Annotated in this window: 92 protein-coding genes, 1 riboswitch and 1 other annotated feature (2 of these 94 only partly in view); of the genes, 26 read left to right on the forward strand and 66 right to left on the reverse strand. The window is 38.9% G+C overall.

Annotated elements, in window-relative coordinates; genetic code table 11:
* Both AC1MGI_RS20365 and AC1MGI_RS20370 read left to right on the forward strand, forming a co-directional pair.
* Positions 1-744, forward strand: the 3' portion of a protein-coding gene (locus AC1MGI_RS20365) for a M24 family metallopeptidase (protein WP_480347416.1). 354 nt of this gene lie to the left of the window's left edge; only the last 744 of its 1,098 coding nucleotides appear in the window; its start codon lies off the left edge, out of view; it ends in the stop codon at positions 742-744.
* A gap of 66 nt (positions 745-810) precedes the next feature.
* Complete coding sequence (locus AC1MGI_RS20370; RefSeq protein WP_480347418.1) at positions 811-1,260, forward strand: universal stress protein; 450 nt, start codon at positions 811-813, stop codon at positions 1,258-1,260.
* A gap of 98 nt (positions 1,261-1,358) precedes the next feature.
* Here AC1MGI_RS20370 and argH read toward each other — a convergent pair whose 3' ends face one another.
* From argH to sppA, 13 genes are all read right to left on the reverse strand, one after another.
* Positions 1,359-2,732 (reverse strand): argininosuccinate lyase, encoded by a 1,374-nt coding sequence (gene argH / locus AC1MGI_RS20375; RefSeq protein WP_480347419.1) that lies wholly within the window; start codon positions 2,730-2,732, stop codon positions 1,359-1,361.
* The gene (locus tag AC1MGI_RS20380; RefSeq protein WP_480347421.1) at positions 2,729-3,940 is read right to left on the reverse strand and encodes an argininosuccinate synthase; all 1,212 of its coding nucleotides are present in this window, start codon (positions 3,938-3,940) and stop codon (positions 2,729-2,731) included. Before AC1MGI_RS20380 ends, argH begins: the two co-directional genes overlap by 4 nt.
* Positions 3,941-4,183: 243 nt before the next feature.
* A complete protein-coding gene (locus tag AC1MGI_RS20385) occupies positions 4,184-5,026 on the reverse strand; it encodes an EcsC family protein (protein WP_480347422.1) in 843 nt (280 codons plus the stop codon).
* Between the two features lie 551 nt (positions 5,027-5,577).
* Positions 5,578-7,995 carry a heavy metal translocating P-type ATPase gene (locus tag AC1MGI_RS20390; protein WP_480347423.1) on the reverse strand — a complete coding sequence of 806 codons (2,418 nt, stop codon included), beginning with the start codon at positions 7,993-7,995 and terminating at the stop codon, positions 5,578-5,580.
* A gap of 77 nt (positions 7,996-8,072) precedes the next feature.
* Positions 8,073-8,279 carry a copper chaperone CopZ gene (gene copZ / locus AC1MGI_RS20395; protein WP_480347424.1) on the reverse strand — a complete coding sequence of 69 codons (207 nt, stop codon included), beginning with the start codon at positions 8,277-8,279 and terminating at the stop codon, positions 8,073-8,075.
* Between the two features lie 17 nt (positions 8,280-8,296).
* The gene (locus AC1MGI_RS20400) at positions 8,297-8,632 is read right to left on the reverse strand and encodes a metal-sensitive transcriptional regulator (RefSeq protein WP_480349892.1); all 336 of its coding nucleotides are present in this window, start codon (positions 8,630-8,632) and stop codon (positions 8,297-8,299) included.
* 331 nt (positions 8,633-8,963) lie between these two features.
* Positions 8,964-10,157: an acetate kinase gene (locus tag AC1MGI_RS20405; RefSeq protein WP_480347425.1), complete on the reverse strand. Its 1,194-nt coding sequence runs from the start codon at positions 10,155-10,157 to the stop codon at positions 8,964-8,966.
* Between the two features lie 509 nt (positions 10,158-10,666).
* A complete protein-coding gene (locus AC1MGI_RS20410) occupies positions 10,667-11,665 on the reverse strand; it encodes a class I SAM-dependent methyltransferase (RefSeq protein WP_480347427.1) in 999 nt (332 codons plus the stop codon).
* Positions 11,666-12,011: 346 nt separating this feature from the next.
* Positions 12,012-12,512, reverse strand: a complete 501-nt coding sequence (gene tpx, locus AC1MGI_RS20415) for a thiol peroxidase (protein WP_062176773.1) — start codon at positions 12,510-12,512, stop codon at positions 12,012-12,014.
* A gap of 260 nt (positions 12,513-12,772) precedes the next feature.
* Complete coding sequence (ytfJ, locus tag AC1MGI_RS20420) at positions 12,773-13,210, reverse strand: GerW family sporulation protein (protein WP_062176770.1); 438 nt, start codon at positions 13,208-13,210, stop codon at positions 12,773-12,775.
* Between the two features lie 27 nt (positions 13,211-13,237).
* A complete protein-coding gene (locus AC1MGI_RS20425; RefSeq protein ID WP_480347430.1) occupies positions 13,238-13,912 on the reverse strand; it encodes a DUF2953 domain-containing protein in 675 nt (224 codons plus the stop codon).
* A 212-nt stretch (positions 13,913-14,124) separates the two neighbouring features.
* A complete protein-coding gene (locus AC1MGI_RS20430; protein ID WP_480349893.1) occupies positions 14,125-14,517 on the reverse strand; it encodes an RDD family protein in 393 nt (130 codons plus the stop codon).
* Positions 14,518-14,704: 187 nt separating this feature from the next.
* Entirely contained in the window at positions 14,705-15,709 is a 1,005-nt protein-coding gene (gene sppA, locus AC1MGI_RS20435; protein WP_062176763.1) for a signal peptide peptidase SppA, read from the reverse strand.
* A gap of 241 nt (positions 15,710-15,950) precedes the next feature.
* Here sppA and AC1MGI_RS20440 point away from each other — a divergent pair, with 241 nt between their 5' ends.
* On the forward strand, positions 15,951-16,751 hold the full coding sequence (locus tag AC1MGI_RS20440) for an NAD kinase (RefSeq protein ID WP_480347432.1): 801 nt from the start codon (positions 15,951-15,953) through the stop codon (positions 16,749-16,751).
* Between the two features lie 143 nt (positions 16,752-16,894).
* Here the strand turns inward: AC1MGI_RS20440 and rarD are convergent, their stop codons facing one another.
* From rarD to AC1MGI_RS20460, 4 genes are all read right to left on the reverse strand, one after another.
* Positions 16,895-17,824 (reverse strand): EamA family transporter RarD, encoded by a 930-nt coding sequence (rarD, locus tag AC1MGI_RS20445; RefSeq protein WP_480347434.1) that lies wholly within the window; start codon positions 17,822-17,824, stop codon positions 16,895-16,897.
* An 83-nt stretch (positions 17,825-17,907) separates the two neighbouring features.
* Positions 17,908-19,506: an amidohydrolase gene (locus tag AC1MGI_RS20450; RefSeq protein WP_480347436.1), complete on the reverse strand. Its 1,599-nt coding sequence runs from the start codon at positions 19,504-19,506 to the stop codon at positions 17,908-17,910.
* 249 nt (positions 19,507-19,755) lie between these two features.
* Complete coding sequence (locus AC1MGI_RS20455) at positions 19,756-20,421, reverse strand: potassium channel family protein (protein WP_480347438.1); 666 nt, start codon at positions 20,419-20,421, stop codon at positions 19,756-19,758.
* Between the two features lie 26 nt (positions 20,422-20,447).
* A complete protein-coding gene (locus tag AC1MGI_RS20460; RefSeq protein WP_480347439.1) occupies positions 20,448-21,785 on the reverse strand; it encodes a TrkH family potassium uptake protein in 1,338 nt (445 codons plus the stop codon).
* Positions 21,786-22,229: 444 nt separating this feature from the next.
* Positions 22,230-22,370, reverse strand: a riboswitch (cyclic di-AMP (ydaO/yuaA leader).
* A 254-nt stretch (positions 22,371-22,624) separates the two neighbouring features.
* Between AC1MGI_RS20460 and AC1MGI_RS20465 the strand changes: the two genes are divergently transcribed.
* Entirely contained in the window at positions 22,625-22,987 is a 363-nt protein-coding gene (locus AC1MGI_RS20465; RefSeq protein WP_062176744.1) for a Na-translocating system protein MpsC family protein, read from the forward strand.
* A gap of 167 nt (positions 22,988-23,154) precedes the next feature.
* Positions 23,155-23,349: a hypothetical protein gene (locus AC1MGI_RS20470; protein ID WP_062176741.1), complete on the forward strand. Its 195-nt coding sequence runs from the start codon at positions 23,155-23,157 to the stop codon at positions 23,347-23,349.
* Between the two features lie 463 nt (positions 23,350-23,812).
* Here AC1MGI_RS20470 and mbcS read toward each other — a convergent pair whose 3' ends face one another.
* From mbcS to ezrA, 5 genes are all read right to left on the reverse strand, one after another.
* Entirely contained in the window at positions 23,813-25,393 is a 1,581-nt protein-coding gene (gene mbcS / locus AC1MGI_RS20475; protein ID WP_480347441.1) for an acyl-CoA synthetase MbcS, read from the reverse strand.
* A gap of 319 nt (positions 25,394-25,712) precedes the next feature.
* Entirely contained in the window at positions 25,713-25,913 is a 201-nt protein-coding gene (locus tag AC1MGI_RS20480; protein ID WP_480347443.1) for an alpha/beta-type small acid-soluble spore protein, read from the reverse strand.
* Between the two features lie 90 nt (positions 25,914-26,003).
* Positions 26,004-27,218, reverse strand: coding sequence for a tRNA uracil 4-sulfurtransferase ThiI (gene thiI / locus AC1MGI_RS20485; protein WP_480347445.1), 1,215 nt, complete (start codon positions 27,216-27,218; stop codon positions 26,004-26,006).
* Between the two features lie 5 nt (positions 27,219-27,223).
* Entirely contained in the window at positions 27,224-28,363 is a 1,140-nt protein-coding gene (locus AC1MGI_RS20490) for a cysteine desulfurase family protein (RefSeq protein WP_480347447.1), read from the reverse strand.
* An 812-nt stretch (positions 28,364-29,175) separates the two neighbouring features.
* Complete coding sequence (gene ezrA, locus AC1MGI_RS20495; protein ID WP_480347449.1) at positions 29,176-30,810, reverse strand: septation ring formation regulator EzrA; 1,635 nt, start codon at positions 30,808-30,810, stop codon at positions 29,176-29,178.
* 226 nt (positions 30,811-31,036) lie between these two features.
* Here ezrA and hisJ point away from each other — a divergent pair, with 226 nt between their 5' ends.
* Positions 31,037-31,843: a histidinol-phosphatase HisJ gene (gene hisJ / locus AC1MGI_RS20500; protein ID WP_480347451.1), complete on the forward strand. Its 807-nt coding sequence runs from the start codon at positions 31,037-31,039 to the stop codon at positions 31,841-31,843.
* A 5-nt stretch (positions 31,844-31,848) separates the two neighbouring features.
* Here the strand turns inward: hisJ and refZ are convergent, their stop codons facing one another.
* A complete protein-coding gene (gene refZ / locus AC1MGI_RS20505; protein ID WP_480347453.1) occupies positions 31,849-32,487 on the reverse strand; it encodes a forespore capture DNA-binding protein RefZ in 639 nt (212 codons plus the stop codon).
* 148 nt (positions 32,488-32,635) lie between these two features.
* Between refZ and AC1MGI_RS20510 the strand changes: the two genes are divergently transcribed.
* Positions 32,636-33,115, forward strand: coding sequence for a GAF domain-containing protein (locus AC1MGI_RS20510; protein WP_480347455.1), 480 nt, complete (start codon positions 32,636-32,638; stop codon positions 33,113-33,115).
* A gap of 94 nt (positions 33,116-33,209) precedes the next feature.
* Here the strand turns inward: AC1MGI_RS20510 and AC1MGI_RS20515 are convergent, their stop codons facing one another.
* Positions 33,210-35,063, reverse strand: a complete 1,854-nt coding sequence (locus AC1MGI_RS20515; RefSeq protein WP_480347457.1) for a sensor domain-containing diguanylate cyclase — start codon at positions 35,061-35,063, stop codon at positions 33,210-33,212.
* Positions 35,064-35,617: 554 nt separating this feature from the next.
* On the opposite strand from AC1MGI_RS20515, the gene rpsD reads away from it, so the two are divergent.
* Together rpsD and AC1MGI_RS20525 are read left to right on the forward strand one after the other, a co-directional pair.
* A complete protein-coding gene (rpsD, locus tag AC1MGI_RS20520) occupies positions 35,618-36,220 on the forward strand; it encodes a 30S ribosomal protein S4 (RefSeq protein ID WP_049682621.1) in 603 nt (200 codons plus the stop codon).
* 106 nt (positions 36,221-36,326) lie between these two features.
* Positions 36,327-36,995 carry a DNA alkylation repair protein gene (locus AC1MGI_RS20525; RefSeq protein WP_480347459.1) on the forward strand — a complete coding sequence of 223 codons (669 nt, stop codon included), beginning with the start codon at positions 36,327-36,329 and terminating at the stop codon, positions 36,993-36,995.
* Positions 36,996-37,249: 254 nt separating this feature from the next.
* Here AC1MGI_RS20525 and tyrS read toward each other — a convergent pair whose 3' ends face one another.
* Both tyrS and AC1MGI_RS20535 read right to left on the reverse strand, forming a co-directional pair.
* Complete coding sequence (gene tyrS / locus AC1MGI_RS20530; RefSeq protein ID WP_480347461.1) at positions 37,250-38,506, reverse strand: tyrosine--tRNA ligase; 1,257 nt, start codon at positions 38,504-38,506, stop codon at positions 37,250-37,252.
* A 54-nt stretch (positions 38,507-38,560) separates the two neighbouring features.
* Positions 38,561-38,779, reverse strand: a binding site (T-box leader).
* 245 nt (positions 38,780-39,024) lie between these two features.
* A complete protein-coding gene (locus AC1MGI_RS20535; RefSeq protein WP_480347463.1) occupies positions 39,025-40,488 on the reverse strand; it encodes an RNA-guided endonuclease InsQ/TnpB family protein in 1,464 nt (487 codons plus the stop codon).
* Between the two features lie 221 nt (positions 40,489-40,709).
* Between AC1MGI_RS20535 and AC1MGI_RS20540 the strand changes: the two genes are divergently transcribed.
* Positions 40,710-43,607: a transglycosylase domain-containing protein gene (locus AC1MGI_RS20540; protein WP_480347465.1), complete on the forward strand. Its 2,898-nt coding sequence runs from the start codon at positions 40,710-40,712 to the stop codon at positions 43,605-43,607.
* 132 nt (positions 43,608-43,739) lie between these two features.
* Here the strand turns inward: AC1MGI_RS20540 and AC1MGI_RS20545 are convergent, their stop codons facing one another.
* A complete protein-coding gene (locus AC1MGI_RS20545; protein WP_480347466.1) occupies positions 43,740-45,128 on the reverse strand; it encodes an L-cystine transporter in 1,389 nt (462 codons plus the stop codon).
* Between the two features lie 353 nt (positions 45,129-45,481).
* Positions 45,482-47,200, reverse strand: coding sequence for an acetate--CoA ligase (gene acsA / locus AC1MGI_RS20550; protein ID WP_480347468.1), 1,719 nt, complete (start codon positions 47,198-47,200; stop codon positions 45,482-45,484).
* Positions 47,201-47,326: 126 nt separating this feature from the next.
* On the opposite strand from acsA, the gene AC1MGI_RS20555 reads away from it, so the two are divergent.
* Positions 47,327-47,959 (forward strand): GNAT family N-acetyltransferase, encoded by a 633-nt coding sequence (locus tag AC1MGI_RS20555; RefSeq protein WP_480347470.1) that lies wholly within the window; start codon positions 47,327-47,329, stop codon positions 47,957-47,959.
* Positions 47,960-48,198: 239 nt separating this feature from the next.
* Entirely contained in the window at positions 48,199-49,368 is a 1,170-nt protein-coding gene (locus AC1MGI_RS20560; RefSeq protein ID WP_480347472.1) for an acetoin utilization protein AcuC, read from the forward strand.
* Between the two features lie 259 nt (positions 49,369-49,627).
* Here AC1MGI_RS20560 and ccpA read toward each other — a convergent pair whose 3' ends face one another.
* The 5 genes from ccpA to AC1MGI_RS20585 all read right to left on the reverse strand — a co-directional run bounded on the left by ccpA (position 49,628) and on the right by AC1MGI_RS20585 (position 59,340).
* Positions 49,628-50,629 (reverse strand): catabolite control protein A, encoded by a 1,002-nt coding sequence (ccpA, locus tag AC1MGI_RS20565; protein ID WP_480347474.1) that lies wholly within the window; start codon positions 50,627-50,629, stop codon positions 49,628-49,630.
* Positions 50,630-51,080: 451 nt separating this feature from the next.
* Positions 51,081-51,842 (reverse strand): methyl-accepting chemotaxis protein, encoded by a 762-nt coding sequence (locus tag AC1MGI_RS20570; protein ID WP_480347476.1) that lies wholly within the window; start codon positions 51,840-51,842, stop codon positions 51,081-51,083.
* 615 nt (positions 51,843-52,457) lie between these two features.
* Positions 52,458-54,941, reverse strand: coding sequence for an EAL domain-containing protein (locus AC1MGI_RS20575; RefSeq protein ID WP_480347478.1), 2,484 nt, complete (start codon positions 54,939-54,941; stop codon positions 52,458-52,460).
* A gap of 534 nt (positions 54,942-55,475) precedes the next feature.
* A complete protein-coding gene (gene ltrA, locus AC1MGI_RS20580) occupies positions 55,476-57,272 on the reverse strand; it encodes a group II intron reverse transcriptase/maturase (protein WP_480345917.1) in 1,797 nt (598 codons plus the stop codon).
* Between the two features lie 988 nt (positions 57,273-58,260).
* Positions 58,261-59,340, reverse strand: coding sequence for a bifunctional 3-deoxy-7-phosphoheptulonate synthase/chorismate mutase (locus AC1MGI_RS20585; RefSeq protein ID WP_480347480.1), 1,080 nt, complete (start codon positions 59,338-59,340; stop codon positions 58,261-58,263).
* A 246-nt stretch (positions 59,341-59,586) separates the two neighbouring features.
* Here AC1MGI_RS20585 and AC1MGI_RS20590 point away from each other — a divergent pair, with 246 nt between their 5' ends.
* Positions 59,587-61,740 (forward strand): cell division protein FtsA, encoded by a 2,154-nt coding sequence (locus AC1MGI_RS20590; RefSeq protein WP_480347482.1) that lies wholly within the window; start codon positions 59,587-59,589, stop codon positions 61,738-61,740.
* A 109-nt stretch (positions 61,741-61,849) separates the two neighbouring features.
* Here AC1MGI_RS20590 and ytxJ read toward each other — a convergent pair whose 3' ends face one another.
* The 3 genes from ytxJ to AC1MGI_RS20605 form a co-directional block, all read right to left on the reverse strand.
* Positions 61,850-62,179 (reverse strand): bacillithiol system redox-active protein YtxJ, encoded by a 330-nt coding sequence (ytxJ, locus tag AC1MGI_RS20595; protein ID WP_480347484.1) that lies wholly within the window; start codon positions 62,177-62,179, stop codon positions 61,850-61,852.
* 81 nt (positions 62,180-62,260) lie between these two features.
* Positions 62,261-62,839 carry a YtxH domain-containing protein gene (locus AC1MGI_RS20600; RefSeq protein WP_480347485.1) on the reverse strand — a complete coding sequence of 193 codons (579 nt, stop codon included), beginning with the start codon at positions 62,837-62,839 and terminating at the stop codon, positions 62,261-62,263.
* Positions 62,840-62,889: 50 nt separating this feature from the next.
* A complete protein-coding gene (locus AC1MGI_RS20605; RefSeq protein WP_480347487.1) occupies positions 62,890-63,393 on the reverse strand; it encodes a DUF948 domain-containing protein in 504 nt (167 codons plus the stop codon).
* 562 nt (positions 63,394-63,955) lie between these two features.
* On the opposite strand from AC1MGI_RS20605, the gene AC1MGI_RS20610 reads away from it, so the two are divergent.
* Entirely contained in the window at positions 63,956-65,071 is a 1,116-nt protein-coding gene (locus AC1MGI_RS20610; RefSeq protein ID WP_480347488.1) for an aminopeptidase, read from the forward strand.
* A gap of 60 nt (positions 65,072-65,131) precedes the next feature.
* Here AC1MGI_RS20610 and AC1MGI_RS20615 read toward each other — a convergent pair whose 3' ends face one another.
* A complete protein-coding gene (locus AC1MGI_RS20615; RefSeq protein ID WP_480347489.1) occupies positions 65,132-71,374 on the reverse strand; it encodes a hypothetical protein in 6,243 nt (2,080 codons plus the stop codon).
* Positions 71,375-71,558: 184 nt separating this feature from the next.
* On the opposite strand from AC1MGI_RS20615, the gene AC1MGI_RS20620 reads away from it, so the two are divergent.
* The 3 genes from AC1MGI_RS20620 to AC1MGI_RS20630 all read left to right on the forward strand — a co-directional run bounded on the left by AC1MGI_RS20620 (position 71,559) and on the right by AC1MGI_RS20630 (position 73,188).
* A complete protein-coding gene (locus AC1MGI_RS20620; RefSeq protein WP_062176657.1) occupies positions 71,559-72,212 on the forward strand; it encodes a BMQ_0737 family morphogenetic spore coat protein in 654 nt (217 codons plus the stop codon).
* A 66-nt stretch (positions 72,213-72,278) separates the two neighbouring features.
* A complete protein-coding gene (locus AC1MGI_RS20625) occupies positions 72,279-72,830 on the forward strand; it encodes a hypothetical protein (protein WP_480347491.1) in 552 nt (183 codons plus the stop codon).
* Between the two features lie 16 nt (positions 72,831-72,846).
* Positions 72,847-73,188, forward strand: coding sequence for a hypothetical protein (locus AC1MGI_RS20630; protein WP_480347493.1), 342 nt, complete (start codon positions 72,847-72,849; stop codon positions 73,186-73,188).
* Positions 73,189-73,405: 217 nt separating this feature from the next.
* On the opposite strand, the gene AC1MGI_RS20635 is transcribed toward AC1MGI_RS20630, so the two are convergent.
* Positions 73,406-73,972 (reverse strand): hypothetical protein, encoded by a 567-nt coding sequence (locus tag AC1MGI_RS20635; protein WP_480347496.1) that lies wholly within the window; start codon positions 73,970-73,972, stop codon positions 73,406-73,408.
* 205 nt (positions 73,973-74,177) lie between these two features.
* Between AC1MGI_RS20635 and AC1MGI_RS20640 the strand changes: the two genes are divergently transcribed.
* Positions 74,178-74,468, forward strand: coding sequence for a hypothetical protein (locus AC1MGI_RS20640; protein WP_480347498.1), 291 nt, complete (start codon positions 74,178-74,180; stop codon positions 74,466-74,468).
* Between the two features lie 205 nt (positions 74,469-74,673).
* Entirely contained in the window at positions 74,674-75,213 is a 540-nt protein-coding gene (locus AC1MGI_RS20645; protein ID WP_480347499.1) for a hypothetical protein, read from the forward strand.
* 177 nt (positions 75,214-75,390) lie between these two features.
* Here the strand turns inward: AC1MGI_RS20645 and murC are convergent, their stop codons facing one another.
* The 4 genes from murC to AC1MGI_RS20665 all read right to left on the reverse strand — a co-directional run bounded on the left by murC (position 75,391) and on the right by AC1MGI_RS20665 (position 81,843).
* On the reverse strand, positions 75,391-76,695 hold the full coding sequence (gene murC / locus AC1MGI_RS20650; protein ID WP_480347501.1) for a UDP-N-acetylmuramate--L-alanine ligase: 1,305 nt from the start codon (positions 76,693-76,695) through the stop codon (positions 75,391-75,393).
* A 431-nt stretch (positions 76,696-77,126) separates the two neighbouring features.
* The gene (locus AC1MGI_RS20655; protein ID WP_480347503.1) at positions 77,127-79,832 is read right to left on the reverse strand and encodes a DNA translocase FtsK; all 2,706 of its coding nucleotides are present in this window, start codon (positions 79,830-79,832) and stop codon (positions 77,127-77,129) included.
* Between the two features lie 632 nt (positions 79,833-80,464).
* A complete protein-coding gene (locus AC1MGI_RS20660) occupies positions 80,465-81,265 on the reverse strand; it encodes a DUF1444 domain-containing protein (RefSeq protein ID WP_062182993.1) in 801 nt (266 codons plus the stop codon).
* Between the two features lie 266 nt (positions 81,266-81,531).
* Positions 81,532-81,843, reverse strand: a complete 312-nt coding sequence (locus AC1MGI_RS20665; RefSeq protein ID WP_480347504.1) for a thioredoxin family protein — start codon at positions 81,841-81,843, stop codon at positions 81,532-81,534.
* A 299-nt stretch (positions 81,844-82,142) separates the two neighbouring features.
* Here AC1MGI_RS20665 and AC1MGI_RS20670 point away from each other — a divergent pair, with 299 nt between their 5' ends.
* Positions 82,143-84,233, forward strand: coding sequence for a methyl-accepting chemotaxis protein (locus AC1MGI_RS20670; RefSeq protein WP_480347505.1), 2,091 nt, complete (start codon positions 82,143-82,145; stop codon positions 84,231-84,233).
* Positions 84,234-84,563: 330 nt separating this feature from the next.
* Here AC1MGI_RS20670 and AC1MGI_RS20675 read toward each other — a convergent pair whose 3' ends face one another.
* Both AC1MGI_RS20675 and AC1MGI_RS20680 read right to left on the reverse strand, forming a co-directional pair.
* Positions 84,564-85,091 carry a DUF84 family protein gene (locus AC1MGI_RS20675; RefSeq protein ID WP_480347507.1) on the reverse strand — a complete coding sequence of 176 codons (528 nt, stop codon included), beginning with the start codon at positions 85,089-85,091 and terminating at the stop codon, positions 84,564-84,566.
* Between the two features lie 3 nt (positions 85,092-85,094).
* Positions 85,095-86,168, reverse strand: a complete 1,074-nt coding sequence (locus AC1MGI_RS20680; protein WP_480347509.1) for a M42 family metallopeptidase — start codon at positions 86,166-86,168, stop codon at positions 85,095-85,097.
* Positions 86,169-86,586: 418 nt separating this feature from the next.
* On the opposite strand from AC1MGI_RS20680, the gene AC1MGI_RS20685 reads away from it, so the two are divergent.
* Positions 86,587-86,901, forward strand: coding sequence for a hypothetical protein (locus AC1MGI_RS20685; RefSeq protein WP_480347511.1), 315 nt, complete (start codon positions 86,587-86,589; stop codon positions 86,899-86,901).
* Between the two features lie 154 nt (positions 86,902-87,055).
* Here the strand turns inward: AC1MGI_RS20685 and AC1MGI_RS20690 are convergent, their stop codons facing one another.
* Entirely contained in the window at positions 87,056-87,907 is an 852-nt protein-coding gene (locus tag AC1MGI_RS20690; RefSeq protein WP_480347512.1) for a YtnP family quorum-quenching lactonase, read from the reverse strand.
* A 566-nt stretch (positions 87,908-88,473) separates the two neighbouring features.
* Positions 88,474-89,112, reverse strand: a complete 639-nt coding sequence (gene trmB, locus AC1MGI_RS20695) for a tRNA (guanosine(46)-N7)-methyltransferase TrmB (protein WP_480347513.1) — start codon at positions 89,110-89,112, stop codon at positions 88,474-88,476.
* A 162-nt stretch (positions 89,113-89,274) separates the two neighbouring features.
* On the opposite strand from trmB, the gene AC1MGI_RS20700 reads away from it, so the two are divergent.
* Complete coding sequence (locus AC1MGI_RS20700) at positions 89,275-89,553, forward strand: YtzH-like family protein (RefSeq protein WP_049682650.1); 279 nt, start codon at positions 89,275-89,277, stop codon at positions 89,551-89,553.
* On the opposite strand, the gene AC1MGI_RS20705 is transcribed toward AC1MGI_RS20700, so the two are convergent.
* The 10 genes from AC1MGI_RS20705 to AC1MGI_RS20750 form a co-directional block, all read right to left on the reverse strand.
* Positions 89,554-90,330 carry a phosphotransferase gene (locus tag AC1MGI_RS20705; RefSeq protein WP_403071995.1) on the reverse strand — a complete coding sequence of 259 codons (777 nt, stop codon included), beginning with the start codon at positions 90,328-90,330 and terminating at the stop codon, positions 89,554-89,556.
* A gap of 442 nt (positions 90,331-90,772) precedes the next feature.
* Complete coding sequence (locus AC1MGI_RS20710; protein ID WP_480347515.1) at positions 90,773-91,756, reverse strand: NERD domain-containing protein; 984 nt, start codon at positions 91,754-91,756, stop codon at positions 90,773-90,775.
* 139 nt (positions 91,757-91,895) lie between these two features.
* Entirely contained in the window at positions 91,896-92,456 is a 561-nt protein-coding gene (thpR, locus tag AC1MGI_RS20715) for an RNA 2',3'-cyclic phosphodiesterase (protein WP_480347517.1), read from the reverse strand.
* 311 nt (positions 92,457-92,767) lie between these two features.
* Complete coding sequence (gene dat, locus AC1MGI_RS20720; RefSeq protein ID WP_480347519.1) at positions 92,768-93,637, reverse strand: D-amino-acid transaminase; 870 nt, start codon at positions 93,635-93,637, stop codon at positions 92,768-92,770.
* Between the two features lie 18 nt (positions 93,638-93,655).
* Positions 93,656-95,068 (reverse strand): dipeptidase PepV, encoded by a 1,413-nt coding sequence (pepV, locus tag AC1MGI_RS20725; protein ID WP_480347520.1) that lies wholly within the window; start codon positions 95,066-95,068, stop codon positions 93,656-93,658.
* Positions 95,069-95,209: 141 nt separating this feature from the next.
* A complete protein-coding gene (gene pssA, locus AC1MGI_RS20730) occupies positions 95,210-95,899 on the reverse strand; it encodes a CDP-diacylglycerol--serine O-phosphatidyltransferase (protein ID WP_454212569.1) in 690 nt (229 codons plus the stop codon).
* 257 nt (positions 95,900-96,156) lie between these two features.
* Positions 96,157-97,104 carry a VanW family protein gene (locus AC1MGI_RS20735; RefSeq protein WP_480347521.1) on the reverse strand — a complete coding sequence of 316 codons (948 nt, stop codon included), beginning with the start codon at positions 97,102-97,104 and terminating at the stop codon, positions 96,157-96,159.
* A gap of 430 nt (positions 97,105-97,534) precedes the next feature.
* Positions 97,535-98,065, reverse strand: coding sequence for a signal peptidase I (lepB, locus tag AC1MGI_RS20740; RefSeq protein WP_062176599.1), 531 nt, complete (start codon positions 98,063-98,065; stop codon positions 97,535-97,537).
* A gap of 300 nt (positions 98,066-98,365) precedes the next feature.
* A complete protein-coding gene (locus tag AC1MGI_RS20745; protein WP_480347523.1) occupies positions 98,366-99,811 on the reverse strand; it encodes a DEAD/DEAH box helicase in 1,446 nt (481 codons plus the stop codon).
* A gap of 223 nt (positions 99,812-100,034) precedes the next feature.
* Complete coding sequence (locus AC1MGI_RS20750) at positions 100,035-100,469, reverse strand: DUF4064 domain-containing protein (RefSeq protein WP_480347525.1); 435 nt, start codon at positions 100,467-100,469, stop codon at positions 100,035-100,037.
* Between the two features lie 388 nt (positions 100,470-100,857).
* Here AC1MGI_RS20750 and AC1MGI_RS20755 point away from each other — a divergent pair, with 388 nt between their 5' ends.
* Positions 100,858-101,280, forward strand: coding sequence for a VOC family protein (locus AC1MGI_RS20755; protein WP_480347527.1), 423 nt, complete (start codon positions 100,858-100,860; stop codon positions 101,278-101,280).
* Between the two features lie 119 nt (positions 101,281-101,399).
* Here AC1MGI_RS20755 and AC1MGI_RS20760 read toward each other — a convergent pair whose 3' ends face one another.
* The 5 genes from AC1MGI_RS20760 to AC1MGI_RS20780 all read right to left on the reverse strand — a co-directional run bounded on the left by AC1MGI_RS20760 (position 101,400) and on the right by AC1MGI_RS20780 (position 106,967).
* On the reverse strand, positions 101,400-102,110 hold the full coding sequence (locus tag AC1MGI_RS20760; RefSeq protein WP_480347529.1) for a DsbA family oxidoreductase: 711 nt from the start codon (positions 102,108-102,110) through the stop codon (positions 101,400-101,402).
* A gap of 90 nt (positions 102,111-102,200) precedes the next feature.
* Positions 102,201-102,653 (reverse strand): RrF2 family transcriptional regulator, encoded by a 453-nt coding sequence (locus tag AC1MGI_RS20765; RefSeq protein WP_480347530.1) that lies wholly within the window; start codon positions 102,651-102,653, stop codon positions 102,201-102,203.
* 38 nt (positions 102,654-102,691) lie between these two features.
* Positions 102,692-103,642, reverse strand: coding sequence for a type I pantothenate kinase (coaA, locus tag AC1MGI_RS20770; RefSeq protein ID WP_480347532.1), 951 nt, complete (start codon positions 103,640-103,642; stop codon positions 102,692-102,694).
* Between the two features lie 386 nt (positions 103,643-104,028).
* Positions 104,029-105,222: a GTP-binding protein gene (locus AC1MGI_RS20775; RefSeq protein WP_480347534.1), complete on the reverse strand. Its 1,194-nt coding sequence runs from the start codon at positions 105,220-105,222 to the stop codon at positions 104,029-104,031.
* A 452-nt stretch (positions 105,223-105,674) separates the two neighbouring features.
* Complete coding sequence (locus AC1MGI_RS20780; protein WP_480347536.1) at positions 105,675-106,967, reverse strand: M48 family metallopeptidase; 1,293 nt, start codon at positions 106,965-106,967, stop codon at positions 105,675-105,677.
* Between the two features lie 351 nt (positions 106,968-107,318).
* Here AC1MGI_RS20780 and AC1MGI_RS20785 point away from each other — a divergent pair, with 351 nt between their 5' ends.
* Positions 107,319-107,540, forward strand: coding sequence for a DeoR family transcriptional regulator (locus AC1MGI_RS20785; RefSeq protein ID WP_028392313.1), 222 nt, complete (start codon positions 107,319-107,321; stop codon positions 107,538-107,540).
* Positions 107,541-107,668: 128 nt separating this feature from the next.
* On the opposite strand, the gene AC1MGI_RS20790 is transcribed toward AC1MGI_RS20785, so the two are convergent.
* Together AC1MGI_RS20790 and AC1MGI_RS20795 are read right to left on the reverse strand one after the other, a co-directional pair.
* Complete coding sequence (locus tag AC1MGI_RS20790) at positions 107,669-108,382, reverse strand: pseudouridine synthase (protein ID WP_480347538.1); 714 nt, start codon at positions 108,380-108,382, stop codon at positions 107,669-107,671.
* A gap of 221 nt (positions 108,383-108,603) precedes the next feature.
* Entirely contained in the window at positions 108,604-110,226 is a 1,623-nt protein-coding gene (locus AC1MGI_RS20795) for a putative polysaccharide biosynthesis protein (protein WP_480347540.1), read from the reverse strand.
* A 230-nt stretch (positions 110,227-110,456) separates the two neighbouring features.
* On the opposite strand from AC1MGI_RS20795, the gene AC1MGI_RS20800 reads away from it, so the two are divergent.
* On the forward strand, positions 110,457-111,728 hold the full coding sequence (locus tag AC1MGI_RS20800) for a BaiN/RdsA family NAD(P)/FAD-dependent oxidoreductase (protein ID WP_480347542.1): 1,272 nt from the start codon (positions 110,457-110,459) through the stop codon (positions 111,726-111,728).
* A 273-nt stretch (positions 111,729-112,001) separates the two neighbouring features.
* Here the strand turns inward: AC1MGI_RS20800 and AC1MGI_RS20805 are convergent, their stop codons facing one another.
* From AC1MGI_RS20805 to tnpB, 3 genes are all read right to left on the reverse strand, one after another.
* The gene (locus AC1MGI_RS20805; protein WP_062176568.1) at positions 112,002-112,184 is read right to left on the reverse strand and encodes a sporulation protein Cse60; all 183 of its coding nucleotides are present in this window, start codon (positions 112,182-112,184) and stop codon (positions 112,002-112,004) included.
* A 309-nt stretch (positions 112,185-112,493) separates the two neighbouring features.
* Entirely contained in the window at positions 112,494-112,805 is a 312-nt protein-coding gene (locus AC1MGI_RS20810; protein WP_403068855.1) for a rhodanese-like domain-containing protein, read from the reverse strand.
* 336 nt (positions 112,806-113,141) lie between these two features.
* Positions 113,142-114,317 carry an IS200/IS605 family element RNA-guided endonuclease TnpB gene (gene tnpB / locus AC1MGI_RS20815; RefSeq protein ID WP_480347544.1) on the reverse strand — a complete coding sequence of 392 codons (1,176 nt, stop codon included), beginning with the start codon at positions 114,315-114,317 and terminating at the stop codon, positions 113,142-113,144.
* Between the two features lie 293 nt (positions 114,318-114,610).
* Between tnpB and AC1MGI_RS20820 the strand changes: the two genes are divergently transcribed.
* Positions 114,611-115,343 carry the 5' portion of a CAP domain-containing protein gene (locus AC1MGI_RS20820; protein WP_480347546.1) on the forward strand. 401 nt of this gene lie beyond the right edge of the window, so the window shows 733 of its 1,134 coding nt (coding positions 1-733); its start codon is at positions 114,611-114,613; its stop codon lies beyond the right edge, outside the window.

Consider the following 115,343-nt stretch of genomic DNA (forward strand, 5'->3'; position numbering starts at 1 on the left):
ATCTTCTCTGTTCCTGAACTAGTAGCCGCTGAAGAGAAATTGCGTGAACTTCGAATGGTTAAAACAGAAGATGAAATGAAAAAAATACGAGAAGCATGCCGTCTTGCTGATTACGCGATCGAAATTGGGGTATCAGAGATTAAAGAAGGCAAAACAGAAATGGAAATCTTAGCTGCAATTGAATATGAAATGAAAAAAGCAGGCGTACAAAATATGTCATTTTCAACCATGGTACTAACAGGTGCCAATGCAGCGTCTCCACACGGGACACCTGGATCTACGAAAGTTGAGCGCGGTGATTTTGTCCTATTTGACTTAGGTGTTGTCTACGAAGGCTATTGCTCCGATATTACCCGAACTGTTGCATATGGAGACATTTCAGACAAGCAACGGGAAATTTACGAAACAGTTCTAAAAGCAGAGGAAGCAGCGATTGCAGCAAGTAAGCCTGGTGTTTCTTGTGCGGAAATCGATTTAACGGCTCGCAACATCATTCGTGACAAAGGATATGGAGATTATTTCCCGCATCGTCTTGGTCATGGCTTAGGAATCAGTGTACACGAATTTCCTTCCTTGACTGAAACAAACCCGCTTCTTTTAAAATCAGGCATGGTCTATACAATTGAACCAGGCATTTACGTACCAAATGTTGCCGGTGTTCGAATTGAAGACGATATTTATGTAACAGAAAACGGAGCAGAAGTGTTAACCAAATATCCAAAAACGTTGCAAATTATCAAATAAAGTTTCTTATTCATTCAATTTTGATCGTAAAGTTCGTCAGGCAATTTGATGAAGGGGGAGATTAATATGACAATGACGTATAAAAAAATTCTAGTTGCGGTAGATGGATCGAAAGAAGCAGAATGGGCTTTACAAAAAGGCATTGAAATCGCACTTCGTAACCATGCATCACTCGTACTTGCCCATATCGTAGATGCTAGGAATTTCCCGTCAACTGAAGCCTTTAATAGCCCGATCGGCGGCAGCGCTGAAGACTACGCATCTGAACTATTGCGTGGCTATAAAGAAATTACGGAAAAAGCCGGTGTCAAAGAAGTGGCAATTGCCATTGAATACGGCTCACCGAAAACGATCATCCCTAAAGATATTGCTTTAAAACATCATATCGACCTCATCGTCTGCGGGGCAACTGGGCTGAATGCAGTAGAACGCTTCCTAATAGGTAGTGTTTCTGAAAACATCGTCCGCAATGCTAATTGTGATGTACTGATCGTTCGTACCGATAAAGTAGAATGATAACAAAAGGGTCAGACCCACGTCTACTATGTATCGTTTATATGACTCATAAATGAGACAATAAACGGTATATAGCGTGTGAGGTCTGACCCATTTTTTTACTTTACAAGTTCTTTTCCTTTTTGAATCGCTAGTTTCACTTGCTCAAATCCTGTTCCACCTGCGCTATTACGGCGCTTTACTGCTTCATACGGGTTAAGAGCTTGATAGATATCTTCATTAAACAAATCTGATGCTTCTTTGAATTGCGCCAAAGATAAATCTGCAAGATAGCAACCTTGGTTCACACATGATAGCACTAGTTTACCGACCACTTCATGCGCTTCCCTGAAAGGCATTCCTTTCGCCGCCAAATAATCCGCTAATTCGGTAGCATTTGAGAAGTCGTTTTTCGTTGCATTCTCCATAACATCAGCATTAACTTTTATGGTGGAGATCATGCCTTCGAAAATTTTCAAAGAGCCGATCACCGTTTTCACCGTATCAAAGATGCCTTCTTTATCTTCTTGCATATCTTTGTTATAAGCAAGCGGCAGTCCTTTCAAAACGGTTAAAAGACCAGTAAGATTGCCATACACACGCCCTGTTTTCCCGCGAATTAGCTCGGCCATATCTGGATTCTTTTTCTGAGGCATAATGCTACTTCCCGTTGAAAAAGCATCATCAAGTTCAATGAATTGAAACTCTTGACTAGACCAAAGAATGATTTCTTCGCTAAACCGAGAAAGATGCATCATTAATGTGCTACTGTTACTAAGAAACTCAAGCACAAAATCCCGATCACTTACAGCATCTAAGCTATTTTCGTAGATTGCGTCAAATCCAAGTAACTCCGCACTGTACGCACGATCGATTGGAAAAGTTGTCCCGGCTAATGCTCCTGCTCCAAGCGGGGAAACATTAATTCGTTTCAAACTTTCCGTGAATCGCTCTTTGTCACGCTGCAACATCCAGAAATAAGCCATAACATGATGGGCAAATGAAATCGGCTGTGCACGCTGTAAATGGGTATATCCAGGAATTAATGTTTCAACATGGCTCTCTGCCTGTTCGAGTAGAGCTGTTTGCAAGGCAGCAATTAAGCCCAAAACATCATCTGTTTGGTTGCGCAAGTACAAATGCATATCTGTCGCCACTTGGTCATTCCGGCTTCGACCTGTATGCAGCTTCCCACCTACTGGACCGATTTCAGAAATGAGCATGCTTTCTAAGTTAAGATGAATGTCTTCCATCTCTACTTTAAAGGACAATTCACCTTTTTTTGCTTTTTCTTGAAGAGTTAGCAGCCCTGACGTAATCAGGTCTGCATCTTCTTCAGGTAAAATACTGCTTTTCTTCAACATCGCCACATGAGCAAGGCTACCTTGAATATCTTCAAGTACGAGTTCTTGGTCAAACGAGATCGATGCGCCAAACTCATCTACCCATTCTTCAGCAGACTTCGTAAATCTGCCTCCCCATAACTTACTCACACAGTCACCTTCTTGTTTTGATTGGTTACGATACTGCTAACTTTTGTTGGTAGGCCCCAAAGCTTAATGAAGCCGACAGCTGCATCATGGTCAAATTCATCATCCTTCGTATAGGTTGCCAATTTTTCATCATAAAGAGAATACTCGGATTTTCTACCTTCTACGATCGCATGGCCTTTGAATAGTTTCACACGCACTGTACCTGTTACTGTTTTTTGCGTGTCTTTTAAAAATGCGGATAATGCGCTTTGAAGTGGTGAGAACCATAGTCCTTCATAAATAAGCTCCGTCAGTTTTTTCTCAATCACTGGTTTGAAATGAGCAACTTCTTTAACTAAAGTAATGTCTTCAAGTTCTTTATGTGCGGTAATTAATGTCATCGCAGCAGGTGCTTCATACACTTCACGCGATTTAATTCCTACTAATCTATTTTCAACATGGTCGATTCGGCCAACACCATGTTTACCAGCTAATGTATTCAATTCAACAATTAAGTCTGCTAGTTTATACTGTTTATCATTCAGTGTAACGGGAACACCTTGTTCAAAACCAATTTCAATTACTTCAGGTGTATCTGGAGTATCTTCAAGTCTTGCCGTTAGATCATATGCACCTTCTGGTGGAGCGGCCCACGGATCTTCCAGTATGCCACATTCATTGCTTCTTCCCCAAAGGTTTTGGTCGATGGAGTATGGGCTATCTAAATTGATTGGAATCGGGATATCATTTTCAATCGCATATTGAATTTCTTCTTCACGAGACCATTTCCATTCACGGACTGGAGCAAGAACTGTAAGATTTGGATTCAATGCTTGGATCGATACTTCAAAGCGGACTTGGTCATTTCCTTTTCCCGTACAACCATGTGCCACTGCGATAGCATTTTCCATCTCTGCCACTTCTACAAGCTTTTTCGAAATCAACGGACGAGAAAGTGCAGAAACAAGTGGATATTTCCCTTCGTATAACGTGTGTGCTTGAAGTGCTGCAAGTGCGTAATCATCCGCAAACTCGTCTTTCGCATCGATTACATAGGATTTAATAGCGCCTACTTGAAGTGCTTTTTCTTTAATAAAATCCAAGTCTTTTCCTTCTCCAACATCTAAACAACATGCTACTACATCGTATCCTTGACCTTGCAACCATTTTATCGCTACAGAAGTATCTAGACCTCCGGAATATGCTAACACTACTTTTTGATTTGACATGATTGTATCGTCCCCTTTTTATGTGAATAAAAATTCATAATTTATTATTTTTATACATCTCTTAATTAGTACTTTACCAGTTTTAAAAAAAGATTGCAAGCACAATTTAGAGATTAAACACGGATTCTTCTGAAGATTTCTTTCCTTTCAAATTAGCTTGCTACATAAGCAAAAAAGACACAAAGCTCAAATAAGCAACGTGTCCTTGTTAAGTAAGTTTTAAGTTACGGTCTCCAGTAGCTTTTATTCATTGACTACTCTCTTTTTCTGCAAATAACGATATTGATAATATTTTTGCGCGAATTCACTCACTTGCCGTGTCATTCGGTAATTAGAGCCCGCCCCAATTAGCATGCTAAGCACTGGAACACCTTGGATCTGTTTTTTTCGAAACATGGTAATCGCTCCGGCCTTCAGCAACTGCTTTAAAGGTTGCTCCATCCAAGTAATGTTTGTTAAATCCTCGCTTCCTTCGTAAAAATATTCTTCACCGTCTTGATGTGTTTCATTGATCAATTCCTGCCATGCAGCCCCTTGAAGGCGTCTCGGCATGTTGCCAATGTGAAAAACCTTGAGGGCCATCATTATTTCAAACGGAGTATTCACTTCAAATCCGTACGTTATGGCTGTCAACTGAACAACACGAACATTAATGAACGTCATCGCTGGAATATCGCTTCCTAACAGAATAAGACCGCCTGACCCACTTGCTCCGCCTTGGGCAAATGAATACAGTCTATGTCTCGCGATTTGCTGTGCCGCTATGTAATTCAATTGATCAATGGGTAAAAGGTTCATATCAGCAATCTTTTCGACTTCAGGATTATAAACCCGCGCCGCTTCTAAAATTCTGTCTCTAGCATCCATCTGAATCTGCGAACTTTGCACCAATGCATGTAAATGAAAGAGCATTGTATCCATTTTCGCAAAAAAACGTGTCCGAACATCTTCAGGAAGCAAGGAAAAGCTTTGTTCAAGCCATTTATCATACATCACTGTTAAATCTGTCGGCTCGTATTGATAAAGCTTTTGCTCCCATTCGCCTATTTCATTCCAGACTTGAATTTCCCGATTTGTCATGCCCATTTTCTAACCCTCCTAAAAAGCCTTTTATCCCGCTTTAACGGGCAGTAACCTCCCACTTCATATCTTAGAGGAATCGAAGTAGCGCGTAGTTGGGCGATAACTGCCCGTAAAAGCCCGGTTGGTGAGATACAGTGAAACTTACCGATGCGTAAGCAGAGGTTTAGTTGAGGCCCACAGGATGTGGGTCATACAGACGTTGCCGCAGGACGCAGCGCACTTAGTCTGTGATTCATTGAATCGGGTTCGTACTGTCGATTGATCGAAGCGTTTGCTGCGATCTTAGCGACAGTAGAACGGGACTAACAATCAGTGGGATAAAGCCCCCCACTGATTGAAGTTTCACTTTATATTGGCTGATTCTTCCTATTAGTATAACACAGAGGACTTACATGACTAGAATACAAACAGAGGATATCTAATCAAAGATTAGGGCGCACAACGACTATTACACCCTTCAACGTTCTGGGATTTGCACCATAGAGCCAACCACGCGATTAGAGGCATTGGTATGAGCACCAATGCCTCTTAAAAGTGAATGAAATGAACATTTTTTAAAGTTTTACTCTTTGTAGGCGGAGTGCATTTAAGACGACCGACACAGAGCTGAATGCCATAGCGGCACCTGCTAACCAAGGGGCCAACATTCCGATTGCTGCAATCGGGATGCCGAGAGTGTTATAAGCGAAGGCCCAGAACAGATTTTGTTTAATATTCCTCATCGTTTTTTTGCTCATAAGAATGGCGTCTGCGATGCTATTCAAATCTCCCCGAATCAAGGTAATATCTGCTGCTTCCATGGCCACGTCTGTTCCTGTTCCAATCGCCATACCAATATCTGCAAGTGCAAGAGCAGGAGCATCATTAATTCCATCTCCAACCATAGCAACCTTTTTACCAGTAGCCTGAAGCTTTTTCACTTCCTCTGCTTTCCCTTCTGGAAGTACTTCGGCAATAACATGGTCAATCCCCACTTGTTTACCAATCGCCTTTGCAGTACGTTGGTTATCACCGGTTATCATAATGACTGCAATATCCATCTCTTTTAGCCGTTTGATGGCTTTTTTAGAAGTATCTTTAATCGTGTCTGCGACTGCAATCATGCCTGCATATTGGCCATCAATACTAGCTAGCATGGCCGTTTTCCCTGTTCCTTCTAGGTCTTCCATCAGCGATAAAGCTTTTTTAACATCCACTTGATGTTGTTTCATGAGCTTCCGGGTTCCTACTAGAATTTCTTTTTGATCAACGATCGCTTTTACTCCATGACCTGGGACTGCTTCGAATTGCTGAACGATGCCAAGTGCTATCTCTCTTGTTTGAATTCCTTGAACAATTGCTTCGGCCAGTGGATGTTCCGATTGTTTTTCAGCTGCGCCAATTAAAGATAGAAATTGCTGTTCAGCTACTCCATTTTCGACGATGATATCGGTCAATTCTGGTTTACCGTTTGTAACGGTCCCTGTTTTATCTAAAATAACCGTATCAATATGATGAGTCGTTTCAAGATGTTCCCCGCCTTTGAATAGAATACCGAACTCTGCAGCACGACCAGACCCAGCCATAATTGAAGTAGGGGTTGCAAGTCCAAGCGCACACGGACACGCGATAACAAGAACGGCAATTAACGCTTCAAGGGCTAGTGTAACCTCTCCTGGATTGACCCAGATTATCCAAACGAGAAAGGTTAAAACGGCGATGCCAACAACAATTGGCACAAAAACACCTGAAATTTGGTCAGCAAGTCTTTGAATCGGCGCTTTCGATCCTTGTGCATCTTCCACGACTTTAATGATTTGTGAAAGTGCTGTGTCCCTTCCAATCTTTGTGGCGTTCATTTTTAGAAAGCCATTCTTATTCAATGTTGAACCAATCACAGGATCTCCCAGGCTTTTATCTACGGGAATACTTTCCCCGGTTAACATCGATTCATCGACAGCCGAGTTTCCCTCGATTACTTCTCCATCTACTGGGATCTTCTCACCAGGTTTCACCAAAAGCGTATCTCCTACAATCACTTCTTCAAGCGGGATCTCAAGTTCTTCTCCATTCCTTACCACTAAAGCTGTTTTCGCTTGCAGTCCCATCAGCTTTTTAATCGCTTCAGAAGAACGCCCTTTTGCTTTTGCCTCGAAAAGCTTCCCTAAAAGGATTAGCGTGATAAGTATGGAACTAGTTTCGAAGTATAGTTGTGCTGTATGGGGGTTCCCAATCGAGATGATTGCCTGATAGACACTGTAAAAATAAGCGGCGGATGTACCCAGTGCGACTAATACATCCATATTGGCACTTTTATTGCGCAGTGCCTTATAAGCACCTATATAGAACTGCTTACCAATAATAAATTGGACGGGTGTTGCGAGCGCCATTTGTACCCAAGGATTCATGAGAAAATCCGGTAGGTAAATGAACGATGTAAAACTAAAGTGGCTGACCATCGCCCATAACAACGGAATCGATAAAATAACGGAGATGATAAATTTCCTCTGTTGTTTTTGGATTTCTTTCTGGCGATAGTCACCGGAATCTGTGTTGTTATCCTTGATCATCGCCCCGTATCCTAGCTTTTCCACACGCTGAATAATATCCCCAGGCGTTGCCTGGGAGGGATCGTATTCAACGGTCGCATTTTCAAGTGCCAGATTAACATTCGCCATGGATACGCCATCCATTTTATTTAATCCTTTTTCGATTCTTATTGCACAAGCAGCACAGGTCATTCCGGTAATAGCAAACTCTTTTTTCTCTTTTACTACATCATAACCGAGATCTTGTATTTTCTTTTCAAAATCTTGTGCACTCACCTTTTCTGCATCATACCTTATGACTGATTTTTCAAGAGCCAAATTGACATTGGCCTCTTTTACACCTTCTATTTTCTTTAACCCTTTTTCAATTCTTATTGCACAAGCAGCACAGGTCATTCCAGTAATCTGCATACTGGTTTCTTTTATTTGTAATGGGTTTTCCATTTGTTTCTCACCTCTTTATACCACCTAGGGGTATAATCTATTGTAAAAAAGAAGTGCTATAAAAGCACTTTTATAATTTATTCAACATCGTATCCTTGATCATCGATTGTTTCCTTGATTTTTTCAAGCGTTACTTTTTCATGATCAAATGCAACATCTACTTTTCCTGTTTCTAAATGGACTTTTACTTCAGCAACACCAGCAAGCTTTCCTACATTTCCCTCAACAGCATTCACACAGTGACCACATGACATTCCACTTACATTCAATGTTACGTTTTCCATCTTTATTCATTTCTCCTTTACTTTTTCATTAATTTTTGTATAGTTACTAAGACCTCATCGATCACTTCCGCATCACCCTCATTAAGCCGGTCGATTACACAAGTTTTTAGATGGCCTTCTAATAAAATTTTCGCTACACTATTAAGGGCACTTTGAGTGGCGGCGATCTGGGTAATGACGTCATCACAATACGTATCCTTCTCAATTAGCCCTTTAATCCCGCGAACTTGACCTTCTATGCGATTTAACCGGGTCGTCAAATTCTTTTTTACTGTATCAGAATGATGACTTTTTCTAGCATGAGTTGGGGTCACACAACATTCATCTTCAATCAGATGATCATTTTCTTGCATCTCATTTTTCATCTCTTCCCCTCCTTAAACACACAATACCATACCCCCCTACCCTATGTAAAGAGAAATGATTTTGTTACTAAAAACAGCAGTACTCTCCCATTTTATTCTCGCTTATTAGATAAAAGAAGAGGTAAATTAAGACGTAGCTACTTCTTTTTTATGGTTTTCTTTTTCATTCTTTCCGATTATACATCTAAAAATACCCTAAGGAACCAAACACAAAAAGACCTCCTTTCAGGCTTAATTAAATAAGCATAAAAGAAGGTTTGGGTAGAAATATGGTCGTGGTTATTCTGACGACTCAATTTTCAGTATTCAATTGTAAATATCACTTATTTTTCGCGATGCGTTGCACATCACGGGCGATCATGACTTCTTCATTGGTAGGGATAACCATTACCTTAACAGGAGAGTGCGGGTAGTTGAGGAATGCTTCTTCTCCATGCGTTTGGTTTAAAGCAGGATCCCAATATATCCCCATAAATTCAAGACCGTGTAAGACTCTTGCACGCACCATTGCACTGTTCTCACCAATACCTGCCGTAAAGATGATTGCATCCACACCACTCATTCTTGCTGCATATGAACCGATATATTTATGGATTCTGCCAGCAAAAACTTCAAGTGCCAATTCTGCACGTTCATTGCCTTTGTCAGCTTCAATTTGGATATCACGCAAGTCACTTGAAAAGCCTGAAATAGCAAGCATTCCACTTTCCTTATTCAGAACATCAAGAACTTCATCTGCGGTTTTCCCAGTTTTCTCCATGATATAAGGAATAAGAGCAGGGTCAATATTTCCAGAACGCGTTCCCATCGTTACTCCTGCAAGCGGTGTGAATCCCATTGAGGTATCAATCGATTTTCCACCTTTAATAGCAGCAATACTTGCACCATTTCCTAAATGGCAAGAGATTAAGCGCAGCTGTTCAACTGGACGTCCAAGCATTTCTGCTGCACGTTCTGTCACATATTTATGCGAAGTCCCGTGGAATCCATATTTTCGAATGCCGTATTCTTTATAATATTCATTTGGCAAACTGTATAAATAAGAGCTTGCAGGCATTGTTTGATGAAATGCCGTATCGAAAACGGCAACAGCTGGCACATTTGGGAGCGTTTGTCGGAATGCACGAATTCCAGTAATGTTAGCTGGATTATGAAGCGGTGCTAAATCAGAAAGTGCTTCAATTTGAGCTAACACTTCATCTGTAATTAATACAGAATCTGTAAAAATTTCTCCACCATGGACAACTCGATGTCCGACACCATCAATTTCATCATAAGAAGAGATGATTTTATAATTAATTAGTTTTTCTAATAATAATTTTACAGCCACTTCATGGTTCGGGATATCCAATGTTTCAGTGATTTTCTCATCATTCACTGAAATAACAAAGACTGAATCCTTTAATCCGATTCTTTCCACAAGACCTTTCGTGATAACTTCCTCACTTGGCATGTCAAACAATTGAAATTTCAATGAAGAACTGCCTGCATTTATCGCAATAATTTTAGACATTATAAAGCCTCTTTTCTACACGTATTTACAATGATCACTTAAGAACAAATGCTTCTTTTCTCATTTAAGCATTGAATCAAGGAGCTTTCAAGAGCGAGCCATCCATAGAGCGCTTACAAGAAAGAAGAAAATGTATTCAGATTTTTCTCTAAAAACAGCCATGAGCATCTGATCCCAACTAAAACGATGAAAAAGGTTCAGATTCTAAAAATTACATCACCTTATGAAGGTGGCTTTGCTGTGCTGATTATGTGAAGTCCCGCCCCATATCCTTCATACAAAACAAACGAGGAAATATACGTATTTCCTCGCCAGTAATTAGAAAAGCGCAAGCACCTTTTTTGGAACTAAGACTAAGCTCGTACGTTCTGTAGCGAAGGTGGGAGTCCTACAAGCAAATGCTCTCCACCCAAAAAGTCATGCATGGACTTTCTGGGTGAAGAACATTTGACCTAAATCGTCTGCTTGCCTGACATCAAAACTCGTTTTAAACATACTCGCTTATTCTTTTATTTTGCCGTTTGTTTTTCTTGAAGAAACCACGTATCAATTTGGTCCATGATGGATTTTGTCGCAACAGCGTCAGATAATTTTGGCAGTTGGACTAGCAAGGCTTCTTTTGGTGCATGTATTCCTTCTTTATGCTTCTGTAAGATCAAAATACTTTTCGCCGATTGCTCGTTTTTAAACATGGAAAGAGGCAATTGCACAAGCCCTTGAATATGCGTGTGTTTTCTTAAAAACTCATTTAATTTAGGAGCTTCTTCCGATAAAAAGAGATTATTGGGAACGATAAAGAATGTGTATCCCCCATCCTTCAAATGCATAATACTTTGCTCAATAAAGAGATGATGCGCATATGAATGCCCTTTGTCAGCAGCAAGCGTATACTCACTAGCTCGCACATCATTTGGATAATAGCCTATTGGCAAATCACTCACCACTACATCCGCTGGGTCAATAAACAGCGGCTCTAGGCTATCTTGGTTAAAGAACTGAACTTCATGTTCTTGTAGATTCGCTCCTGCATATGCAAGTCTGATCAGCGTTTCATCCACATCGACTCCATAGGAAGCGATGTTTTTGTCTGTGAGATAATTGAGGATGGTGTACAGTAAATTCCCCGTGCCAACAGCTGGGTCTAACATTGACAATGTAGCTTGTTCATTCGTGAACTTCCCGATTAAATAACTGACAAATATCCCCACAGCATCAGGCGTCATTTGATGGTTCGGCTGGATGTTTTCTTTCATGCCCTTTAGAATGGCTAATTGATAGGCTTTCCGAATTTCTTCTTTCTGATTCTTATCGAGCTTAAATTCTTGATAGTGTTTCATTAATCTTTTTTGTGATAACTCACTAATTTCTTCCTGTAATACTTTGCCGTGAAATAAATTTTCTCCTGTTTCACCAAGAGCATCTAAATACGTACATGATAGCTCTTCTTGTAATATTTGAGCTGTTTCATCAAAAATATGGAATAATTCTTCTATCGGGGCAAATTTCAAAGTATACTTCCTCCTGTTTCATTCTCGTGTATTATTCTAAAACTCTTGAACTAGAGACACAAGCGCCATGGCTCTTTTACATCGCTTTGTTCAACAATATTAGTTTAAAAAATGATTCTTGGCTCCTTCGTACGAGAAGGCAATTTCACAAAAAAGAGACGAAAATCCATCTTATCATATAACTGGCCTTTTAATATAGAAATGGGGTTCATCAATGGGGAATGTCAAAACAAGAGGCTGTATTATAATAAAAGGGTCAGACCCCACATCTACTATCTATCGTTTAAAACGCGAACATGACGCAATAAACGGTGTATAGAGTGTAGGTCAGACCCTTTCTGAGACATTATTTTGCTGCTTTGGCTGCTTCAATTGCGGCAAGGTAGTCAGGGTGTGAAGTACCTTCACTCACATATTCAACATATGTAACTTGATTATTGCTATCAATAACGAATACAGCACGAGCAAGCAAACGAAGTTCTTTCATAACAACACCAAATGCAGTACCAAATGAAAGGTCTCTGTGATCGGAGTATGTATGAACATTCTCAAGACCATTTGATGCACACCAGCGACCTTGTGCAAATGGAAGATCTACACTGATTGTTAACACTTTTACTCCAGCCACTTTCGAAGCTTCTTCGTTAAAGCGTCTTGTTTGTGCATCACAAACACCAGTATCGATGGAAGGAATTACACTAATAATACGGACAGAACCATTAAGATCACTAGCTTTTACTTCTGAAAGATCATTTGCTAATACGGTAAAGTTAGGTGCTTGATCGCCTACCTTCACTTCTTCACCTACAAGTGTGATCGGGTTGTTCTTAAATGTAACAGTTGCCATTAATAATTCCTCCCTTTAAGCTTTATGTATTACTGTTTAATGATAGATTGTTCCACCTTATTTTGCAATTGTTTAACATTACGATCACATATGAGGGTGTCCAAATATGCAAAGGGTCAGACCCCGCAACAACTAAATACAGTGTGAGATACGTGTATGAAGCACGACATACTGATTTAGAGTACGAGATCAGACCCTTATGAGACACGCCTATAATCCAAACATTCTTTTACTCTTGTTTAATGGCGACTAGCCATTCATTAAATACCTAAATCATCTAATTTTTGCGGGGGGCTTTTTGGGTTGCTTTGTTCATTTTTGGACAGCATCGATTGAATTTTTTCGCAAACAGCTGGAGCTAAATCAAGAACTTTTTCAAGTAAATGTGTACCTTGATCAAGGTGTAGCATTTTCACTCCATGTGAACCAACGATGAGAAAAGCAATCGGTGTAATAGAAACACCGCCGCCACTTCCACCGCCAAACGGTTGACTGCCTCCAGAATCGCCTTTCTGGCCGCCATCCATCATAAACTCACTTCCGCCTGTTGCAAAGCCGAAGCCAACCTTTGACACTGTTAGAATAACACTGCCATCCGGCGTCTCAACCGGATCACCGATAATTGTATTTACGTCTACCATTGCTTTAAGATTTTCCATTGCGGCTGTCATCAAGCCTTGAATCGGATGATCTGACATCTTATTTCCTCCACTCTACATCAATTTCTAGTTTGAATCTTTTGCTACTTGTTCGGAAGAAAATTTTACCTTTCCACCTTTCCAGTAGCGGAATATTTTTATTCCTGCCACAATAGCATGTCCGATTCGAAACTCAACTATGCAAAAAAATGAGGTACTCGCTGCTGGTTTCGCATAATCAGGAGTGATCGTGTAAATCGGCATTTTTTTAAATCTTATGTAGCTACTTAACAGCCCGATAATCGATCCTTTCATAGCATATGATCCACCAACGCAAATGCCCGTTAATACCGCATCTCCTGTGCCGATTAGACTATGCCATTGAAATGTTTTAACCTTCACTTTACGTAGAAATTTACGAACTAGTATATGGAATCCGAATACATGTTTAATTAACTTCTTCATATTTTCAAAACTATTAAGCATTTCTTCGGCTGTAAAATCTTTTACAGCCTCTTGTCCAGCGTTGTTTGCATTGATGCCTTTTTCTTCTTTATAGACAATGGCTGCGGAATCTTCAGCTACTTTAATAACTGGAATCTTGATCGTATAACGGATCATCCCACCCCAGGCACGTAATTTCAGGCGAAGGTGGTCATCTTTCTGTATATGGGAGTATGTAATGTGGATTTTTATTTTTGTCATAAAAATAAGAATGAATATAAATAGCAAGATTGCGATTACTAAGATAAACCACTTCATAGGTTCACACCCTTTCAACTTCTCATTGTGGTCGTATATGCAAAAAAATAAACCTGCAGGATCGAGAAAATCCCACAGGTTTATTTTTTTAGCTACAGGCGCCATCGGCTCGAGGTCAGAAGTCAATCAATCTGATGGGAAAAGAACACTCCCCATACAGCTTGCTCGTCTTCTGCTTGTCGCCGATTAACGGGCACCTTCCGCTTTTCTTGTTACTTTCTATCTAATATAACTGTTGTGTCGGCAAAGATGTCATGAAGTCCTTGCTTTTTCGGGAGGAATCCGACAATGATGTAGCCTGCAAAAAGAAACTTGGCAATGAATCGGCCAATGAATTCTCTAAAAAACAATGTCCCCCAAGAGATCCTTTCTTCTTTCAGACTAACAACTTTCAAGCCGAATATCATTTTTCCTAATGTTTTTCCAAAGAATCGAGTCATCAGCACGAAATACAAATAGAAAACGATTGTTGTTCCAATTGCTTGAATAGAAAAGAAGGAGTTGTCAAAAACATTCCCGGTAATGGCCATGGAAAGAGGGCTAATTAGAATCCGATTTAAACTACCAATGACTAATAAATCGGCTAAATAGGCCCAAAACCTCATCCAAAATCCAGCATAGGCCACTGAATAGCGTCCTTCCTGATCGAAACCTGCTACTTGATTTGTCAAAATCAACTCTTTCCCCCGTAACGTTTCATCTAAATCAAGTTGGCGAGAATTTGATTCGTACTCTTTATCAAGATTTACATCATTATTTGTCTGTTTATCCTCATTCATTCTTCTCGCCTCCTCATTGTGAATATAGGTACATCAATCGCGGAGAATTCGTTCTCGAAAGCAATTCAACCAGACCCTCTTTCTCAAGGTCATTCCCCATTAGCTTTCTTGCGCCCATATTGAAAAGAGTTCCAAAGCCTGCTTGATCTGTGTACCTAATCACCGAGGCATTTTTCAATTTCAAATCTTTTTGCATCGCTGAAATTGTATCATCTAATGTGCCGAGACCATCAATTAACTTTGCATCCAGTGCCTGGCGACCATCATAGATTCGGCCGTCCGCTAATTTTCGGACTTGGGCATCTGACATACCTCGGCCTTCAGAAATAATTTTCACAAATTGATTATATGAATTATCAATTAATGATTGTAGGATATTTCTTTCCTCATTTGTCATCTCTCGTGTTGGGCTCATAATATCTTTGTATGGTCCACTTTTAATCGTTACGAAATCAACGCCATATTTCTCTGCCAATTTTCCGTAGTTCACACTTTGCATAATAACGCCTAATGAACCCGTTAATGTTTCAGGACTTGCAAAAATCTTATCCGCTGGCGCTGACACATAATATCCGCCAGATGCGGCCATAGATCCCATTGAAACGTAAACTTTCACTCCACTTTTTTGAATCTCTAAAATTTTGTCACGGATCTCGGCACTTTCAACAACACCGCCGCCTGGTGAATTGACACGCAAAATCATTCCTTTTATTGCTGGGGTTTCATTCACCATATCCAATTTGTCCATAAAGGCTCTGTGATTGTAACCGGTTGTACCTAACAATGAGCCGGAATTGCCTGTATCTTGAATAACTCCTTCGATATCAAGTACAGCAATTTCGTCAAAGCCTGTACCTTGTTCAATCACTTCTGTCATAAATTCACCATCTGATCCAAGAAAATCATTAAACAGCTTATCAACATCAACGAACATGGCTGTGGTCAAGAAATTGAAACCGATTGAGAAACCAAATAACACGACCGCAATCCCCAAAGCAGCCCAACGCTTTCCATTCATTATCTTCATCCTCTCTCTACTCTGGACTTAATAGAGGTTGTTCAAAAAGTCCGGTCCTCTCGAGATTTGCTCGCAGAACTTCTCGGATCTTTTATCCTCCTTTTTGAACACGCACTACTAGTTTATGCGTTTGAATTTTCAAAATGTTTCATCTCATGATAAACTAAGGAAACACCCTAATATTGTAACAAACAATCTACTTTTTTGGAAAATAATTTCAATACTGTTGGAGGTTTTTACTATGGATAATCGTCGTAATTTGTATTTCTTTTATGCACAATCTGAAGATACTCTTGCTAAAGTACAGCCATTACAGGATTTAGCACAACGCAATGGGTATAATATCGTACCTGATTTTAAACACGCGAACATTATCGTCAGTATTGGGGATGATGGGACATTTCTTCAAGCAGTCAGAAAAACGGGTTTCCGAGAAGATTGCTTATATGCGGGGATTTCTACAACAGGGAACTTAAATATGTATTGTGATTTTCATTTAGAAGATACCAACAAAATGATTGAATCAACAGAAACAGATCAAATTGAAGTACGGCGCTATCCAACGATTGAAATTAAATTGGATAATCAGCCCTCTTTCTTTGCGCTCAATGAACTAAGCATTCGTTCTGCGATTATAAAAACATTCGTGCTGGACCTCTTTATTGATTCAATCCATTTTGAAACGTTCCGGGGCGATGGGATCGTGATTGCTACGCCAACTGGAAGTACTGCCTACAACAAATCAGTGAAAGGCGCGGTTGTGGATCCAACTTTACCATGCTTTCAAGTGAGCGAGCTTGCTTCGATCAATAACAATACTTATCGAACGCTCGGATCCTCTTTTATTCTTGGACCTGAACGAACATTATCCGTCAGAATGCCACAGAATGAAAACGATTACCCAACGATTGGTCTCGACAATGAAGCACTAAGCATCCGCGATATTGAGAAAATTCAAGTAAAACTAAGCGGAAAATCGATTAAAACGATCAAACTAAAAGACAACTCATTTTGGGAAAAAGTAAGAAGAACATTTTTATAATTAAATAAAGAGGATGTCCCAAAAGGGTCTGACCTCGCACTCTAAATCAGTATGTAGTGGTTCATTCACTTATCCTATACTGTATTTAGTTGTCGCGGGGTCTGACCCTTTGCTTTTGGGACATCCTCTGGTTTTAATAAAGATCAAGCACCATGTCTTACTTGTTTTTTCACTTTATTGCTTCCTATGACTCTATTTTTTGTAATCGAGAGAGTATAGATGACTAGTGCGCTCCAGATAAAGATGAACGCAAGTAAGTGGACTTTCGTAAATGACTCATGGTAGACAAATACGCTAAGTATCAATGATAGGGTTGGACCAATATATTGCAAAATCCCGAGCATAGATAGCGGAATTTTTTGTGCTCCTTTTGCAAAAAACAATAGTGGCAGCGCTGTGACAACGCCCCCTCCCATTAATAGTAAAGCTGTATGAGGTGCTGTAAAGAACGCTGAACCTGATGTAGACAGAATATAAATGATATATCCTAACGCAAATGGAGTAACCATTAAGGTTTCTAATGTGAGCCCCATAGCTGAGTCGGCTTTTATCATTTTTTTTGCTAGACCATACAGTCCAAACGTTACAGCCAAAATGAGTGAAATCCATGGGATTGAGCCAAAGTAAAGACCGAGAATAAGTACACCTGCACCTGCAAGCGAAAAGGCAAAGACCTGTTGCTTACTTAGTTTTTCTTTTAAGACAATGACCCCAAGCAGTACACTAACTAGTGGATTGATATAATAACCAAGACTAGTTTCCATAATCCTCCCTGCATTCACAGCCCAGATGAACGTTCCCCAGTTAATGCTGACCAAAACCGAAGCAAGAAAAAGCGAGAACAGGATTTTTCGATTCTGAACAATCTCTTTTAGAAAACTGACAAAATTCTTCCATTTTCTAGAAATCAATAAAAGAACGACCATAAAGGCAAACGACCAAATAATCCGATGAGCAAGGATTTCTCCAGCAGACACATCTTGTATCATCTTCCAATACATCGGAATGATGCCCCATATTAAATAAGATAATGCCGCAAAAAAGGCACCTTCTCTTTGACTTTCCAATTTCATGACCTGCATGCCTTCTTTCTATTATACTATTTCAGATTACGAAATATATTTATTATACATGCAAGTTTCTACTTCTTCTATGATTATTTTTTCGCATAGACAATCTGTTCGTTGACAACTGTCATACCTGCTTGTATTTCAAGCCATTCATCAGGCTGGACGGCGTACAAGTCATTTTCAAAAACTGTGAAATCGGCCACATACCCTGGAGCAATCTTGCCACGCGATCCTTCTTGCCCAATCGCATAAGCACTCCCAGTCGTATATAAGGAGAGCGCCTCAAATAGCGATAGACATTCCTTTTCATTATAAATCGTTTGGTCTGGACCAAACGGCTTTCTTCTTGTCACAGCAGCATGAATACCGAGCAACGGATTGACCGGTTCAATCGGCGCATCTGAACCGCCTGCACAATGAATGCCTTCTTCAATGAATGTGTTCCATGCATAGTTATATTCCATATGCTCTTTTCCTATTTTATCAATAACCCATGGAAAATCAGAAGGGACAAAGCCAGGTTGAATATCGAAAATCACCGGTAAATCTTTGGCACGATCTAATAAATCTTTTCTCATAATTTGTGCATGAATAAGCCGATCTCTCAATCCAGGCTTTGGTGGGTAAGCGTAAATGGCATCCAGTACCCTTTCGAATGCAAGATCACCAATTGCATGTACAGCGATTGGCATCTCATAATTCCTTGCTTTTTGAACAAGATCATGTAGTTCCTTTTCTGTATAAATCGCCACACCTTGCGTATCCGGAAGGTCACGATACGGGTGGCTTAATAATGCCGTATTGCCGCCAAGTGATCCGTCTGCAAATAGTTTCATCGCATCTAATTCAATTAACCCTTGTTTACTGCGATATCCATACCCAGCTTCTTTCATGTCATCAACCACTTCATTATGAACGAGCAGGCTGACACGGAATGGCAATCTCGCTTCCTCAATAACTGAAACAAATGCTTGATAAGTTGGCAAAAATCCATTGTAATAATGTAAATCTTCCGAATGCCCCCCAGTTAAGCCAAGTCTATGGCAATCACGAATCGAAGCAGACAACGCACGCCTCACATATTCCTCCGTAATTCCCGGTACATGATTCATGATCAGTTTCAAAGCAGGGGCTTCTTTAAACATACCGTTTAAGCGGGCATCCTTATAACGCCCAACCACTCCGCCAAACGGCTGCTCGATATTTTCCTTAATGCCACTACCTGTCAAAGCCGAGGAATTCACAACGACAGCATGACGGCAAGCCCTTTTTAAAACGATCGGATGTTCATTGGATAGTTGATCCAAGTCATCTCGCAATATAAGTGTAGAATCTGGCCATTCATTTTCATTCCAACCTTCTGCAATAATCCATTCTCCAACAGGCGTTTGTGCACATTTTTCAAGTAAAGCCTGTAGGATTTCATCTCTGCTCATCATCGAAAGGTCCAACCTCATTAGCTTTTCACCAAGTCCAATCAAGTGCAGATGGCTATCCACAAGTCCTGGAATAAGCATTTGACCTTGCAAATCGACTTCATTCGTAATGGTGTATCGATATGTATCTCGAAGTTCTGAAACCTCGCCAACCTCAATGATTAAGCCATTTTCAGTAAAAATCGCCTCTACTTGATCATATTCTGTTTGCATCGTATAAATGCTTCCGTTATACCAAAGCGTCCCCATTGTTTGCCCCCCACACACTTGCTCTATTTAACCACATTGCTTTCTTCCTAAAGTGTATCACCAAACTCAGAGTATTCCACAAGAAAACGTATTAGGGGCATAGAGTGTGCCTCAAAAGGTCTGACGCTTCTTTTTGAGACACACCCACGAGCCACGAAACTTCATCAAAATAGCATAATCTAATAATCCAAATCTGGTCAGTCTTGTGCACCCGCTTAGAAGTAGCTGTTGCTCATAGTCGCGTTTTAGCTACAATGATGATTCTATATTTGAAAATTTAGCTAAGTCCTCTCTGTTCCCAATTACCACTAATAAATCTCCTGTATGAATAATCTGATCTGAGGATGGAGATACGATTATTTCTCCTTCTCTAACGATGGCAATGACACTTACATTGTATTTGGCACGAATATCAAGATCTCGTAAACTTTTTTCCGCCATTCTAAGTGGAATGATGATTTCCTCGATATTGAATTCTTTTGACAGTTCAATGTAGTTCAACATATTCGGTGATAGGAGCTGATTGGCAACTCGTTCCCCCATGTCTCTTTCAGGATAGATGATCCAATCAGCCCCTATTTTCTCTAAAACCCGGCCATGGTGCTTGCCTAGAGCTTTCGCTATGACTTTTTTCACTCCAAATTCTTTTAAAAGCATAACGGTTAAAATGCTCGACTGCATGTCATTCCCAATTGCGACAATTACACAATCAAAATTACGAATCCCGATTGAAATAAGCGCCTTTTCTTCTGTAGTATCTGCCACGACTGCATGAGTAACGGCTAATTCAGCATCTTCGACTCGTTCCTCATTACAATCAATTCCCAAGACATCCTGCCCAGCCTCATGTAATTTTCGAGCTACACTCATGCCAAATCTCCCCAAACCAATAACCGCATATTGTCGTTTGACCATATCTTATTTACACTCCCTATTTTTCATTAACCGATCATTATTTTCCCCTTTGGATGACGAAATGCATCCGGTTTACGCCTCATAGCAACGGCAAAAGCAATCGTTAAAGGACCTAATCTTCCTGCGAACATCGTGAATATAATGAGTACACGACCAATAGGTGATAGTTCTGGGGTTAATCCCATCGATAGACCTACTGTGCCGAACGCTGAAGTCGCTTCAAATAGATACATCATAAAATCATGGCCTTTTTCCGTGATACTCAGTAGCATGGTCATGGTAATAACAAGGAATAATCCACTTACCGTTACAGTAAGTGCTTTAAATATCGTGTCAAAAACAATGCGTTTATGAAAGAAGACGACATCTTCTTTTCCTTTAATTTGTGAAAAGACGGTTCCAAGTAAAGTAGCAAAGGTAGTCGTTTTAATTCCGCCACCTGTTGAACCCGGAGAAGCGCCAATAAACATCAAGATACTCGTCAGAAATAATGTTGGTTGTGTTAATTCTGAAATATTCAATGTATTAGCTCCATCTGTTCTCGCTGTCACCGATTGAAACAAGGCTGCTAATCCTTTTCCAAGATAGGATAAAGGCTCTAATGTTTTATCATTGCCATATTCAAAAATGAAGATTAAAATGCCCCCACCTACAGTTAAAATTAGACTAGTCAGTAATACCAACTTCGTATGCACAGATAAGCGTTTTGTATCATGATATTCATAAAGTTCATTCATTACGATAAAACCAATTCCTCCTAATGTGATAAGCGCACAAACGGTTAGTACGACCGTTGGATCTTCCGCGTACGGGGTCAAACTCCGAAATCCTCCCAGTAAATCAAAACCTGCATTATTAAAATTGGAGATTGAATGAAAAATGCCAAAATAGATGGCTCGACCAATCGGCATATCAAAAGAAAAACGGATCGATAAAATAATGGCACCGCCAAGCTCGATCGCTCCTGTAAAAATCAACACTCTTTTTACTAACCTGACAATGCCTTCCATCGATAATTGGTTTAACGCTTCTCGAAGTAATAATCTTTCTTTCAGTGATATTCTTTTGCCTAAGAGAAAAAAGAAAAAAGTTGCAACTATCATAAACCCTAATCCGCCGATTTGAATGAGCAGTAATATGACAATCTCGCCAAAACTGCTAAATGTGCTTCCTGTATCTACAATGACAAGCCCTGTCACACATGTAGCAGATGTTGCGGTAAATAAAGCATTCAAGAACGAGAGACCGACTCCATCTTCTGTTGAAAAGGGAAGTGTCAGTAATAATGCACCTATTAAAATTACGGCCGCAAAGCCCAATACAAGAATTTTTGGCGGGTTTAGAAAATCTGTTATTTTTGTCATAATGATCTCCTACTTATTAAAATATTGAATCGAGCATCATTCCATTCTGCAACGTCATAAAATTATTTATCCCGCATTAATGGAGAGTCAAGCCCCCACTGATTGAAGTTTCACTTTATCAAAAAGGGAAAAGCAGATTGAACACCAAAAAGACCAATGGTACTTTTCTCCGTAATGCAGTCATGCACGATCATTCAAGATTCCAGCGGTAAACCAAACGATTCACACAATGGTATTGAATGCTTGCCAAAACAACATGTTGATTGGAGAAAAAGTACTCATTGGTCTACTTAACGCCCAGCAAGTTATCCACTCTCTTTGCGTTCTATCATCCAAGAAACTTTTTCATATTTACATATATTAAAAAGACCTACAGATTGTTCATTAGGCTGCTTTCTTGCTTCACTCACAACAAAAAAGCCCCCTTAAAATTAGGTAGTCTTATGAACTCCTTCGCTAAGCCTGTGAAGAAAGCTTTCGGGCAGGGTGGCGAAAGAGTATCTCATCCTTTCTGCAAAAGCAGAATTAATCCCAAATTAGTGGGTCCTCCGTTCTCAATTAATTGAGATTGGGCCGATATCAAATTTGTTATTTATGAGAATTATTGTACGCCCGCTGTATAATCATTGTAAACTCATTAAAAGTACTAGATATGTTCAAATTCATCCAAATACAGGTGAATTCATCAAATATTCACACAACAACTCTGTTTCACGCAGTAATTCTACGTATTTCACCTGATTTTAAAGTTTTATAAAGATTTTATTTTTGCATTGACAAGACCTTACTTTGGACATTATGATAACCCCATAAATCTCAGAAAGGTAATTGGAGGCATTATGTCAAATTCCAAAAAGAAACTAGAGGCTGAAATTAGTGCTGCATTTATCAAGTTCCAGCGTGAGTTGATCGGCAGAGGTCCACAGGAAGCCAAAACATATATCATTAATGACATGTTGATTACCCGATTCAAAGGTGTTCTAACGGTAGAAGAAAAGCATCTTGTCAATCGAAATTCTGGGAAAAAACTTGTCAAACAAATGCGGGAGCTGCTTCGTGAAATGTACAGCGAAGATTATGAAAAAATTGTCGAACATTATACTGGCTGTAAAGTTCTTTCCTCTCATAGTGATATTAGTACAAAAACTGGGGAGAGAATCGAGGTTTTTATTATGGATAAAGACTTAGAGAAGAGCCTTTAAGATGGGGTAATTCAGACTACAATGCTAGCAATCTTTACGTTGTCGAAATTTGTAATTAATTGACTAAAAGAAATGCATTTATTTAGATTAATAGATTGTATACTGTATATGATCACAAGACCTTTTTGTGAGTTGGAATTTCATTATGAATATGTAGGAGAGTAAATATGGGGAATATTTCTAACAGATATGTAATTAACGCCGTTGGTAAAGGCGGTCAGACATACTTAACCCATTGTCAGGATAAAGAAGCGCTTAAGAAATGGATAGCCGAACACGAAGATCATCTTGTCATGAATGAGTTAAAGATTGTGGATAAGAAAAAGCATCCATTGTTAAAGTTATTTTCTTTAAAAAGATAATCAGCAAACATTTAATAAAAGAGGTTGTCTAAACAAAAGAACTGGTCCTCACACTCTATACATCGTTTATCCGACATGTCCTGTACACGTATAAACAATGATAGTAGATGTAGGGGCTAATTCGTTTGTGAAACAACCTCTCTTTATTTTATCATTTCAGGCGAAACACTCGTTCGCACGGTACAATATTCCTGTACAAGTTGTTCTTTGAAAACTGAAGATACGAGGTTGTGACAGGAAAAACGTCTGTCACGTAAAATCTTCAACGTTCTTTCTATTCCACACGTACCGAAGTTGCTATTCCTTAGCTAAAGTAGGACGTGTGGCGAGTCAACGTACGAGATATTAAGCTATAACCGTAGGGACTACGGGGTTAGCCTGCTAAATAACTGAAGGATACTTTGGTGTTCGCAGGAATCCCCCACTTCAAATTTCGTATGAAATTAAGTGGGGGGGAGTTCAATTAACCAGTATGATTTTCATCCAAATTGCGCAAATCTACTCGGCGGATTTTCCCCGAAGTCGTTTTTGGCAGTTCTTTAATAAATTCAATTTTCCGCGGATATTTATAAGGTGCTGTCACTTTTTTCACATGCTCTTGAAGTGTTTTCACCAACTGTGGTTCATTTTCATCGACATGTTCCTGAAGCACGATATATGCCTTGACGACATTTCCTCTTACTTCATCCGGACTTGCTACTACAGCACATTCTTTCACATAAGCATGCTTAATGAGTGCATCTTCCACTTCAAACGGTCCAATCGTATAGCCAGAGCTGATGATCATATCATCCCCGCGCCCCTCAAACCAGAAATAGCCGTCTTCGTCTTTTCTTGCTTTATCCCCTGTTACATAATACTCGCCACGAAATTGCATAGCTGTACGTTCAGGGTCGCGATAATAACTTTTGAACAAAGCTGGGGTTTCGATATGTACAGCAATATCTCCGACTTGACCTACTTGACAAGGTACTCCATCTTCATCAATGATTTCAACTCGATTACCAGGTGTCGGTTTCCCCATTGAGCCAGGTTTCAGTTCCATCCCTATGGAAATCCCGACTAACAGCGTATTTTCTGTCTGACCGTATCCATCTCGTACTTGAATATTGAAGTACTTTTCGAATATATCAATTACTTCACGATTCAATGGCTCGCCTGCCGATACCGCACTGTGCAGATCGGTAAGACTATAGTCTGCCAAATTATCCACTTTTGCCATTAATCGATATTCCGTTGGCGTACAACATAGAGCATTCACTTTGTAATCCTCAAGTAGTTTTAAATATTTCTTTGCTTCAAATTTGCCATGATACACAAGGCCAGTAGCACCAGATCCTAGTACAGCAAGGAACGGACTCCAAATCCACTTTTGCCAACCAGGGGCCGCAGTCGCCCACACTGTATCACCTTCACGAACACCTAGCCAGTTTGCGGCTGCTGTTTTTAAATGTGCATATGCCCAGCCATGGGTATGTACTACACCTTTAGGATTGCTGGTCGTACCAGATGTATAGGAAAGAAAAGCCATGTCTGAGCTTTTCGTATCAGCTAGTGCAAGCGTATCACTGGATGTTTGTATTTTCTCCTCCAAATAGAGCCATCCTGGGACTTCCTGACCAACCGATAATTTCACCAGCTGCTCTGTGTCTTTAACTGCATTTACCTGATCGCAAAATTGATGATAGCAAATGACTCCCTTCACCTCAGCATGCCTTACTCGGTATTCAATATCCTTTGGCCTTAACATTTCTGAGCATGGGATAACCACGATTCCAATCTTAAGTGCTGCTAGATATACTTCATATGCCTCAATTAGCCTTGGAATGATGATGAGGGCAATATCCCCTTTTTCAAATCCTGCATCTTTTAAGACATGACCGGTTTTGTTAACTCGTTTCATTAAAGCATCGTATGTAACTTCTTTCTTTACTCCATCCTCAGATTCCCATTTTAAGGCTAAACGGTTCTTGTCTTTTGCGAATCTTTCCATTTCACTAACAAGATTATACTTCTCTGGAGCAATCAAATCTTCTCTTCTCATTGTATTTCTCCTTCCTTTTTACAAGAAACAACATTAACTATTTAAAACATGGAAACCAACTTCCTTATGTTGCGGCACAAATTTATAGATTTTCACACAAAGTTTAGTTTAATTCTCATTATCATTGGTAATCCTGTTCAAGTTAACAAAGTTTTGTTCCTTTTATCTTTATACAAAACCTCAAGATATATTATACAGCTTTATCAAGTATGTAAAATAATAAATATTTTTCTTATCTTATCAGAAAATAAAATAGAATGGAAAACAAATGAAAGAAAGCGGGCGAAATCGCCCGCTTTCTGTAGCCATATTTATGAAATTATCGTTGGTACCCGCCTAATTGTTGTTCAGCCATTTGAACTAGACGTTTTGTGATTTCACCACCAACTGAACCGTTAGCACGTGAAGTTGTTTCACCGCCAAGCTGTACACCGAATTCAGATGCAATTTCAAATTTCATTTGATCTAGAGCTTGTTGTACACCAGGTACGACAAGTTGATTTGAGTTGTTGTTTGCCATGTGTTTTTCACCTCCTTGTAAGTATAGAATGTGTAAAAACACATGGCTTCATTCATTGATTTGTTGGTAATTATAGTCAGAGTTTCCAGTCTAGAACAAGTCTTCTAATTGCTTTTCTCCAGTAGCTTTTTCACCAAAGTGAATTTTTTGGATTTCAGTCTGTTCCACAGCATCTGCAATCAGCTTATCAAAGTCCACAAAGCTTTCATAATACTGAACCTTTTCGAGCTTTGGCTTTGTCTTAGGACTTGCCGGTGTAAATACCGTACAGCAATCTTCGTATGGTTGATTCGATATCTCAAATGTATCATATTGCTTCGCAAGCTCAATAATTTCTAATTTGTCCATTGCGATAAGTGGACGCAATACAGGCGTTGAGATTACTTCATTGATCGCAAACATGCTATTCATCGTCTGACTTGCTACCTGTCCAAGACTTTCCCCAGTTATAATTGCCAGCGCTTCTTCTTTTTCTCTGATCGCATCAGCTATGCGCAGCATTAAACGACGTGTGCTCGTCATTGTATAGTTCTCTGGTATTTGTTTTTGGATCAGCATTTGAATTTCTGTAAACGGAACAATATGAACTTTCATGCTTCCGTTCACTAATGCGAGTTTTTCAGCTAAGTCTATGACCTTCTGTTTGGAACGTTCGCTCGTGAATGGCGGGCTATAGAAATGAATACATTCAATTTCAAGACCACGCTTCATGGAAAGGAAGCCTGCAACCGGGCTATCTATTCCGCCTGAAAGCATGAGCATCGCCTTTCCACTCGAGCCAAATGGAAGACCACCTGCACCATGAATATTCTCGCCTGATAAATAGACTGCTTCCTTGCGTACTTCTACACGTAAATCTAAATCTGGATTTTTCACATCCACCTTTAAAATTCCATCTTTATTCCGTAACAAATGTCCACCAAGAAGATGGTTCAATTCATTCGTATCATATGGAAAATCTTTATCCGAACGCTTTGTCGAAACTTTAAACGTTTCAATTTCTCCCGATAACTGGTCGATATAATATAAAGCAGCCGTTTTAATTTCTTCGATATCACGGCCTATTTTTAAAGCTGGGCTTAATGACTGAATGCCATATACCCCTTTTATTTGGTCAATGATCTTCTGATGATCTTCGCCATTTAATATAATGTACATCCGTTCCCGACTTGCGGTCAGTTTGGCCGCTTTAAAATCTCTTAATGCCCAACGAATATGATTTTTGAGTTTATCAACAAAGCTTTTTCGATTACGTTTCTTTGTTGAAATCTCACCATAACGAATGATAATATGATCAAATTTCATTTATTTTACCTCATTACCTTTTGTAGTTTTAAAAGTGTGTTCTTAATTTCCTGAAGTACGAACTCCACTTCATAAAGTTCGTTTTCATATGAAGTGCTAATTCTAATAACACTATCCGCCCTTTTCTGATCATGAAACATGGCCAATACCGTATCACTGATTGACTTTTTCTTAGACGAACAGGCACTTGTCGTTGAAACATATATTTCTTTCTCTTCAAGCGCATGGATAAATACTTCCGATTTAATGCCTGGAATGGAAAAATTGATGATATGGGGTGCACCATGTAATGGACTGTTTATTTTCACACCCGTTATTTCGTTCAATCCATTCAATAACATATCTCTAATTTCTATTAGCTTCCCATAATCCTGCGCGCTTTTTTGTAAAATGAGTCGTAATGCTCTAGCTAAGGCTACGAACCCAGCAACGTTTTCCGTGCCACTCCTTAGCTTCGCCTCCTGATTGCCGCCAGTGAAGAGCGGTGAAACCCTAATGCCATCTCTAACGTATAATACACCTGTACCTTTTAAGCCATGAAATTTATGACCAGAAATCGTACATAAATCAATCCCAGCAGTAGCTATATCTAATGGAATCTTCCCAATACCTTGCACATGATCGACATGAAAGAGCACTTGTGGATATTCTTTTAATAAGTGACCGATTTCTAGGATCGGCTGGATTGAACCGACTTCATTGTTAACAGACATGACGGACACTAAAATCGTATCCGTTCGTAAAGCATTTTTCAAGTCTTCCACAGAAACAAACCCATTTGAATCGACTTGTAAATAGGTGATATCGAACCCTTCTTCTTCAAGTGATTGACACGTTTCTTTAATGGAAGCATGCTCCATAACAGTGGTGATAATATGCTTACCTCTTTTAGAATAAGCATGTGCTATCCCTTTAACTGCTAAGTTATTTCCTTCCGTTCCCCCAGAGGTAAAATAAATCTCCACGCTTTTCACTTGAAGAAGGTCAGCTACCTGCCTCCTCGCTTGAGTTAACAGGCTTTCAGCTTTAGCACCTAGACCATGTAAGGAAGAAGGGTTGCCGAAGTATTCTGTAGACACCTTTATAAAGGAATCGAGGACTTCCGGATATGGCTTTGTCGTAGCGCTATTATCAAAATAAATCATAAGTTTCCCTCCTAAGAACAAAAGCGCAAGCGCCTTGATCAACCCCGAAAAGAAAAAGACGAACAAGATATATGGAGACTGATTTTCTCTCCATCCAACTTGTTTGGCTTTTGACCTCGAGGGGGTAGGCGCTGGAGCTGGATGCGGACAGACAAATTAAATTATCCACATAAATAATTTCGTATAGTTGCCTAAGGCACGAACAAAAGCGCGAGCACCTTGAAAGAAGAGAGAGCCACATCATGTGGGAACATGACCTATCGTAGGACTCGAAGGGGCTACAGGCTACTTTCTTTTGGCACTAAATTTTGTTCAAGATTTCATTTATATAAAAGCATCGTGTAGCTTCTTGTTCTTTCATTTGATTATTAACAACACATCATTTTACCATAAATCACGATTATTGAAAAAGATTCATTTTGCCAAGATCAGTCTTTTAGTACGAGTTCAAAAAGGAGGATAAAAAGAGCCGAGAAGTTCGAGGGGCGAACGTCTCAACCTTTCACGGATACAGTAACGTTTGGGACCGGACTTGCACAGGATGTGCTGACTTCTGTGTTCCTCGTCATGACGTGCGTGATTTTAACAGAAGATCTTTCATGAGCTTTGGTGCAATTCGCAAGCTTTTTCGCCGGACTTTTTGAACATCCTCTTTTACTTTTGGATTACGCAAAAAGAGGATGTCCCATAAGTGAAGAATCAGACTGCAGCTACTACATACAGTTTAAATGAAGTGTCAGTAACACGATCAACTGTATGGTGAGTGCTGAGTCAGACCCCTTTAGGACATCCTCTTAATTCATTTTTTCGTATTATGAAAGTACTTCTTCCATATCCGCCTCGATTTTATCTAAGTATCCTGGTTCGACTTTTTCAATGGCTGATGCTGCAACTTCTAATGCCCGCTCATATTCATACTCCATAAAGTACTGTTCAGCAGTTCTTAAAGCCTCAGCAACAGCAGGGTATCTACTGCGATATCGGTTTCCGTATTGGATCACTTTCTCTGCAAAAAGCATTTCCTCTATCAGCAATTCTGTGTTTTCGTATAAACTTGTGACAGAAGCAATCGTTTTTTCAAGAAAAATGTGTACAGAGCCCATATCCAGAGGCTTTTCCTCTAGTTTACTCTGAACATCTTCAATGCTTTCTTTTGCTTCTGCTAACAAATTCCGATACTTTTCAGGCAGACCCGGAATATTACTTTGCGAGATCGTCCTGCTAGTATCCCCCATTTTCTTTCTCAGGTCTTGTAATACCTCACGTGCTTGCAATTCATCTTTTCTCAATGCATGCAGTTTCTCAGCAAAGGCTTCATGCTCCACCTTCAGCTCGTTTAGAATCGCTTCAATCCCCTGCATTTCTTCACTTAAAACAGAACTGATCATCGTATTATCTGCAATTTCCAAGGAAAGTAATTGGAACCTTTTTAACAATTTATCAATTTGCTTTTCTAATTTCTTCTGAGCACTTAGTTCACTTTCCGTTACATGATAGCTATGCCGTACAACGACTGTCTCAGCTTTTAATTTATCATTCTCATATGCAAATGCTTCAAGGCTATCTTTCAAAAGATCCTCATTTTTTATTAGATACTGTTTGGAAAGCACTTCTTTTTCAAGTAAATCATACAGAAGGTTCACACTATCATAAATTTCATTTATTCCTTTTTCAGCAGTCTCAGTTTCCGCAAGTTCAAGTTGATTATTATAATATTCAAGCTCGGTTTCAAGCCTCAAGATCTCTGTCTCAAATTCAATATGCTCTAAAAAATATCCCTGTTCCCTCATCTCCGTGAAGCCATCTTTCAACTCCAAAAGGGATGATGGAAGTGAAGAATGACCATCTAGTAGCAATTGAGGAATGATTTCCATCTTTGTTTGAATGGTAACAAGTTGATTTTTTATCGATAAAACAAGTTCTCGTGCATTTAAATAATTCCCATTTTCCGTCGCTTCTTCATATTGCTTAAGAACCACCACTATTTCATCGAGCGTGTTCTCAAGTGGATCTGCCGCTTTGGCAAATGTATGGCGATGAACTAGCAAGTCTTTCTTAATAGTACGGTAGCTTTCTTTAATCTCTTCAATCTCAATCCTGTTTTTCTCTTCACTACCGACCAATTCATTTAGCTCACGAAGAATCTTTTCGATCGCCGTTTCAATGTTCGTAAGCTTAGTCGAGATCATTTGCTGAACTTCTTTGGATTTACCGAGACGATATTTGTCGACATAATCATCTGCATCGAACAATAATTCTTCAACATCCGGCATGTAGACTGTGATAATGGCGTCCCATTCATTACGCCATCGTTCAAACATTTCTTCTGTTTCACCAGTCATATTTAATTGCTTTACTTTAGAAAGCTCATCCAATATTGGGCGGTTCATAATTTCCATTTTCCAAGCCTCTAGCTGATCAATTTCTTTAAAATGCTTCTTTTTCAAAAAATATCCCCATATTATTAACGTAATAACTAGTATGATTATACCTAGTATGTACTCCATCATATGCCCCCCAATTCTAAACCTCACAAGTCAGCAACAATCTATATAAATGTTTACATGTTCAATTCAATGCTTTTATGATACCATGTTAGCAATAATTTTTGACTAATAAATATATATTTTTTACAGAATTGTGCTTGAAATTGAATTTATGGGGGGGATTTTGATGAAAATTGACAGTCATGTTCACAGTCCGTACTGTCCTCACGGTTCAAGCGACTCATTTGAAGATTATATCGAACGAGCCATAACGCTTGGAATCGAGGAATTGACATTCACAGAGCATGCTCCTTTGCCAGAAGGGTTCATTGATCCTACACCAGACCGTGATAGTGGGATGGAACGTGATCATTTACTAGACTATTTTCAGGAACTCGCTTTATTAAAAGAGAGATACAAGGAAAAAATCAGGATTAAGACAGGGCTAGAAGTAGATTATATCGAAGGATTTGAGGCAGAAACTAAGAAATCCCTTAATAAAATTGGTAAATATTTAGATGATAGTATCCTATCGGTTCATTTTATTCGTGATGAAAATGAGTGGCATTGCATCGACTTTAGTGACGAAATGTTTAAAAGCATCGCCAAAAGAATAGGGTCTGTAGATGCCGTTTATTCATCTTATTACGATACATTAGAGAAAAGTATTGCTGCTGATTTAGGGAACTTCAAGCCCAAACGTATTGGGCATATTACACTTGTTCATAAGTTTCAGCAGCGTTTTTCACCGAAAGAAAATTATGATCAGAAGTTATATTCCATTCTAGACAAAATAAGTAGGCAAGGGTATGAACTGGATTATAACGGCGCTGGTGCTATTAAACCGCTTTGTCTAGAGCCTTATCCGCCAGAGCGATTTGTAAAATATGCCCTGCAGATAGGCATTCCTTTACGTTTCGGGTCTGATGCCCATCAAGCCAAAGATCTAGGTCAAGGGTTCAACTCATGCTTGGCAGAAGCTTTTTCTAAATAGAAACGTTAAACTAGTAATTCTACTGGCATTTCGCGTTTGACAAACAGACTTTGTACTAAAAACAAGCAGACTTCATCACGATATTTATCGGTATAATATTTTTCCTGCGTATATACATGCAGGACCTCTCTTGCATAGTGGGCATGTATAATTGGGGCTGAAAGGAGTCCTTTTATTTGCAACGTAAAAATAGCTGGCGGGATTTTACGGAACACGCCTTCTTTTACGCCTTTTTCTAAAACAAATTGAAAATAAGAGTTTTCTTTCATGTAATAAGTTGATAAAACTTCTCGATTAAGATTAGAGTCTAGTGCTGATTCTCCATAAATAAAGCTCGCAGCTAAGAAGTTTTTACGTTGAAATTCAAAGACATCTGTAAGAATGGCCAGTAAGCCGTTTTGGGTGCCAATCCGGTCAAGCTGGACAAGTTTTTTCTCTAACAGCTGAATATAGTCTTCTAAATATGTAGTAAAACAATATTCTAGCAACCCTTGTTTATTTTTGAAATAATAAGCAATATTAGCGGAATTAACCTTAGCTTTATGTGCAATGTCCCGTATGGAGGTCGCATGATAGCCTTTCAAGTGAAATAAATATAGAGCGGATTCAAGAATTGCTTCCTTCGTTTGAGTTTGACGGTTCATTTTGAAGTCCTCCTCTAATTTCAAGTCTTAAAATAAGTTATTCTCGAAATACTTGCAATATCCTGTTAGAACTTCTCGACAACTTCCACAGGGTATCTTGCAATAATGTTGAAGGTTGTATTTTTATCATGAAGCAGGGGGAATGTTTATGTTTAATGTCGAACAATATAAAGGGAGTAAGCAAGAGAATTACTTGCTTGCTGAGAAACAACTAATCGCACTTGTTGAAGGGGAGCCCAATCGAATCGCGAACCTTAGCAATGCTTGCGCCCTTCTTAACCAGCTTTTGGATGAAGTGAACTGGGTCGGTTTCTATTTAGCGGAAAATGACGGATTAGTACTTGGGCCTTTCCAAGGTTTACCGGCTTGTATTCGCATACCATTTGGGAGAGGTGTTTGTGGGTCTGCTGCTGCTGAACGTAAAACGTATCGTGTAGAAGATGTTCATCAATTCCCAGGGCATATTGCATGTGATGCCGCTTCCCGTTCAGAAATTGTCATCCCACTCATAAAAGGCGACGAATTAATCGGCGTTCTTGATATAGATAGTCCGATTACGAATCGCTTCGATGCTATAGACGAAGAATTGCTAGAGAAATTCACGCATACATTAGTGAAGTATTTGTAATATTAAAATTGCAAGACTATCTCAAAACAAAAGGGTCTGGCCTCAGTGAGGCCAGACCCTTTTGGTCATCCAAAAACGGGTATTATTATAAGGACTAGTCTTGAACGAGCACTTTATTTTTCCCTGTATTCTTAGCAACATACAAAGCATCATCCGCACGCTTAAATAAAGCTTTGACGTGATCGCTGCGTCCATTCGTCCAATAGGAGACCCCGCATGATATGGTCACTTTCGGGTTCGTTTGTTCGCTTACTTTCTCTTGTATTCGCTGTGCAATTTCTTGCCCAGCGTTTACGGAGACATTTGGCAGATAGATTGCTAACTCCTCGCCACCCCATCTTGCCCCAATATCCGTTTCTCGTATGCCTGATTGGATGATCATGGAAACCTGAATGAGAATATCATCGCCAATTTGGTGACCGTGGGTATCATTCACTTTTTTAAAATCATCGATATCCACCAAAATAAATGTTCCTCTTTGATCTTTTTCCAGCGACTCCAACATTTTCTCATCTAAATAACTCCGCGAATACAAACCTGTTAAATGATCGGTAATGACCATTTTCTCCAGTTCTTCGCGCAGCATCGAATTCGCCAAGGCAAGGCTCGTATGGTGAATCAATGATTGCAGCAGTTTGAATGTTTCAAAAGAAAAATAATAGGGATCTTTATGTAAAACAAGTGCGAATCCGTGCACTTGATCACTTTCCATCATCGGAACAGCCATCATCGAATGATACTTCACATCTTTGTTAGGGATTTTCAGCTGTAAATCGCTAATGAACAGGGATTCCGTAGTGGAACAAATCTTTTCCTTCAAAAAATCGACGTATAATCCCATTTGATCAGAATGAAAAAATTCTGTGCTGCCCGTCAAGAAATTAGCCGTTCCATCAGGTAGAATATACACAAACCCCACTTCATCCGCATGAAAGGAATCGATAATTTGATTTTTCATGAACTCCATTGTTTCACTTAGACGCAGATTTAAATTCAATCTATGGGATGTTTCATTAATAAGCTGCAAATCAGATATTAAACGGCGAGATTGCTGGTACAGCTGTGCATTCTCAAGAGCACTCCCAGCGGTATTGGCTAATAAAGAAATAAATTCGACTTCCTCCTCTGGAAACATACGAGCATTTGGAGCAATGACTTGAAGAATTCCGTACACGCCTTGTTTTCCTTTCAGCGGTGCATATAGATTTGTTTTTCGTGCAGCCAGCTCGTCTTCGATTTGAACAGTTCCTGTAACATACGCTTGCATAACCGCCACAGTCTCACCATCATAGCCGAGATCCTTTATCGGAAGGTTTTCGTGGTTTGCATTATCATGGGAAAGCAGAAGATAATAAGTGAAAGACGGATACATTTCTTGTAGTGTGGAGATAATTTCACCGAGTACCGCATCCATACTCATGGATGAATGAAATTTTTCAGTCACTCGAAACAGCTGTTTATAGCGCCTTCTTTCACTCGTAATCTCTGAAATATGTATTGCCGTATTTAAGATTTTCATCACTTCTCTTGAGAACGCCTCCCCTTCTTCTGAAGTGATCCTTTCAAAAGAACCAGGAACCCTTTCTTTTAATGCAAGCAGTCCCACTAATTCATTTTCGCGTTTTAGTGGCAAATACAGATGGAAACCCTTTAATGCTTCTATTTGAAAATCTTTATAAGAATACGGTTCACAGTTATTAAATACTTCAATGCTTCCTATCGGAATATACTCTCGCTCCTGATCACGTTCGGTAGAAGCCTCAATATATAAATGCTTGAGACTATAGTCTAGCTTAAAGTAGGTAACTTCATCAGCGTAAAAAGCGTCGCATATCTCAAGCATAGATTTTTCAAGAAAAGAAGTGTCTTCCATTCTTCCCTTTGAATCATCCATTTGATTAATTAATAACGATTTTAATTCATATAGTAACTGAGTCATACTTCTCATCTTTATCTCATCCCTATACAAGTAATGCTGAAGCTTTAAAACCTCATTAACACACAGTAAAATAGAACTATTAGTTTTCCGTTTTTTTCTATATTATTCATTATATACTTGTATGAATAAAATATCTTTATAATTTTTTAGAAATTTCTATTAAATAAGCGTAAAGCGCATGTTTTTAGACCTAATTCATTATGCCTATAAAGTGGAACTTCAATCAGTGGGGGGGTTTACTATCCATTAATGCGGGATAAATTGTTCAAGCTAAAACATTCTTATTTTAAAGTAATTTTACCATGATGATTTATTTTGTACATCACGAACTATATGGAATTACACTTGACTATATTTCTTTTAAATTATATACTATTACTTGTGTAAAATAGTGCAGCCTATGTGAGTGCTTTTACGGTCTCATTTTGTTCCTCTTTATAGAGGTGTATCCCGTAACCCTCAGCTGCTAGGGCGAAGATACATGAAAACAAAATGACCATAATCGTGAATCGCAACGGTTTTTATTTTACCCAAATAAAAACATTTGAAGGAGGAGTCATACTATGGCTCGTTATACTGGCCCAAGCTGGAAATTATCCCGTCGTCTTGGAATTTCCCTTACAGGTACTGGTAAAGAATTAGAGAAGCGTCCTTACGCTCCTGGACAACATGGTCCAAACCAACGCAAAAAACTTTCCGAATACGGATTGCAATTACAAGAGAAACAAAAACTTCGCCATATGTACGGAGTTACTGAGCGTCAATTCCGTTCATTATTCGACCGTGCAGGTAAACTACAAGGTGTACACGGTGAAAACTTCATGATTCTTCTTGAATCACGCCTTGATAACGTTGTTTATCGTCTTGGTCTAGCTCGTACTCGTCGTGGATCACGCCAACTTGTAAACCACGGTCACATCCTTGTTGATGGAAAACGCGTTGATATTCCATCATTCAAAGTGTTACCTGGACAAACAATCTCTGTTCGTGAAAAATCACGTAACCTAAGCACAATCAAAGAATCAATCGAAGTAAATAACTTCGTTCCTGATTTCTTGACTTTTGATGCTGACAAATTAGAAGGTACTTTCACTCGTTTACCAGAACGTTCTGAAGTTCCTGCTGAAATTAACGAAGCACTTATCGTTGAGTTCTACTCTCGTTAATCGATTTTGTTTTCGGCCCTCATCCTTGGATGGGGGTTTTTTTATACATCATTTCTGTTTTAGTAGAAACGTCATTAGTCAAATCTGACATACCATGGAGGAACTTATGGATTTTTATATTCAAAAATTAGAAAAATTATATTCTGAACACGCCGAGACAGAATATGCAAAGTGGTCTAAAAAATATATGAGAAATCAATTTGATTTTTTAGGGATTCGAACGCCCATTCGAAGAAAATTGACTAAGCAATTTTTGCAAGAATACGGATCACCGTCAAAAGAGAACCTTGAAACGGTTATTCTTACGTTATGGGAAAAGCCAGAACGAGAATACCAAAAAGCAGCCCTTGATATCTTGGAAAAAATTAAAAAAGACCTTACTCCCACTGACATGCCGTGGCTAGTCAGTTTACTCAAAAGTAAATCTTGGTGGGATACGATCGATGTCCTATCCCCTCATATCTTTGGCTATATGTTTTTACAATACCCCGAACTTGTTTCCTCATACCCTGACCAATGGATTGACGATGATTATATTTGGTTACAAAGATCTGCGATTCTTTATCAACTCTACTATAAAGAGAATATGAATGAAAAACGGCTACATAACTACATTCTACGCCAAGCACACAGCAATGAATTTTTTGTACAAAAAGCGATCGGCTGGGTATTACGGGAATACGCCAAAACGAACGCTTCTAGTGTTCAATTATTTGTCGCTCAAAACCAATTAAAACCGCTGAGCAAGCGCGAGGCATTGAAACATCTGTCTTAGAAAGTTTTATTCCGAGCTGGAATCTGAAATTAGCAGACTAAAATGTGAACTTTACGAGACGCTTTTCTGATTTTTAATTCAAAATGTGCAATTTTCAAGCCAATTTTCTAATTTTTAAGCCAATTTTCTAATTTTTAAGCCAAACCTGAATCCTACTCGATCGATCTAATATGACAAAGGGTCAGAACCCTACATCTACTATTAAACCGGAATAACGGTGTATAGAGTGTGAGGCCTGACCCTTTAGCTATCTATTATTTAATTAGCGTATATTTCTTTTTACCGCGACGAACAAGCATGAATTGCCCTTCAATCTTATCCGCTTCTGTTACGATATATGCTAAGTCTGTCACTTTTTCTCCATTAATAGAGATAGCACCATTTTGGATGTCTTCTCTTGCTTGACGTTTAGATGGTGAAATATTTGCTTCAACAATTAGTTCAACTACGTTAATGTCATCGGTATTGTTTCGGCTGAAACTTGGCACGTCTTTGAATCCAACTTTAATCTCTGAAGCACTTAAGTTTTTCACGTCTCCACTGAATAAAGCTGCGGAAATCTTTATCGCTTGGTCCAAAGCATCTTGGCCGTGGATCAGACGTGTCATTTCCTCTGCCAACGTTTTTTGTGCTTTACGCAAATGTGGTTCGCTTTCTACGGATTGAGCTAACGTTTCAATCTCTTCATGTGATAAGAATGTGAAGAATTTCATGTATTTCACTACATCCGCATCTGCCGCATTAATCCAGAACTGGTAAAACTCATAAGGCGTCGTTTTCTCCGGGTCAAGCCAGATTGCTCCACCTTCTGTTTTCCCGAACTTTGTGCCATCCGCTTTTGTCACAAGTGGAATGGTCATCCCGAATGCTTTAACAGCTTCGTCGTGAGATTTACGAATCATTTCCAGACCCGTTGTAATATTGCCCCACTGATCACTTCCACCAATTTGCAGTTTACAATTATGATTGTCGTATAAATGATTGAAATCGATTCCCTGCAAAATCGTGTAGGTGAATTCTGTAAATGAAATTCCCGTCTCCAATCGTGAAGCAATCGTATCCTTCGCTAGCATGTAATTAATGCCAATATACTTCCCGTAATCGCGCAGGAAAGTAACCATATCAATCTTGCCAATCCAATCATAATTATTTAACATGATTGCGCCATTATCACCATCAAAATCGAAAATCTTCGTTAATTGACCCTTTAGGCAATCGGCATTATGCAGAACCGTTTCTAATGTTTGCAGGGAACGCTCTTCTTTTTTCCCACTCGGGTCACCAATTAACCCTGTTGCTCCACCCACTAAAACAAGCGGACGATGGCCATGCTGTTGAAAACGTCGTAATGTTAAGAATGGCAATAAATGACCAATATGCATACTATCTGCCGTAGGATCCACGCCACAATATAACGCAATTTTTTCTTTTTCCAAAAGTTCTTTCATTCCCACTTCATCTGTTTGCTGATAAATAATCCCTCGCCATTCTAAATCTTTAAGCAATTCCATCTGATTTCCTCCTATTTTTCAAAAAATGACAAATAAAAAACGCCCCTTCATAAATGAAGGGACGAATATATTCGCGGTACCACCCAACTTGAGGACATACTTCATCCTCCGTCTTAAGACCGTTAACGGCTGTCGACCGTTTGCTGCTACTTAACGTTCACAGCAAATGCTCAAGGAAGTAATTCATCAAAACTATGTGTACCGATTCGCACCAATCATCGGCTCTCTAAAACAGGGATAGTTTGACTACTTTAGTCCTCTCATTGCTTTCCTAAAAAAATTCATGTTACTGATTTTTTATCATATATAACATGCTATGTCAAGTTCATCATCCTATGAATGCTCCCCCACCTAAAATGCTAACGTATTTTTAAGGAAGGGGTTTCTGTCGTATCAATGTGTTCACCTATAAGTTCTACGCGAACTTAAACGATTAACGAGCAGTGGGGCTGTCACATCGGTGGACTACACACACCCAGACCCTCTATCCCATTAGTCTTGCCGTTGGGACTTCTTTTTTACATAATTATTGTTTTGGGGCTCCAAACATTCACGTTTTCCATATTGAAATCCGTTTCTTTTGTTAATCGCAACCAAGCCTTTTTCAAAATATTAGCTGCGCCATTTACATCGGCATTGATAAACCCATTACGACTTGAAAGATATAATCCTCTTTTTATACGTTTACCGGAGAAGTGTTGCTTTCTATCGCTCTCACCATAAGTTGGGAGATCGTCACCATCCAGAAAACTTGCTTTGGACGTGTAGGATTCCTCCGTTATAGCGACTTTAATTCCATGTTGCGATGCTTTGTATGTAATTATGCTGATCAATAAACCGTGGGGAATACTCACAAAAGTTTGGTTGTTTCTTTTGCCAATGGTACTCTTTTGTTTCCACGCTTTGTTTTGTCCAATGATGATGGTATGGGTGTTTTCTTCTAACGCGATTTTTATCACTTCTGAACTTGCCTTATGAAAAATATCCTTTATTTTAAGGAGTCTTTTTTGATGTAATCTTTCTAATCGTTCAGAAGTAAAAGAACCTTCATTCGATTGTTTTCCCTGTCGTAAAATACTAAGTAGATGGGCTTTCTTTTTGTTGTAGTATTGATTGATAGATTTGACATGTTTGCCCTTGACTAATAGGGGTGCTCGTCCCGTATTTGTCACAATGGTTGCAAGATTATCGATTCCTAAATCAATACTCATAAACCTACCGTTATCTTCTAATTCTGTGTTTTCAAAAGGGATCTCCATCACTAACTCTACAACGTATTGGTTGTACTTCGGAATCACACGAACTTGTTTTAACCGACCTTCAGCAAAACCAAGTTTTCCAATATTTAGTTCTTCTTTTGTTTTGGGAAACTTTAAGAACTTCTTGTTTTTAATGACGCAATCTTGATTGGTAAAAGTCATTTCTTTTTCTGCTGCCCGACTGTATGTAGGGATTTTTGGTTTAACTTTGTATTTAGAAGGATTTTGCTTGTAATCTTTTAAACTCGCATAAAACGATTTCCAGTTTTGAAAGACTACCTTCATTACAGATTGACTGGCTTGCACAGGAAGAGAGCGATAATCTTTTTGTGAAACGACTTTAAATAAAGCATCCAAAAAATGATAGTTTACGTAAGGTTGCTCTTTTGATGGTTTGGTAAAAAGATGACATGTCACTTCTGTTTGTTTTTCTTTCGGTTTGGCTTTTTGTCTCTTTACACTCTTTTGATAAGCCAAAAGTTGAACATCATTCATCCGATCTATTTTTTTATCAATGGTATCCAAGACTTCTTTTTGTAAAGGCTGCCATTCTTTATCTTGTGTAAGTCCTGTGTAAACCTGGCGTATGTAGAAATTAGTGGTGTTATACATGTTCTTAGCATTTTGAGTCATATTTTGAAAATACCCATACATACGATGTCCTTTTTTAATCCAAATTTGGTGCGTTTTATACTTCTTTTTTTCTTCGTTTTCCTTTGTCATATTTTCTCACCTCCTATATCCATTATACCAAACATACGTTTCCCATCACTAATAATACGATTTATTTTGAAAAATAAAAACTGCCCATTCACCCCCTCCTTCATTTTTTATCAAAAATTTGAAGCAGGGGTACTCTTGGCAAAATGATAGAAATACTTGAAAATCCCCCTTCTAAATACGGATATATGCTATAATGTATCTGATTTCAGGGGGTATGATAGATGAAAAATAATGAAAATGAACCTATATCATTTTGGTTGAAATTCACCGATTTCTTCCGTAGTAAAACAACGCAAAAATACTCCAGAGTTACATATCATGTAGTTTGGAACATCCTGCTTTTGTTTATTATAGTCCTTGTTTTAGGATTTTCCTTTGCTGGCGGTGTAGGTGCAGGTTATTTTGCCGCTTTAGTCAAAGATGAGCCGATTCGCACAAAAGATGAACTCAAAAAAGATATTTATAATTATGAAGAAGCATCAGACTTATATTTTGCTGATAACATTTTTCTCGGGAAGTTAAAGTCCGATCTTGAGCGCGAAGAAATAACCATTGATGAAATGTCACCACACTTACTAAACGCCATCATTGCAACAGAGGATGAATATTTTAATGAGCATGAAGGTGTCGTACCTAAAGCCGTTATGCGCGCCATTTTTCAAGAAATGACAAATGCACCCGTTCAATCCGGCGGAAGTACATTAACACAGCAATTGATCAAAAACCAAATATTAACGAATGAAGTATCCTTTGATAGGAAAGCGAAAGAAATCTTACTCGCACTTCGAGTGGAAAATTTCTTAGAAAAAGATGAAATTCTTCAAACATACCTAAACGTATCAACCTTTGGCAGGAATTCCTCCGGCCAGAATATCGCGGGTGTCCAATCGGCAGCTAAAGGAATCTTTGGAATCGACGCAAAAGACCTTTCCATTCCACAAGCAGCATTTATCGCCGGTCTACCGCAAAGTCCTTTTCGTTATACGCCTTATACGCAAAAAGCTGAGTTGAAAAGTCCAGAAGGTATTGAACCAGGATTGCTCAGAATGAAAACCGTACTTAAAAGAATGCGTGATGGAAATTATCTTACTGAACAAGAATACAAAGATGCCCTGAATTATGATATTACGAAAGACTTTATTGGACCGAAAACAGCACCATCTAAAGTATATCCATGGTTGGTCGTAGAACTTGAAGAACGAGCAATCGAGGTTCTGTCGAAAATTCTTGCAGAGCAATCTGGATATGAAAAAGCGGATTTAGAAAAAGATAATGATTTAAAAGAACAATATACAACACTAGCAAGAAGAGAACTGAAACAGAATAATTACAAAGTCTTTTCAACCATTAACAAAGATATGTATGATAAGATGCAAAAAGTCGTTAAAAACTATGAATATTATGGCAGAGATAAGCCCCAAGAAGTGACCGACCCTGAATCTGGTGAAAAAGTCACTGTTCAGGAACCAGTCGAAACAGGAGCCATTCTCATTGAAAACAAAACAGGAAAGATTCTTTCTTTCGTCGGCGGTCGTAATTTTGATCGAGAACAGACCAATCATGCGACATCAGCCAAAAGACCAAACGGATCGACGATGAAGCCGCTTCTAGTATATGCACCTGCATTTGAACTAGGATATATCTCACCTGGATCTATCGGAATTAATGTACCTATTTCAATTCGTGGCTGGCAACCGAAAAATGCCGGAGAAGGGTATACTGGATTAACCAACGCACGGGAGGCACTCGTTAGATCCTATAATATCCCAACTGTAAGCTATTATATGGGCATCTTAAATCAACGCCCTGCAACCTATCTTGATAAAATGGGCTTTACCTCGTTAATTGATATCGACTATTCAATCCCTTCCTTAGCGTTAGGAACACCTACAAATGGGGTAACGGTTGAAGAAAATGTGAATGCATTTACAACATTTGCTAATGACGGACAATTCATCGACGCCTACATGATCGACAAAATCGAAGCAAAAGATGGCACAGTCATTTATCAACACGAAGCGGCTCCGGTAGAAGTCTTTTCACCGCAAACTGCTTATCTTACACTAGATATTATGCGAGATGTTATATCAAATGGAACAGCACGGTACTTAAATGGAAGGTTATCTTTCTCATCTGACTGGGCTGGAAAAACAGGAACGACGAATAATACAGAAGATGCTTGGTTCGTTGCTACAAACCCGAACATAACATTTGGAACATGGATTGGTTATGATACACCAAAGAGAATTGATAATAGATATAAAGGACTTACGTATAGCCAACGAAATATTAAGCTGTGGGCAAGTTTAGTCAACTCAGCTTACAGTGTAAATCCTGATCTCATTGGACCTAAAGGCAAATTTGAAAAACCAGCAGGTGTTGTGACCCGTTCCTTCTGTTCAATATCAGGTTTACTTCCATCTGATGCTTGTTCAAATGCCGGATTGGTCGAAACGGATCTATTCAATGTAAAATATGTCCCAACAAAAGTAGATCATAGCTTTATTAATGGACAATATGTCTATGCTGGTGGTGGTCGCTACTTAGCACAATCATCAACACCAAGCGAATTTACAAGTGGCGGCTACATGCTAAATCCTGAGTATCTCGATAAAATCGGTGGAAATTACATTAAAAATATAAACGATTTACTATCTAAATATAACACTACCGGGAATATGATTGTTACCGGTTCAACACTTTCTGATAACGGTAAGGCGCCTGCTGCACCAACCCTTGCATTAAACGGAAGCAGCATTAATTGGAATTCTCATCCTGAAAGAGATGTTGTCGGATACAGAATCTATAGTAATGGTCAAAGAGTCGCCAGTATTCGTTCCAACGAAAGCCTAGCATTCAGCATTCAAAACGGAACGTATTATGTGACAGCTGTTGATATCGTTGGTAAAGAATCACCTCCTTCTAACGCAGTTACTAAACAAGAAGTGAAAAAGCAGGAGATTCCAAGTGAAACAGTAGACACTAGCGAAGAGCAAACAAATCAAGAAGCGAAGCCAGAAGAAAAACCGGTTGAAAAACCAGTAGAAACAATCCCTGAGGGTACTACCCCAGAGACACCTACAGAGCAACCAGCCAATCCTGAGAATCAGGGAGTATAAACAAAAAACGAGGCTGTCCCGTAAAAAGGGGCAACCTCGTTTTTTTCAGGTTTGTTGTAAATTCACGCTTCAAGAGATTGTTTAAAAAGCAAAAAGAATGCCGGCAACACTGTCGACATTCTTCTACCTTTTTTACGCCTCTACTTCAATCGATGTAGACTCATTAAAGTAAGCATCTTTATCCAAATCACCAGTTACTTTACTAGTAAGCACACCAGCAGTCATACTTCCACTTACATTCAGTGCTGTACGTCCCATATCAATTAACGGTTCGACTGAAATAAGCACACCAGCAAGTGCAACTGGAAGATCCATCGCCGATAAGACAATCAATGCGGCAAAAGTTGCTCCGCCACCAACACCAGCGACGCCAAACGAACTGATGGCAACAACAAGTATCAGGGTCACGATAAACGAAGGTGATAATGGATTAATCCCAACAGTAGGTGCGACCATTACAGCTAGCATCGCCGGATAAACGCCGGCACAACCGTTTTGACCAATCGATAATCCGAACGATCCAGCAAAGTTTGCGATCCCATCAGAAACCCCTAATTGTTTCTGCGTTTTAATATTTAACGGCAATGCGCCTGCACTTGATCTAGATGTGAAGGCAAACGTTAGTACCGGAAATGCTTTTTTCAAGTATTTTACTGGACTTAATCCACTTAAAGACAGCATCAACAAGTGAATCAAGAACATAATGATTAATGCAACATAAGAAGCAACGACAAATTTACCTAGTTTATAAATGGCATCAAGATCACTTGTTGCAACCGTGTTTGTCATAATCGCCAAGATACCGTATGGTGTTAATCGTAGGATTAAGGTAACGACACGCATAATTAACGAATAAAAGACATCCACGATTTTTGCAAACATTTCTGCATGCTCTGGTTGTTTCCTTTTCACTCCCAGAAAAGCAAAGCCCAGAAATGCGGCGAAGATAACAACCGCGATCGTTGAAGTCGAGCGAGCACCCGTTAAATCAAGGAACGGATTAGCAGGGAAAAATTCAAGAATTTGCTGTGGCATTGTTTTCCCTTCGAGTGAAGCGCCAAATTTCTCTTCCAGTTGAAGACCACGATCCATCTCTGCTTGACCTTGTTCAATTTGTACAGCTTCTAAATTGAATACTGTAGCAGATCCAATTCCGATTGCCGCCGCAATAGCCGTTGTACCGATTAGAATGCCTAAAATTAATGCACTGACTTTCCCAATATTATTAGTAAGCTTTAACTTTGTAAACGCTGAAATAATCGAAATGAAGACAAGTGGCATAACAATCATTTGCAGGAATTTCACATACCCGCTACCGATAATGCTGAACCAGCCAACTGAAGAAGCAATGACTTCAGAATCTGGGCTTGAGAAAAGTTGTAGAACGAATCCAAATACAACCCCCAAACCTAATCCGGTAAACACTCTTACCGTAAATGACATATGCTTCTTTTGCATATAAAATAAAACAGATACTAATACTAGCATAATAGCAATATTTAATAGAACATATCCTAACATGTATACTCCTCCTGAACCATTATAGTTTCTTATTCGTATAAGATAAGTTGGTTTTGATCTTTCATTACTATAATACGATTTACATTAGATTACTAGTACTTTGCTTAAATAATTTTTTTGAAATAATGCGAACCTTCCATCAGTCGTTTTTCCCCACTGTTCACTAGTCCCGCTCTACCGCCACTACTACCTCGTTAAGCGAGGATACACTTCAAAATGATGGCAATCGCAAAAGTGCAACAATATAGCCTGGTGTAGATTTCCTTAGTGTATTACAGTCAGTTAAACCAGATAAAAAAATCCTCTTAAGCACTCACAAAATGCCTTAGAGGATCTTTCTATTTTACGTATTATTAATCTTCCATTGAAGACAAATCTCCTGTTGGTAAATCAAGCTCCCATGCTTTAAGCACACGGCGCATAATTTTTCCGCTTCGTGTTTTTGGTAATTTTTCGCGGAATTCAATTTCCCTTGGAGCCGCGTGAGCTGCTAGTCCTTGCTTAACAAATGTTCGAATTTCTTCGATTAACTCTTGTGTAGGCTCATATCCATCTCGGAGCGCGATGAACGCTTTAATAATTTCCCCACGTACTGGATCTGGCTTACCGATGACACCTGCTTCTGCAACGGCTGGATGCTCCACAAGTTTGCTCTCTACTTCAAATGGTCCTACACGTTCGCCTGACGTCATGATCACATCATCGACACGACCTTGGAACCAGAAATAGCCTTCTTCATCCATATACGCAGAATCTCCTGACACATACCAGTCTCCCGGCATAAAGTAAGACTCATATTTTTGCTCATTATTCCAAATCGTCTGCATCATAGACGGCCAGCCCTTCTTAATCGCTAGATTCCCCATTCGATGCGGAGGAAGCACATTTCCTTGATCATCGACAATCGCAGCCTGAACCCCAGGAATCGGTTTACCCATGGAACCTGGTTTAATGAGCATGCTCGGATAATTACAAATTAATTGTGCTCCTGTTTCTGTCATCCACCAGGTATCATGAATTCTCTTATTAAAGACCTTCATCCCCCATCGGACAACCTCAGGATTCAACGGCTCACCCACACTTAGAACATGACGCAATGAACGTAAATCGTATTGCTTCACAGCTTCATCTCCCGCACCCATCAGCATGCGGAATGCAGTTGGAGCACTATACCAAACCGTTACTCCATAATCTTCAATCGTTTTATACCAGGCTTCTGGTTTAAAACGACCGCCTACTACTACATTCGACGTTCCCGTTAGCCACGGCCCAAATATGCCATAAGAAGTCCCTGTTATCCAGCCAGGATCTGCGGTGCACCAATATACATCCTCTTCTTGCAAATCCAGTACCCATTTAGCAGTTTGATAGTGCTGTATCATGGCATTATGTACGTGCAGTACACCTTTTGGGTTCCCCGTCGAACCAGATGTATAATGAAGAATCACTCCATCGGTCCGGTCCACCCATTCAATCGCGAAGTTCTGATCTGCTTCTGCTACTTTTTTCATAAAATCATACTGCGTGTCGGTTTCTTCAATATTTTCGCCAACAAGAAAAATATGTTTTAAATCGGGAAGCTCATCTACAGGAACGCGCGATAATAAAGCCTGCGTTGTAATTAACACTTTAGCTCCACTATCAGTCAAACGATCCCGAACAGCGCCCTCCATAAAAGCTTCAAAGAGCGGGCCGACAATTGCACCTGTTTTGATCGCGCCGAGCACCGCAAAATAAAGCTCTGGTGAACGTGGCATAAAAATAAACACACGATCGCCTTTACTGACATTCCCATACTCCTTAATTACGTTCGCTGCTTTATTTGACCATTCTTTCATTTCCTTAAATGTATACTTTTCGGCACGTTGATCATCTTTATAATAGAGGGCCACTTTATTTTTCCGGAATGACTCAGCGTGGCGATCGATTGCTTCATATGCAAGATTTACCTTTCCTGTTTTAGACCAAGTAAATTCCTTCTCGACTTCAGACCAGTCGAAATGCTTGTAAGTATTCTCATAATCTTTTAGATTATAATCCCCTTTTACTGATGGTAACGCTTCCAATTTCATAAATATTCATCCCCCTTTGCATACTTTCTAGACTGATTATAATATAATTAACCTTTTTTCACAATTTTTTTAATATTCTATTGTTTTATGTATAATGAAAGTAACAGTTTTTTAGGTGGTGAAAATGTGGAACACAACAAGACGTATCACAGAATAGAAGTTACAACAATGCAACAGACATTAATTATCGAAGGGCCGATAACAGCAACTGAACTACAATCTTATGAATTCCACAAGGACTTAGTTGCATTTCGTCCCGCAACACAGCAACATCAAGCTTTAATTGAAATTGCGGATCTTCCTGAAGGCCGGATTATCATTGCCCGAAGTGAGAACATAGTCGTCGGCTATGTGACCTACTTATATCCAGACCCGCTAGAGCGATGGTCTGAGATTGAAATGCCGGATTTGCTTGAACTTGGAGCCATTGAAGTCATCCCCGATTTCCGTGGAGCTTCTGTCGGAAAAAATTTAATACGAGCATCCATGATGGATGAAAGCATGGAAAATTATATCATTATAACGACGGAATATTATTGGCATTGGGATTTAAAAGGAACAGGCTTGAATGTGTGGGAGTACCGAAAAGTGATGGAAAAAATGATGAACGCTGGTGGGCTTGTTTATTATGCAACAGATGATCCTGAAATAAGCTCACATCCAGCTAATTGCTTAATGGCGCGAATTGGCAAACACATTCCCCTTGAGTCCGTTCAGAAATTTGATCGGCTGAGATTTATGAATCGTTTCATGTATTAATGTTTATGTACGTTTAGGAAGAATTGAAAGGATGATTGCACAAATCAAGAAACAGGTTATCATCAATCTTACCAAGATCCTCATCATACTATGGCCTGACTTGTTGCTATCACACATACGCCTACCTCGTTTTCGATTTGAAGGAAAAGATCTGAACAATGTTGGCGTACTGTATGAAGTATTAGCCATTTTCGGGAAAGTAATCAGGTTTTACGGCCCACTGCAAAAAGGAGTTAATCATGAAAAAAGATGCCATATTCATTTATTCAGATGAGCTATTAACATACAAATTCCATGATCATCACCCTTTCAACCAAAAGCGGCTAGAGCTCACCCTTGATTTATTACGAGCGCATGAAGCAATAGCTGAGGAAGATATCATTAAACCAAGAATAGCGACAGACGAAGAGCTTCAATTGATTCATGACCCCAAATATGTAAACGCAGTCAAACTTGCCGGCCTTGGAAAGCTCTCTTTAGAAAAAGCGGAGAATTTTGGCCTTGGCACCGAGGACACGCCTATTTTCAAACATATGCATGAAGCAAGTGCGTTATTGGTCGGCGGCACCCTGCAAGCTTGTGATTATGTCATGACAGGACAAGCCAAGCACGCTTTAAATCTAGGTGGTGGTCTACATCACGGTTTTCGGGGAAAAGCTGCTGGGTTTTGCATCTATAATGACAGCTCTGTAGCCATTAAATATTTGCAACAAAAATATCATGCGCGCGTTTTATACATTGATACTGACGCCCATCATGGTGATGGCGTGCAATGGGCCTTCTACGATGATCCAGATGTCTGTACGTTATCGATTCATGAAACAGGGCGTTATTTATTTCCCGGTACTGGAAATATTCATGAACGCGGACAAGGGAATGGCTATTGTTTCACGTTCAATATTCCTGTTGATGCGTTTACAGAAGATGATTCTTGGCTTGATGCCTACCGAACTTCTTTTAAAGAAGTTATTGAGTATTTCAAGCCCGATGTAATCCTTACTCAAAATGGCGCAGATTCACATTATTACGATCCTTTAACACATTTATCAGCCACCATGCGGATTTTCAAAGAAATTCCCAAGCTTGCCCATGAACTCGCCCATCAATATTGCGGGGGGCGCTGGATTGCTGTGGGGGGTGGCGGCTATGATATTTGGCGGGTCGTACCGAGAGCTTGGTCATTTATTTGGTTGGAGATGACCGATAATAATAAAAATTCAGGACCATTGCCACAAAATTGGATTAAACGTTGGCAAACAGAGACATCTGTCACACTCCCAGCTACTTGGGAGGATCCAGAAGATATCTATAAACCGATACCTAGACGAGAGGAAATAACAGAGACAAATGCACAAACCGTTTCAAAAGCATTATATCCCATTCGGGCAAACAAATCGGCTTCACCATAGGAATTCATACGCCTAAACAGCACAAAATACCTATGAGCGTCTGCTCTAAAGTCCAACAAAAAGGTTCAGGTTCTAAAAACAGTATCGCCTTATGAAGGTGGCAGTGCGGAACTGATTTTGCGAAGTCCCGCCCCTTTTCCACAGAAAAAAGAGGCTGTCTCATTAAAGCCCTAACCTCGTAATCCATACAGCATATTTACCAGTATGCTGTATGGATTACGAGGTCTAACAATAGCTTTTGAGACAGCCCCAAATCTTCTTATTTTGTTGATTGTCTTTCTTCAATTCGATGAGGAAGAATAACAGCCTCTTGTCCTTCGACTGTTTCTTTGTTCATCAATTTCGTCAGCAATCTCATTGAAACAGCCCCGATATCATAAAGTGGCTGGACAACAGTTGTGACATGCGGACGCACCATTAAAGTCAGACGTGTATTATCAAAACTGATAACTTGGAGATCTTCCGGGACATTGTAGCCTTTATCTTGCGCGCCATGAACAATTCCAAGTGCCATCTCATCTGTACCAGCAATAATCGCAGTCGGTTTAGATTGAGATTCAAGTAGTTTGTCTAATGATTCGATTCCTGAATCATAGGTATAATCCCCTTCAACAATCCATTCTTCGTTATACGAAATATTAGCAGCTTCTAATCCACGCTTATAGCCATCTAACTTCTTTTTCGTAATTGGATCTTCAAGGTTACCGCCAACAAAAGCAATTTGAGTATGCCCTTTCCCTGTAAATGTCGATACTGCATCAAATGCTGCAGCTTCATAGTCGATATTAACAGATGGAATTTGCTTCGTATCCTCAACCGTTCCCGCAAGCACGATCGGAACAGGTGACTTTTGGAACTCTGTAATATGAGTCTCCGTAATGTTAGATCCCATGAATACAATTCCATCCACTTGTTTCCCAAGCATCGTATTCAATAAATGTAACTCTTTATCTTGATTTTCATCAGAGTTACTCAAGATGATATTATACTTGTACATCGTGGCAATATCCTCAATCCCACGTGCCAATTCCGCATAGAAAATGCTTGAAATATCGGGTATAATCACACCAACCGTTGTTGTTTTTTTACTTGCTAGTCCTCTGGCAACAGCGTTTGGACGATACCCCAATCGATCAATGACTTCCGATACTTTCTTCCTTGTTGCTGGTTTAACATTTGGGTTGCCGTTGACAACACGAGATACGGTCGCCATAGAAACACTTGCTTCACGCGCAACATCATAAATTGTAATATTATTCACCAAACCACTCCTTCACTACTATCATTTTGCATTTACTTATTCTAGATACCTAAATTCATTGAAATAATTATAATTTCTTACTTTATCCTGTTCAACTAACAACCAGTGTGGAACTACACCCCACTAGTGGTAGTTTCACTTTATTAAAAGTATACATGCCAAGTCAAAAAGGCACTGTCCCTATCTTTTAAACATTATGAGATTTCATGCCGTACACTATAAACGTCTTTTTAGAAAAACATACAAATTATAACATACTTTTCGACAAAACTCTCTATTCATTCCTAGAAAATAGTTAATAACTAGATGTTGTTTAGTAAAGATTCCTTTAATCATACGATAAGTAGCGCATTACTGCAACGTATCTATCTATTATTTGCATACAAACCTTATGAATTGATTTTTTTTATAAAAATATAACAATAAAGTCGTTTAAATCTTAAGTTCTGCATTAAATAATTTTTGTAAATTCTTTTGCCTGTACATCCAACGCTTCGGCTGATGATGAAATTTGTGTGAAATCCTTCATCGCTACTTGAATTTTCATTTGGCTTTTTTCAACATTTTTATCTACACGATATATACCATTCGTGATATTTTCGATTTCTTTTATGATAGCCTCAATACTGTCTCGCACTTCTATTATAGAATGTTCTACTTTTGAGGAAAGCTTACGTACTTCTTTAGCGACTACATCAAACCCGCGACCATACTCACCAGCACGTGCTGCCTCAATTGCTGCATTGAGAGCTAATAAATTAGTCTGCGCCGCAACATCACGAATCGTTTTTACGATGCCTCTGATTGAATCCGCCTTCTTTTGTAGTCCATTTAAAGTATTCGTGTTCTCTACAGACACTTCAGCAATTCTGTTGATGCCGATAAGAAGTTCTTTGCTACGTTGCATACCCATTTCAGCACTATCACTCAATTCCTCTGCCATTTTCTGTAAACTATCCGCCGATTGCGAAATCATATTTTGCCTTTCTGTTATATTCGTTGCCACTTTCAAAATACCTATAACAGTTCGGTCATCTTCACCTAATATAGGCATATATGTTGCTTCCAGCCACACTCGGTTTCCTTCTGCGTCCATTCGCTCAATTTTATCTTGGAATTTTTTACCAGATAATAATTCTCGCCAAAACGATTCATATTGCGGACTATTCACAAAGTCCCGAAAACAAAAGTTCCTGTGATGCAAACCATACATTTCCTCTTTTTGTAGCCCATAGTTCGAGCAAAAATGTCGTTGACATAAACAACATGGCGATCAAAATCAAAACGAATAATTGCTAAATTAGAATCTATTGCCTTAAATATGCCAATACGTCCTTTACTTCTTCATGTCGTACAATCATTCAAATCCCCCTGTTGTTCTAAGAAAATTGGACACTCTATTTTTCCTAATCCCTTTTCAATAGATTAGATCATGTCCGAAACAGTATAATAAATATAAGGATCTTGCCATTAACAATGATCACGCCAGAATACTGATGTTCGAAATTCTATCAAAACCTAAACAGGACAATGGAATGGGTTCAGTAGCTCGCTATGCAATCTCCTACTGTTCCAGGCAATGATCACTTGCTTCCATATCACGTTATCCATCCATTCTGCTAGGTTAGATTCTGTTATAAATAGTAGAAGATCCGTTCAAACAGCGTAGAAGCAAATATACTCTATTACTGATGTCGTTCTTAAACAACTTTATTATGATGAAACATTAACTGCTATTCCTGAAGAACAAAATTATTCGCTTATTGAATTAAAGAATCCAACAGTTATAGAAGTAAACATGGTCTAGATCTTTCAGATGTTTAATACATCATTGAATCTTAGCTAAGAATTGTTCTTTAAATACGGTTGACATTTCTTCAGCAGTAATAGGTCGGCTAAAAAAGTATCCTTGGGCTTCGTTACATTGTCTTTGTTGGAGGAAATGAAGTTGTTCTAACGTCTCGACACCTTCGGCAATCACTTTTAGATCTAGGTTATGAGCCATATTAATAATAGTATCAACAAGGGAAGCATCCTTAAGATCAGTAAAAATATTCGAGGTAAAAGTCTGATCAATCTTTAAAGTATCGATGGGGAAAGTTTTTAGATAGCTTAGGGAAGAGTAACCCGTTCCAAAATCATCTATTGATAAATGAATCCCCATTTCTTTTAATTGATGCATTGTGGAAATCGCATGCTTCGAATCTTGGATAATACTTTCCGTGAGCTCAAGCTCAAGATACTTGGAATCAAGTCCCGTTTCCTTTAGCGTTTTGCTGACCATTCCAACTAAATTACTTTGTTGAAATTGACGGGAAGAAATATTAACAGCTATTCTCACAGGTGGAAACCCCTTATTCTGCCAAGATTTATTTTGAAGACACGCCTCATAAAGTACCCACTCGCCTATTGGAATGATTAATCCAGTTTCCTCCGCTAAAGGGATAAAATCAGCAGGAGAGATCGTTCCCCACTCAGGATGCTGCCAGCGGATAAGAGCTTCCAGACCAATCAATTCCCCGGAATTTACATCAACTTGAGGTTGGTAATGAATCATAAATTCATCACGCTTCAACGCTTTCCGTAATCCAATCTCTAACTGCATTTTTTTTGAAACCATTTCGTTCATATCAGGTGTGTAAAACTGAAAGCTATTTTTCCCTTGCTCCTTTACACGGTACATGGCCGTATCAGCATTTTTAATCAAAGTCTCTATATCCCTACCATCGGACGGATATAGAGCAATCCCAATTGATGGTGTCACAAACATCTCATGCTCATTTAGCACAATTGTGTGACTGAATAAATTTACTATTTTCTGAGCACCTTTAGTAACGTCTTCAGATGTAGTATTGGGAAGGAGAACAATAAACTCATCTCCACCTTGACGGCAAACTGTATCCATTTTACCCACACAGGCTTGAATACGCTTGGCAACCTCAATCAATAAGTGATCACCTACAGCATGTCCTAACGTGTCATTAACGAACTTAAAACGATCCAAATCGATAAACATAATACCAATAATATGCTTATTTTCATTTGCCTGATCAAGTGCTTGAGTGAGGCGATCATTTAATAAATGACGATTGGGCAGTCCTGTCAAATGGTCACGATAAACCATTTGGTTGATTTTTTCTTCAGCCTGTTTTCGTTCGGTGATATCTCGAATAATGCTGCTGAAGTAGAAATTCCCTTCCTCTTGCCAAGTGGCAAGGGAGAGCTCTATCGGAAATTCATCTCCATCTTTCCTGATTCCTTGTAATTCGACCGTTTTTCCAATGACACGGGGTTCACCTGTAGAAAGGTAACGTTCCATCCCCTTTTGATGAGCTTCTCTGAATCGTTCGGGTATAATGATCTGTAGTTTTTTACCCAAGACTTCTTTATCCTGATATCCAAAAATGAATTGGGCTCCTTTGTTCCATGAAATAATGGCACCCTTGCTATCGGCTAAAATAATGGCATCGTTAGCAGACTCTATTACTGAGCGAAACTTTCTTTCTGACTCTATGGATTGAGACTCAAATCGTTTTTCAATAAAAGTACTAATGAACACCAATCCTAATATGATTAGCATGCCTATTCCAATAGAATAGGCTAAAAGGGTACTATCGAATGTTGGTCCTGACACGCTAAGTTGATGATGATGAGGTTTGAACTTTGCAGCTGACATTCCTGTATAGTGCATACCCGATATAGCCATCCCCATGATTAGAGCACTGGCTGCTTTTCTTCTCCAAATTCGTGGTGCGTTGGAATTTTGACTTATAAAAAACAATAGATATAAAGCCACTAATGAAGCGATAAAAGCGATGATGGCGGAAAGAGTCCATAGAAAGGGATTATACTCAATAGACGCCCCCATCTCCATCGCTTCCATCCCTGTGTAATGCATGGACACAATTCCTATGGCCATAAAAAGAGCACCTAGGATAACTTGTGTTGTACTCATAGAAGGTCTACTTACAATAAATAAAGCTAATCCAGAGGACGTAACGGCAGGGAAAATCGAAAGAATGACCAATGGTAAATTGTATGTGACTGGGATTGACAAGTGATAAGCCAACATCGCTATAAAATGCATGGACCATATGCCCATCCCCATCGCAAACGCTCCACCAAAAAACCATATGAATCGTGCAAAACCTTTTGCCTTATTTATTCGAATTCCTAGATCTAGTGCAGCAAATGAATCAATAATAGCGATAATAATAGAAAGAAGAACAAGAGGTAGATGATAGGTACTTGATATTATTTCCATATAATATATTTTATGCCTCCTTTTAGGTAGCAAAATAACACCAACCACGAACCAAAACTCACTCCAAAATCAAAGTTCCATTAAAACGACTGAAAATCATTTTTTGGAAGGGCTTAGTTACGTAAAACAGTCCATTTGCTTAGCGTACAAAAATGCGAAATGTTTACGAGACCCGATTTATTAATAACATACCTATCTCTATCATTTTTCAGACAATTTATACTACCAAATTATATTAAAAACTAAGTCTTTTGTCACATTTATAATAGAACACAGACCAAGTAAATGTAAAAATCAAGATATTTTCTGGTGTTCAGTGAAAATAAAGTTGTTTTCTCAAACGACGTAAAGCCACATTCTTCCATTGAAAAGTAAGCGTAAAATAATCCCTAACTGTCAAAAAAACAGATGGGGATTTATTTTACGCTTACGTCCTTTACACTAGTAGCAATAGGTAAGCCTTTGAAGTCATCTCCAGCTTTTCCCCTGCTCCGCACCGAACGTGCTAGTTTCCCAGCATTCGGCGCTCCATCTATCGATGTATACTGGATTATAAGTTCTTCGTTACCCTTAGACGTGAGATTAATCTACCTTTTCAAGCCCACATTCCATTCGGTATTGGTTTAGTTTCTTTATCATTGAAAAATTTAAACCGAATTTCTGTATTTCTGATGTGATTATTTCTGTATTTTTACGATGCACTAGCCGATGGATGTCCCTATGAAGGATGCGAAGATTGTTGAATCTGTCCGTTCCTCCAAGATGTGTTGGTACATAATGATGGCAGTGAACTTCATTAGCGGTTAGATTCCAACCTGTGATTTCACATTTTCCAATCTTCATACTAAAACGGCTGATGCGATTATCCATATACTCAACCGTCCTACCTGGAAGATTTGCCTTCATTAGTCTGCTGATTTCTAGGCTGACATTCGGCTTCAGTTTATCGTAAATTCTCTTTCTGCCTTCCTCCGTAAAAAGGGATAGGGTTGGACTAAAGTTCATTGCATTTACTGTTCTAACGTCCCCAATCGGAAACAGGTGGACTCCTGCGATTTTGAACGTTTTAACTTGTGTGCTATAGAACTTTTTGTAAGCAGTACTAGGATTGATTGGATGTCCATATTTCCCCACGGGACGAAGGCGATTATACAGAAAGGCTTTTAATTCGTAGGCAAGACGTGAGAATTCTAGATTGACATGTGTAGCTCGGTTAAAATAATTGTGAATGCCTAAAACAAAACTGTTAAAGCGTAAAACATTTTGAGTGGTAGGGGATGCTTTTATCCGTAGGATATGGATTTTAGCTTGTTCTTTGAGTTTCTCCCGCTTCTTCCGTTTAATGCCCGTGTGGGCAACTCTTTTACTTCTCTTCTTATTCGCTTTAATTGTAAAACCTAAGAATTCGGATTCTCTTTTTCGCAAATTTACGATTTGCGATTTTTCCGGTGAAATGTCTAGTTTTAACCGTTCCTTGAGGTATGATCTAACCGCGTGATACCACTTTTGAGCCGTTTTCCCATCTCGGCAGAGAATTTTAAAATCATCCGCGTAGCGGACAAGGTACCCTTCTTTGAGACTTGTGCGTTTCTTAGCGTACCTTTCTCCAGCCTTAGATTTATAGTTTTTCGAGAGAGGGAAGAACTCCCATTGGTCAGCAACCCACTGGTCTAGGTCGTTTAGTACCACGTTCGATAATAGAGTTGATAAAATCCCACCCTGAGGGACGCCTTTAGATGGTACACCTTCTTTATCAATTTCGGCCTTTAGCATTTTAGATATGCAGGCTAACACTGTTCTATCATGAATGCCTAAATTCCATAATTGTTTGATAAGAAGTGTATGATTCACATTATCGAAAAACCCTTTAATATCAAGCGCAACTACATAATGTAGCTGCGCTTGATTAATTAAAAATTGTACTCTTGCCATGGCATGATGAGTAGACCTTAACGGTCTAAAGCCATAGCTGTGTTTGTAAAAATGGGCTTCAGCAATTGGCTCAAGAACCTGTTTAAAACACTGTTGAATGATACGGTCAAGAATACATGGAATTCCAAGCGGTCTTAGATTACCATTTTCCTTTTCAATCCATTTTCTTCTGACCTTCTTAGGTTGATAGTTCTCTAGTTTTGTTTGAATTACACTCACTAATTCATTTTCCGTGAGCTCCTTGATATCATTGATGGTTTTTCCATCTGTACCAGGTGTTTTAGCCCCTTTGTTAGATTTAATTTTACGAAAAGCCAATAGGATGTTCTCTCTGGATGTGATGATTTCATAGATATGGCTGAAAATATCCTTATTACTAGCTTTTTCATATAAATCCGTAAAGGTTTCCGTCATATTGTAGTAATCCCAATATCTCAAAGTTGACACTGTGGCATCCCTCCTAATGGGTGATGTTCCCACATTCTTACCCGATCGGTGTCATTCACGTGAAGAAAATAATCGTTCTCATTCGTTAGACTTGGGGCTGTTCCTCCACTCCCATTACAGAAGTTTCGTCGGTCGTACCCCTACCTTCACAAGAGCAAATGCATTTCGGTTTTCACCTTATAGCAACCGTTAAGGATGACAGTCCTTGTTTCAACGTCTCTTGGTTCCCAAGTACCTTACAACATAGCTATCCGTTCTAGACGTAGGTGCTTCCTTTAAACCTGTGAGCTGGATACCGCCATTGTTCAGTATAATGTATTTCAGAGGGCCAAATTTTACTCTACACCACTCACCCCATCGTAGGATGGGACATAGCTTTCACTATGTTCAATCTATAGACCCTTAAATTCAGAAGTTCGTCAGTTCCTTTAGAGGGGAACATCCTCACCCTATCTAGTTTTTCAGCCACCCGGCATATCGGTTGGCATACCTTTTCCATAGGAATGGCTTTAGCTTTCCTTCTGCCGACTCTACCTGTGCTTCGAACCCCATGAACTGTCTTTCATGACGCACGCAGGAGTCTTGATGAGATAGTTTCAGAAAACATGGCTTCGTCATTCCTATCCTCCGTTGTAAAGTTGAAGCTAATTTCATAAACTTCCTGTGTTTTCACGCCATAAGGCGTTTATCACAGAACTTGTCGCGCTGGCCCGATTGTGGAAAAACATAATGGGCATTTTTAAATAACTTTATTGCACATGTAACAACTTTATTATGTTTTAAACGACTTTATTGTCAATCAACAGAAAAACGACAATACGTTCGAATGTCCTCGCCTTTTTTTCAAGACACGAGAAAAAAGAGAGGTTGTCCCAAAAGCGTCTGACCTCCCACTCTATACACCGTTTATTGTATCATTTAAACAATGTATAGGAGATGTGGTGTCTAACTCTTTTATTATGGGACAGCCTCTCTTTAGTAAATCAATTTATACAGTTACTCTAGTCATCATTTTTTGAATTTCTTTATAAAACTCATCAAACTGTTTGAAGTCCATTTGCTGCGCAGAGTCAGATAGTGCGACTGCTGGATCAGGGTGAACTTCTGCCATTACCCCATCTGCACCAATTGCTATAGCTGCTTTTGCAGTTGGAAGCAATAGATCACGGCGACCAGTTGAATGTGTAACATCAACCATGACAGGTAAATGCGTTTCTTGTTTTAAAATTGGAACAGCTGAAATATCTAATGTATTTCTCGTTGCTCTTTCATACGTACGAATTCCACGCTCACAAAGAATGATGTTCCCATTTCCTTGTGCCATGATATATTCAGCTGCATGGATGAACTCATCAATCGTAGCGGCAAGTCCGCGTTTTAAAAGAACTGGTTTATTCACCTTTCCAGCAGCTTTTAATAAATCAAAGTTTTGCATATTTCGTGCACCGATTTGAATTACATCAACATAATCAAGCGCTGTTTCAATATCATTCGCGCTGACAATTTCACTGATAACAGCTAAGTCGTACTTATCACCAACTTGCTTCAATATTTTTAATCCTTCAAGGCCAAGACCTTGGAAATCATATGGAGAAGTACGAGGTTTATAAGCACCACCGCGAAGTAGTTTAAGACCTTTTGCTTTGACTACTTCAGCAACTTGAGCAACTTGTTCGTACGATTCAACGGCGCAAGGACCAAACACAAAGCTTGGAATACCGTTCCCAACTAGCTCGCCCTTCAAGTCAACCACTGTATTTTCCGCTTTTTTCTGACGAGATACAAGCAACGCTTTCTTCTGATTCTCTTCTTGTAAACCTAGACCCATTTTAAAGATTTCTTTGAAAATATGTTTAAGTGATGCAAGATCTAGTGGTCCTTGGTTATGATCTTCAATTGAATCTAACATTTTTCGTTCACGAACCGGATCATATCGGTTAATCCCTTGTTTTTCTTTCACTTGGCCAATTTCTTGTACAAGTTCAGCACGTTTGTTAATAAGATGTAATAACTCCAAATTCACATCATCTAGTTTCTCACGCAAAAGTTCCAAATCATTATTACTCAAAATAATCCACCCTTTCCTTTCCGGTTAACTAATTAAAAAAACAGAGCTGCTTCATGATTTATGAGAGGCTGGCAAGTTTTTATCATTCACGTCCGGAATCTGTTATGAATTGAAAAAATATGTTACTGTTTTTATATAATTTCATTTATTATAAATGAAAATTTTTGAATTGTCACTATTTTTTTCTTTATTAATTAAACGCTTTTAAGCATTAAAGTATATTTCAGTCTAAAGAAGGTGTTCTTTGTGCACGAAAAACGATTCGCGCTTGATATTGGTACTCGTTCCGTTGTAGGAATTATTTTAGAAAAAACGGCTGATTCATTTGAAGTAACAGATATTGTTTCAATGGAACATCGTGAACGGGCTATGCTCGACGGACAAATCCACGATGTGATCGCTGTCTCGAAGGTCATTCAAGCCATTAAAGACACATTGGAAAAGAAACACGGCAAACTTACCAGTGTATCGGTGGCTGCTGCCGGACGTGCACTTAAAACAGAGCGTGCCGCAATTAGCATTGATATTAATGGAAAACCGATGCTCCAGCACGATGATATTCTTCATCTTGAATTAAGCGCCGTTCAAATAGCGCAAGCCGTTGTGGCTGAAAAAAACAACTCCAATTCAAGCCATCATTATTATTGTGTCGGATACTCTGTTTTATATTATCGACTTGATGGTCAAGAAATCACAAGCTTAATCGATCAAAGTGGCGAACAAGCCTCTGTTGAAATTATTGCAACCTTCCTTCCAAAAGTGGTTGTTGAAAGCTTACTTGCCGCTTTGAAACGAGCAGATTTACATATGCAAGCATTGACGCTTGAACCAATTGCTGCCATCAATGTACTGATCCCACAGTCGATGAGAAGACTAAATGTCGCACTCGTGGATATCGGAGCTGGGACTTCTGACATTGCCTTAACAGACTCAGGAACCGTAATTGCCTATGGTATGGTACCGATTGCTGGCGATGAAATTACTGAAGCCATCAGTGACTCATTTCTACTCGATTTTCCGTTAGCAGAAACCGCTAAGAGGCAGTTGATTGATCAGGATATGATAACTGTAACCGATATTCTAGGGTTTGAGACGGAAATACCAAGGACTGAAGTAATCGAAAGCATCATGCCTTCCATTGAAAAATTGGCAGATGCTATTTGCGAGGAAATTTTTTCTTTAAATAACAATAAGTCACCAAAGGCTGTGATGCTAGTTGGCGGTGGCAGTCTAACCCCCAAGCTTCCTGAAATTCTGGCCGACAAATTAAATCTTCCGAAAAATCGTGTCGCGATCCGAGGAATTGAAGCCATTGGACAGCTCACAATTGCCAATCATGTACACCGTGGTCCTGAGCTCGTAACACCAATCGGCATTGCTATAGCCGCTCACAAAAGTCCGATTCAATATATGGGCGTGAATGTGAACGGTCAAACGATCCGTCTCTTTGATATGAAAGAAATGACAGTAGGGGATTGTTTGCTAACTGCGGGGATAAAATTGAATAAATTGTATGGAAGACCTGGCATGGCCATGATGGTTGAGTTCAACGGCCAATTAATTACAATTCCAGGTGAGCATGGGACAAAACCGATCCTAACAATAAACCGCAAGGACGTATCATTAGATTACATCGTTCAAGATGGCGATGTAATCACAGTCCAGCAAGGGGAAGATGGTCGGTCACCTAGATTGGCGATTATTGACCTTTCAGATGGATTGCCAAGTAAACAGGTCACGATCCATGGCGTTTCGCACATCATTTATGCCGAACTACGCCGTAATGATCAGATTGTTACAGGAGAGGAATCCCTTCATGACAATGATAAAATAACATGCACGATGCCAGGAACACTAGAAGAACTTTTTACTAAGACCAATCAAGAACATCTGTTGAGAAGTTTACAGCCATTTACGGTTAACGTGAATGAAAAGGAAGTTCCCCTCCCTTTATTCGGTGGTAAGATTGTCAAAAACGGTATTCTAACAAATCCTGCAAGTTCATACGAAGATGGTGATGTAATTGAAATGATCCAGTCGTCCCGGCCACTTACTACTGACTTGGCATATGCGATGAACGTTCAGCTCACATATTCGATCCCGGTTGCATTCAACGGAAAAAAACTACAGCTAACGAAGAAGCTCGCTCAGTTTTATCGTAATGGACAGCCCCTAACGAATGAAGATGTCATCAACCAGGGGGATATGATTACCCTCGTTCAACATAAAATGGGGCCGTTTATTTTTCAGGATGTATTCATGCATATTGACATTGACATGCCAGAACACACAAATGGAGGATTTCTGTTACTCAAAAACAATCAAGAAACAACCTTCAACGAAACGCTTGCTCCTGGAGATGAACTAAACATCCTTTGGCCGACATTATCACCGAAATAAAGAAAAAAAGGTCAGACCTTACACTTTATATACCGTTTATTAAATCATATAAACGATTTATAAGAGATATGGGTCTGGCCATTCATTACAATATATCTTCTTGTTAACTTTAATCCCTTACTGCCTCTGTCAGCGAATCCACAGTGATTCTCCAATGTGACTCATTCCAAGCAGGCTTGCCAGCTTTAAAATAAATCGCTTGTGGTGATTGGTGTTTCACATCGAAGTTTTCCGCAATATAAGCAGAAAGCGGACGTGCTTCCTGAACAGCTAAATAAGCTGTCTTAACATTATTGTGCTCATCATCAATATACCTTTGATACTCTGTAAAGGCCTCCGCGCTAACAGGGCACGTTAAACTATGCTTAAAGAGAAGGAATGAATCCTCTTTAACTAATTCATTAAACTGTTCTTCTGTTTCAATTTTCACTAATGTCATCTCAGCAACTCCTTTTTAGGTATGATCACAAAAAACCGACGCTGAAATTAGCCTATCATTTCAGCGTCGGTTTTGACAAATTTACTGTTTATACTTCGTTTCTGTTTCTTCAAATGCCTTTTCAGTCTCATCAAGCAGTTGAGCCGCACTTTTGTTACCCTTATTAGGATCCTTAGCTGTTGACTTTTCTGCATCTGGTACATGTTTCACTTCAACACTTTTGATTTTTGAACGATGACCGAAACTTCCTTTATCATCTGCCAAACTTTCGATACCTTCTTTTTTACTTAATTCTTCTCCTGCTTTAACGCCAGGCTTTAAGCTTGATACTTTATCCAATAAGTCAGAACCTTTATCACTCACAAGCTGTGTTACAGAACTGCTTTTTTCTTTAGCCGTTTCGGCAATTCCGTTGCCTTTTTCAATCGCAACACGACGAAGTTTTTCTGTTTTCTCACTTATTGATTTCGCTTGTTCAGTGACGTCGATCCTCAATTCTTTCCCCGTTTTAGGAGCCATGAATAAGGCACAGCAAGCACCAATAACGCCTCCAACCACAGCCCCAACGATAAATCCTGAAGAGTTACCAGAATTACGCTCTTCATTTGCCCTTTCGTAATCCTTCGTATAATCCTTAACCGGGAATTCTTTTTGTGCCATGTTCATTCTCCTCTCAACTCTGTATTTAATTGTTTTCTTTTTCTTACGTATTATCTAGAACGTAAGAAACGTCTTTTGACTATTTTGTCTGATTCTAGATCCTCTTCTTGCCTGTAAGATGGCTCCTCAGCTGTCACAGTCTGCTTTTTCTTAGATTTCCACTTATCGCGGATTTCCATCGCAACATTTGTCCACTGAACAATCTGAGAAATCTTATCTTGATTATTCTCGATTTCATGCTGTACCTTATTTGAAACTTTTTGAACAGATGTATTAAAGCTTTGGATGGAACTTCCTACATCCTTCACTGCATCTACCACGGTATTTAAGTTTTCTGATTTCTTTTGTAAATCTTCTGCGAGTGCGTTTGTTTTATGCAATAATTGCGTCGTCTCAAGTGACACACCTTGCATTTGGCTTTCTAGCCCCGTTAGTGTTTTCGACACACTATCAAGTGTAAATTGCAGCGATTTTAACGTTTTGGCTAAAAAAACAACTAAAATGAAAAAAGCAATTGCGAAAACAGCAGCACTCAAGTATAAAATGATCTCCATATCAATACCTCCGAAAAATGTCTTACTTATGTTTACACAATATTTTGTCTGTTCTTATCAATACCCTTTCCGTTCTGAGATAAACATCATCCCTAAACATTTTCCACAATTATGATACATATTCCTTCCTCATCGTAGTCTTAGAATAACAAATTTTTTCACGAGTGAAAATTATTTCTCCTCTCGAACCATTAGATGCAACAGAATACAGAAAATCGGTTACAATAATAATGTTATGGAGGTACGCAACAAATCTACGTTTTCCTAACAATTTGAGTAAATTCCTATCTCTTTATCCCGCATTAACGGGCAGTCCCCCCACCTCAAGGCTTAGAGGAATCGAAGAAGCGTAGATGGAGGATAACTGCCCGTAAAAGCCCGATTGGTTCAACTAAACCTTTGTGGTTTTCAAAGGTTTAGTTGAACCAAATCGGGTTCGTAGAGTCGCTTTATCGAAGCGTAGCGGAGATATTAGCGACTCTAGAACGGGACTAAACATCAGTGGGAAACTACACCTACTGATGAAAGTTTCACTTTATCTTATTTTTATGGAGGCCATACAATGAAAGATCCTAGAATTGAACAACTAGCAAAAAATTTAATCAATTACTCTGTTAAGCTACAAAAAGGGGAAAAAGTCCTGATCGAAAATTTCGGTTTACAACGTGAACTTGTCAATGCCCTGGTTAAAGAAGCATATGTAGCAGGCGGATACCCATTTGTTTCTTTAAAAGACCATCAAGTAGATCGCGCCTTACTGATGGGCGCAAAAGAAGAACAATTTGATATGATCGCTGAATTTGAAGCGAATGTTATGAAAAATATGGATGCCTATATCGGCCTACGCGCAGGTGACAATATCAATGAGCAATCAGATGTACCTGCAGAAAAAATGGCGATTCATGGTAATACAGTTGGTAAAAAAGTACATAGAGAAATCCGCGTTCCGAAAACAAAATGGGTTGTGCTTCGTTACCCGACAAACTCAATGGCTCAATTGGCGAAGATGAGTACGGAGGCATTTGAGGACTTTTACTTTAATGTGTGTAACCTAGACTACGGAAAAATGAGCGAGGCCATGAATAGTCTTGTTGAGCTCATGGATCGTACGGACAAGGTCCGCTTAACTGGACCTGGTACAGACTTAACATTTTCTATCAAAGACATCAAAGCGATTAAATGCGCTGGAGAATTAAATATTCCTGACGGTGAAGTGTATTCGGCTCCTGTCCGTGATTCAGTAAATGGAACGATTACATATAATACGCCATCGCCTTATCAGGGATTTACGTTCGAAAATGTGAAATTGACGTTCAAAGATGGCAAAATTGTTGAAGCAACAGCGAATGATACAGAGCGCATCAACAAAATCTTCGATACAGATGAAGGGGCTCGGTTCGTTGGAGAATTCGCGATTGGTGTGAATCCATTCATCCTTCATCCGATGCAGGACATCCTATTTGATGAAAAGATTGACGGCAGCTTCCATTTCACACCAGGACAATGCTATGATGATGCCTATAATGGCAATCATTCCAACATTCACTGGGATTTAGTGAACATTCAACGTCCTGATTATGGGGGCGGAAGCATCTACTTTGATGACGTATTAATCCGTCAAGATGGTCGCTTTGTCATTCCAGAGCTTGAGAAGTTAAATCCGGAAAACTTGAAATAATGAGCAAAACTCGCTATAACGGTTTGTTATAGCGAGTTTGTTTAATTTCATTTTAAAAACTTATTGGTTTCTCTCCTGTTGAAGCATAGGATTTGCTTGCATTTCCCGAAAAGTCATTCGTCTCGGTTGAACCTGCTGGTGAATATTATTTGGCTGAGTACTTTTCTGCTGAGACGTCCTCATTAAATCCAATGGCGTTCTCATTGTTGTATGAACTGGATTTTCTGTAGTATCACAATGTATCATTTTCTCTGTTTTGATTTTATTTGCTTCGATTAATGCCTCATTTTTTTGCTTCAGTTCTCCATAAGATTGAAGTAATTCTGTAATTCTTTGTTTTTGATTGGCTTCAGTCAACTGGAATGTTGCTAGCTCCCGGTTCTGTATGTCAAAAGATTGTCTTATTCCTTCCAATTCTTGATTTTTCCTTTGAGAAGATTGTTTTAACTCTTCTATTTCTTGGTTCTGCCTTTTGGAAGATTGTCTTAACCCTTCTAGCTCTTGGTGCTGATCCTGCTTCGTCAACTTAGTTTCTTCGAGTTCTTTCTTAAGATTTTGATAAGATTGTTTTACTTCTTCAAGTGCTTGTTGCTCCACACGTTTAGCCAATTTGAAGTCTGTAAGCTCTTGGTTTTTCGCTTCATAAGATTGTCTAAATAGATCGAGCACTTCTTTCTGGATCTGTACAGCCATTTTTGTTGTTTCTAGCTCATTTTTCTGTATTTCACAGGAATATCTTACTTCTTCAAACTTTTGGATCTGGTTCTGTTCCACTAATCTGGATTCGACTAACTCTTGGTTCATTTCTCGATAGGATTGTTTTAGTTCGCCTAGCTCTTGGTCCTGATTTTGATAAGACTGCTGTAATTTTTCGAGTTCTTGGCGGTGGCTTTGTTCCTTCAATGCGACATCTGCTAGCTGGTGATTGAGTGCTTCATATGATTGCTGTAATTCTTCAAGCTCTTGGATCTGGTTCTGTTCCGCCATTCTGGATTCTCCTAACTCTTGGTTCAGTTCCTGATAGGTTTGTTTTAGTTCACCTAGCTCTTGGTCCTGATTTTGATAAGACTGCTGTAATTCTTCGAGTTCTTGGCGGTGGCTTTGTTCCTTCATTGTTGCATCTGCTAGCTGGTAATTGAGTGCTTCATATGATCGCCTTACGTCTTCAAGCTCTTGGCTCTGCTCTTGTTCCACCATTCTGGATTCTGTTAATTCTCGGTTCAATTCTTTAAAGAATTGTTTTAGTTCGTCTAGCTCTTGGTCCAATTGTTGATTAGATTGGAGTAATTCTTCCAGCCCTTGTCGTTGGCCTTGTTCCTTCAAAATTACAACTGCCAGCTGGTGATTGAGTGCTTCATATGATTGCTGTAATTCTTCCAGATCTTGGCTCTGGTTCTGTTCCGCCATTCTGGATTCGGCTAACTCTTGGTTCAGTTCCTGATAAGTTTGTTTTAGTTCACCTAGCTCTCGGTCCTGATTTTGATAAGACTGCTGTAATTCTTCAAGCTCTTGGATCTGGTTCTGTTCTACCATTCTAGATTCTGTTAATTCTTGGTTTAATTTCATAAGCTCTTGATCCTGATTTTGATAAGATTGGAGTAATTCCTCGAGCTCTTGTCGATGGTCTTGTTCCTTCAAAGTTACGTCTGCTAGCTGATGATTCACTTCTTCATACGATTGCTTTAGGTCTTCAAGCTCTTGAATCTGGTTCTGTTCCACCATTCTAGATTTTGCTAACTCTTGGTTCATTTCCTGATTGGATTGTTTTAGTTCGCCTAGCTCTTGGTCCTGATTTTGATAAGACTGGAGTAATTCTTCGAGTTCTTGGCGTTGGCTTTGTTCCTTCATTGTTACATCCGCCAACTGGTGATTGAGTGCCTCATAAGATTGCTTTAGGTCTCCAAGCTCTTGGCTCTGGTTCTGTTCCGCCATTCTGGATTCTGCTAATTCTTGGTTCATTTCCTGATTGGATTGATTTAAATCTCTAATCTTTTGGTCCTGTTGTTGATGAGATTGGAATAGTTCTTCAAGCTTTTGGTGTTGGCCTTGTTCCTTCAAAGTTAAATCTGCTAGCTGATGATTCACTTCTTCATACGATTGCTTTAATTCTTCAAGCTCTTGAATCTGGTTCTGTTCCACCATTCTAGATTCTGTTAATTCTTGGTTCATTTCCTGATAGGATTGTTTTAGTTCGCCTAGCTCTTGATCCTGATTTTGATAAGACTGCATTAATTCTTCGAGTTCTTGGCGTTGGCCTTGTTCCTTCAGAATAGAATCTGATAGCTGGTGATTCACTTCTTCATATGATTGCTTTAACTTTTCAAGCTCTTGGCTCTGGTTCTCTTCCACCATTCTAGATTTTGCTAACTCTTGGTTCAATTCCTGATAGGATTGTTTTAGTTCGCCTAGCTCTTGGTCCTGATTTTGATAAGACTGGAGTAATTCTTCGAGTTCTTGGCGTTGGCCTTGTTCCTTCAGATTAGAATCTGATAGCTGGTGATTCACTTCTTCATATGATTGCTTTAACTTTTCAAGCTCTTGGCTCTGGTTCTGCTCCACCATTCTAGATTTTACTAACTCTTGGTTCAATTCCTGATTCGATTGTTTTAGTTCGCCTAGTTCCTGGTCCTGATTTTGATAAGACTGGAGTAATTCTTCAAGTTCTTGGCGTTGGCTTTGTTCCTTCATTGTTACATCCGCCAACTGGTGATTGAGTGCTTCATACAATTGCTTTAGGTCTCCAAGCTCTTGGCTCTGATTCTGTTCCACCATTCTAGATTCTGCTAATTCTTGGTTCAATTCCTGATAGGATTGTTTTAGTTCGCCTAGCTCTTGGTCCTGATTTTGATAAGACTGGAGTAATTCTTCGAGCTCTTGTCGGTGGCTTTGTTCCTTCATTGTTACATCCGCCAACTGTTGTTTGATTGCTTCATAAGATTGCTTTAGGTCTCCAAGCTCTTGGCTCTGGTTCTCTTCCACCATTCTGGATTCTGTTAATTCTTGGTTCAATTCCTGATTCGATTGTTTTAGTTCACCTATTTCTTGGTCCTGTTGTTGATAAGATTGGAGTAATTCTTCAAGTTCTTGGCGTTGGTCTTGTTCCTTCATTGTTGCATCTGCTAGCTGGTGATTGAGTTCTTCATTTGATTGCTTTAGGTTTTCAAGCTCTTGGCTCTGATCCTGTTCCACTAATCTGGATTCGGCTAACTCTTGGTTCAATTCCTGATAGGATTGATTTAAATCTCTAATCTTTTGGTCCTGTTGTTGATGAGATTGGAATAGTTCTTCAAGCTCTTGGTGTTGGCCTTGTTCCTTCAGGATAGATTCTGCTAGCTGGTGATTCACTTCTTCATACGATTGCTTTAGATTTTCAAGCTCTTGAAGCTGGTTCTGTTCCATCATTCTAGATTCTGCTAATTCTTGGTTCAATTCCTGATAGGTTTGTTTTAGTTCGCCTAGCTCTTGGTCCTGATTTTGATAAGTCTGGAGTAATTCTTCGAGTTCTTGGCGTTGGCTTTGTTCCTTCATTGTTAGATCCACCAACTGGTGATTGAGTGTTTCATACGATTGCTTTAGGTTTTCAAGCTCTTGGCTCTGGTTCTCTTCCACCATTCTGGATTCTGCTAATTCTTGGTTCAATTCCTGATTCGATTGTTTTAGTTCCCCTAGCTCTTGGTCCTGATTTTGATAAGACTGGAGTAATTCTTCCAGTTCTTGGCGTTGGCTTTGTTCCTTCATTGTTACATCCGCCAACTGGTGATTGAGTGCTTCATACGATTGCTTTAGGTCTCCAAGCTCTTGGCTCTGGTTCTCTTCCGCCATTCTGGATTCTGCTAACTCTTGGTTCAATTCCTGATTCGATTGTTTTAGTTCGCCTAGCTCTTGGTCCTGATTTCGATAAGACTGGAGTAATTCTTCCAGTTCTTGGCGTTGGCTTTGTTCCTTCATTGTTACATCCGCCAACTGGTGATTGAGTGCTTCATACGATTGCTTTAGGTCTCCAAGCTCTTGGTTTTGGCTTTGTTCCTTCAAAGTTGCATCTGCTAACTGGTGATTGAGTTCTTCGTTTGATTGCTTTAGGTTTTCAAGCTCTTGGCTCTGGTTCTCTTCCACCATTCTGGATTCTGCTAATTCTTGGTTCAATTCCTGATAGGATTGTTTTAGTTCACCTAGCTCTTGGTCCTGATTTTGATAAGACTGGAATAATCCTTCCAGTTCTTGGCGTTGGCTTTGTTCCTTCATTGTTACATCCGCCAACTGGTGATTGAGTTCTTCATTTGATTGCTTTAGGTTTTCAAGCTCTTGGCTCTGGTTCTCTTCCACCATTCTGGATTCTGTTAATTCTTGGTTTAATTCTACAAGCTCTTGATCCTTATTTTGATAAGATTGGAGTAATTCCTCGAGCTCTTGGCGTTGGTCTTGTTCCTTCATTGTCGCATCTGCTAGCTGGTGATTAATTGCTTCGTATGATTGCTTTAGGTTTTCAAGCTCTTGGCTCTTCTCTTGTTCCACCATTCTGGATTCTGCTAATTCTTGGTTCAATTCCTGATAGGATTGTTTTAGTTCACCTAGCGCTTGATCCTGTTGTTGATGAGATTGGAGTAATTCCTCGAGCTCTTGGCGTTGGTCTTGTTCCTTCATTGTCGCATCTGCTAGCTGATGATTAATTGCTTCGTATGATTGCTTTAGGTTTTCAAGCTCTTGGCTCTTCTCTTGTTCCACCATTCTGGATTCTGTTAATTCTTGGTTTATTTCTTGATACGATTGTTTTAGTTCACCTAGCGCTTGATCCTGTTGTTGATGAGATTGGAGTAATTCTTCGAGCTCTTGGCTCTTCTCTTGTTCCACCATTCTAGATTCTGTTAATTCTTGGTTTAATTCTACAAGCTCTTGACCCTTATTTTGATAAGATTGGAGTAATTCCTCGAGCTCTTGGCGTTGGTCTCGTTCCTTCAAAGTTACATCTGCCAGCTGATGATTGATTGCTTCATACGATTGCTTTAGGTCTTCAAGCTCTCGATACTTCTCTTGTTCCACTATTCTTGATTCTGCTAATTCTTGATTCAATTCTTGATACGATTGTTTTAGTTCACCTAGCGCTTGATCCTTTTGTTGATGAGATTGGAGTAATTCCTCGAGCTCTTGGCGTTGGTCTTGTTCCTTCATTGTCGCATCTGCTAGCTGATGATTAATTGCTTCGTATGTTTGCTTTAGGTTTTCAAGCTCTTGGCTCTTCTCTTGTTCCACCATTCTGGATTCTGTTAATTCTTGGTTTATTTCTTGATACGATTGTTTTAGTTCACCTAGCGCTTGATCCTGTTGTTGATGAGATTGAAGTAATTCTTCAAGCTCTTGGCTCTTCTCTTGTTCCACCATTCTGGATTCTGTTAACTCTTGCTTCATTTCTTGATTAAATTGTTTTAGTTCGCCTAGCTCTTGGTCCTGTTGTTGATGAGATTGGAGTAATTCTTCAAACTCTTGGCTACGGTTCTGTTCCACCATTCTGGATTCTGTTAACTCTTGTTCCATTTCTTGATTAAATTGCTTTAGTTCGCCTAGCTCTTGGTCCTGATTTTGATAAGAATAAAGTAATTCTTCGAGTTCTTGTTTTTGGCTTTGTTCCTTCAATGTAGTTTCTTCTAGCTGCTGATTCACTTCTTCATAGGATTGCTTTATCTGTTCAAGCTTTTGGCTCTGATCCTGTTGAATCATTCTGGATTCTACAAGCACATGTTTTAATTCTTCAAGTTCCTTTTCTTGACTCTGTTGTGTCAAACCAGAATCTGTCAGCTCCTGATTCAGTTCTTGATGAGTTTGCTTTAACACATCAAGGACTCGTTTCTGGTCTTGTTCTGACAACCTCGTTTCTGCTAGCTCTTGTTTCATTTCTTCATAAGATCGTTTTAACTCTGCTAACTCTTGGTTTAGAGCTTCATATGATTGCATTAATCCCTCTAGTTCTTGCGTCTTTTCTTCCAAGTCGATATTTTTTTGCTTTATAGCATCAGCGTCTCTTTCCTTATCCAGATCTTGCCTTTTTAATTCTTCGTTTTCTTTTTCTAAAATTGTATATTGTTTTTTCATTTCCTCTACCTGGTCGGTCATGGTTTGGATCTGTTCGACCAATTCTGATTGGATGCCCTTTTCCGCCTCCCTTTCAGCTGTAATTAGTTCATGCTGATGCCTTAAGGTCAAATATTCCTCGGTAATATCATTCTCCCGATAGCTTTTCAACACTTTTTTGTACTTTTTAATTTGGCGAATCAGCGTACTCAACTGATTCTCATCCGTGAAATTGGACACATTTACCCCCCCATTAAAAATGATATAACGTATTGTATGTTCTTCCATCTAGGCTGTGCAGATAGAATCATTTCAAAGTTCTGATGATTCCCTTTCAGAAAATGGGCGTTCATACCGTAACTAGGACTAGGGGGTCGACATACTTTGTACTGTACAATAAAAATTTTATTAGGGAGTCGATCATATGAGTCATTCACCACGGCCCACTCAAGAGCTTTTATGTATCAATGCTGAAAAAGTATATGATTGGGTTATATTACAGAATACGATTAGACAATTTGTTTCAGCCGAAGAGCTCGGATTAGACCATGAACTTCACGATGTAAAGCATGTATCTACGCGCTTTATTTTAACTGATGAGCATGGAAAACCGCTTGGACCAAATGCAGAAGTTAAAGTAAAAGAAATAGATAGACGCGAGGAAAAGACGTTTGTAATTGATGGTGCTTTGGTAACTCTCGAAAAGGTATCTTTCGTAAAAGTCTTCTACGTTGTTATTGAATTTAGAGGTACGAGAGAGCATTGTCCATTTGTCTTTACATCACACCCAATCCAAGTTGAAGTACACGAAAGTTTATTCTTATGCGCGCCAGAAGGTACAAGATTAGTCGTTAGAATTACGGACCTAGATGGCAATGCAAAGGTGAATTTCCACGACGACTGTTTAAAAAGCGTCGATCTTTCATTAACAACATGCCAAAGTATTCAAGCAGTTGCTGACGTTACGATCGAAGTGAAAGCAGACTTCTGCCAACCACGTGATATCTTAACAGAACAATGCTCAGCACCTATTATTCCGCAACAATGTCCAGTCCTTTTCCCTGGTCATGATCATTAATAAGTCCGCATAAGGTTTAAGAGAGGAAATTTCCTCTCTTTATTCTTTTTAGGGCGGGTGAAAAGCATGATTGAAAAATTAATTGGGGAATTAGAGTATAAACTTATGGAATTGGAACGTGAAGGCCTCGAATTCCAGGAAAAAATAAGCTCCTTACTCCTAAAAAAGCAATTGCAAGAATCAAATCCAATTTCCTATTTCAATTATTCGACAATCATTGATAAAGAAAAAACAAGAGAACATACCGTTATCGGCAACTTCCATTTCCATAATCAAACATATGTTCCCCTTCGTAGTCCAGTCATTTTGCTCAAGATTAATTCGGACAAACCCTATGATTTTTCCGGAAAATATGTACTTCCTAATAAGCCACTTCAAAACGAAGCTTTTTTTTGGGAACGTATTGAAGATAAACAAAACGCTACTGGTCGAAATGAATATTCATTTCGACCAGTAGCTAATCAAATCATCCCAGCCAATGATACATTCTCCTTTTCAAATTTTCAGATCCGTTTCTCAAATGAAGAATCCGGATACATACACATTGAAGGGTTTATTTATTGCCAAGAGAGAATAGAAGGAATTGCATCGTTGAATTCCATCAGCATCAATTACTAGAAATGGGGTGAGGAATTTGTATTCTTCGGAGAATAAGGAAATTAAAGAAATGTTGGCAACTCTGCTAAAAAAAGAACTTGAAAAAAAAAGTAATAAAGAGGAAAACGAGTCCACTATGCTACAAAAGGGACAAACCATCATCAATATTGATCACGGGATAAGCACCTATGCTTTGTTATATTTATTGCTTGGACAAAGTTCTAACACTGTATCTCAAAGTAACAGTTCAATGGTTGCTGATGAAAAACGTAGTCTAATAGCTGAAAAAAAATTAAAAAGATTGCTGGAAAACGTTGCACTGAACCAGAAGAAGAATAAGGAGTTTTATTTGAAGGTTTTAGAGCATTTAGAAAATTAATAGGATTTTAAAGGAATATTTTCACGATAATTTCCAGTCTCTTTTTATTAAAAGAGTATTTCTACGATAGAATTACGAATTATAATATCTGTAAAATACACCTATTTAGTTGCTTAGTCTTAAATAAGGAATAATAAATCATTTAATTTATTTGAATAAAAATTCGATAGAAAAGAGAGATCTGGAATAGCGATTCAGATCTCTCAAAGTAATTATATTATTGGCTATATTGAGTACCTGTGAACGTAGTATTGGATATTGTAGCAGATAGTGCTACGGCTAATACTGCTGTTCCACCAACAGTCAGTACATAGCTTACACCATCTTCCCTACTATTTAATACATCCACAAAGTCAATTGGTACAATAATCGCTTCGCCAGCCGTAAGTAGAGGAAGCGGCTGAGTAACTGTATGAATTACAGTTCCAAGCAATGGATCATTTTGGAACCTTCTAACTTTATGAATTCTAAATACGATTGTAGTCCCCACAGCAACAGCCACTGGAGCTGTAATTGTACTTGAACCACTTAACCAAACAAGATCTCCATTACATGCTGTGTCAAAATCTACATCTCCAATAACTTGCTCAGGTGCAATTGCACCAAGGATAGCTGCTGTTGCAAGTGTGACAGCTCCCGATTGGTTAGAAAAGTCAAAATCGACTACTGTTCTGCCTTCTTTATCATGACAACGGTCTTTTTTGTCGTGGTCTTTTTTGCACCCTCCTTTTTTCTGATAATATTCGCCATGATCCTCACTATATGATCTTGAAATATAACCCATTTTCTCATCTCCCTATAATATTTGAGACTTTAATATGTCTTCCCTCCTATATAATGCAAGTGGGCTTTCTTTCGTACAGGACAAGAGCATATTTTTCAAAAAGATTTTCCCTTTTCGAATTGAAATTCACACCCATTTTTGTGAATCTGGGTGCTTTTGTACGGATAGAAGAATACTCTATTCTGAGAAGGAGGTACGGATTGTCATGTCAGAATGGAAAAAACGTCCAAAGGTGCCTGAATCTCATCCTTTCAGAGAAATTTACAACGATTTTCTTGATTCCAGCCGCGAGGAATTATTGGAGTGGATTGATGAGCTCAAGAAGGATCGAAATGCAGCATTAGAGGAAAAAAAGAAAGGGAAAAGGACATATGATCATTTTATTAAACAGCGTATGATCGATACGGCGATTGAAGCGTATTACTGGAAGTTTTTAAATAAAGAGACAAGAATTCCAGAAGATGATGATGAAGAAAAAAATGAAGATTCGTGTTAACAGATCCCCTGACAACCGAACTTATATTTCAACGATTCAAGGCTTCTTTGTTTGAACCATACATTGTGAATGGGTGCATGCATTCACCGTTATGATAATATGCGCCCATCCTGTTTTATCTTTATTAAAAAATTCCTCATTAGTACAAGCATGCTTTCTTTCATTGAATATAATATTTAGACAATAAAGAAAAAGTGATAGTAATATGGATCTCTATAATAAAAAGAAAGATCAGTATTATATGAATGCAAACCAGCATTCACATGATCCTAATAAATTTGAAGACAAATGTCATCACAAAAAGAAGGATAAACAAGATAAGTTAGTTGAATTTGCAGGCGAGACTTTCATGCCGATTAATCCCAACCCTGTCGGTAATCAAACACTAATCCAAACAGTTCCTCGAGTTGTTTCTTCCGTACGTTTAGAAGATGTACAAGAAGGCAATGTTGTATGGCTAAACGGACTGTTTCAAGTAAACAATAATGATGGTACTCCTCGTGCTTTACTGACAAGTATTTATAGAAATGTTGTAGATCCTACAAATCTTGTTTATCAAGTGCTAACATGGGTTGATTCTGAAGATCGAGATGACCATACGCAAATTGTTGCCCAATTCGTTGACCACATTGAGTCTCGTGACCGTGATGTCACCTATTTATTAACAATTGAAAAATTTGTTGAGAACGCAGCCGTCTTTTTTTATGCACCTATTACCTTTACAGCATCTGAAATTAAGCGCTAAATCTTTTAGTATCACTAAAAATGACTCAGATTTTCCATATAGGGAATCTGAGTTTTTTATTGTATGAAAAAAAGGGTCAGACCCCGCAACAACTAAATCCAGTATTAGACAAGTGTATTAACACTTTTTACTGATTTAGAGTACGAGGTCAGACCCTTATGTGACACTATTTTGGTATTATTTCACTTCTAATAACTTCTCGTATGCAGCCTGGAATTTCTGAATATCTCCAGCCCCCATGAATAGAATGACGCTGTTGTCATGTTTACGAAGGATTTCTGTTGTTTCCTCTGAAATCAGCTCAGCTCCAGGGATTTTCTCTTGAAGATCTAGAATGGAAAGCTTACCTTGATGCTCACGTGCTGAACCAAAGATTTCGCACAGATATACTTGATCCGCTAAGTTTAAGCTTTCGGCAAATTCATTCAGAAATGCCTGAGTTCTTGAATACGTATGTGGCTGGAATACGGCCACTACTTCACGATTCGGATATTTTTGGCGCGCTGAATCGACCGTTGCTGTGATTTCAGTCGGATGATGGGCATAATCGTCAATAACGATTTGATTACCGATTTCTTTCTCAGAAAAACGACGCTTCACCCCAGTAAATGTCGCCAATTGTGCCTTCACCGTTTCAGTATCCAAATCTTCATATTGACATAGTGCAATAACGGCTACAGCGTTTAACACATTATGCTTACCATAAGTCGGAATTGTAAACGTCTCATAGTAATTATTCCGCACATGTACATCAAATGTTGTGCCTTGCTCGGAAACTTGAATATTCCGTGCTTGAAAATCATTTTCTTCCGCAAATCCGTATAAGATCACTGGAACTTTTGCTTGAATTCCTTGAAGTTGCTCATCATCGCCACAAGCAATAATTCCTTTATTCACTTGCAGAGCCATCTTCTGAAACGCTTCAAATACGTCCTCAATGTTGGCAAAATAATCTGGATGGTCGTAATCAATATTCGTCATGATTGCATAATCAGGATAATAAGAAAGGAAATGACGGCGATATTCACACGCCTCGAATACAAAATAATCCGATTTAGCAATCCCTTTCCCTGTACCATCCCCGATTAAATACGAAGTTGGCTTTGCTCCACCCATTACATGAGCAAGTAATCCTGTCGTCGATGTTTTCCCATGTGCGCCTGTTACTGCCACACTGATGAACCCCTTCGATAGGTCTCCAAGGAAGTTGTGATAGCGAAGGATTGGCAATCCCAGCTTCATCGCTGCAACAATTTCCGGATGAGTGTCTGGGAATGCATTTCCTGCAATAATTGTCATTCCAGGCTGAATATTTTCTTCAGCAAAAGGAAGAATTGTAATGCCTGCATTTTCTAATGCAATTTGTGTAAAAAATTTCTTTTCGTAGTCAGAACCTTGAACAACATACCCCATATCATGAAGTACTTGAGCAAGCGCGCTCATCCCAGAGCCCTTAATTCCTACAAAATGGTAAACAGTCATAAATAGATCCTCCACCAATCGTCTATCTGTATCACGGTATATAATGTCATCTTTTTTGTTTTTCTTGTTTTCTAATTTGGAAGTTCTAAGGAAACTTAATGGCTTCCCTTTCAGTATCTCCCAGAGAATTGAAATCTTAACTTCACGTTATTCATACATGAGTATACATTATATCACTCTTTAAAAAAATCAACCATAACACGATATTACCATTTTAACATAGTTGATTTTACCGATCCTTCATTTTCCAATAATACATTACAATTCTTAGTATATACATTTTCGTCTAGGATGTTCACCTATAAAAGACACGAACACGGTGATTAAACACTCACATCTAGTAGTAAAGGCCTCCTCGTAAGACAAATTAGCTCATCCTACTAATGGCCGCCACACGCATCCTGCACAGTCGGAGAATGACCGCCTGATTCTTACATCACCGCGTTTTCCTCTAAAAAGGATTCCAATTCTTCTGCCGTGATGAGCACATCCCTCGGTTTACTCCCTCTCGATTCAGAAATAATCCCCTTGTCATGCATCATTTCCATTAATCTTGCTGCACGATTGTAGCCAATCTTGAACCTTCTTTGTAAGCTTGAGGTTGAAGCAGCATTTTGCGAGACGACAAATTCACATGACTCAAAAAATAATTCATCGATTTCTTCGGTGAATTGTGCTTTATTCAATAATTCTTCTTGCTCAAATAAGTATTGAGGTTGCTGCTCGTTCTTCACATGATGGACGACTTCATCAATTTCATGGTCCGTGACGAACGTACCTTGGAGACGAACTGATTTGGAAGATCCATTTTCAGCAAACAACATATCTCCTCTACCTAACAGCTTTTCCGCACCACCGCTATCGAGAATTGTACGTGAATCCACTTGAGATGAGACCGAAAACGCAATTCTTGTCGGGATATTTGCCTTGATTAAGCCAGTTATGACATCAACTGAAGGACGTTGAGTTGCAACAATCAAATGAATCCCGCAAGCACGTGCTTTCTGTGCAATCCGACTAATAGCCTCCTCCACATCTGCAGGCGACATCATCATTAAATCGGCAAGCTCATCAATAATGATCACGATAAAAGGCAATTTGTTCGCATGCTGACCCGCTGCCTCTGCGTTTTCATTGAAACGTCCAATATCGCGGACTCCTGCGTGAACAAACAACTCGTAACGCCTTTCCATTTCTTCAACAGCCCATTTCAATGCTGCAGTGGCTGCCTTTACATCTGTTATAACCGGACTAACGAGATGAGGGAGACGGTTATATGGAGCAAGCTCAACCATTTTAGGATCAATGAGCAGTAATTTCACCTCTTGTGGTGTAGCTTTGTACAGTAAACTAATTAACATTGAATTAATACAGACACTTTTCCCTGAGCCGGTTGCCCCAGCAATGAGTCCGTGTGGCATTTTTTTCAAATCCGTCACAATCGGTTCACCGGAAATATCAAGTCCAAGTGCGACTGTCAACGGGGATGGATCTTGTTTGAATGAATCACTTTCGAGAATTTCCCGCAGAAACACAGGCATGCTTTTTCGATTCGGGATTTCAATGCCAATGGTATGCTTGCCAGGAATCGGTGCTTCCATCCGAATATCCTGTGCAGCAAGACTTAGTTTAATATCATCCATTAAATTCGTGACCTTATTCACCTTCACACCTGGCTCTGGCTGCACCTCAAATCTTGTCACAGCAGGACCTTGCGTGACATTGACCACTTTTGCACGAACATTAAAGTTCTTCAATGTATCATCCAATAATGCCGTCTGCCCTTCAAGCCATTCATTGTCACTTTCTGCGGATGCTGCTGGTGTTAGTAAGTCGATGGACGGAAATGCGTAATATGGATTTTCTTCCTCACTCATTGTCTGATTCGATACAATTTGATCTTGTAGATTCATTTCTAACGGTACTGTAGGAAGATTTTCAGGAATGACCTCTTTTACCGGTTCTTCGGTATGTACAAGACTTTGAACCGTTGAAAGATGGACGTTGGATTTCGATTCAACTAAGTCTTTGGTTATTACACGAGCTTCTTGCCTATGTATTTCATTCACATCTTGTTCAAACTTACCTTCAGACACTGGCTCGACATTTTCCCGGGAAATGTTCTGATCATCGACAATCGTTTTCCTCATCGATTCGAAAGCTTTCAGCCTATCGACCTTTTTTTTATCCTGCTTCAACATAATCACATTAAATGGAATATGTTTTTTTGTAGGTTTTGGTTGAACGAAATGTTCCTCTTCAAGAGAAGGTTCTACTACTGTCATTGTATCACTTGATTCTCGTTCATATACCGCAGTCGTAGCAGTCATCCGTTCGGTTTCTTCTGCCTTTGGTACTAGCGATTCAATTGTAGCAGCTGTAGTATCAAAGCTTATTTCCTCAAGCACCGTTTTTTCTTCTTCTTTGATTAGATCCGTCAAACGTTCATTTTTTTCTTTTTCATCATTAGCATTGATTAATTCTGATACATCTTCTGTGACCTCTTGTTCCTTAAACTCTGAATCAGTTATCGTTCCATGCTCTTCATCTCGTTCTTCCCTATCATTTTTTCGAAGGATCGCTTTAGTCTCGATTGGATCTGAAACAGATAATTCGATGGTGTTTTCTAATTCATACTCCACAATGTCATCCCGGGTTTTATTAAAGGGTTCTGGCCGTTTATAACCGTAGATAGGAGATGGAATTTCAGTTGGTCGAAACGGTATTTTGGACGGGACAATTTTCTTTATTTTTGGTGCTGCTTCTTGTTTCTTCTTTTCTGGCTGTTCCGGTTGCTTGTAAACTATTTCCGAACTATTCTCCCAGTGTTCCGTGTTTCTTTCTTTGTTTATTGGCCGGTCAGGCTTTTTGGGACGCCTTTGTCTTATTTTATTATCTGGAATAATGGGAAATTTAAATTCACCCTTTGGATATTGAAATAATATCCGAGTATCCGGGTCTAAACGGGTTGATGCAAGTTCATCATGGGAGACTGAATGTTCTTTCACCTTTTTCAGTTGCGTCAAATCCATAGTTTTTAAGATTTCTTTGTCGATCTCTTCATCGATCATAATTTCTTCTATTTCAATAATTTCTTCATCTTGGAACCATTTCTTTATTTTTTTGAGCCATTTCAATACAATCACTCTTTCTACCAACTTATAGTCAACGATCTTTTTTTATTAAATTTTGGTAAACCAACTTGTATGCGTACCTATTACCTGTATCATAAACCAGTTGGAATATACCCAGTATACACCAATTAATCAATGATTTTCACAAAATTATGAGAGGAAACCATTTTATTTGCGATATTTTCATATCCTCTAGGTGACCTAGTATACGTCGATTCTATTGCAGTAGCAATACAGTCATATTATATTTTCATGATAAAGTGAAACTTCTAATAGTGGGGTGTAGTTCCCCACTGTTAGTTAGTTGAACCAATCGGGGTTTTATAGGCTGTTTTTCTCAATACTCCTGTTTTTTTATTCTCAGGAATTACTTTATGAGATATTACAGCCTGTTAAACCGGGATAAAAGTAAAATGGGGATATTGCAGCCTGTTAAACCAAGATAAAACATCCATAAGCATCTAATCCCAACTAAAACGATGAAAAAGGTTTAGGTTCTAAAAATTGAATCCTCTTATGAAGGTGGGTAGCTGCGCCGACTTTGCGAAGCCCCGCCCCTTTTCCACATAAAAGAAGCACATCCCACTCAGTGATGGTTCACTGTCAGAATGTGCATTCTATTACGCTGTGCTTAATTATTCGCTTCTCTTTTTATTTTTCCCCAGGATAAAGACTGGCTCTAATTCGTCATTTTCGTATAAGAAGGAAAGAGCAGTGATCGGGACATGGCCACTTGCAAAAAAACTCATCGCCATTTGTGCAAGCACATCATAGCCCGTATCATTTTCGATATCTGCGATAATAATGACATCCTGATGTGGGATGCTGATCGCCATCTCACCTTTCATGGTATTCTTCATTTCTTTTAACCAAGTTTCGTTAACGATACGGCTTGCATCGTAGCCATCATTCGTATTCAAGAAATAAAATGTATTACCCGCAACCGTATCAGATTTCAAAGGCGTTTTAAGCGATCGGACGTTAAACTTTGCAATTTGTCGTATCCGTTCAGGTTCCCATCCCTCTTTCTCTAGCATCTGACGGTCGATTAGCCGGTATGTATTTCCTAAGTCAAGCGCATACAGAATCCGTGTTTCAGCTGTATGTTCATCAAATAAAAACGGATTCCCAGATGTCGCTTCTGTAGGAAAAGAGGTGGACCGAATGACTGGAAAAATGTTTTTTTCTTTACCAGTCAACGTGTGCTCTTCACCCATCACCTGCAATGCTTCCTCTACATAATAAACGACCTCATCGATCGCTTTTTCCTTTGAATTTTCCCAATTTGCCACGATTTTCGGCAACTCGACCGAAATGCCTTTTCCAGTTACCGTGTTTTCAATACGGAGAACATCTGTCTTACTATCAAAGGCATAGCTGCGGTATTCCGAACCTAACCGCTCTTTCATAAGTTTCATGATCTTCTTACTATCCATTTTCATTCAGAATTCCTCACTTCTTTAAGGACATGGGGCGGGGCTTCGCGACTTATCAATATAGCCGATCTGCTTAACAGGTATACATATTAATTATAGGAAGTACCCCAAAATCTAGCTCCTCACCGCCACCATTGCAATTAAGCGCATATAGCGTGTTTAATGGTATATCTTTCAAATTTATTTATATGAAAAGAGCCGATTAATAAATAAACAAACTATTTATTCTATTCAATTATTATTAGAACTATACAAAATTTGAATCATTATAAGGATTCGATAAAATCTTTAATTTCTTGCTCGGTTTTACGATCTTTACTAACAAAACGTCCTAACTCTTTTCCGTTGTCATATGCAATAAAACTTGGAATGCCAAAAACATCATTTTCTACACATACATCAATAAATTTATCACGGTCAATATGAATGAAAGTATAGTCAGGATACGCCGCTTCAATGCCTGGTAAAACAGGTTCAATCACTCGGCAATCTCCACACCAATCTGCTGAAAACAAGAAAATATGTTTCCCTTCATTTTTTAAGGTTGTAAATTGCTCCATAGATTCTAAATTTTTCATTCTAATTCCCTCCAATAAATAGATTTTATCTCTCAACACTTATGTTGATGATACCAAACTACTTCACGATAAACCAACAATACGCAAACTTATTTCTTAAAAAAACACGAGCGTTACCCCTACCATAGATTCGAGTTTTTAGACCTATATTCAGTCTTTCTCTAACGATCGTCGTCCTTATTAAATAAATTCCTATTGTTATCAACAGCTAAAAATTCTATAATATAGGAAATATTTCTTATATTAAAATAGTATACTAGTTACAATTACCTAATTCGTTTCAGAAAGAGAGGCAGTTCATGCAAACAATCAAGGCCAAAATTGGACTTATTATTTTCATATCATTAGTTAGCGTTCTTTTGTTAATCGTTTTTAACATGATCGCAATGGGAAAACAAAATAATGTTCGAGAAGAGCAATTACTTCTCAATCAAGCTATTAAGGATAGTAAAGATCTTAAATATCAAATGGCTGATACGAGAAAATTCGAGCGACAATATTTGAAAAATCCGAAAGCTTCCCATGCAAGGTTTGTCTTCGAACGTGTCAAGAAGATTATCGATACATCTGCATCATTAAAAGCAGAATACACCTCATACCCCGACATAGTTCAGCAATTCGAACGGATTGAGGATCATGTTAACGATTACGAAAACAGCTTTAAGCAAGTCGTCCAGCTTTATGAAAAGATGGGCTACTTCGACACAGAAGGCCTTCGGGCAGACCTTGAAAGCGGCGGGATGGTCGTTTCGGATTTGCTTTTACAATCGAATCATCAGGAGCTTTTCAACCAATTTTACATCATTCGTCTATTCGAACAGCAATATTTGGCAACAAAAGAAACCAATCCGTATACAGAATATTCGTCTCAGATGAATGACTTGGAAAAAAAAATAGCTAGTTCATCCATTTCTCCCGTGCCAAAAGAGGCTCTTATTGCTCAACTAAACAATTATAGAGAAACAATGAGAACGATCGTGAAAACCTATCTAGATACAACAACGATGACGATGACATTTGATACAGAAGCACGTATGGTTGAAAAATCAGCTTCTGATTTAGAAGCTATCGTGCATGATCAAGAAACGAAACTAAACCGTGTAAATGAAGAAAAGGTAAAACGGATTACTATTTCTCTTGTTGTAATCAGCGTTATTATCATTTTGATTCTCTCTTCCATTGGCTATCTTTTAATGACATCGATACGTTCTTCCATTTTCGCTTTAAAATATGGTGCAGATAAAATCGGTAGCGGTAATCTGGCACATCAAGTAGACATCAAACGAAAAGACGAAATGATGAGTTTAGCAGAAACTTTTAATAAAATGGCGGAAAAAGTTAAACACACACTACTTGAAGTTAGAAATTCGGCTGATCAGTTGAACTCTTCTTCACAAAACTTAGCCGCTATTTCTGAAGAAACGTCTGCTCAATCCAATCAAGTAAATGCAGCCATTAAACAAGTTGCAGCTGGAGCGACACTGCAATCTTTAGAGCTTGAGGAAAGCAATGTTATTTTACAAAAGGTAACGGATTCCATCTCAGAAACAGAAATTATAAGTGAAGAAATTGTTATCGAGGCAACACAAACGGAGAATGAAGGGCATCTTGGACTGAAAACAGTCGTCAGTCTCCAGGAGACATCTGAACAATTCCTACAATTAGCTACACATTTGACGATGCAAATTCAAAGTGCATCTGAAAAGTCACTTGCGATATCAGGTATTGTTGGAACGATCCAAGACATTGCTGAGAATACAAATCTTCTTGCCTTAAACGCTGCGATTGAAGCCGCACGAGCTGGGGATGCAGGAAGAGGATTTAGTGTAGTGGCAAACGAAGTACGAAAGCTTGCTGAACGTTCCAAACATGAAGCCGAGAGCATCCAACGAGTCATTCATACAATGAATGAACAAATGAATGCATTAATGATTGAATCGCAGAAATTTAATGAATATAAAACGGTTCAAAGTCATTCGGTTGACTATACAAAGAGCGCGTTTGAAAATATCGTTCAACATGTGGAACGAATCAGCTTGAAAATTGGCACAATCCAACATTCCATTAAAGATGTCCAAAGCGCAAACACGATTCTCGTTCAAAAAATGGGGGATGTGTATCAAGTATCAGAGCAATCAACCGGCGCTTCACAAGAAGTAAGTGCCTCAAGTGAAAGCCAATTAATAGCGATTACTCATGTAAGTGAAGCCGCAACAGAACTAAGCCATATCGCCGCCGATTTACAAACGGTCGTTTCCCAATTTAACCTTGAAGAAGAAGTCAATGACATACCTTCTGACACGAAAAAGAAACCAAGACGAACTAAACAATTTAAGAAGATCCTTCACTGGAAAAAACCTAAGTTGTCAAAGAAAAAGAATAGGATATAAAAGAAAGCAGCTGAACCATAGCAAGTCTGACCTCACACTATTTATCGTGAATAGAGTGTGAGGTCAGACTTTTTTTTGACGATCCCTATAGCACATCAAAATATTACTTTGATGCATATTTTGAGATTTTGACGTAAAAAAAAGTTCTTCCTCCATTCCGAAGAAAGAACTTTACTAAATTTATCCCGGTTTAACAGGCTGTAATACCCCCTCCTCAATTTTTGCTAGAGAATCAAGAAATAAATAGGTGGGGGATAAACAGCCTGTAAATCCCCGATTGGTTCAACTAACCATCAGTGGGGATGAGGCCCCACTGATGGAAGTTTCACTTTATCGCTGTTGTCCAATTTTATATTCATACTGCCCAACTAACATGCTCATAATATGGCTGAACATGTCTGCTCGGGTAATTCGTTCGTTTGTGAATACACCAATCGCGCCTTCCTTTTTACGAATTCCGGCACGTTTTGTGAACTCATCCATAACCGGTCCGAGCTCTTCTCCAGCGAGCAGTCTTTTGGCAACTGCATCTGGTAGCAATAGTCTCGCACCGCCCGCAATGAATACGTCTGATGATTCCCGGACCGCAAGCGCCCCCCAATTACAGAGGAACAATCCATACTTTGTTTCAACTACTCCGCCTTCAAGGCCTATTCCAATTTTTGCATCACTTTCATTTAAACCATTTTTAGCCCGATTCATCGCACCCTCAATCGTTTCTTCATCAGAAAAAGGCTGTTCTTGTACACCAGAAGCAACGTTCAAGGATAAGATTTCAACAAGTTCTCCACTAAATGCGTTCTTCACAGCTTGCACCTTTGCTGGGTTATGACTCCCTACTACAATTTGTAACATCATACCTCACCCGTTATTCAGAATACTTTCAAGCGTAGTCTTATCACAAGCACGTACTAATTTCCCAATCAGCTCACGAGCAGCTACATAATCGTCGATGTGAATCATAGAAGCGGCTGTGTGGATGTATCTTGAGCAGATGCCAATTACTCCACTTGGTATTCCTTCATTCGCTTGATGCACACGCCCAGCGTCTGTACCACCTTGTGATACGAAATATTGATAAGGAATCGAATGGGTTTCTGCTGTATCTAAAATAAATTCACGCATCCCCTTATGTGTCACCATCGTACGGTCAAGGATTCTCAGGAGGGCTCCTTTACCTAACTGTCCAAATTCAGATTTATTCCCGGACATATCATTTGCTGGACTCGCATCCAAGGCGAAGAAAATATCAGGTTTAATCATGAATGCAGATGTCTGTGCACCGCGAAGGCCTACTTCTTCTTGAACTGTTGCGCCTGAATACAAATTATTTGGCAACGTCTCCCCTTGTACGTCTTTCAGAAGTTCGATGGCAAGACCACAACCGTAGCGGTTATCCCATGATTTTGCAAGGATTTTCTTTTCATTTGCCATCGGTGTAAATGGACAGATTGGGACAATTTGTTGACCAGGGATGATGCCGATTTTCATCGCATCTTCTTTATCGTCAGCACCGATATCAATCAACATATTTTTAATATCCATTGGCTTTGCGCGTTGCGATTCTTCGAGTAAATGCGGCGGAATCGAGCCAATCACTCCTATAACCGGACCATTATCGGTAATGATTTGCACACGTTGTGCAAGTAAAACTTGGCTCCACCAACCGCCAAGCGTTTGAAAGCGAATCATTCCATTATCCGTAATCGACGTTACCATGAAACCTACTTCATCCATATGACCGGCAACAAGTACAGTCGGTCCATCTACTGGTCCTTTTTTCAGACCAAAAATACTACCAAGGCGATCCTGAACAATTTCATCTGAATATTTCTCAAGCTCTGATTTCATAAACTTTCTGACAGCATGTTCATTTCCCGATGTACCTGGCAATTCAGTCAATGTTTTAAATAAGGCTAAAGTTTCTTGATTCATTTTTTCTACCTCGAATCTAACTATTTTATGTACTCCTCTATTTTACAGAAAATTGATGTTGGTTTCCACTTACAGATTATTTTACCCTAAGAGTGCATGTTCAAAAAGGAGGTTAAAAAGAGCCGAGAAGTTCGAGGAGCGCATCTTGAGAGGACCGGAACGTATGCAGTAATACGTGAGGACCGAACTTGCACAGGACGTGCGCGATCTTAACAGAAGGTCATTCATGAGCTTTGAAGCAATTCGACAGCTATTTTTACCGGACTTTTTGAATAACCTCTAAGAATGAAATAGATTGCATAGTTTGAAGGCATTAATCATAGAACATTATATCGGTGACTAATTATTGGGTATTGATGACAAACTTTTGTATACTAAGAGTCAGATGTACATGTGAAAAAACGGAGGGGATCAGAGAATGAATTGGAAAACATTTATACTAGGAGTTACTGCAGGTTTGGCTGCAGGCTATGCAACGAAACAAGTATTGGAGCAATCAGGACCTCCTTCTCCTGAAAAAATATTAGATGTTGTGAAAGCATCTGTTAAGAAGGATGGAAAAATTTATGGTTCATGGATTTTAATGAAGCCTGAAACGTATCAAAAATACGACCTCAATTATGAAGTGTATAAAGGTGGCATTACGAGAAGTATCAACAATATCCAAGAACAATTCGAATTTGTTGCCGATGCAACAACTGGTATCATCATTGATTTAATTCCACAAAAATAACGAAAGTATCTGACCACGCATTCATCACACAGTTTATAGTATATTTCACTTTATTTAAACTGAATATAATCATTGCGGGGGTCAGGCCCCGCAATCACTTTTTACCGTCTACACGAAGCGTAAATAGCACTAAAACGGTGGATAGGGTACGAGGTCAGACCCTTCGTTCGCGTTTTACTTCGGCTAGAATTTCTTTTCCCGTTTCATCCCACTTTACCGCTCGGTAATAGGCATCATGATAAAAGCTGTACCAAGCTCCTTTTTCTAGTCCCTCTTTCATCCACTTCTGTTTTTGATAGACGGAGTCCATCGGGTAATCATCATAGGCAAGTACCCATAAAACGTTATTATGCGCGTGCGTTGGCATAGTATCAGCCATGTGAATGAGCATGTCATCACCGCTTTCAATGACGATAATCGAATGTCCTGCACTGTGTCCGCCTGTATGAATCATTTTAATCCCGTTTGTTATTTGCATAGCTGTGCTAAATGGCTGAATTAAATGAGCAATGGCTTCCCAGTTTTCCCGCCAATATGTATTTCTTGAACGAATGTTTGGATTTTGCATTTCTTCCCATTCAATATCAGATGTTATAATGGAGGCATTTTCAAAAACAGGTGCCCATTCTTCTCCGTTATGCTTAGTTAGCCCGCATACATGATCAAAATGTAAATGTGTCATTAACACATAATCAATATCGTTTGTACTTAGCCCAAGCTTTGCTAAATTTTCAACCACTCTTGATTCTTCTTTTACGCCATAGTTTCGGATTTGTTTTTCGGAAAATCGGTTATTACCCACACCTGAATCAATCAGTAGCTTCAATCCATTCGCTTCAATGAGAATAGGATCCGTCCGCAATTCAATTTGATTGATGTCATTCACTGGGTATTTCTTCGACCAGAGCGGTTTAGGAACAACACCAAACATTGCTCCCCCATCCATATAAGTAACCCCACCATTCAACCAAGTCAGCTTAATTTCTCCGATTTGTAAAGTCTCCATAGTTTTCCCCCATTTTAAAACCGTCACCAGTCTGTTTTTATCTCGCATTAACGGGCAGTCGCCTCACTTTTTGAAGTAAAAGCCCGATTGGTGAGATACAGTGAAACTTACCTTTGTGATCTTCAAAGGTTTAGTTGAGGCCCACAGGATGTGGGTCACACAGACGTTACCACAGGACGCGGCGCACTTAGTCTGTGATTCATTGAACCTTAGTTCGTACTGTCGATTGATCGAAGCGTTAGCGAAGATCTTAACGACAGTAGAACGGGACTAACAATCAGTGGGGGATGAAGCCCCCCACTGATTGAAGTTTCACTTTATACAAGACAAGTGTATCACCATTTTCTAAGTATTGAAAATTTTTAACAAAAACAATCACAAATCTTGAAATTGATGCGTATTTTTGGTCTCAACGTATAAGCTCAAATTTATATACAATGAAATAGAGACTGATCCATAAGCAAAAGAGTCAAACCCCGCAACAACTAAATTCAGTATAAGATACGTGTATAAAACACTACATACTGATATAGAGTGCGAGGTCTGACCCTTAGGACAACCTCTTTTTATTGAAACTGAGCTTCCATTCGGTAAATTCTACTACCTCGTTTTGAGAATTTCTCCTCATATTCCGTCATGATATTGCCTTCAAAATCACTGTTATGAAGATCAAGACTCACATAGGACAGCAATATTCCATATTCGGAAATACTCTTTAACGATGATTCAAATAATCCTTGATTATCGGTTTTAAAATGAATCTCTCCATTTTGTGGTAAAATATCTTCGTAAATGCTTAGGAACGTTTTGTAGGTCAAGCGACGTTTTGCATGACGTGTCTTTGGCCATGGATCGGAGAAGTTCAAATACAACCTGTCTACTTCACCTTTTGCAAAATAATCACATAAGTCGGCTGCATCGACATTGAGCAGCTTTAAATTGGGAATATCTGCTTCGATGACACGGTCAAGCGCAGCAACGATGACGCTTTTATATACTTCAATTCCAATAAAATTCACGTTTGGATGAGCTTTGGCCATTTCCGTAATAAAACGACCTTTCCCCGATCCAACTTCAATATAGAGCGGATTATCATTCCCAAAAATATCTCGCCATTTTCCTTTTTGTTCTTCCGGATTTGCAATAACAAAGTGGGAGAACTCACTTAATTTTTCATCAGCCCAGGGCTTATTTCTTAAACGCATGATGACACCCCTAATATAAAGATTCGTTCAAACCATAACACGGAATTGCACACCTCTGCAAGATGAATTTAATCTACTATGGTACGCAATCCATAACTTATCAAATGAATAAAGAAAAGCAGCAGAGCATACCCTAAAAGAAACTTCAGAAAGGGTGACGCTATGCCGCTTTCACACGAGCACCAAATGACGTTATTAAAAGATATATTAAGCAACCACCAAACAGACTGTTGTGGCTCCATTTCAGAATACGAGCAGGTAGAACGACTTGTGAAGTCATTATTGGTCAACAATGGCGTTAATCAAAATGTAAAATCGATTTTACAGGACGTGTACCAATATAGTCAGAGTGGCATTTCCACTTCGGATTTAGACGAACACATCCAAACTCACCAAGACCAACTAACACAGTGGGTAGATGGTATGAATCAATATTCATAATTATTCTAAAATGGATTCAAGGTTTTTAAGAAGAATATTCATTTCTTTTAACCGACTTTGACGTTTATGCCATTGAATCGAAATCAATAACTGTGCTAACACATGCCATTGCATCCGCAATTGAAGACCCGGCTCCAGGTTTACTCCGTATCGCTTTAACCAAGGTCCCCACTGATCTCTTGGTATATATGAGTTAAGGAGGATGCCTAAATCAATAGCCGGGTCTGCAATCATAGCGCCATCCCAATCAATTAAATATAGCTTATTCTCCTTTGTTATCATCCAGTTGTTATGATTGACATCACAATGACAGACAACCTTATCATCACATTCAATCAAAGATAAATTTTCTTGTAAAAAATACAACGTTCGTTGTATCAACGAAATGTTCTGTATTTCCAAGTCGAGATTGCTTGTAATATTCTCTAACATGATATCGGGCAGCAATGGCGATTTTCCCAACCTTTTCAGCATGCTTAATAACGGTTTAGACTGATGAATTTTCCGCAGAAGATGAGCCACTTTCTCTTCGTTCATTTCTTCGTGTGTTAACTCCTTGCCGTCTATAAAGCGCTGTGCTGTAATGGTATCTCCATTTTCAAGCCTTCTAGTCCAAATAAGCTTAGGCACGATGCCCTCTGCAGATAGGACCGCAAGAAATGGCGATGAATTTCGTTTTAGAAAAAGTTTTTCATCCTTGTTGACGGCAATGAAGGCTTCTCCTGTTGCTCCTCCAGCAGGAAATATCTCCCACTCCTGCCCTAATAAATGTTCCAATTGGTTCACCTTCAATTTCCTCACTTAATTGCCTCGTGGTGTTTTCTTTATATAATAGTTGTTTAAACAATTTCACTTTCAGATTGGTTCTATGGTTTAAGTATGTCCGAAAAACATATCGCTTCGCATGCAATACAATACGAGAATAAGTCGTGGTATCATTCATGATCATCTATCTTTAGAATAAAAAGGATAGCTATTGAGCATTTTAACAATAGCTATCCTTTTTAAATTTTAGTTAAAAGCTAGTTTTTCGTCAAGTAGTATCATCGAAACACATGAAAATATGTCTATATTTTCATGTGTTTGATTGATCTTTACGTGCGAAAACCCTATATAGTGAAACTTCAAGCCGCGGGGACTTACTGCCCGTTAATGCAGGAAAAAGTGAAACTCCCTTCCATATTCTATACTTCAGGTTCAATACCTTTGGTCAGCTTTTTTAGGATTCATCTTCGATTCCAACTTGATCATGTTGATCCGCATCCCATTCCACCCTTCTGCTCGATGTTGTTTGACAATATTCAAGCAATCCTTGTGCCGCTTTTAACTGTTGGTGCTTTAAAGGCGTTTGCACGCTTCTCATTTTCTCAAACCATTCTGGAAAAACACGCTTATCGAGAAATGTCGTATCGTAAGGGGCTTGTGGATAATCAATATATCCATTGCGCGATAAAACAACCTTATGAATCGGTAGGCTAATCTCATACAACTCAAATAACTGGGAAACAATTTTTCCTGTCCGATTTAAGGCAATGAGTGGATTTAATAATTTTTTATCCGGATATTGGTGGTGCCGACGTAGCCAGAATCGTTCATTCGACCCAATGAAGGCTGCATCCTCTTCTGCCTCCAAAAAGGTTATGCACCACACATCGGTAGGTCCTACTAAAATGACCTCTAATTCAATCGGGGCGTTTTTCAAAACAAAAATTGGTTTGTAGAGGACTAGATATGTATCGGGAAAACGTTGTAAAAAGAAACGCAACTTTTCATCTAAAATATAAGAATTATTCATCCATGATTTTTCATGAATCGTTGAGCTTCCCCATTTTAATTGAAACTTCAAAAGCTGATTCAAGTAGTTTTGCTTTAAATCATCTAAACTCTTTGGCTCTGTAGGAAAATTCAACGAGAAAATATTCGTTTCACCAACTGGCTTTTCCTTGTAATCAGGTAAATCTTTAGTACCTCGTCCTATGAGTCCTCTTACTTTGTTCATTAAGCTTTTCTTTCCATCATGCTCTACTTCCATTTGTCTGGCATCTTCATGTTCCTCATAAAGCGTCGTGAGCTCACCTGCTGCGTAAGCCGCTTTTAGCTTCTCCCACTGCTGCTGCTTAAGCCGAACAAATTGGCTAGGATATCGATATATATCCTGCTCATATCTTGATATATAATCTTGAAGCTTTATCAGCTGTCCCATATTTATCACCGTCCTAAGATGTTTAATCGAGGGGGCCCCCATAACGAAAGGGTCAGGGAGCCCACAACTACAATCGTATATAACAGTATAAACTGTGTATAGAGTGTGAGGTCAGGCCCTTTCTGAGACATCCTCTGAATTATGTGAGTAAACATGTTGCGATTGATTGATAGGAAGGTGCTTGACCAAGATGCGTTTGGTATAACGTAACGGTAGCACCTTGAAATCGATGGGTTCTATTGGATATATCGGCAAGTTCTTGCATTCGATTAAGTCGAAAAGCATTTCCGCTAAACTTTCTTGCCAGTGTAATATGTGGTTTAAATGGTTTTTTATCCAAAGTAAAACCAACTTCCTCACACATTGTATATACTTTTTTTTGCAGATTGAAAAGCTGTTCTGACGGATTCACTCCCGCAAAAAGAATCCGAGGAGTTTCTACATTTCCAAAAGTACCTATTCCATTCAATTGGAGATCTAGCCTAGATACATCCTCAAGAGCAATATTCACGAATTCTAAGCTCTTCTGCCTCATTTCTTCTGTTGCATCTCCTAGAAACGCAAGAGTGATATGATAGTCTTCATGATGCAGCCATTTTTTAAAAGGAAATTCGGTCTTGATCCGTTCACTCGTCTGCTTCAAAAATTCTTTCGTTTCATCTGGCAAAGTTAACGCGTAAAAGAAATGTGTTTTCGTCATCAGTCAATTCTTCCTTTTATTTTTTATTTTATCCCGCTTTAACGGGTAGTAACCCTCCCGGCTTAAAGCTTAGAGAAATCGAAGAAGCGTAGGTGGAGGATAACTGCCCACCACCTTAAAGCTTAAAGGTGAGAGGATAAAATAGAAATTAGTTTCACTTGATATAAGATGTTTAGTTACGATCATTCCAAAAAGAGGACAGACTGCTCTGTCCCCTCGATTACGGAAAGCGTACTTCATTTTGCAAACGATCAAGTTTTTGTTCGTTCCATTTTGTTTCGTTTCGTATTTTCAACTAAGAATGTTTTTGATTACTTCACAATGGATTCAATAATGTGACCGCACTGACGCTCAATTTCTGCATGAAAAGCTTGTTGTATTTGACGTGTCACAGTACCTGGTTCACCGCTGCCAATAGATTGACCATCTATTGCAGTAATTGGCATGATTTCAGCCGTTGTACTAGTCATGATGACCTCATCCGCTGCCATCAGTTCTTCTAGTGTAAAGACTTCCTCTTGATAAGAAACCCCCAAATCCTTACATATCTTAAGCATCACTTGGCGAGTAATTCCGTTTAAGATCAAGTTAGTAGCTGGATGTGTTTTCAGTTCACCATTTACTATGATAGAAATATTCGATGAGCTTCCTTCAGTTACCGTATTGTCACGATGCTGAATCGCTTCAAAACAGCCCGCTTCTGCCGCTTTTTGTTTAGCAAGGATATTTCCAAGCAAGTTTAAACTTTTAATATCGCAACGAAGCCAACGGATATCCTCGATTGTGATTGCCTTTGCTCCCGACTTCAGTGCCCCATTATATGGTACTTCTTTTGTGTAAGCAACATAAACCGGGGTAACATCAGTACTTGGAAAGGCATGATTTCTAGGTGAGACCCCTCTTGTAAATTGCATATAGACTGTTCCGAATGTAATCTCGTTTTCTGCTACAAGGTCCTTTAGCTGAGCCTCGATTTCTCCTACCGTATAAGGAATGTTGATACTGATTTTGTTTGCACTTTCAATCAGCCTCATAAGATGCATTTCACTCGTAAACAGCTTGCCATTATAAATTCGGATGACCTCGTATACACCATCGCCAAATTGATAGCCTCTGTCTTCTAATTCCACCTTTATCTCGCCACGATTACATATTTCACCATTAAGTATCATTTTTTCCATGCCGATTCCCCCTTGTTATCACTTAGCCAATTCATAAATGGCTGCTGCGTAAATAGCTGCCGCTTTTAACAGATCTTCAATCACAATATACTCATCTTTTTGATGGGCAAGGTCCTCACTGCCTGGGAACAGTGGACCGAATGCGACTCCTTCTGTCAATGAACGGGCATAAGTACCTCCACCAATTGAAAGCAAATCGGCTCTTTCACCTGTTTCTTCTTCATATACTTTTTGTAATGTTTTAATTAAGAAGCTTTCACTGTCCACATGATGTGGAGTGGAGTGAGAATTCGTTACAAGGCTCCAATTCAAGGATTTCAGATGAGCTTTTAGCTTCGTTGAATTTTCTTCCCATTTATACGTAACCGGATAACGCATACTGAAGCCAATGCTGCTTTCATTATCTTTCGAATAATTGAATTTGCCCGCATTCAACGTCAACTCACCCGTCATTTCATCGCTATAGGCAATTCCAAGTTTGCTCGCGCGTGTATCGTCAATTAAATACTCTTGAATAAAACGGAAATACGCATTTGCGTGTTCATCTAGTTCTAGGCTTGATAGGAAATCTGCCAGGTGGAGCCCTGCGTTCACACCATTATTTGGTTCCATTGCATGGGCAGATACACCATTAACCTCAAATAATAGTTCATTCCCCATAGGAGTGGCAATACCCGTTAAAGAATGTCTATTTACATACGAATTGAAAAGGCTCGTTACTTCTTCACTATTCGTCGATTCCACAATAGCAGTTGCAAAATCAGGCACCATATTCGTTCTGCGGCCAGACGTAAAGCTCTTCACATTTACTGTGGATGTCTTCTGATTTATTTTCGCTGGCTCTTGAATCATCGCAAAATCCCAAATTCCTTTTTCCGCATTAATGATTGGGAAATCAGCATCTGGTGCGAAGCCTATTGTTGGCATTTCTTCCACTTCAAAATATCGGTCCACACAACGCCAATTGGATTCTTCATCTGTACCGATGATCATCCGCACACGCTTACTTAAAGGTAGACCAAGCTCCCTCACTGTTTTCATCGCATAGAAAGCCGCCATTGTCGGCCCTTTGTCATCAAGAGCGCCGCGGGCAAAGATTTTCCCATCACGAATTTCAGCTCCAAACGGGTCTGAGCCCCAGCCGTCTCCTTCTGGCACCACGTCTACATGGCAAAGAATTCCGACGACCTCTTCCCCTTCTCCCATTTCAATATGACCAGCGATATTGTCTACGTTTTTAATCGTGAAATCAGCTTTCTCTCCAAGTCCTAGCATGTAGTCGAGCGCTTCTTTTACGCCTGCGCCAAACGGAGCTTCTTTTGTTCCATTTTCTTCGTCTAAAACACTTTTAATCTTCAAGAGATTTTGTGTATCCTGCAATAAGTCCAACTTCCGGCTTTCTATTTCATTCCGCCAATTTGTTTTATTCACAGTACATTCACTCCTATTCGCATCATCGTTCTATTTTACCATTGCTTCCAAACTTTCTACCATTTTAAGAAGATCTAAAATGAATGACAAGAGACTACCCGATACCAAAAGGATCAAACCTTTTTTCGGCAACCTCCATTTTCATTCTGATTCTTTCCTGCTTTTCACAAATCGATACCCTAAATACGTGATATAAAGCGGGGTGGCGATATAGATGAGATAAGGAAAGTTTTGTTGGGTGCCTTTATAAATTGCAAATAAAGAACAGCCTAGAAATACGGTTACAATTGTCCCGTATTTGGGAAGTGGTATTTCTTTTAGGCTCGGTATTCGGATCTTACTCACCATTAAAAAGCAAAGCGCTGTAAAGACAACTGTCGTGATGATATTGGGTAGTTTACCTCCAAATAAGGTAAGTAACGCCAGAATTCCACCGGCCGCTGTAATCGGAACTCCGATAAAATAATTCATAGATGATTTGGATGAGCTAATATTAAATCTTGCTAAGCGGAATGCACCGAATAGCGGGAACAGTCCAGCTACAATCAATCCTAACAATCCAAAGTGGAAGAAATATGTATAATACACAAGAAACGAGGGAGCAACACCAAATGTAACAATATCGGCCAATGAATCCAGTTCTCTTCCTAATGTACTGTCTGCTTGTAACATTCGTGCCAACCGGCCATCCATACTGTCTAGCATCATACCAATCAGGATTAAGATGGCTGCATTACTATATTGACCATTTGCCGCAAAGCCTATCGATAAAAAACCACAATACAAATTTCCTAACGTCACAAAATTCGGTATCATTTTTTTAAATCTCACTATCTTTCATCACACTCCTTCTACATCATTTTTTATCCTGATTTAACTACCCATCAGTGGGGGATGAATAAAATCAGACTGATGGTAGTTTCACTTTATGTATGTCACATAAAAAAGACAAAACCTAAACAAAGAATTTTGTCTAGGCTAGGCTCTACTTATAGTATATCATTGATTTTGAATTTTGATGTTACTCGATTTCATCCCTACAATTTACATATTGGAGGATGTTTAAAAAAGAAACTCTCACAAAGTTCTTAGCCTTTTTTTGCAACAGATTGATCGGCTGCTCGTACTTGGACTTCAAGCGTTCCATTTTTTGTATCCACTATAGTCTTAATCATAATAGGAAAATCTTTATTGTTTTGAAACTTAAAGTCCTTTACTCCATACGCTACAGTAGCATCACGATCTTTCGGAACATAGGAAACACCCAACGAGTGGTGGTGCAGTTCTAAAATTTCTAGGCCTACCTTGTCTATAGCATTATAGAGTGTACTAGATGTCTGGCAAATTCCACCGCCAATTCCTTCTACCATTTCCTTGTTCACAATTTCCATGGCCTTTTGATAGCCTCTTTCAGCATTAGCTTCACCGGCAACTAAATTATAATAAAACCGATCTCCAGGACCTAATACGACCCCGTCAATCTCCTTAGCGGAAAGAACAATATTAGTCGTTCTTCCTTTAACTGAAGCATTGAAGTGGGTTTTGTAAGAGGCTAGCACATCTTGATCCACATTTGCAGCCGCTTCAGCCGTTATATTAGGTGCACTTTCCGTGATCGGTACTTCAATTTCTCTTTGAAAAAACGTTATATTCTGTAATGCCGTAACAAAGGCTGCTTTATCAAACACGACTCTGTTACTGCCGGCTTTCAATGTCCCATCACTATTTAGTTGGGCTGGGACCATAGGCTGATCATATTTTTTCTCTAATTCGCTTGCAATCAGCGCTGCGTTTTCTTCATTACTAAATGAAGAAGGTTTAAGTTTTTGTATTCCACTTCCATTTCTTGGATCAAGCAATGTTATTTCCTGTTCGACCCATTCTTTCTTAGAAAGCAGAAGTTCATGCTTCTTATGCTGACCGATGCCTTGGACTTCATTAGAATTTACATGAGTAGCTGCTTCTCCGTGTTTTCCGTACAGAACCAATCCCCCGACCATCGCAATTGCCGCAACCAACACAAGATATTTTTTCAAATTGCCTCCCACCTATTTCCCCAAATTTTCTCTTCTATATTATTACTAGACTATTACTTTTCTAACATCTTTATTAAAAAACGCTTGATTTATTTCCAATTATAACCTGTTAATTCCTTTTCGACAATGAAATGTTATTCGCTTTCACCAAGTAAATTTTTAGGACTTTTCTATCCCCCTAGTAAACACAACCATAGAGTATATTCCCTATTGGATCAGGATATGATCGATATATTCTGATTATGTGAAAACCTCGTATATAGATTTGACTAACACTATAGCACACATCTTTTAGAGACTGACTTAAGAACATTCAACAAAATAAAGAAGGGTCAGACCCCCACTACCCATAGTTTAAATTTAAGTGTGTAACACTATAAACTATGTATAGAGTATGAGGTCAGACCCTTTTCAGTCATCCTTATTCGTCTCACTTGATTAATTTAATTTCTTTTACCGGCCAATAGACGAAGCTTGCTTTACCAACGACTTGATCAATGGAAATAGTTCCAATTTCTCTGCTATCGAGGCTATTTTGACGGTTATCCCCCATGACGAATAATTGACCTTCAGGAACCGTTTCGTCCAGAGTGAAATCCCATGTTAACAAACCGTCCGTCATTTTTTTATATTCAGCTAAATAGGGTTCATCTACTGGTTTGTCATTCACATACAGAACATCATCTTCATATTTAATTCGATCACCAGGAAGCCCAATAACACGTTTAATATAATCTTTTTTTTCTGTCGCATGAAAAACAACAACATCAAATCGGTTTATGTCTTCAATGTCTGTACCCATTTTATTCAGTACAACACGCTCATGATTGTGCAAGGTGGGCATCATTGACTCACCGTCTACGATAATTGGAGCAAATATAAAGGTACGAATAGCAAAAGCAAGTAAAACGGCGACTAATATGGCCTTTACCCATGAAAATATCTCTTTGCGCTCTTCCAAACTCTTTTCCCCTCTTTCTTAAAAACTCTGCCTTATTTATACCCCAAAACATCTACTGAAATCCAATATTTATTATTCCTAATACGCATATTGCACGTTTATGTTTTCAATTTCCTGGTTGCTACTTTACTTGACTGGCCATTTGTTCTGTTTCGTACCTTGAAGCAGATGTTCAAAAATTCCGGTAAAAATAGCTGTCGAATTTCTCCGCTCTTTTTATCCTCCTTTTTGAACACGTACTTGAAGAATTATAACACTACTAGAGTCGATATTTGATAAGACCTGGTTGCATCTGCTTTATTATTTCTTCTTTGCTTCATTTACCTTTAGTAGTTTTCCTTTAATTGTCGTATCCTTCATCACCCGCAATACTTGTGGACCTTTGCCATTTAATATTTCAACATAAGATACATGGTCCTCAATGGTGATAATCCCAATATCATCAGCAGATACGCCGCTAATTTTGGCAATGGTTCCAACGAAGTCGACTGCCCGTAATTTCTTTTTCTTGCCGCCATTAAAATAGAGTTTCATAATTCCTTTATTTAATGCGTCTGCTTTATCTTTTTTCAACACTGGTTGGGCATTCATTTTCGTTTCAAATGCCGCCTGCTTACTTGTTACTTCTTCTTTGGTTGGAGCACTTCTTTTTTCAATTTCAAAGCCGATATATGTCTCAATATCTGCTAAAAATCGATCTTCAAAAGGGGTGACAAATGTAATCGCATGTCCTGTTTTCCCAGCACGCCCTGTTCTACCAGTACGGTGGACATAGCCTTCTTTTTCCAATGGTAGATCATAGTTGATTACATGTGTAATGCTATCAATATCAATTCCTCTTGCTGCCACATCTGTTGCAATTAAATAACGGAATTCGCCTCTTCGATAATCATTCATGACAGCCAAACGATCTTCCTGCACCATCCCTCCATGAATTTTATCACAGTCGTAATCCAAATCGGTTAACTCATCAACTAACTGATCGACGCGGTCTTTTGTTCGGCAGAAAATAATACAGCTATCTGGGTTTTCTACAACCGTTATATCTTGAAGAAGCTTAAATTTCTCCTGTTCTTCGACTTCGATCACAGTATGATGGATTGTATTCGTCGTGAGGCCTGATGCCTTAATTTCAACATCACCTGGTTTATTCATATATTTATGCGTCATATTCTTAATACTTTCCGGCAGTGTTGCTGAGAAAAGAAGGGTTACGCGATTTCTTGGCAGCGTCTGGATAATCGCCTCTACTTGGTCAATGAAGCCCATATTCAACATCTCATCTGCTTCATCAATCACAAGGTAAGTTAGTTTATCTAAAGCAATGGTCCCACGCTCAATATGATCAAGCACCCTACCTGGTGTACCTACAACGATATGACTCTTTTGCTTTAATTCTGCTTGTTGCTTTGCAAATGGTTGCTTGCCATAAACTGCGGTCGCTTTAATTCGTTTGAAGCGGCCAATGTTTATGATATCTTCTTTCACTTGAACCGCTAACTCTCGCGTCGGAGTCAAGACAAGTGCTTGTGGCTTATTTTCATTCCAATCCACTTTTTCGCAAATCGGAATTCCGTATGAAGCCGTCTTCCCGCTCCCTGTCTGTGATTTCACAACAAGGTCCCGATTTTCAAGCACTAGCGGAATCACCTTGCTTTGAACTTCTGTGGGAGTCGTGAAATTCATACTCGTTAACGCTTTTACAATTTCATCACTTAATCTATATTCTTTAAAACTTTTCATCATTTTGCCTCTTTTATTATGAATTTTTATTATCTTTCCCATTTGTACAAGGTTTCATTATACGCGAAACTTCGATGTTAATGGGTGTTTGGGATAAATAATTGTTTTCACGCTCATGTTTGAAAGTGATCGTATTGCTTGAACTAAATTGAATGCCTGAATCAAATAAAAAAGGGGATGTCTTATAAGGGTCAGACCCTTATGAGACATCCTCCTATGAATTCTTTCACACCGTTACATATGGATCTTGTTCTATATTCTTCGGCTTACGAACAAGACACATGATTCCAGCAATCAGGAATAAAACTGCCTGAAGCAATCCTAAGCCGACCGATAGCAAGCCAACAAGAACAGCCGTTATGATAAAGAAAACTCCAGCCATCTTCTGGCGTTTGCTTTTTAAAATGAAGATGGAAATAAGACCAAGTATAATACCAATTGCCGATGCAACTACAATCATCAAGCCAAATCCTCCAACAGCGTCCAGCACCAGAGAGAATTCTTCCATCGTTATCGTTGGATCATTTGATATTTCTCCTTCTATTGCTTGTCTGATTCCATCATTTTGCTTCATGGCCATAAAAAAGATCCCAATAAAAGTCAATATCACCGATAGTAACATCCCAATAATTCCTAGCACATACTCACCTGTACGTTTCAACACCATACCCCCTAAATAATTATTCAGCTCATTCTTAAATGCCAGTATTGAAAAAAAGGCTTATAAAAATACGATATTTATCCCGCATTAACGGAAAGTCAAGCCCACACTGATTGAAGTTTCACTTTATCTAATAAAGCGCATCATACATTTCATTTAACATGAATTTCCACCGTTTCACGCAAGCTATGGTAGATTTCAACCCAAATGAATAGACTCTCTTCTCCCTTTATCGTACTAAATGTAGTGTGATTCACGCAAGCAAAATTTTTACAAATGTTAATAGACTCCTCATTAATCATTTTAAAACAGGAAACGTCATGATTCATCGTTTATTGATGGCATGTGCTACTATACTATAGGAATAGATGGAAACTTGGAGGATTATATGGATAAAATAATTGATCACATAGGCATAGCTGTACGTGATTTAGAAAGTAGTATTAATTTTCATCAGAAGATATTAGGCGGGCAATTAATAGATCGTTACAGTAGTGAAGCAATAGGGGTAGAAAGTGAAATTGCCATAATCGAAATAAACGGGGAAAGAATCGAACTGCTTGCACCGACAAACAACACGACTTCACCGATTGCTCGATTCATTAAGCAGAAAGGCAAAGGTGTTCATCATATTGCCTATCGAGTTGAAGATTTGGATGAAGCTTTACTCGAACTGAAGCAACAAGGCATTCGGATTTTGGAAAATTCCTTACGTATCAACAAACATGGCAGAAGGCTTATCTATTTGAATCCAGCTGATACTGAAGGAACCATTATTGAATATTGTGATTATCCGAATCAAACGGATTAATTATACTTTTTTTATTATAAAACAAACATACAAAAAGGTCTGTTCTCACAATCCATAAATAATGGATAGTGTGTGAGTTCAGACCTTTATAATATCTATTCATTTCTATTTAAATGCTATCACTTTTCAGGAACAGCACAAGATCCATCTGTACAACTATTATCCGTTGAGGCTTCAGTTAAGATTTGCAGTGGATTTTCTTCAGTCCAAACCTTATTCAATGTTTCTAAAAACAGTTCCGTCGGCTGGGCACCAGAAACGCCGTATTTTCGATTAATAACGAAAAATGGTACTCCGGTAATTCCTAACTGACTTCCTTCACTTTCATCTGCCCTTACTTCTTCAGTGAATTGATCACTAGCAAGCATGCCAGTTACTTCTATTTTATCCAGTCCGACTTGTTCAGCAAGTGAAGCAAGTGTTTCTTGATCGCCGATATGCTGGGATTCTGTAAAGTACGCATGAAATAACGTCTCGTTCATTTCATTTTCTTTTCCCTTTGCAGCAGCGAATTGCATCAATCGATGTGCATCAAATGTATTGGTAGGAATCATCGTATCAAAGTGATAGTCTAATCCTTCTCCTTCTGCTTGGCTTATTACATTGGCACTCATTTCTTTCGCTTGTTCAACTGATGTACCATATTTTTTTACCAGCATTTCGTGAATATTCATCCCCATATCTCTTTTGGCATGTGGATCTAATTCAAAGCTTTTAAATTCAACCTCTACTTCTGATTGATGAGCGAATTGAGACAATGCTTTTTCAAAACGACGTTTGCCAATATAGCAAAACGGACATTGATAATCAGACCATATTTCAACTCTCATGGCTGTACCTCCTGTATGTTATTTTTCAAAAAGATTAATTGCAACTCAAGTAAGCACATTATAAATTGCACAAGATGATTCAGCAAATAATCAGCCTGTACAGCTTTTTTCGAAATCGGTAAAATCAATGGTATCCATAACTTGTTCCAAAGTAATTGCCTTTAAATATTTTATAGTCTCGTGTTCGGCTTTGTTTAGAATTTCTTCAAGCAACTGGTCCAATTGTTTCCCCGCTTTACCACACTCTACCTCTTCCCCATAACGTATGCATTCAGGTTTAACCGTGATGTATATATCAGCAAGCGTCAATTTCTGTGCGGGAATTTTCAAGCTGTACCCGCCATCACGTCCTTCCTTTGTTTCCACAATCCCTGAATCTGCAAGCTGGGCAAGCACTCTGCGTAAGAAAGTCGCATGAGAATTCACCTGCTCGGCAAGTATTGAGCTCGTTTGCAATTTACTACTTTTGGCAAGCCAGATGAGAGCATGAACGGCAATCGCAAAACGCGGCGGTCCAATTTGACTTAATTTGTTATCAGTCATCTATGCGTTTCCTTTCTTCTCTGTTATAAAAAGTCAGCTTAAATCTTCCTCAACTTAATAGAATGAATATCATGAGTGGCAGCCTTTGTTAAAATTAAATCAGCTCGTGTCTTTGTCGGCTCAATATTATGAAGCAAATTGACTTTATTAATTCGATTCCAAATATCCGCAGCAACAACGCAAGCTTCACCATCGGAAAGAGACGCATAACGATGGAAGTAAGACTTCGGATTGTGAAAAGCTGTTTCCTTTAGTTTCATGAATCTGTCTATATACCATTCCTTCAAATCACTCTCTACTGCATCCACATAAATCGATAAGTCAAAGAAGTCTGAGACAAATACACTTGGTAATGACTGATCCTGAAGTATAGGTGTTTGCAACACATTTATTCCTTCTACAATCACGATATCTGGCTGATCGATGATCTCATTTTCCCCTGGCAAGACATCATAATACAAATGTGAATAAACGGGTGATGAAATGGTTGGAGTGCCTGATTTTAATTGTGCCAGAAATTTTATGAGTTCGCGAATATCATAGCTTTCTGGAAATCCCTTTCTTTGCATTAACCCTTTTTGCTCCAATACAGAATTCGGAAAAAGGAAGCCATCTGTTGTTACAATTTCAACCTTTGGGTGATTATGCCATTTCGAGAGCAAAGCCTTAATTATTCTCGAGGTTGTACTTTTCCCAACCGCGACACTACCCGCAATCCCAATAATATAAGGTATTTTACGGGTGCTTTTCCCAAAAAAAGTATCAGTTACAGAATGAAGTTGTTGAGAAGCCGTCGCATATAAATTAATAAGCCTAGCCAACGGAACGTAAATATTTGTAACTTCATCCATTGATATATTCTCATTGATTCCTTGTAATTCTTCTAACTCATTTTCTGTCAATGTCATCGGTGTGTTAAAACGTAATTTTGCCCATTCCTCTTTGGTAAATGTCATATAAGGCGAATAACTATTCATGGTTGTAATCATCACTGGCCCCTTTTATTTGAAAACGTCTACATTTTCTTTTTTTGATAATCCCTATTTTAGATAATTTCAGCTAAGAATGAAAGGGAAAAGATAAATGTTATCAAAAATAGATGTTTCGATCCTAATACCATCATAAAATCATTGGGAGAAATTTAAGTGGAATAACCATCAGAAGTGAGAAGAGATCTAGGATAAACAATCTTTACGGAAAAATGAATTAGCAGTTATACGAAAACAAACTTGCCACATATTTAGCAAGTCTGTTTTCGATCTGAAGTGAAAATAAAAACGAAGATCTTTCCTCCAACTTATATCGCAATGACAAATCACAATTATTACGATTTATAAATTATGATTACACATCATTTTCCTTGTGCGTTTACTTATTACTGAGTCAGCTTCCAGACAAATGGGTCCTTAAGTTTACTCCATTCATCATTAAACTCATCCGGAGTGAGTAAGCATCCATCCAATTCTTTGGTAATCATTTCAACATTCAAATCCATCCCGATGAACACTAGTTTCGTATGTCTGTCTCCAAATTCTTCGTCCCATGTTTCACTCAAATCTGGGTTTTGTCGTAAAATTTCTTCCTGTTGCGCGATTGGCAGAGAGGCTACCCAATAGGAGATTGGCTCAATGCTTACAGATGGGCCGGCTTGTGATAATAGCAAGGCTAAGTTATTTCTACTTGCACACCAAGCAATTCCTTTTGCACGAACAATTTGAATGGGCATCGATCCAGCCCAGTTATTGAATCTTTCTGAATGGAAAGGAAATTTTCTTTCATATACGAAAGAGGATATTCCGTATTCTTCCGTTTCCGGTGTATGTTGTGCAGGCCCTAAGTTAAGTTCCTTTAACCAGCCAGCTTGGGAACTTGCTCTGTCAAAATCAAATAATCCTGTGTTCATAATTTCTTTTGGGTGAACTGTACTGTTAACAGAACGAATAACTTTCGCTTCAGGCTGCAGCGTTCTTATAACTTTTTCCAATTTATCTAAGTCTTCCGCTGCAACTAAATCACATTTATTCAAAATAAGAACGTCACAAAATTCAATTTGATCAATCAATAAATCGGCGATATTTCGAACGTCGTCTTCTCCCACCGCTTCCTTACGATCAAGCAGTGAATCACCGGATTCGAAGTCATGCCAAAAACGATTCGCATCGACTACCGTTACCATCGTGTCCAGTTTACAGAATCTAGTTAAATCAATCCCCATTTCTTCATCAATATAAGAGAATGTCTGCGCAACTGGAACAGGCTCGCTAATCCCAGAAGATTCAATTAAGATGTAGTCAATATCACCTTGTCTTGCCAACTTTTCCACTTCAACAAGTAAGTCTTCACGCAATGTGCAACAGATGCATCCATTAGACATCTCTACTAACTTCTCTTCTGTTCTAGAAAAACCGCCTTGCTTTTGAATTAATTCACTATCGACATTGACTTCGCTCATGTCATTTACAATCACTGCGACTTTAAGGCCTTCACGGTTATGTAAGACGTGATTAAGCAGAGTTGTTTTACCTGCTCCTAAATAGCCGCTTAATACTGTTACTGGAATTTTATTCATTCGTATCTTCCCTTCTAATTTTTTATCTCGTTACAAATAATCTACATACACATTAACTTAAATCGTAATTATTACGATTTGAAATTCATTAACAAAATTAACATGTATGCAGTTGATATGCAAGATATTTTTTCAAAAAATTTATTTATAAAGTGAAACTTCAATCAGTGGGGGTTTTCTTCATCCACCACTGATTGTTAGTCCCGTTCTACTGTCGCTAAGATCTTCGCTACCGCTTCGATCAATCGACAGTACGAACCCGATCGGTTCAACTAAACCTCTGCTCACGCATCGGTAAGTTTCACTGTATCTCACCAATCGGGCTTTTACGGGCAGTTGTCCCCCACCTACTCTTCTTCGATTCCTCTAAGCCTTGAGGTGGGGGGCTTACTGCCCGTTAATGCGGGATAAAAAAAGACTTCTCTCCAATTCAGGAAAAAAGTCTTTTCAATTTATTGGTTAAATAGTTCGATCAATTCTTTGTTATTCAAATCCTTCGCGTAATCGATCGCCGATAGACCATCCAAGTCTTTTTTAGTTGGATCTGCACCATATTCGAGAAGTAAGGTAACCAGTTTAACATTTTCCATATAAGCAGCAAGATTCAGCGGGGTTGTGTCATACGAATCTACTAAATCAACGGTTGCGCCTTTTTCTAGCAGTAATTTAGCTATTTCGTAATTTTCATAGGACACTGCTTGATGAAGTGCACTTTGGCCGTAATCGTCGGTTTCATTAATATCGGCACCATCGGAAAGGAGCGAAAGCATGGTCTCCGTATCATTTTCGGAGGCTGCAATCATAAGCGGTGTATAGCCTTCTTCCATTTCATAGTCATCTGAGAACATAGCAGCGAAATCACTAGCGGCTAGAGTAGATACCGCTTTGGCAATACTTACACCTGCTGCAATAGGCAGAGCCGCAAATAGCAGAATACTGAGGCTAATCCCTAATATGACCGTTGCTTTTTTCTCTTTAATTAATTCTTTTTCTTCCGGAAATGACCAATTATCCAAAGCATTTAAACGCTTTGGAAGGTGGGGATGTGTGGAGAGCTTTTCGCTTAACCAAGCAAAAAATCCCGACTCTTCGCGAATTTGGTCCACAAATGCATCCTGATTCACTTTCGGAGCAAGTTTCTTTCCTATCGCAAGCATAGTAAGAGCCTGTTTCGATGCTTCCGTATTTTTCACATAAAAGTGCGCATAGCGGTCACATGTATATTCACAAGCGCGCATATACGCCTCACCAAGTAATGGCATAAACATCGCAGGAAGCACAAGCATATGCACCAACACATGTCTTCGTTTAATATGGGCGAATTCATGAGCAAGCACGAACATCAGCTCATCTTCCTTCCCCTCTTCTGATAAGTCAAATAATTCTGAATAAATGACAACCATATTTTTTCCGAAAAAACGAGTGGCGAACGCATTCAACATCCCAGAAGACTCCAACACATACATATTGGGAACCTTCATATCCATCTCTTTTGCAAGTAACTCTGCCTTTTCATAAACCCCTGAAAATTGTCTTTCACTGATTCGAACGCCATTACGGCGAATATGGGCCATCGATAAACCATGGACAAATAATGACAATAAAATGAGCGTTCCAATAATCACAATTCCAATAATGCTAAAGGCTAAAAAAATATACATCATAATACTAAAAATCATTGTGAAAATAAAGTACACGTTCTCTTTTCGATAAACAAGATCATTTCTAAATCTTTCTTCTAGCAACCCTTTTCCTCCTGTTAACTATTAATGAATACATTGGAATTATACCTAACACTTTACATAAAACCAATCAGAATTTTTTCCCATAAGGCGATTGAAAATGAATAAAATGAGAATACACGCATAAATTAACGGTGAAAAGTAAATATTTTGTAAATTCCATGGTTTTTTTCTAGAATTTCTTCCAAGAAAGAGGTAGAATAAAGGCAAATGACAGCTTGAAATTTTGCGCAATGTTTTAGGGGAGTTTCAGGATGGGTAAAGCAAGTACATAGTGGCAGCTGGAATGTTGTCCATCTTATCGGTTGTTTTCATTTGTTTTAGTGCCAATGAAAAATAATAAGGAGTGATTTTTTGAAACCTTCAACAAATCGCATGTTAACCCGTATTAAATCCGTTTATATGTTTATTAGTAATAACGGTACGGTTTCTACTCAGGACCTTGTAGAAGAATTTGGCATCACTCCTCGAACAATACAGCGCGATTTAAATGTGTTAGCTTATAACGACTTAGTCAAAAGCCCAAGCCGCGGACTATGGACCACAACAAGCAAAAAAGTAAAGATGTCATCTTAAAGCTAAAGACGCAGTTTTTTAAAAAGATTTTCCACCATGCATTTGCAAACTAAAGACATAGAAGAATAGTACCCATCTACTAGAAATGAGGCAGACTCATACAGTCCGCCTCATTTTTTTGCTTATGATTATTGTCCGTTCCGTAAAGCCTCAAGTTCCTCATCGGTTAATTCACGGTACTCACCAAGTTCGAGCGCTTCATCAAGCCCAAGGCTGCCCATTGAAATACGCTTCAGATAAACGACTCGTTTGCCTACCGCTTCAAACATCCTTTTTACTTGATGAAATTTCCCTTCCATAATCGTTAATTCAATATCAGATGTTAGTCCTGATTTTAAAATTTTCAACTCTCCAGGCTTAGTATGATAGCCATCATCCAGTGTTACCCCTTTACTGAATTCTTCGATATCGCTTTGTGTCACTTCACTATTAATCACTGCGAAATACGTTTTCGAGACATGTTTTTTTGGGGAAAGTAGCTGGTGAGCAAGTTGGCCATCATTTGTAATCAGCAGCAACCCTTCTGTATCCTTGTCCAAGCGTCCTACTGGAAAAGGCTCCATTGCTGCATCTTCTGGTTCTAGTATATCAATCACTGTTTCCTGAAAATTATCTTCCGTGGCAGAAATAAGGCCTTGAGGCTTATTCATCATCAAATAGATGAACTCTCTATATACCACTGGCTCGTTATGTACCGTTACATGATCCACTTCTGGGTCAACATGCGCCTTCGCGTCCTTCACAACTTGTTCATTCACGACGACAGCGCCTGATTTAAGTAAACTTTTCACTTCTTTTCGGCTACCGTAGCCCACATTTGCTAATAATTTATCAATTCTCATAAGTTCCTCCGGTACGATTGATCTTGCATCTCTTTAACATGTATTGTTTATATGCATTCATTCTATTATAACAAGAAAAGGGTCAGACCCCACAACTACTACAGACAGTTTAAACAAAGTGTAAGAAACACGATAAACCGTATGATGAGTGCTGGGTCAGACCCTTTTGGGATACCCTCTATCTATTATGGGGAGATTCATACTCTTCCCTATTTTTTTAATTAAACCTTCGCCTTTACACCCAGTTTCTGTGCTAAACGATCGATTCGACTGCCAAATAAGCGGTGTGCTAATTTACTTTTTAGAGAGATAGCTGCATAGACGAGACCACCGAAGATAGCGGATATGATAATAATTACAATTGCTTGAAGTCTGATTTCAGAATCCAAAAACAGGCCTAATAAACTTTCTACTCCCCAAACTACAAGTCCCATAATTGCCGTAAACACGCTCATAAGAATTGTTCTCTTTATCACAAGATTATACCGATATCCTGTAAAATAATGAATAAAAAATAAATTTAAAGCACAGGCAGCGATGTACCCCAAGGTAGTTGCATATACCGCTCCTACTGATTCAAACATTTTTATGAATGGAATATTTATGCTCAATTTAATTAGTAATCCTACTAATAAGCTTAACACTGAATATTTTTGCTGGTTAATCCCTTGTAGCACGGCAGCTGACACAGAAAATAACGCAAATAAAATCGCTGTTGGAGCATAAGTAGCAAGAATACTCGTCCCTAGTGGATTATGATCGAAAAACGCAGTGTAGATCGGATCAGCTAAAGTTGCCATCCCAATGACGGCAGGGATCGTTAGAAATAGTAAAATTTGAAATGCCTGATCTAGTTGATGACGAAAGGCTTTGGTATCATCACTCACATAAGCCTTTGTCACGGATGGAAGAAGAGCCATCGAAAAGGCAGTCGCTAGTGTCATTGGAATCACAACTAACTTTTGTGCATTAAAATTTAATATACCAAAAGCTGATTCGGCAAATTCACCACTCAAACCAATGGAAACCAAAGTCTTCTCAAACGTCAAGTTATCCACAAACTGGAAAGCAGGCATAGCGATCGATACAAAAATGAATGGGATCGAAGAAATAAGAATCTCTTTATAAATATGTGGTAAGGAAATATCCATTGTCCCTTTGTCTTGTTTCAAAAGGTCGTTTAAGTAAGGCTTTTCTTTTTTCCAATACCATAAAAGAACGAATAACCCACCAACTGCACCAATTGCTGCCGCGAATGTTGCAACACTGACCGCTGTTACAAGATTACCATCCATTATTTTCAGTACGACATATGCACCAGCAAGTAGGAAAACAATCCGAACGATTTGTTCAACTACTTGCGAAATAGCCGTTGGTTCCATTTTTTGATGCCCTTGAAAAAAGCCACGGATAATACTCATAAATGGTACGATAATCAATGCAAAACTTACTGCCCTAATTACAGCTGTAATATCATCAGCTGTAAAACTTTTTTCACCGACACTTACAAAGTTAGCATACACAGGAGCTAACGCATACATTACGATAAAAGCTAAAAACCCTGTTACTAACATAAGTTTCAAACTTGACTTATATAATTTTCGACTGACCGCATATTCTTCTAATGAATTGTATTTAGAAACCGTTTTAGAAACGGCAAGCGGCATTCCAGCTGTAGCCATGCTGATAAAGATCGTATATGGAACGTACGCATGAGAATACAGACCGGCTCCTTTTACTCCCATCAATGCGTCAAACGGTATCACATATAACAGCCCTAGTACTTTCGATAAAACCGAACCGAGCGTTAATATGAACGCTCCTTTTAAAAGCTTTGAAGACATCTAATCCCTTCCTGCCTATGTCAGTTACGTTTTCACGCTCTCTATCTTACCATATTCCCTTCCTATTAAAAAATCTATATTGACCTTTAAAATAAGCATTTTTTCATTATCTCAGAAATTTTAGCAAAATCTCACATGGGGCACAAGCAAATGTTTTCACATGTCGTTTTTACTTCCCAACTAGTTATGCTATATAATGAAGAAATGAAAATAGTAAAGCTGGTGATCACATGAAATATGATGTAATAATAATTGGCGGCGGTCCTTCTGGATTAATGGCTTCAATTGCCGCTGGAGAAAAAGGAGCGAATGTGCTTCTTGTTGATAAAGGAGAAAAACTTGGGCGAAAGCTTGCCATATCAGGCGGCGGCCGTTGTAATGTTACCAATCGCCTTTCGATAGATGAAATTATTAAACATATCCCGGGAAACGGCCGCTTTTTATATAGTGCCTTTTCCGAATTTAATAATGAAGATATTATCGCATTTTTTGAGAAGCTTGGTGTTGAGTTAAAAGAAGAAGACCACGGACGGATGTTTCCTGTTAATAACAGTGCCCAAAGCGTTGTCGATGCTTTGCTTGAGCGTATGAACAGCTTGAAAGTAACAGTTTATAAAAATTCCCCTGTTGCTGAAGTTCTCTATGAGAATGGAAAAACTGCAGGTTTACGTTTAAAAGATGGCCAAACCTTCACGGCAGGTAGCATTGTTGTAGCAGTCGGCGGTAAATCTGTACCTCAGACGGGTTCGACTGGGGATGGCTATGTATGGGCAAAGAAAGCCGGTCACACGATTACCGAGCTTTTCCCAACTGAAGTACCTGTAACAAGCAATGAGCCATTCATTAAGGACAAATCTCTGCAAGGTCTCGCACTTCGTGACGTTGCCTTGAGCGTATTGAACACAAAGGGTAAACCGCTGATCACGCACAGGATGGATATGCTCTTCACCCACTTTGGCATCTCTGGTCCAGCTGTTCTTCGCTGCAGTCAGTTCGTTGTCAAAGAATTAAAAAAAGCAAAATCGCAAGCTGTAATGATGAAAATTGACGCTTTGCCGGATGCAAACAAAGAAGAAGTTTTTCAAGAAGTGATTAAATTAATGAAAGATGACCCGAAAAAAGCGATTAAGAATACGTTAAAAGGCTTACTTCCTGAGCGCTATTTGCATTTTCTGCTTGAAAAAAGTGGCTTCGATTTGCAAGAACAAGGTGGCAATTTAGCGCATGAAAAAGTCCGACGATTTGCGGAACTATGCAAAGACTTCCAATTCACTGTCAATGGTACTCATTCGATCGAAAAAGCCTTCGTTACCGGTGGCGGAGTATCTGTAAAAGAAATCCACCCAAAGGAAATGGGCTCGAAAATCATGCCAGGTCTCTATTTTTGCGGCGAAATCTTAGACATTCACGGCTACACCGGAGGCTACAACATTACCTCTGCGCTTGTAACAGGACGGCTCGCTGGAATGAACGCAGCGCTCTATGCTAAAGGTCACGCATAATATTAAGAGCAGATACCAAAATCATAATTGGTATCTGCTCTTTTTCAATTTAACGCGTAAATTCTAGATTTGACGCATATTTTTCGATTTTGGCGCATAAAACCCAGATTTGACGCATATTTTTCGATTTCGACGCATAAAGTCCAGATTTGATGCATAAATAAATGATCTCCGGGAATATTCTAGTGAATGAAGCAGTTCTGCCAAGTGATTCTGTCAAAATACTTGCCTATATCAGCCGTGAACTGAATTCCTTTTCTCTACATACTTCTGTCACTTCTTATAGATAATCATCGCACTAAAACAATAGATTTGATCATCTTCCTCTTCCCCGGTCGTCGCAATATTGTATTTGATGTCAACAATTTTATTTTCACGGATATCCTCAAGGAATACATTCATTTCATCTTCCAAGTCCTTTTCATGTTCATAATCAAACAACTTTACTTGAATCATCGGCCATCCCCTGCCTTTTTAGAAACAGGGTGCCCCAAAATTAATGATACTATTCATTTTTTTGAAAAAAAACAGGTCTGACCTCATACTCTACATATGGTTTATTGTGTCATACATTAATAAACCATATATAATAGATGTGGGGTCTGACCCAACTCAGATGAAAAGGGGCGGGGCCTCGCCAAATCAGCGCAGCAAAGCCACCTTCATAAGGTATTACAATTTGAGTATCTGAACCTTTTTCATCGTCGGATTTTAAAGTAGACGCTCATGGGTGTTTTTTATAGAAAACGCCCGTCAAAGTCTTCCTTATTTCACAATTACTTCACCATTCCACTCAAGCATTCCGCCTACCATATTCACGACCTTGTAGCCTTGCTCTTGTAGATAATGTGCTACGTTTGCGCTGCGGCCTCCTGAACGGCAAATGAAAATATATTCTTTCTCTTTATCAAAATAGTCAAGTGTGGCAGGAATATCGTTCATCCGAATATGTTTAGCCCCTTCAATGATTCCTTCTGCTACTTCATCATCTTCACGAACGTCAACAAGTTCCAAGTTTTCTCCTGCTTCAAGTTTAGCTTCTACCTCTTCTGGGGTAATCGTTTTAATTTCTTCCATTATAAGCACCTCAATCTCAATTAATCTTTCCCATCTATTATAGCAAGGATATTGGTTGATTGAAATTTTGGCGGATTGGGCGTTAAGAAAAGAATATCCCTTACAAATCGGTTCAAGCGTTTCACTTTTGCTTATAGACGAACTTAGATGAAGTTGGCTTCAACCATTTCTTCAATAAAGTTCAGGAAGAAGACTATTTTCACCATAAAACTCCAGTTATCAAAGTATGCATGCTTTTTTCTAAACTGGTACATTGAACTACCCACCACTTAATTTTCTAACGAAAACTTGAAGTGGGGGATTCCTAGGAACACCGATCTATCGATCAGTTATGGGTTAGGCGATCCCCGTAGTCCCTACGGTTAGAAGTCTTACAGCTTCGTTTTTAAGATTGATTCCTGCGTTTATATCTCGATCATGGTAGGTATGGCACTCTGGACATTTCCACGTACGTAATTCAAGATTTTTAACGTCTTCATTTTTATAGCTACAACATGAACAAAGTTGACTGGAAGGGAAGTTTTTTGCAACCGTTATGACTTGTTTCCCGTACCATTTCGCCTTGTATTCAATCATACTTTTGAATTGTGACCATGCTACTTCGCTAATGGCTTTGGCAAGATTGTGGTTTTTAAGCATATTAGATACTGACAAATCTTCCATCCCAATTATGTCGTGGTTTTTGACAATTTTGGTTGAAATCTTATCGAGATAATCTTTTCGTGCATATGTCATTTGTTCATGGACTCGAGCCACTTTCATACGCTGTTTATTCCAATTTGATCCACCTATCGTCCGTCTAGCAAGAATACGTTGTGCCTTTGCTAATTTTCCTTCTAATGTACGAAAAAATTTTGGATTGGAATAGACCGTTCCATCCGACAGAATCGCAAAGTCTTTGATCCCAACATCTATTCCTACGGCCGACCCCGTTTTCGGTATTACTAATATGTCGGCTTCAGTGGCTAAAGAAACAAAATATTTTCCAGAAGGAGTACGTCTAATCGTAGCGCTTACTATCCGTCCTTCCACTTCACGACTTTTTGCATATCGAACAAGACCAAGTTTAGGTAGTTTCATATGCTTATCTAACGCAGCAATATTTCCGTTCGTTTGTTTTGTCGTGTAAGACTGTACCTGATTCTTTTTTGCCTTAAAACGAGGTTGCTTGTTCTGCTTTATATAATAACGATCATAAGCATTACTGAGATTTTCAACAGATTTTTGCAGAGCGATGCTGTCCACTTCTTTTAAGAAAGGGTAATGTTTCTTTAACTCAGGAAGTGATTTAACGGTTTCGTATTGATTTAAACGGTTACCTTTCCAGTTGTTGGACGGAAGCTGACCGTTCTGCCTCATTTCTTCTGTGATAGACCAATACGCATCTTTTTCTCTTTGTTTGGCAAGGAAAAAATTGAATACGAAACGCGAACAACCGATTGTTTTATGAATGAGATTAGCCTGTTTCTGGTTGGGGTAGATACGAAATTTATAAGATTTGTTCACTAGCATACGATTCCACCTCCTCTTTTACCTATCTGAATTTTACCAGTAATCACCCAGATATACAAACATTCGTTCTATTTATCAGAATTTTCTATTGGTTATTTTTGCGCAGAGATAGAAAAAGAGAGATAGACCTCGTTTGACGATTATTTTTAAATGAAGGAAGAAGCACTCGAACGGTCGGACAATCAAGATGGCAAGTAAGCCATCCCTTGAGGAAGGGGTATTCTCGACTAATTTCAATAAAACAACTAGAATAGTCATAGATACAGACTAAGCGGACAGGAGTGAACTATTTCATGAGAAAGATACGTTTTCTCTTAACTATATTGATTATTGTCGGTGTATTTTGGTTTTTTTATGGAGAGAAGCTTAGGGAATCGGGTTTTCAAGCTGCATTCTCGGAGCTGAAATCAGACGTAACTTCTCTAAAAGATTCACCGGAAGTTTCATCTGGAATGGAAAAGCTGAAAGATGGTGTCGCGAATCTGTTTGGCATGGTGGATGAAAAATTAGACTCTTCATTAGACAAAGAACAGCCTGATGTTAATCCAATTAAGAAGCCTTCCTTAGCTACACCGAAACAAGCCTTCTCCATCCATAACATAGAGCTCGGTGATTCGAAAGCAGATGTGGAAAGTCAGGTTGGCACACCAAAACGTTCTTCTCTAAATGAATACGGGGTGGAATGGCATGCCTATCATGAGAATTACCAGAACTTTTTCATGGTCGCTTATGATGAACAAGGAAAAGTAGCCGGATTGTACACAAATCAGGATCTAATTTCATCGAAACAAGGCTTGAAACTCGGCACTGCAAAAGAAACAGTCCTTTCACAGTTAGGAAACCCGTTAACGAAAATTCAAAAAGGGTTAGCTTTTTATCAAATCGACACTGAAGAATACAATATGTTTCATATTGAGCATAGCTATGTAACGGTTTTTTACGACAAGCATGAAGATAATACGGTCACCGCATTGCAAATTATAAGTGATAATCTTGAAGCAAAAAAGAGAGATTTCTTCGGTAAGC

It is taken from the genome of Peribacillus sp. BM1, from assembly GCF_056679975.1.

Excerpts from the sequence above, each read along its gene's own strand:
- ytfJ (WP_062176770.1), bottom strand. The coding sequence starts at position 13,210 with ATGTCAGATCATCCGATTCAAGGCTTGATGACAGCCGCAATGGAAAAT.
- dat (WP_480347519.1), bottom strand. The coding sequence starts at position 93,637 with ATGGAAAAAATGATACTTAATGGTGAAATATGTAATCGTGGCGAGATA.
- AC1MGI_RS20610 (WP_480347488.1), top strand. The coding sequence starts at position 63,956 with ATGAAAGATCCTAGAATTGAACAACTAGCAAAAAATTTAATCAATTAC.
- AC1MGI_RS20805 (WP_062176568.1), bottom strand. The coding sequence starts at position 112,184 with ATGATTCAAGTAAAGTTGTTTGATTATGAACATGAAAAGGACTTGGAA.
- AC1MGI_RS20795 (WP_480347540.1), bottom strand. The coding sequence starts at position 110,226 with ATGTCTTCAAAGCTTTTAAAAGGAGCGTTCATATTAACGCTCGGTTCG.
- trmB (WP_480347513.1), bottom strand. The coding sequence starts at position 89,112 with ATGCGTTTAAGAAATAAGCCCTGGGCTGATGAAAAATTAAGTGAGTTC.
- AC1MGI_RS20670 (WP_480347505.1), top strand. The coding sequence starts at position 82,143 with ATGCAAACAATCAAGGCCAAAATTGGACTTATTATTTTCATATCATTA.
- AC1MGI_RS20620 (WP_062176657.1), top strand. The coding sequence starts at position 71,559 with ATGAGTCATTCACCACGGCCCACTCAAGAGCTTTTATGTATCAATGCT.
- AC1MGI_RS20685 (WP_480347511.1), top strand. The coding sequence starts at position 86,587 with ATGAATTGGAAAACATTTATACTAGGAGTTACTGCAGGTTTGGCTGCA.
- mbcS (WP_480347441.1), bottom strand. The coding sequence starts at position 25,393 with ATGAGAAGAGAAGATTTGATTGCTCCAGAGAAGTATAATCTTGTTAGT.
- AC1MGI_RS20665 (WP_480347504.1), bottom strand. The coding sequence starts at position 81,843 with ATGAAAAATTTAGAATCTATGGAGCAATTTACAACCTTAAAAAATGAA.
- tyrS (WP_480347461.1), bottom strand. The coding sequence starts at position 38,506 with ATGGAATTGCTTAAAGATTTAGAATGGCGAGGGATTATTTATCAGCAA.
- AC1MGI_RS20480 (WP_480347443.1), bottom strand. The coding sequence starts at position 25,913 with ATGGCAAACAACAACTCAAATCAACTTGTCGTACCTGGTGTACAACAA.
- AC1MGI_RS20405 (WP_480347425.1), bottom strand. The coding sequence starts at position 10,157 with ATGTCTAAAATTATTGCGATAAATGCAGGCAGTTCTTCATTGAAATTT.
- AC1MGI_RS20775 (WP_480347534.1), bottom strand. The coding sequence starts at position 105,222 with ATGAATAAAATTCCAGTAACAGTATTAAGCGGCTATTTAGGAGCAGGT.
- coaA (WP_480347532.1), bottom strand. The coding sequence starts at position 103,642 with ATGATTACAACCATGAATAGTTATTCGCCTTATATGACATTTACCAAA.
- acsA (WP_480347468.1), bottom strand. The coding sequence starts at position 47,200 with ATGAAATTGGAAGCGTTACCATCAGTAAAAGGGGATTATAATCTAAAA.
- AC1MGI_RS20745 (WP_480347523.1), bottom strand. The coding sequence starts at position 99,811 with ATGATGAAAAGTTTTAAAGAATATAGATTAAGTGATGAAATTGTAAAA.
- AC1MGI_RS20800 (WP_480347542.1), top strand. The coding sequence starts at position 110,457 with ATGAAATATGATGTAATAATAATTGGCGGCGGTCCTTCTGGATTAATG.
- thpR (WP_480347517.1), bottom strand. The coding sequence starts at position 92,456 with ATGACGAAAACACATTTCTTTTACGCGTTAACTTTGCCAGATGAAACG.
- AC1MGI_RS20525 (WP_480347459.1), top strand. The coding sequence starts at position 36,327 with ATGGATTTTTATATTCAAAAATTAGAAAAATTATATTCTGAACACGCC.
- AC1MGI_RS20760 (WP_480347529.1), bottom strand. The coding sequence starts at position 102,110 with ATGAGAGTTGAAATATGGTCTGATTATCAATGTCCGTTTTGCTATATT.
- hisJ (WP_480347451.1), top strand. The coding sequence starts at position 31,037 with ATGAAAATTGACAGTCATGTTCACAGTCCGTACTGTCCTCACGGTTCA.
- AC1MGI_RS20400 (WP_480349892.1), bottom strand. The coding sequence starts at position 8,632 with ATGCAAGAAAATGATCATCTGATTGAAGATGAATGTTGTGTGACCCCA.
- AC1MGI_RS20460 (WP_480347439.1), bottom strand. The coding sequence starts at position 21,785 with ATGACAAAAATAACAGATTTTCTAAACCCGCCAAAAATTCTTGTATTG.
- rarD (WP_480347434.1), bottom strand. The coding sequence starts at position 17,824 with ATGAAATTGGAAAGTCAAAGAGAAGGTGCCTTTTTTGCGGCATTATCT.
- AC1MGI_RS20540 (WP_480347465.1), top strand. The coding sequence starts at position 40,710 with ATGAAAAATAATGAAAATGAACCTATATCATTTTGGTTGAAATTCACC.
- AC1MGI_RS20600 (WP_480347485.1), bottom strand. The coding sequence starts at position 62,839 with ATGGCACAAAAAGAATTCCCGGTTAAGGATTATACGAAGGATTACGAA.
- AC1MGI_RS20545 (WP_480347466.1), bottom strand. The coding sequence starts at position 45,128 with ATGTTAGGATATGTTCTATTAAATATTGCTATTATGCTAGTATTAGTA.
- AC1MGI_RS20380 (WP_480347421.1), bottom strand. The coding sequence starts at position 3,940 with ATGTCAAATCAAAAAGTAGTGTTAGCATATTCCGGAGGTCTAGATACT.
- AC1MGI_RS20625 (WP_480347491.1), top strand. The coding sequence starts at position 72,279 with ATGATTGAAAAATTAATTGGGGAATTAGAGTATAAACTTATGGAATTG.
- AC1MGI_RS20490 (WP_480347447.1), bottom strand. The coding sequence starts at position 28,363 with ATGATTTATTTTGATAATAGCGCTACGACAAAGCCATATCCGGAAGTC.
- AC1MGI_RS20440 (WP_480347432.1), top strand. The coding sequence starts at position 15,951 with ATGGATAATCGTCGTAATTTGTATTTCTTTTATGCACAATCTGAAGAT.
- thiI (WP_480347445.1), bottom strand. The coding sequence starts at position 27,218 with ATGAAATTTGATCATATTATCATTCGTTATGGTGAGATTTCAACAAAG.
- rpsD (WP_049682621.1), top strand. The coding sequence starts at position 35,618 with ATGGCTCGTTATACTGGCCCAAGCTGGAAATTATCCCGTCGTCTTGGA.
- tnpB (WP_480347544.1), bottom strand. The coding sequence starts at position 114,317 with ATGCTAGTGAACAAATCTTATAAATTTCGTATCTACCCCAACCAGAAA.
- AC1MGI_RS20535 (WP_480347463.1), bottom strand. The coding sequence starts at position 40,488 with ATGACAAAGGAAAACGAAGAAAAAAAGAAGTATAAAACGCACCAAATT.
- AC1MGI_RS20515 (WP_480347457.1), bottom strand. The coding sequence starts at position 35,063 with ATGAGAAGTATGACTCAGTTACTATATGAATTAAAATCGTTATTAATT.
- AC1MGI_RS20605 (WP_480347487.1), bottom strand. The coding sequence starts at position 63,393 with ATGGAGATCATTTTATACTTGAGTGCTGCTGTTTTCGCAATTGCTTTT.
- AC1MGI_RS20645 (WP_480347499.1), top strand. The coding sequence starts at position 74,674 with ATGGATCTCTATAATAAAAAGAAAGATCAGTATTATATGAATGCAAAC.
- AC1MGI_RS20450 (WP_480347436.1), bottom strand. The coding sequence starts at position 19,506 with ATGGGGACGCTTTGGTATAACGGAAGCATTTATACGATGCAAACAGAA.
- AC1MGI_RS20385 (WP_480347422.1), bottom strand. The coding sequence starts at position 5,026 with ATGGGCATGACAAATCGGGAAATTCAAGTCTGGAATGAAATAGGCGAA.
- AC1MGI_RS20700 (WP_049682650.1), top strand. The coding sequence starts at position 89,275 with ATGCCGCTTTCACACGAGCACCAAATGACGTTATTAAAAGATATATTA.
- AC1MGI_RS20690 (WP_480347512.1), bottom strand. The coding sequence starts at position 87,907 with ATGGAGACTTTACAAATCGGAGAAATTAAGCTGACTTGGTTGAATGGT.
- AC1MGI_RS20675 (WP_480347507.1), bottom strand. The coding sequence starts at position 85,091 with ATGATGTTACAAATTGTAGTAGGGAGTCATAACCCAGCAAAGGTGCAA.
- AC1MGI_RS20510 (WP_480347455.1), top strand. The coding sequence starts at position 32,636 with ATGTTTAATGTCGAACAATATAAAGGGAGTAAGCAAGAGAATTACTTG.
- AC1MGI_RS20570 (WP_480347476.1), bottom strand. The coding sequence starts at position 51,842 with ATGTATGGTTTGCATCACAGGAACTTTTGTTTTCGGGACTTTGTGAAT.
- AC1MGI_RS20430 (WP_480349893.1), bottom strand. The coding sequence starts at position 14,517 with ATGAGGTTTTGGGCCTATTTAGCCGATTTATTAGTCATTGGTAGTTTA.
- AC1MGI_RS20765 (WP_480347530.1), bottom strand. The coding sequence starts at position 102,653 with ATGACTGATAACAAATTAAGTCAAATTGGACCGCCGCGTTTTGCGATT.
- AC1MGI_RS20710 (WP_480347515.1), bottom strand. The coding sequence starts at position 91,756 with ATGGGACAGCTGATAAAGCTTCAAGATTATATATCAAGATATGAGCAG.
- copZ (WP_480347424.1), bottom strand. The coding sequence starts at position 8,279 with ATGGAAAACGTAACATTGAATGTAAGTGGAATGTCATGTGGTCACTGT.
- ytxJ (WP_480347484.1), bottom strand. The coding sequence starts at position 62,179 with ATGACATTAGTGAAAATTGAAACAGAAGAACAGTTTAATGAATTAGTT.
- AC1MGI_RS20810 (WP_403068855.1), bottom strand. The coding sequence starts at position 112,805 with ATGGAAGAAATTAAAACGATTACCCCAGAAGAGGTAGAAGCTAAACTT.
- AC1MGI_RS20425 (WP_480347430.1), bottom strand. The coding sequence starts at position 13,912 with ATGAAGTGGTTTATCTTAGTAATCGCAATCTTGCTATTTATATTCATT.
- AC1MGI_RS20790 (WP_480347538.1), bottom strand. The coding sequence starts at position 108,382 with ATGAGAATTGATAAATTATTAGCAAATGTGGGCTACGGTAGCCGAAAA.
- tpx (WP_062176773.1), bottom strand. The coding sequence starts at position 12,512 with ATGGCAACTGTTACATTTAAGAACAACCCGATCACACTTGTAGGTGAA.
- AC1MGI_RS20660 (WP_062182993.1), bottom strand. The coding sequence starts at position 81,265 with ATGGATAGTAAGAAGATCATGAAACTTATGAAAGAGCGGTTAGGTTCG.
- AC1MGI_RS20455 (WP_480347438.1), bottom strand. The coding sequence starts at position 20,421 with ATGGTCAAACGACAATATGCGGTTATTGGTTTGGGGAGATTTGGCATG.
- murC (WP_480347501.1), bottom strand. The coding sequence starts at position 76,695 with ATGACTGTTTACCATTTTGTAGGAATTAAGGGCTCTGGGATGAGCGCG.
- AC1MGI_RS20390 (WP_480347423.1), bottom strand. The coding sequence starts at position 7,995 with ATGGAAAACCCATTACAAATAAAAGAAACCAGTATGCAGATTACTGGA.
- AC1MGI_RS20470 (WP_062176741.1), top strand. The coding sequence starts at position 23,155 with ATGGGGAATATTTCTAACAGATATGTAATTAACGCCGTTGGTAAAGGC.
- AC1MGI_RS20370 (WP_480347418.1), top strand. The coding sequence starts at position 811 with ATGACAATGACGTATAAAAAAATTCTAGTTGCGGTAGATGGATCGAAA.
- AC1MGI_RS20680 (WP_480347509.1), bottom strand. The coding sequence starts at position 86,168 with ATGAATCAAGAAACTTTAGCCTTATTTAAAACATTGACTGAATTGCCA.
- AC1MGI_RS20560 (WP_480347472.1), top strand. The coding sequence starts at position 48,199 with ATGAAAAAAGATGCCATATTCATTTATTCAGATGAGCTATTAACATAC.
- refZ (WP_480347453.1), bottom strand. The coding sequence starts at position 32,487 with ATGAACCGTCAAACTCAAACGAAGGAAGCAATTCTTGAATCCGCTCTA.
- AC1MGI_RS20755 (WP_480347527.1), top strand. The coding sequence starts at position 100,858 with ATGGATAAAATAATTGATCACATAGGCATAGCTGTACGTGATTTAGAA.
- sppA (WP_062176763.1), bottom strand. The coding sequence starts at position 15,709 with ATGAATGGAAAGCGTTGGGCTGCTTTGGGGATTGCGGTCGTGTTATTT.
- AC1MGI_RS20635 (WP_480347496.1), bottom strand. The coding sequence starts at position 73,972 with ATGGGTTATATTTCAAGATCATATAGTGAGGATCATGGCGAATATTAT.
- AC1MGI_RS20465 (WP_062176744.1), top strand. The coding sequence starts at position 22,625 with ATGTCAAATTCCAAAAAGAAACTAGAGGCTGAAATTAGTGCTGCATTT.
- AC1MGI_RS20640 (WP_480347498.1), top strand. The coding sequence starts at position 74,178 with ATGTCAGAATGGAAAAAACGTCCAAAGGTGCCTGAATCTCATCCTTTC.